The sequence below is a fragment of the Clostridium sp. AF35-15 genome, assembly GCF_003477745.1.
GTDB lineage: Bacteria > Bacillota > Clostridia > Lachnospirales > Lachnospiraceae > Otoolea > Otoolea fessa.
The window spans coordinates 1-115,343 of record NZ_QUDY01000001.1 but is presented as its reverse complement, the minus strand read 5'-3'; the positions used below and the strand labels follow the sequence as shown (position 1 = coordinate 115,343).

Annotated in this window: 96 protein-coding genes (1 of these 96 running past the window's edge); 83 read left to right on the top strand and 13 right to left on the bottom strand. The window is 50.0% G+C overall.

Annotation, left to right across the window (positions count from 1 at the left end; all coding sequences use genetic code 11):
* From DWZ76_RS00475 to DWZ76_RS00415, 13 genes are all read left to right on the top strand, one after another.
* Positions 1–594: the 3' portion of an HAD family hydrolase gene (locus DWZ76_RS00475; protein ID WP_118471424.1), read on the top strand. It extends 24 nt beyond the left edge of the window; 594 of the gene's 618 nt are visible here — the last part of the coding sequence; the start codon falls outside the window, past its left edge; its stop codon occupies positions 592–594.
* 59 nt (positions 595–653) lie between these two features.
* Positions 654–3,254, top strand: coding sequence for a potassium transporter KefB (locus tag DWZ76_RS00470; protein ID WP_118471422.1), 2,601 nt, complete (start codon positions 654–656; stop codon positions 3,252–3,254).
* 34 nt (positions 3,255–3,288) lie between these two features.
* A complete protein-coding gene (locus DWZ76_RS00465) occupies positions 3,289–3,924 on the top strand; it encodes an SIS domain-containing protein (RefSeq protein WP_118471420.1) in 636 nt (211 codons plus the stop codon).
* Positions 3,925–4,002: 78 nt separating this feature from the next.
* Entirely contained in the window at positions 4,003–6,192 is a 2,190-nt protein-coding gene (locus DWZ76_RS00460; protein ID WP_118471418.1) for a hypothetical protein, read from the top strand.
* 16 nt (positions 6,193–6,208) lie between these two features.
* Positions 6,209–7,144 (top strand): glycosyltransferase family 2 protein, encoded by a 936-nt coding sequence (locus DWZ76_RS00455; RefSeq protein ID WP_117796293.1) that lies wholly within the window; start codon positions 6,209–6,211, stop codon positions 7,142–7,144.
* The gene (locus DWZ76_RS00450) at positions 7,141–8,604 is read left to right on the top strand and encodes a hypothetical protein (protein WP_118471416.1); all 1,464 of its coding nucleotides are present in this window, start codon (positions 7,141–7,143) and stop codon (positions 8,602–8,604) included. Before DWZ76_RS00455 ends, DWZ76_RS00450 begins: the two co-directional genes overlap by 4 nt.
* Positions 8,605–8,630: 26 nt before the next feature.
* Positions 8,631–9,404 (top strand): glucose-1-phosphate cytidylyltransferase, encoded by a 774-nt coding sequence (gene rfbF, locus DWZ76_RS00445; protein WP_022360069.1) that lies wholly within the window; start codon positions 8,631–8,633, stop codon positions 9,402–9,404.
* A 399-nt stretch (positions 9,405–9,803) separates the two neighbouring features.
* Positions 9,804–10,868, top strand: coding sequence for a CDP-glucose 4,6-dehydratase (gene rfbG, locus DWZ76_RS00440; protein WP_118471414.1), 1,065 nt, complete (start codon positions 9,804–9,806; stop codon positions 10,866–10,868).
* 88 nt (positions 10,869–10,956) lie between these two features.
* Complete coding sequence (gene rfbH, locus DWZ76_RS00435; protein ID WP_118471412.1) at positions 10,957–12,312, top strand: lipopolysaccharide biosynthesis protein RfbH; 1,356 nt, start codon at positions 10,957–10,959, stop codon at positions 12,310–12,312.
* Between the two features lie 121 nt (positions 12,313–12,433).
* Positions 12,434–13,327 (top strand): LicD family protein, encoded by an 894-nt coding sequence (locus DWZ76_RS00430; protein ID WP_118471410.1) that lies wholly within the window; start codon positions 12,434–12,436, stop codon positions 13,325–13,327.
* A gap of 110 nt (positions 13,328–13,437) precedes the next feature.
* Positions 13,438–14,394 carry a glycosyltransferase family 2 protein gene (locus tag DWZ76_RS00425; RefSeq protein ID WP_118471767.1) on the top strand — a complete coding sequence of 319 codons (957 nt, stop codon included), beginning with the start codon at positions 13,438–13,440 and terminating at the stop codon, positions 14,392–14,394.
* Positions 14,395–14,408: 14 nt separating this feature from the next.
* Entirely contained in the window at positions 14,409–16,154 is a 1,746-nt protein-coding gene (locus DWZ76_RS00420; RefSeq protein ID WP_117796289.1) for a D-alanyl-D-alanine carboxypeptidase family protein, read from the top strand.
* A 188-nt stretch (positions 16,155–16,342) separates the two neighbouring features.
* On the top strand, positions 16,343–16,936 hold the full coding sequence (locus DWZ76_RS00415) for a hypothetical protein (RefSeq protein ID WP_181357194.1): 594 nt from the start codon (positions 16,343–16,345) through the stop codon (positions 16,934–16,936).
* A gap of 136 nt (positions 16,937–17,072) precedes the next feature.
* On the opposite strand, the gene DWZ76_RS00410 is transcribed toward DWZ76_RS00415, so the two are convergent.
* Positions 17,073–18,050, bottom strand: coding sequence for a zinc dependent phospholipase C family protein (locus DWZ76_RS00410; protein ID WP_117796288.1), 978 nt, complete (start codon positions 18,048–18,050; stop codon positions 17,073–17,075).
* A gap of 241 nt (positions 18,051–18,291) precedes the next feature.
* Between DWZ76_RS00410 and DWZ76_RS00405 the strand changes: the two genes are divergently transcribed.
* Positions 18,292–19,650, top strand: coding sequence for an amino acid carrier protein (locus DWZ76_RS00405; RefSeq protein ID WP_118471408.1), 1,359 nt, complete (start codon positions 18,292–18,294; stop codon positions 19,648–19,650).
* 367 nt (positions 19,651–20,017) lie between these two features.
* Here DWZ76_RS00405 and DWZ76_RS00400 read toward each other — a convergent pair whose 3' ends face one another.
* Positions 20,018–20,458, bottom strand: a complete 441-nt coding sequence (locus DWZ76_RS00400; RefSeq protein ID WP_118471406.1) for a hypothetical protein — start codon at positions 20,456–20,458, stop codon at positions 20,018–20,020.
* A gap of 283 nt (positions 20,459–20,741) precedes the next feature.
* Between DWZ76_RS00400 and DWZ76_RS00395 the strand changes: the two genes are divergently transcribed.
* The 6 genes from DWZ76_RS00395 to DWZ76_RS00370 all read left to right on the top strand — a co-directional run bounded on the left by DWZ76_RS00395 (position 20,742) and on the right by DWZ76_RS00370 (position 25,546).
* Entirely contained in the window at positions 20,742–21,269 is a 528-nt protein-coding gene (locus DWZ76_RS00395; RefSeq protein WP_022360081.1) for a peptidylprolyl isomerase, read from the top strand.
* Between the two features lie 3 nt (positions 21,270–21,272).
* Positions 21,273–21,974: a GNAT family N-acetyltransferase gene (locus tag DWZ76_RS00390; protein ID WP_118471404.1), complete on the top strand. Its 702-nt coding sequence runs from the start codon at positions 21,273–21,275 to the stop codon at positions 21,972–21,974.
* 55 nt (positions 21,975–22,029) lie between these two features.
* Positions 22,030–22,941, top strand: coding sequence for a 4-(cytidine 5'-diphospho)-2-C-methyl-D-erythritol kinase (gene ispE, locus DWZ76_RS00385; protein ID WP_118471402.1), 912 nt, complete (start codon positions 22,030–22,032; stop codon positions 22,939–22,941).
* Positions 22,925–23,605, top strand: a complete 681-nt coding sequence (locus DWZ76_RS00380; protein WP_107000683.1) for a GntR family transcriptional regulator — start codon at positions 22,925–22,927, stop codon at positions 23,603–23,605. The genes ispE and DWZ76_RS00380 overlap by 17 nt, the downstream gene beginning before the upstream one ends.
* Positions 23,602–24,822, top strand: a complete 1,221-nt coding sequence (locus DWZ76_RS00375) for an aldo/keto reductase (RefSeq protein ID WP_117796283.1) — start codon at positions 23,602–23,604, stop codon at positions 24,820–24,822. Before DWZ76_RS00380 ends, DWZ76_RS00375 begins: the two co-directional genes overlap by 4 nt.
* Before the next feature lie 97 nt (positions 24,823–24,919).
* Positions 24,920–25,546 (top strand): HD domain-containing protein, encoded by a 627-nt coding sequence (locus DWZ76_RS00370; protein WP_107000681.1) that lies wholly within the window; start codon positions 24,920–24,922, stop codon positions 25,544–25,546.
* On the opposite strand, the gene DWZ76_RS00365 is transcribed toward DWZ76_RS00370, so the two are convergent.
* Positions 25,491–26,186, bottom strand: coding sequence for a hypothetical protein (locus DWZ76_RS00365; protein ID WP_118471400.1), 696 nt, complete (start codon positions 26,184–26,186; stop codon positions 25,491–25,493). The genes DWZ76_RS00370 and DWZ76_RS00365 overlap by 56 nt on opposite strands.
* A gap of 138 nt (positions 26,187–26,324) precedes the next feature.
* On the opposite strand from DWZ76_RS00365, the gene DWZ76_RS00360 reads away from it, so the two are divergent.
* The 3 genes from DWZ76_RS00360 (at position 26,325) to DWZ76_RS00350 (ending at position 28,840) form a co-directional block, all read left to right on the top strand.
* Positions 26,325–27,386 carry a D-alanine--D-alanine ligase family protein gene (locus tag DWZ76_RS00360; RefSeq protein WP_182431243.1) on the top strand — a complete coding sequence of 354 codons (1,062 nt, stop codon included), beginning with the start codon at positions 26,325–26,327 and terminating at the stop codon, positions 27,384–27,386.
* A 137-nt stretch (positions 27,387–27,523) separates the two neighbouring features.
* The gene (gene murI, locus DWZ76_RS00355) at positions 27,524–28,387 is read left to right on the top strand and encodes a glutamate racemase (protein ID WP_118469160.1); all 864 of its coding nucleotides are present in this window, start codon (positions 27,524–27,526) and stop codon (positions 28,385–28,387) included.
* 3 nt (positions 28,388–28,390) lie between these two features.
* Positions 28,391–28,840 carry a DUF1934 domain-containing protein gene (locus DWZ76_RS00350; protein WP_107000678.1) on the top strand — a complete coding sequence of 150 codons (450 nt, stop codon included), beginning with the start codon at positions 28,391–28,393 and terminating at the stop codon, positions 28,838–28,840.
* A 93-nt stretch (positions 28,841–28,933) separates the two neighbouring features.
* Here the strand turns inward: DWZ76_RS00350 and DWZ76_RS00345 are convergent, their stop codons facing one another.
* A complete protein-coding gene (locus DWZ76_RS00345) occupies positions 28,934–29,419 on the bottom strand; it encodes a hypothetical protein (protein WP_022360091.1) in 486 nt (161 codons plus the stop codon).
* Between the two features lie 434 nt (positions 29,420–29,853).
* Between DWZ76_RS00345 and DWZ76_RS00340 the strand changes: the two genes are divergently transcribed.
* The 14 genes from DWZ76_RS00340 to tuf all read left to right on the top strand — a co-directional run bounded on the left by DWZ76_RS00340 (position 29,854) and on the right by tuf (position 49,789).
* The gene (locus DWZ76_RS00340; protein ID WP_118469158.1) at positions 29,854–30,519 is read left to right on the top strand and encodes a GntR family transcriptional regulator; all 666 of its coding nucleotides are present in this window, start codon (positions 29,854–29,856) and stop codon (positions 30,517–30,519) included.
* A gap of 150 nt (positions 30,520–30,669) precedes the next feature.
* Positions 30,670–31,455, top strand: coding sequence for a carbon-nitrogen family hydrolase (locus DWZ76_RS00335; RefSeq protein WP_118469156.1), 786 nt, complete (start codon positions 30,670–30,672; stop codon positions 31,453–31,455).
* A 29-nt stretch (positions 31,456–31,484) separates the two neighbouring features.
* Complete coding sequence (locus tag DWZ76_RS00330) at positions 31,485–32,177, top strand: DUF2848 family protein (protein ID WP_118469155.1); 693 nt, start codon at positions 31,485–31,487, stop codon at positions 32,175–32,177.
* Positions 32,177–33,208: a TRAP transporter substrate-binding protein DctP gene (dctP, locus tag DWZ76_RS00325; protein ID WP_118469153.1), complete on the top strand. Its 1,032-nt coding sequence runs from the start codon at positions 32,177–32,179 to the stop codon at positions 33,206–33,208. The genes DWZ76_RS00330 and dctP overlap by 1 nt, the downstream gene beginning before the upstream one ends.
* A gap of 11 nt (positions 33,209–33,219) precedes the next feature.
* Positions 33,220–33,678 carry a TRAP transporter small permease gene (locus DWZ76_RS00320; RefSeq protein WP_118469151.1) on the top strand — a complete coding sequence of 153 codons (459 nt, stop codon included), beginning with the start codon at positions 33,220–33,222 and terminating at the stop codon, positions 33,676–33,678.
* An 11-nt stretch (positions 33,679–33,689) separates the two neighbouring features.
* Positions 33,690–34,958, top strand: a complete 1,269-nt coding sequence (locus tag DWZ76_RS00315) for a TRAP transporter large permease (protein ID WP_118469150.1) — start codon at positions 33,690–33,692, stop codon at positions 34,956–34,958.
* A 309-nt stretch (positions 34,959–35,267) separates the two neighbouring features.
* Complete coding sequence (locus tag DWZ76_RS00310; RefSeq protein WP_107000677.1) at positions 35,268–39,146, top strand: DNA-directed RNA polymerase subunit beta; 3,879 nt, start codon at positions 35,268–35,270, stop codon at positions 39,144–39,146.
* 22 nt (positions 39,147–39,168) lie between these two features.
* Positions 39,169–42,819 (top strand): DNA-directed RNA polymerase subunit beta', encoded by a 3,651-nt coding sequence (gene rpoC, locus DWZ76_RS00305; protein ID WP_107000676.1) that lies wholly within the window; start codon positions 39,169–39,171, stop codon positions 42,817–42,819.
* Between the two features lie 360 nt (positions 42,820–43,179).
* A complete protein-coding gene (locus DWZ76_RS00300) occupies positions 43,180–44,277 on the top strand; it encodes an N-acetylmuramoyl-L-alanine amidase (protein WP_118471398.1) in 1,098 nt (365 codons plus the stop codon).
* Positions 44,278–44,298: 21 nt separating this feature from the next.
* Entirely contained in the window at positions 44,299–44,715 is a 417-nt protein-coding gene (locus tag DWZ76_RS00295; RefSeq protein ID WP_022358471.1) for a DUF5684 domain-containing protein, read from the top strand.
* Positions 44,716–45,108: 393 nt separating this feature from the next.
* Entirely contained in the window at positions 45,109–45,528 is a 420-nt protein-coding gene (rpsL, locus tag DWZ76_RS00290) for a 30S ribosomal protein S12 (RefSeq protein ID WP_022358472.1), read from the top strand.
* A 305-nt stretch (positions 45,529–45,833) separates the two neighbouring features.
* The gene (gene rpsG, locus DWZ76_RS00285) at positions 45,834–46,304 is read left to right on the top strand and encodes a 30S ribosomal protein S7 (RefSeq protein ID WP_022358473.1); all 471 of its coding nucleotides are present in this window, start codon (positions 45,834–45,836) and stop codon (positions 46,302–46,304) included.
* Between the two features lie 15 nt (positions 46,305–46,319).
* Entirely contained in the window at positions 46,320–48,440 is a 2,121-nt protein-coding gene (gene fusA / locus DWZ76_RS00280; protein ID WP_118471396.1) for an elongation factor G, read from the top strand.
* A 155-nt stretch (positions 48,441–48,595) separates the two neighbouring features.
* Positions 48,596–49,789 (top strand): elongation factor Tu, encoded by a 1,194-nt coding sequence (tuf, locus tag DWZ76_RS00275; protein ID WP_107000672.1) that lies wholly within the window; start codon positions 48,596–48,598, stop codon positions 49,787–49,789.
* A gap of 291 nt (positions 49,790–50,080) precedes the next feature.
* On the opposite strand, the gene DWZ76_RS14920 is transcribed toward tuf, so the two are convergent.
* The 3 genes from DWZ76_RS14920 to DWZ76_RS00260 form a co-directional block, all read right to left on the bottom strand.
* Positions 50,081–50,818 carry a hypothetical protein gene (locus DWZ76_RS14920; RefSeq protein ID WP_147353119.1) on the bottom strand — a complete coding sequence of 246 codons (738 nt, stop codon included), beginning with the start codon at positions 50,816–50,818 and terminating at the stop codon, positions 50,081–50,083.
* A 222-nt stretch (positions 50,819–51,040) separates the two neighbouring features.
* A complete protein-coding gene (locus DWZ76_RS00265; protein WP_118471394.1) occupies positions 51,041–52,156 on the bottom strand; it encodes a glycosyltransferase family 2 protein in 1,116 nt (371 codons plus the stop codon).
* A gap of 174 nt (positions 52,157–52,330) precedes the next feature.
* Positions 52,331–53,458: a carbohydrate kinase family protein gene (locus DWZ76_RS00260; protein WP_107000661.1), complete on the bottom strand. Its 1,128-nt coding sequence runs from the start codon at positions 53,456–53,458 to the stop codon at positions 52,331–52,333.
* A gap of 353 nt (positions 53,459–53,811) precedes the next feature.
* On the opposite strand from DWZ76_RS00260, the gene DWZ76_RS00255 reads away from it, so the two are divergent.
* From DWZ76_RS00255 to hisD, 7 genes are all read left to right on the top strand, one after another.
* Positions 53,812–54,609, top strand: coding sequence for a TraX family protein (locus DWZ76_RS00255; protein WP_118471392.1), 798 nt, complete (start codon positions 53,812–53,814; stop codon positions 54,607–54,609).
* A 191-nt stretch (positions 54,610–54,800) separates the two neighbouring features.
* Positions 54,801–55,136 (top strand): FeoA family protein, encoded by a 336-nt coding sequence (locus DWZ76_RS15165; protein ID WP_242995768.1) that lies wholly within the window; start codon positions 54,801–54,803, stop codon positions 55,134–55,136.
* 94 nt (positions 55,137–55,230) lie between these two features.
* Positions 55,231–55,455 (top strand): ferrous iron transport protein A, encoded by a 225-nt coding sequence (locus DWZ76_RS00245; protein ID WP_022359013.1) that lies wholly within the window; start codon positions 55,231–55,233, stop codon positions 55,453–55,455.
* A 32-nt stretch (positions 55,456–55,487) separates the two neighbouring features.
* Positions 55,488–57,671: a ferrous iron transport protein B gene (gene feoB / locus DWZ76_RS00240; RefSeq protein ID WP_118471390.1), complete on the top strand. Its 2,184-nt coding sequence runs from the start codon at positions 55,488–55,490 to the stop codon at positions 57,669–57,671.
* 201 nt (positions 57,672–57,872) lie between these two features.
* A complete protein-coding gene (locus DWZ76_RS14965) occupies positions 57,873–58,028 on the top strand; it encodes a hypothetical protein (RefSeq protein WP_022359011.1) in 156 nt (51 codons plus the stop codon).
* Positions 58,025–58,444 carry a heavy metal-associated domain-containing protein gene (locus tag DWZ76_RS00235; protein ID WP_118471388.1) on the top strand — a complete coding sequence of 140 codons (420 nt, stop codon included), beginning with the start codon at positions 58,025–58,027 and terminating at the stop codon, positions 58,442–58,444. Before DWZ76_RS14965 ends, DWZ76_RS00235 begins: the two co-directional genes overlap by 4 nt.
* A gap of 265 nt (positions 58,445–58,709) precedes the next feature.
* Positions 58,710–59,972 (top strand): histidinol dehydrogenase, encoded by a 1,263-nt coding sequence (gene hisD / locus DWZ76_RS00230; RefSeq protein ID WP_333549070.1) that lies wholly within the window; start codon positions 58,710–58,712, stop codon positions 59,970–59,972.
* A gap of 92 nt (positions 59,973–60,064) precedes the next feature.
* On the opposite strand, the gene DWZ76_RS00225 is transcribed toward hisD, so the two are convergent.
* Positions 60,065–60,544 (bottom strand): S-ribosylhomocysteine lyase, encoded by a 480-nt coding sequence (locus tag DWZ76_RS00225; RefSeq protein ID WP_118471386.1) that lies wholly within the window; start codon positions 60,542–60,544, stop codon positions 60,065–60,067.
* A 405-nt stretch (positions 60,545–60,949) separates the two neighbouring features.
* On the opposite strand from DWZ76_RS00225, the gene DWZ76_RS00220 reads away from it, so the two are divergent.
* From DWZ76_RS00220 to DWZ76_RS00195, 6 genes are all read left to right on the top strand, one after another.
* A complete protein-coding gene (locus DWZ76_RS00220; RefSeq protein WP_118471384.1) occupies positions 60,950–62,062 on the top strand; it encodes a carbamoyl phosphate synthase small subunit in 1,113 nt (370 codons plus the stop codon).
* Positions 62,053–65,349: a carbamoyl-phosphate synthase large subunit gene (carB, locus tag DWZ76_RS00215; RefSeq protein WP_118471382.1), complete on the top strand. Its 3,297-nt coding sequence runs from the start codon at positions 62,053–62,055 to the stop codon at positions 65,347–65,349. Before DWZ76_RS00220 ends, carB begins: the two co-directional genes overlap by 10 nt.
* A 148-nt stretch (positions 65,350–65,497) precedes the next feature.
* A complete protein-coding gene (locus tag DWZ76_RS00210; RefSeq protein ID WP_107000654.1) occupies positions 65,498–67,117 on the top strand; it encodes a CTP synthase in 1,620 nt (539 codons plus the stop codon).
* A gap of 19 nt (positions 67,118–67,136) precedes the next feature.
* Positions 67,137–68,321, top strand: a complete 1,185-nt coding sequence (locus tag DWZ76_RS00205; RefSeq protein WP_107000653.1) for an LL-diaminopimelate aminotransferase — start codon at positions 67,137–67,139, stop codon at positions 68,319–68,321.
* 94 nt (positions 68,322–68,415) lie between these two features.
* Positions 68,416–69,405 (top strand): guanosine polyphosphate pyrophosphohydrolase, encoded by a 990-nt coding sequence (locus DWZ76_RS00200; protein WP_118471380.1) that lies wholly within the window; start codon positions 68,416–68,418, stop codon positions 69,403–69,405.
* 114 nt (positions 69,406–69,519) lie between these two features.
* Complete coding sequence (locus DWZ76_RS00195) at positions 69,520–70,104, top strand: GNAT family N-acetyltransferase (protein WP_107000651.1); 585 nt, start codon at positions 69,520–69,522, stop codon at positions 70,102–70,104.
* A gap of 131 nt (positions 70,105–70,235) precedes the next feature.
* Here the strand turns inward: DWZ76_RS00195 and DWZ76_RS00190 are convergent, their stop codons facing one another.
* The 3 genes from DWZ76_RS00190 to DWZ76_RS00180 form a co-directional block, all read right to left on the bottom strand.
* Complete coding sequence (locus DWZ76_RS00190; RefSeq protein WP_022359001.1) at positions 70,236–70,778, bottom strand: NADH peroxidase; 543 nt, start codon at positions 70,776–70,778, stop codon at positions 70,236–70,238.
* 352 nt (positions 70,779–71,130) lie between these two features.
* On the bottom strand, positions 71,131–71,526 hold the full coding sequence (locus tag DWZ76_RS00185) for a transcriptional repressor (protein WP_118293836.1): 396 nt from the start codon (positions 71,524–71,526) through the stop codon (positions 71,131–71,133).
* 86 nt (positions 71,527–71,612) lie between these two features.
* On the bottom strand, positions 71,613–72,002 hold the full coding sequence (locus DWZ76_RS00180; protein WP_118471378.1) for an ATP-binding protein: 390 nt from the start codon (positions 72,000–72,002) through the stop codon (positions 71,613–71,615).
* Between DWZ76_RS00180 and DWZ76_RS00175 the strand changes: the two genes are divergently transcribed.
* From DWZ76_RS00175 to DWZ76_RS00060, 24 genes are all read left to right on the top strand, one after another.
* Positions 71,977–72,156 (top strand): hypothetical protein, encoded by a 180-nt coding sequence (locus DWZ76_RS00175; RefSeq protein ID WP_118471376.1) that lies wholly within the window; start codon positions 71,977–71,979, stop codon positions 72,154–72,156. The genes DWZ76_RS00180 and DWZ76_RS00175 overlap by 26 nt on opposite strands.
* A gap of 126 nt (positions 72,157–72,282) precedes the next feature.
* Positions 72,283–72,792, top strand: coding sequence for a heme-binding protein (locus DWZ76_RS00170; protein WP_107000644.1), 510 nt, complete (start codon positions 72,283–72,285; stop codon positions 72,790–72,792).
* 259 nt (positions 72,793–73,051) lie between these two features.
* Positions 73,052–77,881: a cytidyltransferase-related domain protein gene (locus tag DWZ76_RS00165; protein ID WP_118471761.1), complete on the top strand. Its 4,830-nt coding sequence runs from the start codon at positions 73,052–73,054 to the stop codon at positions 77,879–77,881.
* 66 nt (positions 77,882–77,947) lie between these two features.
* The gene (locus DWZ76_RS00160) at positions 77,948–79,204 is read left to right on the top strand and encodes a lactate dehydrogenase (protein ID WP_118471374.1); all 1,257 of its coding nucleotides are present in this window, start codon (positions 77,948–77,950) and stop codon (positions 79,202–79,204) included.
* Between the two features lie 36 nt (positions 79,205–79,240).
* Positions 79,241–80,389, top strand: a complete 1,149-nt coding sequence (locus DWZ76_RS00155; protein WP_243017740.1) for an NAD(P)H-dependent oxidoreductase — start codon at positions 79,241–79,243, stop codon at positions 80,387–80,389.
* 307 nt (positions 80,390–80,696) lie between these two features.
* Positions 80,697–81,977: an ATP-binding protein gene (locus tag DWZ76_RS00150; protein WP_107000642.1), complete on the top strand. Its 1,281-nt coding sequence runs from the start codon at positions 80,697–80,699 to the stop codon at positions 81,975–81,977.
* Positions 81,978–82,823, top strand: a complete 846-nt coding sequence (locus DWZ76_RS00145; protein ID WP_022359963.1) for a DNA-binding domain-containing protein — start codon at positions 81,978–81,980, stop codon at positions 82,821–82,823.
* 154 nt (positions 82,824–82,977) lie between these two features.
* On the top strand, positions 82,978–84,165 hold the full coding sequence (gene gltS, locus DWZ76_RS00140; RefSeq protein WP_117796259.1) for a sodium/glutamate symporter: 1,188 nt from the start codon (positions 82,978–82,980) through the stop codon (positions 84,163–84,165).
* A 435-nt stretch (positions 84,166–84,600) separates the two neighbouring features.
* The gene (gdhA, locus tag DWZ76_RS00135; RefSeq protein ID WP_118471372.1) at positions 84,601–85,953 is read left to right on the top strand and encodes an NADP-specific glutamate dehydrogenase; all 1,353 of its coding nucleotides are present in this window, start codon (positions 84,601–84,603) and stop codon (positions 85,951–85,953) included.
* 276 nt (positions 85,954–86,229) lie between these two features.
* Positions 86,230–87,378, top strand: a complete 1,149-nt coding sequence (locus tag DWZ76_RS00130; protein ID WP_233430208.1) for a TAXI family TRAP transporter solute-binding subunit — start codon at positions 86,230–86,232, stop codon at positions 87,376–87,378.
* A gap of 41 nt (positions 87,379–87,419) precedes the next feature.
* Positions 87,420–89,417, top strand: a complete 1,998-nt coding sequence (locus DWZ76_RS00125) for a TRAP transporter permease (RefSeq protein WP_182426688.1) — start codon at positions 87,420–87,422, stop codon at positions 89,415–89,417.
* Positions 89,418–89,727: 310 nt separating this feature from the next.
* Positions 89,728–90,642, top strand: a complete 915-nt coding sequence (locus DWZ76_RS00120; protein WP_118471370.1) for a S1 RNA-binding domain-containing protein — start codon at positions 89,728–89,730, stop codon at positions 90,640–90,642.
* Between the two features lie 71 nt (positions 90,643–90,713).
* Complete coding sequence (locus DWZ76_RS00115) at positions 90,714–91,445, top strand: GTP pyrophosphokinase family protein (RefSeq protein WP_333549075.1); 732 nt, start codon at positions 90,714–90,716, stop codon at positions 91,443–91,445.
* Between the two features lie 12 nt (positions 91,446–91,457).
* On the top strand, positions 91,458–93,275 hold the full coding sequence (locus DWZ76_RS00110) for a glycerophosphodiester phosphodiesterase family protein (protein ID WP_118471366.1): 1,818 nt from the start codon (positions 91,458–91,460) through the stop codon (positions 93,273–93,275).
* A gap of 38 nt (positions 93,276–93,313) precedes the next feature.
* Positions 93,314–93,772: a D-aminoacyl-tRNA deacylase gene (dtd, locus tag DWZ76_RS00105; protein WP_022359969.1), complete on the top strand. Its 459-nt coding sequence runs from the start codon at positions 93,314–93,316 to the stop codon at positions 93,770–93,772.
* A 20-nt stretch (positions 93,773–93,792) separates the two neighbouring features.
* Positions 93,793–95,187, top strand: a complete 1,395-nt coding sequence (locus DWZ76_RS00100) for an aminopeptidase (protein ID WP_118471364.1) — start codon at positions 93,793–93,795, stop codon at positions 95,185–95,187.
* Between the two features lie 276 nt (positions 95,188–95,463).
* Entirely contained in the window at positions 95,464–96,600 is a 1,137-nt protein-coding gene (gene tig / locus DWZ76_RS00095) for a trigger factor (RefSeq protein WP_107000635.1), read from the top strand.
* Positions 96,601–96,638: 38 nt separating this feature from the next.
* Entirely contained in the window at positions 96,639–97,226 is a 588-nt protein-coding gene (locus tag DWZ76_RS00090) for a xanthine phosphoribosyltransferase (RefSeq protein WP_118471362.1), read from the top strand.
* A complete protein-coding gene (locus DWZ76_RS00085; protein WP_233430207.1) occupies positions 97,213–98,007 on the top strand; it encodes an HAD family hydrolase in 795 nt (264 codons plus the stop codon). Before DWZ76_RS00090 ends, DWZ76_RS00085 begins: the two co-directional genes overlap by 14 nt.
* 192 nt (positions 98,008–98,199) lie before the next feature.
* A complete protein-coding gene (gene recQ, locus DWZ76_RS00080; protein WP_118471360.1) occupies positions 98,200–100,068 on the top strand; it encodes a DNA helicase RecQ in 1,869 nt (622 codons plus the stop codon).
* A gap of 222 nt (positions 100,069–100,290) precedes the next feature.
* Positions 100,291–100,932, top strand: coding sequence for a hypothetical protein (locus tag DWZ76_RS00075; RefSeq protein WP_022359975.1), 642 nt, complete (start codon positions 100,291–100,293; stop codon positions 100,930–100,932).
* 325 nt (positions 100,933–101,257) lie between these two features.
* Entirely contained in the window at positions 101,258–102,148 is an 891-nt protein-coding gene (locus tag DWZ76_RS00070) for a tetratricopeptide repeat protein (RefSeq protein ID WP_107000632.1), read from the top strand.
* Between the two features lie 218 nt (positions 102,149–102,366).
* A complete protein-coding gene (locus DWZ76_RS00065; protein WP_118471358.1) occupies positions 102,367–103,347 on the top strand; it encodes a DUF4037 domain-containing protein in 981 nt (326 codons plus the stop codon).
* 108 nt (positions 103,348–103,455) lie between these two features.
* Complete coding sequence (locus DWZ76_RS00060) at positions 103,456–104,070, top strand: DUF4125 family protein (protein ID WP_118471356.1); 615 nt, start codon at positions 103,456–103,458, stop codon at positions 104,068–104,070.
* A 160-nt stretch (positions 104,071–104,230) separates the two neighbouring features.
* On the opposite strand, the gene DWZ76_RS00055 is transcribed toward DWZ76_RS00060, so the two are convergent.
* Positions 104,231–105,382, bottom strand: a complete 1,152-nt coding sequence (locus tag DWZ76_RS00055; protein ID WP_118471354.1) for a glycerate kinase — start codon at positions 105,380–105,382, stop codon at positions 104,231–104,233.
* 202 nt (positions 105,383–105,584) lie between these two features.
* Here DWZ76_RS00055 and DWZ76_RS00050 point away from each other — a divergent pair, with 202 nt between their 5' ends.
* From DWZ76_RS00050 to DWZ76_RS00040, 3 genes are read left to right on the top strand one after another with little or no spacing between them, the layout of a single operon-like run.
* Entirely contained in the window at positions 105,585–106,388 is an 804-nt protein-coding gene (locus DWZ76_RS00050; protein WP_118471352.1) for an N-acyl homoserine lactonase family protein, read from the top strand.
* Between the two features lie 44 nt (positions 106,389–106,432).
* Positions 106,433–107,677: a Tm-1-like ATP-binding domain-containing protein gene (locus DWZ76_RS00045; protein WP_118471350.1), complete on the top strand. Its 1,245-nt coding sequence runs from the start codon at positions 106,433–106,435 to the stop codon at positions 107,675–107,677.
* On the top strand, positions 107,674–108,264 hold the full coding sequence (locus DWZ76_RS00040; protein ID WP_118471348.1) for a class II aldolase/adducin family protein: 591 nt from the start codon (positions 107,674–107,676) through the stop codon (positions 108,262–108,264). The genes DWZ76_RS00045 and DWZ76_RS00040 overlap by 4 nt, the downstream gene beginning before the upstream one ends.
* 104 nt (positions 108,265–108,368) lie before the next feature.
* On the opposite strand, the gene DWZ76_RS00035 is transcribed toward DWZ76_RS00040, so the two are convergent.
* Complete coding sequence (locus tag DWZ76_RS00035; RefSeq protein WP_107000626.1) at positions 108,369–109,028, bottom strand: GntR family transcriptional regulator; 660 nt, start codon at positions 109,026–109,028, stop codon at positions 108,369–108,371.
* Positions 109,029–109,316: 288 nt separating this feature from the next.
* Here DWZ76_RS00035 and DWZ76_RS00030 point away from each other — a divergent pair, with 288 nt between their 5' ends.
* From DWZ76_RS00030 to tnpA, 6 genes are all read left to right on the top strand, one after another.
* Positions 109,317–110,441 (top strand): C4-dicarboxylate TRAP transporter substrate-binding protein, encoded by a 1,125-nt coding sequence (locus DWZ76_RS00030; protein ID WP_227589777.1) that lies wholly within the window; start codon positions 109,317–109,319, stop codon positions 110,439–110,441.
* A 140-nt stretch (positions 110,442–110,581) separates the two neighbouring features.
* On the top strand, positions 110,582–111,115 hold the full coding sequence (locus DWZ76_RS00025; RefSeq protein ID WP_118471346.1) for a TRAP transporter small permease: 534 nt from the start codon (positions 110,582–110,584) through the stop codon (positions 111,113–111,115).
* Positions 111,112–112,440 carry a TRAP transporter large permease gene (locus DWZ76_RS00020; RefSeq protein WP_022359989.1) on the top strand — a complete coding sequence of 443 codons (1,329 nt, stop codon included), beginning with the start codon at positions 111,112–111,114 and terminating at the stop codon, positions 112,438–112,440. The genes DWZ76_RS00025 and DWZ76_RS00020 overlap by 4 nt, the downstream gene beginning before the upstream one ends.
* A gap of 17 nt (positions 112,441–112,457) precedes the next feature.
* Positions 112,458–113,102: a cysteine hydrolase gene (locus DWZ76_RS00015; RefSeq protein WP_022359990.1), complete on the top strand. Its 645-nt coding sequence runs from the start codon at positions 112,458–112,460 to the stop codon at positions 113,100–113,102.
* A 479-nt stretch (positions 113,103–113,581) separates the two neighbouring features.
* Positions 113,582–114,535 carry an L-lactate dehydrogenase gene (locus DWZ76_RS00010; protein ID WP_022359991.1) on the top strand — a complete coding sequence of 318 codons (954 nt, stop codon included), beginning with the start codon at positions 113,582–113,584 and terminating at the stop codon, positions 114,533–114,535.
* Positions 114,536–114,819: 284 nt separating this feature from the next.
* The gene (tnpA, locus tag DWZ76_RS00005) at positions 114,820–115,230 is read left to right on the top strand and encodes an IS200/IS605 family transposase (RefSeq protein WP_118469513.1); all 411 of its coding nucleotides are present in this window, start codon (positions 114,820–114,822) and stop codon (positions 115,228–115,230) included.
* The last annotated feature ends 113 nt before the right edge of the window (positions 115,231–115,343 follow it).

Below are 115,343 nucleotides of genomic sequence, written 5' to 3'. Positions count from 1 at the left end.
GTATTCCTCGACCGTGATGGCACGATGAACGTGGAGGTCAATTATCTTCACCGAAAAGAAGATTTGAAGCTGATTGACGGTACCGCAGAGGCGGTCCGTCTCCTGAACGAGGCCGGATATAAGGTGATCGTCATTACCAACCAGGCGGGCGTGGCGAGAGGTTACTATACCGAGGCGGATGTAAAAATCCTTCATGATTATATGAATGAGGTGCTGGAGCGTGACGGAGCACACGTAGATGCGTTCTACTATTGCCCGCACCACCCGGAGCATGGGATTGGACTTTATAAGAAAAAATGCCATTGCCGCAAGCCGGAGACGGGAATGTTTGAGATGGCAGAGCGGGATCTGACGGATGGCATTGATAAGATGCATTCCTATATGATCGGGGACAAGCGCATCGACGCGCAGGCAGGAAAAAACTTTGGCGTGACAGGAGTTCTTGTCGGAACCGGCTATGGGGCAAAAGAACACGCGGAAGATATGGCGGCTGGACTTATAAAAGAGGACGGAAGCTGCCCGGCGGGCGGTTATGACGCGTATGCAGATACGCTGCTGGATGCGGTGCGCGGGATTTTAGGCGGGCGTATATAGAATGCGGCTCACAAAAAGATTCCGGGAGTACATAAGCTAGAAAGAGAGGAACCATCGACATGCAGAATCAGAGACAAAACGGACGACCAAACGCAGCCGTGCGCATGGCTGGTTTTTTTCTGGTGCTGTTCTGTGTGGCGGCGGTTCTGATTCCGGCGAAAACACTGTTTACGGGAAATGGTTTTTTTGCAGATTACATTCATTTCACGGAATCGAAGAGGATGTATGCGGAGATTGCGATTCTGGCAGTCTTGATCTTTGGGGGGCTGGCGCTTTTGAAGCGCGGACGCAGCCGGATGTACTGGCTGACGGCGGTTGTGCTGGTGTTTTCCTGGATTCATGTGGTATTTCTGCCGATGGTGGTGTCGGCGGTGTATCTGATTAGCCTGTTGGCGATCGGGCGGTTTTTGAGAAAACGGGTGTTTTTCAGGGGAACGGTCTGGGAGCGGCCTTATTTTTCTTTTTATATGGACTTCCTTTTTGGCGCCTCCTTTGCAATCGTTGTGTATTGCCTCCTTTCTGCCCTTGGCGTTGGAAAAATCGCCTGGATGCGCCTGAGCGTCTATGCTCTGGGTGTGGTGGCGCTGGGCTTTGATTTTTCCTCGATTTCCTGCCAGTGCATCAGGGGATGGCAGACGCTTTCCTGGATGCTGGATGGCAGGGACAAGGTGTCGGTTCATGTGATTGAGGCAGGGAAACAGGCGTTACTGTTCACAGGTAGGCACTTTTGGAACCGAAAGTGCCGTAAGAAAACGTGGTGGCAGCAGGAATTTGCCGTATTTAAATGCGAAGCCACGGCAAATTCCGTTACTGGGCACGTATGCGTGAACAGTAACAAACCGGCTGGCAGCAGGGCATCGCGGGAAATACCGCGCCGGGTGCGCCGGGCATGGACGCTGGCGGCTGGCTGGTGTGTCCTGATGTTCCTGATTCAGGTGGGACGCCTGAATATCGCACTCGATTTTGATACACTTTGGTATGGCGTTCGCTCTCAGTATATCGTGGCAGGCGGAACCGGGCTGTATGAGAATCCAGGGCTGGTCGGCATGGTCTATGTGTATTCGAAGGGCTTTGAGGTGCTGACACTTCCGCTCTGCGATCTGGCAAGCCACAGCTACCTGACGTTCTTTAACCTCTGGCTGGCAGTCCTGGGAATCGGGGCGATGGTCTGGAATGCGGTGCTGTTGACGGGCGATCGAAAACATGGGAAAGAGAGCCGGGAAGCCGGAACAGAGAAGAAACTAACGCATCGAAGCGTCTTGCCGGGAATTATGGCAGCTGTTTTGACGGTTTCGGTGCCGGGCATCATGAATATGGCGCTCACAGCCAAGGCGGATTTGATTACGTGGCTGCTGCAGCTTATTATGCTGGGATGTTTCTTTCAGTATATTCATGTGTATGAAAATCATTGGATATTCCTCTCCGGAGCAGCCGGTTCCTATTTCCTGTCCCTCACGATGAAGCCGACCTCCCTGGTCTTTTCCACTGCCGTATTTGGCATGATGGGGCTGTACCTTCTGTGGTTCTGGTTTCATGAGCGCGTGGCGGCGGCTGACCTGTTTCACCATATGGTCCGCCTGATTGGCTCCTTATGCCTGCCGTTTGGGGCATTGGCCGGTATCTGGGCGCGGACGATGAAGATCACGGGAATGCCGGTCACTTCGGTGTTTACTTCGATTTTTGCATGGTTTGGTTTTAAAATGAAATACCCATTTGCTACCTCGGAGCTGCCGCAGAATTATCAGGAGGAATCAACGCTTCATGTGCTGGCGCGGCGCATCTGGCAGATGCTGATGCAGCCGCAGGGTGAAGATATGGGGCATGTAATTCTGGCGTGGGGAACCTCGCTGATGGCGGTGCTGATTGTGATGCTGGTGCTTTATGGGATTTTGTCCAAAAGGGGAGAGGAGCAGTCCCATATCTGGAACGCGGCATTGGTAATTTTTTTTCCGTTTGTGATCGTCAGCCTGATCAGCCTGTCGATGCTTTACCAGATCGACGGAAATTATTTCATGCTTCTGTATTCTATGCTGATTCTGGGGGCATGCCGGGCGATGGTGTATTTTAAGAAAATCGGCTTTTATCCGCTCGCGTCGAAGTGCCTGACGCCGTTGCTGGTATTAAATCTGATTGTCACGGCGATCAGCAGCTGGGCGTGGACGGCTGGATTTTCGGAGATTCATCTTCTGAATAAAGGGCGTGTCAATCACCGGGCGCAGGAACAGGCGCGGATGGAGGAAAAGGGAAACACGCTGATCTGGCAGGAAGTATCGCAGGATCCGGAAAACCGGGTGATCGCATTTGGAACGCATCCGTACTGTTTGCAGTTTCCGTGCAATGTGGAGTCGTATAAGGATATTACATCGCCGTGGGGCAACGTCGAACTCGTCAACTCGCCGGAGGCGTTTGAAACCTATATGGCGTATGCGAAGACAGATTATGTCTACGCGGAAGCAGGCTATCTGGGACCGGGAAGCTGGGAGTGGAGTCTGGATCTTCTGCGGGAGCTGATCCGCAGAGGCAGCCTGACCGATCTGTTTTTTGAAAATGGAAATATGCTTGCGCGGGTATCCGACACAGCGGTGCCGGAGGAAGAAGCGCAGAACAATCTGGAAATGTTTGAGCAGGAGTATTTATTTTATGATGCAGAAGCTCAATAGACATCGAAAAAACTGACAGGAGGAAATAGAAATCATGAAGGAATACGAGTACCTAGACGAGCTGATCAGCCGCTATCCGGTTCTTGCACCGGTGAAAGCGGATATTCGCACTGCGTATGAGACGATGAAAGAGTGCTATGAGCGCGGCGGAAAACTTCTGATTGCCGGAAATGGCGGAAGCTGTGCGGATTCGGAGCACATCGTGGGCGAGCTGATGAAGGGGTTTGTGAAGAAACGCCTGGTTTCGGCGGAGATAGAGGCGGCGCTTAAAACGGTAGACCCGCAGATGGGAGCGGAACTTTCTGAAAAGCTGCAGCAGGGACTTCCGGCGATCGCGCTGACTGGGCATGCAGGACTGACCACCGCATTTATGAATGATGTGGATGGCAGCATGACTTATGCGGAACAGGTGCTTGGATATGGAAAAGAGAGGGATGTGTTCCTCGGAATCTCAACCTCGGGCAATTCAAAAAATGTCCTGTATGCAGCCGTGACGGCAAAGGCAAAGGGGCTTAAGGTTATCGGGCTTCTGGGACGCGACGGCGGGCGGATCCGTGGGTACAGCGACACTGCGATTGTCGTGCCGGAGCAGGAGACATTTAAGATTCAGGAGCTGCATCTTCCGGTGTACCATGCACTGTGCCTGATGCTGGAAGAATATTTCTTTTAAGATATATTTTGTTTCATGGAAAGGAAGTAATGATTCAGCAGGTTCATGAAGAAAACTGGATGATTACAAGGGAAAAGTATGTTATTTGGAAACAGGCCGGCAGACAAAACGGCAAAATGGAGAGTCAGTACCCGCAGTTTTGCAGTGCTGCTTGCCTATACGCTTTTTATCTGGTGGCTGGAAGTGCTGGATCTTCTGGCATGGCTTTTACATGTACCACAGGGAACGATTTTGTCGCGGGCGGCAGCGCTCGTTTTATGCGGTGCAGTCATGGCGGCAATCGGAAGATTTGAACGGGACCATGCGGGAGTGAGTCCGTTTTTTATAGCGGGAAGTTTGTTCATCCTGGCATTTTTTTCGGTCAAGGGATTTGCCCCGGATCAGAGCTATGATACGCAGAACTATCACCTGCTGTCGCAGATTCCCGGATTTGTGGACAACCTTCATTATCATGTGATACCGGGACGGTTCCAGATGTTCGGTTTCCGGCTGGGCGACCGGATGTTTTATCCATTCCGGGCGCTTCTGGGGCTTCGGATGGGGACATTGTTAAATGCGCTGGCGATGCTTGTGATTTATCGGCAGGTAACGGTGTTCCTGAGCATGGAGGCAGGCCGGCTGGAAAGAACATGCAGCTGGTTGAAGCATCTTGCGCCGGTACTTGCATTTCTGATTGTCAGCCGTCTGGAGCTGATTCAGGAGAGTGGCAGCTACATGGTCGAGCTTCTGGCACTGCCGTTTCTGCTGGAAATGGTATTTCTGCTTCTGCGCGGTCTGGATGAGGCGAAGTGGGAGCGCGAGGCGGTTTTATTCTGCCTGTTTGGCGGAATCCTGTTCTGCCTCAAGATGACGAATATCGTGTATCTGGTACCGCTGGTGCTTCTGTATCTGTGGAAAATCCGGAAGTATCTGACGCCGAAGCTGTTTCTGGGATGCCTGGTGACGGGGATGATTCCCGTCAGTGTGTACCTGATTTACAATGGGATAGCGATGAAAAATCCGGTTTATCCTTATTACAACAGCCTGTTTCATTCGCCATATTTTGGGGAAATGGACTTTAAGGATCCGAGATGGGGACCCAGCAACATAAAAGAGTTCCTTTTGTGGGCATATTCGATGATCCGGCATCCAGATTACCGCCTGAGTGAGCTCCCGGCGAAATACAACCTGGATCTGGCGCTGATGTATCTGGGAGCGGCGGGAGCCGGGCTCTGCTGGATTTGGAAGCGGGTCAGCAGCAGGACGGGAACCCTATTTCTGCTGTATGCCGCATCCTTTATTCTCTGGGCGGCAACGACGGGACACAGCCGCTATTTTATGGGCGGAATCTTATTTGCCGGAATGCTTTGCGGGTGCCTGGTGCTGCAGGGAATGGCTTCCATTTCTCCCAGGCTGACAGGCGGCGTTGTATTTGCGATTATGTTTATAGTTGTTTACGCCGGGCGCGCTTACGATGCTTATACCTGTGTCTGGAACGGCGGGGAATGGGCGATGCGGGCGGTGAGCCGTGAGAGTATCCGCAGCAACCTGCCTTACGTATTTCATGATCATCAGCTGTTTACACCGGAAGAACGTTCCAAGATTGACCGCATTTTCCTGACCTGGTCGGATGTGGGAAGTTATGCGCGGCTTGCGGGCGAAGATGTGCCGGTCTGGAACCGGTATTCGATCGTCAATGAGCTTTCGGAGCAGAAAGACGCCTATATCGATGAAATCGAGGCGGCGATGGAGGCAGGCGAGGGCGTCTATGACATGATCCCGCAGGGACTTGAGACGTTGGAAAGCTATCTGGAATGGATGAATGAGGCGGGATGGTACGTGCATGATATGGAGTATCAGGAAACAATCCTGCAGGGCAGCCAGTCCTTTACGCTGGCAGGGCTTGAGATGGCGCATGGACGCGAAAACTGCTGGTACCGCACACAGGAGATTTTCATGGATGCACAGGAATCGGAAAAAGAAGTACCAGAATGGCGCTGGGAGAATACCAGCGGGGACGATCATCCGACTATTCGGGCGGTTCTGTGTGATCCGGACTACTGGGTGCTGAAGCAGCCATTTGAAGTGGAAATCATCGCCTCGGATGGGACAAACAGCCGGACGGCTGCTGTGATCCAGGCGGGACAGAAGGAATATGAACCGATGGAAGTACAGCTTGATCTGACAGGGCTTCAGAGAGAGATAAAATTGGAATTGGTAAGTACAGCTGAGACAAAACGGGCTGTTGTGATCAATCCGGAATGGTCCGCCAAAACGGTGGAAGAGTGAAAACGGGAGGAGAAAAATGGACAAGATAGCGGTATTAATTCCGTGTTATAATGAAGGCCAGACGATTGCCAAGGTGGTCAAGGACTACCGCGAGGCATTGCCGGAGGCAACGATCTATGTATATGACAATAATTCATCGGATCACACGGATGAGATTGCCAGGGAGGCAGGCGCGGTTGTGCGCTATGAATACCAGCAGGGCAAGGGAAATGTCATCCGCAGCATGTTCCGCGACATTGACGCGGAGTGCTATGTCATGACGGACGGCGATGACACCTACCCGGCGGAGGACGCGAGAAAGCTGGCAGACCAGATTTTACAGGGAAAAGCGGATATGGTCATCGGCGACCGCCTTTCTTCGACGTATTTTACCGAAAATAAGCGTCCGTTCCACAATACGGGAAATCGTCTGGTGCGTGGGCTTATCAACCTGATTTTCAAGAGCAATATCAAGGATATCATGACAGGCGCGCGCGCATTTAACTATGAATTTGTCAAGAGCTTCCCGATTCTTTCAACCGGATTTGAGATTGAGACGGAGATGAGCATTCATGCGCTGGACAAGAACTTTAAGCTGGTGGAGATCCCGGTTGGATACCGTGACCGCCCGGAGGGAAGTGTGTCAAAGTTAAATACGTTTTCGGATGGATTTAAGGTGCTCCGCACGATCGCGAGACTCTTCCGGGATTACAAGCCATTTGCGTTCTTTGGATGGCTGGGACTCATTTGTTTTGCGATTGCAACGGCATTTTTCGCGCCGGTGCTCAGCGGCTATCTGGCAACCGGCATGGTGCCGAAGTTCCCGACCCTGATCGCGTGTTCCGGGCTTTATGTGATTTCGTTCCTGCTGTGGATCAGCGGTGTGATTCTGGAGGTTATCACGAAGAAACACCGTCAGTTATTTGAACTTTACTTGAACCAGCTGAGCATTTTAAAGAGGAGAGACGGATGAAACGCCGTGTATTTTTAGGGCTTCCGGTTATTTTGGGGATTTTATTTTATATCTGGTATATATTTCATGCCTCAGACAATGTGGCGTATTCGGATTATATCCGGCTGATCAATTCATATCTGCCGGATGTGACAAATCCGGCGAAATTCTTTGTACCGGATATCCTGACGCGCGTTCCGATCACGTATCTGGGGCGCATCATCAATGTGAAACTATTTGGCTATAATGCGTATTTTGACATGATTCTGGGTGTTTTGAGCCTGGGTGCGGGCGCGGCGGTGCTGGCGCTCTACGCAGAGCGGAACCGCTCGGTCGGCTATCTTTCCTTCCTGTTGATTCAGTTTGTATATTTCAGCCTGAATAAATGGGAAATGATGACGAACGGGACCGGCTGGGTCTGCACTCTGTCGATCTCCGGATTTTTATTCCATTTTGCAGTCCTCGACCATGCAGCGGCGACCCGGTGCCGGAATATGTCTGACCGGGTGCTTCTGGCAATTCTGCCGATCCTGCTGGTCGTGCTGGTGGCAGGACCGTACAGCGGCGGCTATGCGGTGATTCTGGTGCTGGCATACGGCGCACTGTGGCTGGCGGATCGGCGCGGGGGTGCTGAAACAAGCAGCCGCTCCTGGAGCCGAAAGTGCCGGAGAACCTGGTGCATCGGGGCATTGACAACGGTTCTTGCGATGGTATTATATCTTTGGAGCAATTCACAGGCAGTTTACGTACACCGTGGAGCAGTGACGGATGTTTCAATCGCTCAGGAATTTGCCGCCCAGCCGCTCTTTTTCCTGCGGTTTCTGCTGAAAGCGGTGGCATCGTCGGTGATCGGCGTGGCGCAGATTCAGGAGCTGGAGGCAGGAAGCCCCTGGTTTGTCCGGCTGCATCTGGTGTATCTGCTGGGGCTGGCAGTGTTTGTTTCGTATCTGCTGGCACTGTATCTGAATGTGCGGTTTCAGCTTTATAAAAAGACTATTTTTCCGCTTCTGCTGGTTCTCAGCGGCGGCTGTAACCATCTGCTGGTGCTGGCGGCGCGGTGGATTTTCCTGAAGGACGAGTACGGGATGTCCTCGCGGTACGAGATACAGTATCAGATGGGAATTGTAGGAATTCTGCTTACGTTTGCACTCGTCTGGAGTATGTGCCGGGAAAAGGCGCAGGAAACAGAGGCAGATAAGGCGAAAACACGCGTGCCGGAGAAACGGGCAGCCCGCACACTTTTAAAGGTCTGTATGCTGGCATTTACCGTGCTGACGGTCTTTGGAAATGCATGGACAACCCGGGCAGAAATCCGGACAGCGCCGTACCGGAAAGCATATTTACAGGTATCAAGGGAGCTGGGACGGAATTACCGGACGGCGAGCGATGAGGATCTGGAAACCTACCTGCATAACGACCCGGATGCAGTGCGGGATGCGATGAGAATTTTGGAAGAAAACCATTTGAACATATTTCGATAAAAACGATGGACGGAAGGAGAAGTGCAATGAAAGTTGTAATATTAGCGGGTGGATTCGGCACACGAATCAGCGAGGAAAGCCATTTAAAACCAAAGCCAATGATCGAGATCGGAGAACAGCCGATTCTCTGGCATATCATGAAGCACTATTCCCAGTATGGGTTCAATGATTTTGTGATCTGCCTGGGCTACAAACAGTATGTAGTAAAAGAGTATTTTGCCGATTATTTCCTGCATACGTCGGATGTGACCTTCGATCTGGCGAAAAACGAGATGCAGGTGCATAACAATTATTCCGAGCCGTGGCGCGTGACGCTGGTCGATACCGGACTGCACACGATGACGGGCGGTCGTATCAAACGTATCCGCGATTACATTGGGGATGAGACGTTCATGCTGACCTACGGCGACGGCGTTTCCAACGTGGATCTGGACGCGCTGGTGGCATTCCACAAGCAGCACGGCAAGATCGCGACCCTGACCGGCGTCAACATCGGGCAGCGTTTCGGTGTCATGGATGTTGACAGCGACGGACACATCCGCGAGTTCCGTGAGAAGAACGATGATGACGGCAAGATCGTCAACGGCGGCTTCATGGTACTCGAACCGGGCGTCTTTGACTATATCGAGGGCGATGATACCGTCTTTGAGAAAGCGCCGTTGGAGCAGCTTGCCAAGGACGGACAGCTGATGGTATACCGCCACGACGGTTTCTGGAAATGTATGGATACCCAGCGTGACAAGATGCAGCTGGAACAGATGTGGCAGGAAGGCAATGCGCCCTGGAAGCTGTGGAAATAATATGTTACTGTACACGCATACGTGCCCAGTAACGGAATTTGCCGTGGCTTCGCATTTAAATACGGCAAATTCCTGCTGCCACCACGTTTTCTTACGGCACTTTCGGTTCCAAAAGTGCCTACCCGTGAACAGTAACAATAATATACTGTAAGGGAAAATTCAAGGAATATACACAAATCCTGTAAGAAAGTATGATATAATGAGCGCAAGTGAGCCAGAAAGCTGCTTGCAGATTTATGGCGAACGGCGAATGGCGATCACGATAGCTGCGTCAGCAGCGGTAAGCATCGAAGATGCGAATCGCGGGTTCGTGAGTGGACGGGTGAGAAATATAATAAGAGCACTCAGCAAAGATAATGGAGTGATGAAATCACGAAATTAATTAAAAAGAGGAAAACCATGGAACTTCTTGATTTTTATAAAGGAAAACGGGTCCTTGTGACCGGTGACACAGGCTTTAAGGGAAGCTGGCTGGTCCGCATCCTCCATCTGGCGGGGGCGGAGGTGACCGGCTATGCGCTGAAAGCGCCGACCGAGCCGTCGATGTTTGAGATCCTGCATCTGGGGGAGACGATTCACCATGTGGATGGGGATGTGCGCGATTTTGCCCATTTAAAACAGGTGTTTGATGAGACGAAGCCGGAGATTGTACTCCACCTGGCAGCGCAGCCGATCGTGCGCGAGTCGTACCGGGATCCGGTCGGCACGTATGCGGCGAATGTCATGGGTACGGTTCATGTGCTGGAATGCGCCAGACAGTGTGAATCCGTCCGCTCTCTCGTCAATGTGACGACGGACAAGGTTTATGAAAATAAGGAATGGGAGTACGGTTACCGCGAAAATGACCCGCTGGACGGCTATGATCCGTATTCCAATAGCAAATCCTGTTCGGAGCTGGTGACACACAGCTATAAGCAGTCGTTCTTCACGGACGGCCGCTGCGCCGTCTCAACCTGTCGTGCTGGCAATGTGATCGGCGGCGGTGATTTTGCGGCGGACCGGATCGTGCCGGATTGCGTGCGTGCAGCGGAAAAGAAAGAGCCGATTATCGTGCGGAATCCGCATTCGACGCGCCCGTTCCAGCATGTGTTAGAGCCGCTGTTTTTGTATCTGACGGTGGCAAAGGCGCAGTGGGAAAATGCGGAGCTGGCGGGCTGCTACAACGTCGGACCGGATGACTGTGACTGCGTCAATACAGGACGTCTGGCGGATCTGTTCTGTGAAACATGGGGCGGCGGGATGCATTGGATCAACCGCTATGACGGAGGTCCGCATGAGGCGAATTTTCTGAAACTGGATTGTTCCAAAGTGAAAAAGGTATTTGGCTGGAAGCCGCACTTCCATGTAGAAGAAGCGATGGCTGCGACGGTGGAATGGTCGAAGAAGTGGCTTGCCGGAGCGGATATGCGCGAGGTGACGGATGAGCAGATCCGGGCGTATGCGGCTCGGTTTGAAGAAAAATAAATAGATGCAGGCGGCTGCACGAAAGGTGTGTCTGGCAGCAGGCAGAACGGGTGCGGCAGAGAGCAGTAGCAAAAGCAGGAGGAGAAACATGTCAGAAGAAAAAGTAACCCTGTCGGACGGAAAAGAGGCTGCGCGTCAGCAGATTCTCGATCTGGTGGCAGAGTATTGCGATAAATATCATAATCAGAAAAAAGAATTTACCGAGGGACAGCGGATTCCGTATGCGTCCCGCGTTTACGATAACCATGAGATGGTCAATCTGGTAGACAGTGCGCTGGAGTTCTGGCTGACCTCCGGACGTTACACCGATCAGTTTGAGGCGGGGCTTGCGAAGTACCTGGGCGTCAAATACTGTTCCCTTGTAAACTCCGGATCCTCTGCGAACCTGATCGCATTTATGGCGCTGACTTCCCCATTGTTGGGAGAACGCCGGGTGCGCCGCGGCGATGAGATCATCACGGTTGCGGCAGGTTTCCCGACGACGGTAACCCCGGCGATCCAGTATGGCGCAGTTCCGGTATTTGTGGATGTGACGATTCCACAGTACAATATCGACGCCGACAAACTGGAGGCGGCGCTTTCAGAAAAGACGAAAGCGGTTATGATTGCCCACACGCTGGGAAATCCGTTTGATTTACAGAAGGTAAAAGAATTCTGTGACCGTCATGACTTGTGGCTGGTGGAGGATAACTGTGATGCCCTCGGAAGCCGCTATGAGCTGAACGGCGAGTGGCATTTTACCGGTACGATCGGAGATATCGGAACGTCCAGCTTTTATCCGCCGCACCACATGACGATGGGAGAGGGCGGCGCCGTGTACACGGACAATCCGCTTTTAAACAAGATTATCCGTTCCTTCCGCGACTGGGGACGCGACTGTGTCTGCCCGTCCGGCTGCGATAACCTCTGCGGTCACCGATTTGACCGCCAGTATGGTGAGCTGCCGCTTGGCTACGACCATAAATATGTATACTCCCATTTTGGATATAATTTAAAGGCGACCGACCTGCAGGCGTCGATCGGCTGCGCGCAGCTTGAAAAGTTTCCATCCTTCGTGGAGCGCAGAAAACACAATTTCGCCCGTCTGAAAGCGGGACTTGCCGGAACCGAGGACGCATATATCCTGCCGGTTGCCTGTGAGCATTCCGATCCGAGCTGGTTTGGTTTCCTTCTGACCTGCCAAGAGGGCGTGGATCGGAACAAGGTAGTCAAATATGTCGAGGAAAAGGGCGTGCAGACGCGTATGCTCTTTGCCGGAAACCTGATCAAGCATCCGTGCTTTGATGAGATGCGGAAAGAAAACTGCGGCTACCGCGTAGCCGGAACTCTGGAAAATACCGACCGTATCATGCGCGATACCTTCTGGGTCGGCGTTTATCCGGGCATGACAGATGAAATGATTGATTATATGGCAAAGACACTTCGTGAGGCATGCCGTCAGTAGGGACGGGGACCGCGGCAATTCACAGGCGGGGAGATACTCTGCCTGTAAGAAAATGCCTGTGAAAATGAGCAGCTGTGACAGAGAATGAGCAGTTGCAGAAGAAAATGAGGGGACAACCATCATGAATGAGGAAAAATCAGAGAGCCGCAGGGCGGTCAAACTGCCGCCGTATCCGGGGCTTGAGAAGGTTCACCGGGCGAATCTGCGCCTTTTGAAGGAGATAGACCGGATCTGCCGGAAATACAAGATTTCCTATATGCTGGATTCCGGGACACTTTTGGGCGCAGTGCGTCATGAGGGATTTATCCCGTGGGATGATGATGTCGATCTGGCATTTACACGTGCCAATTATGAGATGTTTTTGAAGGTAGCGCCGCGGGAGCTGCCGGAGGGAATGTCCCTGCTGCGCCCGGAGGAGATCCGGGGTGGCAAGGTGTTTTATGATTTTACAACGCGCGTCATCTATGACAACAGCCGCGTCCATGAGGACAATGAGCAGATGCAGTTTTATGAGGGAAAATTAAACCATCTCTGGGTGGATCTGTTCGTCCTTGACCGCCTGCCGGATAGTAAGGTGGGCGCGTGGAACGCAAAATTTCTTCAGAAGGTTATTTATGGAATGGCGATCGCACACCGTGATCAGATTGATTTCAGCAAATACAGCCTGATGGATAAGCTGCGGGTTGGTGTGCTGGCAGGTGTGGGACACCTTGTCCCGATGCCGGTTTTATTTAAGCTGCAGAGACTTGCAGCGGCGAAGGATCGCAAAAAGAAAACGAAACACTGGTATTACAGCAATTACCAGCCGGATTATCTCTATGTAACGCTGGAGGGCGCATGGTGCGAGCACGCGGTGGATCTGCCGTTTGAGGACACAAAGCTGATGGTGCCGGCGGGCTATGAGCATGTGCTGGAGTGGATTTACGGCGACTATATGACGCTGCCGCCGGTGGAAAAACGGGTTCCGGCACATTCTTCGATAGCGATCGAAATTTTGGATGACCCGGATGCTTAATTGAAAGATGAAATATGAGTAAGAAAGATAAGAAAAAACGGACAGACAGCATGGAAGATAAGAAGAAAAATGAAACCAGACAGTCGACCATGCAGAACAGGATGGAAAATATGAACGGACAGAAACCAAAGACGATCTCGATCGTGATTTCTGTTTACAACGAGGAAAAGGCGCTGCATGAGTTCTATCGGGAGGCAACTCCGATTTTTGAGGCGCTGCCGTGGAATTACGAACTGATTTTTGTCAACGACGGAAGTGCGGACGCCTCGGGGCAGATTCTGGCAGAACTGGCGGCAGCGGATCCGCGGGTACGTGTGATCAACTTTTCCCGCAACTTTGGCCATGAGGCGGCGATGCTTGCGGGGCTGGATCACAGCATCGGGGAGGGCATCGTGTGTATGGATGCCGATCTGCAGCATCCGCCGGAATGTGTGGCGCAGATAATCGAAAGATTCGAAGAGGGCTATGAGGTTATCAACATGGTCCGGACGAAAAATAAATCGGCTGGATTCATCAAAAACCTGACGTCTTCTGCTTTTTATAAATTTTTGAACAAGATTTCAGATGTGAAGCTGGAAAATAACGCATCCGATTTCTTTGCGCTGACTGCCAATGCGGCGCAGGTGTTAAAGACCAATTACCGGGAAAAAGTGCGTTTCCTGCGCGGCTATGTGCAGAATATCGGATTTAACCGGACGACCATCGAGTATGAGGCGAGAGCCAGGGTGGCGGGCGAGAGCAAGTACAGTATTCGTAAATTATTTAAATTTTCGATCAATACGATTCTCTGCTTTTCGGATCTGCCGCTAAAGCTCGGCATTTACTCGGGAATTATCGTGGGCTTTCTGGGGCTGCTCGTGATGCTGGAAACGATTTATGAGTGGGCGGTCAAAGGAACGCCCAATGGTTACGCGACGATCGTAGTGCTTTTATGCTTTATGTTCGCGATGCTGTTCGTGATTGTGGGAATTATCGGGGAGTATATCGCGATCCTGTTTACAGAATTGAAGGATCGTCCAATTTATATCGTTCATGATACAAAAGGATTTCCGGAAAAGGAAAGCTGACAGGAAGGAATCGTATGAAGAGATTAAGACGTTTACTGATAAGTTTGATGATCACGGCACTGATGGCTGCCGGAATGCCGATGACGGCATTTGCAAAGCCGGACTGGCCCTCGGATACGGGGATCGAGTCGGAGGCAGGCATTGTCATGGATGCGGACTCCGGGGCGGTTTTATTTGGGCAGAACATCCATGTGCAGAAGGCGCCGGCAAGTATCACGAAAATATTGACGGCGCTCGTAGTCATTGAGAACAGCAGTCTGGATGATACGGTCACATTTTCCCACGATGCCGTTTACAACGTGGAAGATGGCAGCGGAAACAAGAACGCCATCGAGGAGGGCGACACGCTTTCGGTGCGCGATTGTCTCTACCTGCTGCTGATGCGTTCTTCCAACCAGGCGGCGAATGCGCTGGCGGAGCATGTGGGCGGAAGCCGCGACGGTTTTGTGAAGATGATGAACGAGAAGACGGCGGAGCTTGGCTGTGAGAACAGCCATTTTGCGAATCCGTCCGGTCTGAATGACGACACACAGCTCACTTCGGTGTATGATATGGCGCTGATCGCATCGGCGGCGTATAAAAATGACACGCTTTTAACGATCAGTAAGGATAAGAGCTACCGATTACCGGCGACGAAGAACAATCCGGACGGTGTGACCATCCAGCCGGAGCACAAGCTTCTTATCACGACTGACACAGAGAGTCCGAACTATTATCCATATGCGGTGGCCGGAAAGACCGGTTACACATCCGTTGCGGGGCAGACGCTTGTTACCTATGCGATCAAGGATGACAGACGCCAGATTGCGGTCACGATGAAGAGTACGCAGGCGACCCATTATCAGGATACGATTGCATTGCTGGATTTCGGCTTTCTACGGTTTGAAAATGTAAATATTTCGGAAAATGAGACGGCATACACAAGCGGCGATCAGCCGGTGCAGATCGGAGACAATAGCTATCAGCCGTCCGATTTATCGATGGATACGTCGGCAGTCATCACGATCCCGAAGGATGCTTCGTTTGCGGATGCGGAGAAGACGGTGGTAACGGATCTGCCAGAGGATGCACCGCTGGGCGCGGTGGCACTGCTTTCTTACAAATACAACGACCGCAAGATCGGACAGGTGTATCTGATCAGCGCATCGGCGGCAGAAGCGGCAGCAAACGGGGAGACGGCTCCGGATGACGGAAATACGGCATCGGATCCGGCAGCATCCAATACAGGCGCGTCCGGAAAACCGAAGCAGGCGAAATCTTCGTTCCACCTGACCCTGCCGAAACTTCCGAAAGTATCGGTGAGAACGGTGCTGATTGTGGTCGTCAGTGTGCTTCTGGCAGCGGCGTGTGCGGCGCTTGTATGGTTGTTCTACCAGCGTCATCAGGAAGAAAAGAGACGCCAGGAGGAGCGGAGAAAACGGAGAAGACAGCGTCTGCAGGAGATCGGCTGTTCGCGGGAAGAGTTTGAAAAACTGCTTGAAAAGCGGATGGGCGCGTCCTACAGGGCGCCTGGCACAGCGGAGGCAGATGAGAGCACAGAGCAGGCGGAGTCTGACATGGATGTGCGATCTGGTTCAGGACAGGTTCCGGCGGCAGATGCAGCCGCGTCCCGGCTGGCAGAGAGTGGAAAAGTAAGAACTGGTTCCACGGAAAAGAAGCCGCTGAAAGAAAAACCTGCACAGAAAGAGGCAGAGGATGCTAAAACACAGCAGGGTGTGCAGGAGGATGACACAGAGCTTACGGTTGAGGATTTGGATTGACAACCTGGATGCGCTAAATGGCGGTAAAATGGTCCAGATGGATTGTTTACGGGAAATTTTGGAAAGTATGAAGATTTTTTGAATTTTTCTAAAATGACTACAAAAACAAAAGGCGATATTATATAATAGCCATGCGGTTCGGGCTGGTTCCGGCTGTGAATGAGTGAATGAAGGGATAGAAGAACACGATGAAAAAACTTCTGATAATGATGGTTGCGTGTATGGCGCTGCTCAGCGGATGCACGGAGAGTACGATTGTAAAACCGACTTCTGAGACGGTAGTCGGAGATCCGAATTTTGAGACCCAGGAAAATGTTGAGATCGACTGGACACAGGTCAGCACGGACGCGGAAGACATGTTCAAGGATACAAGTACCTACGAGTACGGCCGCGATTTCCATTTCTATATGGAGCCGAACAAGAAACAGATCATGCTGATCTGGGTAGTGGCAGATGATCTGCCGGATGATCAGATAGGAACCTATGCGGAAGATTTAATCAAGGGATTCAACGACATTGTCCACACCCAGGACTTCTCGATTGAGATGTCCGGTGAAGATTCCTACGGCGGACTGTGGAAACAGTATGCACTGTCCTACAGCATCGTTCCGGAGAGCGACCAGGATAACGAGGACGCATGGTTTATCAGTGGTTCCTATGAGGCTGGCGCAGATTTCAAACTTCCGGATACCAAAGAGCTGATTTCCAAGGTGAAAGAGAAAGAAGCAGCAGGCGAGTACGATACGACTGAGGCGGAGGAAGAGACAGAGAACGCAGAATAAGAGGTTGTCTGCACAGACACGGGATATTTTCTGTGTATAATTAAGAGAAAAGTGATCAAAAAAGCTGTCATATGAGAAACAGATGAGTGTTCTTCATATGACAGCTTTTATTTACCAGGAACCGAAGTACGTGTTTTCACTCAACAGGTAGTCCGCTGTGATAAGACTCATTCCCCAGTTCAGCCAGAAGCGGCGATAAATCCTGTTTATCTAACGGCATGTTGTCTGTGACGGCGCTGTTTAAAAGCGCATAGACACGGCTGCATTTGTCCAATGTTTCATGGAAGAGATCAACAAACGAGGCGGTTGAGACGCGGGTCGGATCCCACGGGTTGCCCCATGCTTCGTGGTTTAGGTTACAGCTGCTCCGGTAGTCGGTTACGGAGTCCGTTACCATTTTCGCGGAAGCAACTGGGTGGTTGACGAAGATGGATTCGACCTGTGCAATGCCGAATTTTTTCTTGCCGTTCTTGTCCGAGAGTGTCCGACAGCCGAAGCGCAGCGCCCAGATGGAGCGGTGCACCATCGCCGGAGTAACCTGGAAGTTGTTGCGGTAGGTGATCGGATAATAGGTTTCGTTGATGCAGGAAGCCAGGAAATGGGAAATAAACTGGATTTCCTGTCCATTTAGACAGATCGTGGCGGTCTGGTTAAATTCGGACGGCTTCTTTTTTTTATATTTCCAGAGCAGGATCGCGTCGAGCTCGTTTTCCAGATGTGCGTGCATCCCGTGATGCATGGAGGTCGGGGCATCCACTGGATAGCCGATACGCCCGTACACGTAAGGATGACAGATCGAATCGGCAATGTAATGGTTTATAAATCCGGCCAGATAGGAGATGGCTTCCTCCTGCTGCTGGCGCGAGCGGATGGTTCCAATACGGCGCAGACAGCACTCAAAAAAGGCGTTTACCTTGTGTTCGTGCATATAGGAACCGACGTTGCGGTAATCGCGGTGGCGCAGGATCGGGATATTATAGAAAAACATATCCGGTCCCTGCAGACCGAGCTGGTAGAGCCAGCGGTATTTGGCGATCGTGTGTTTTAAGGGTGTGAACGGCATATCGTTGTATGCTTTCATGCCGAATATATAGTGCGTGGTAAAACCTGGCATATTGTTTTCATCCTTTCCAGAAGGACAGAGATTTGGAAATTTGTCCGCCTGTCCGATATGCTTATTGTAGCACTGCCGGTCTGGTTTGTCATGGGGTTTGCGGATGTTTACAGAAAGTGTAAGAAAACGTGAATGGAAAGAGAGTTCTCGGAAGGCAATATCACGGCTTGGAGAATGAAATATCATAGTAAATCATAAGATTGGTTTGATAGAGTGAAAATAGATATAGAAAGGTGCTCGGATGGAAGCGCTCAGAATCGTACAGAAAATGGTGTGGGGACCGTGGCTTCTGGGACTGTTTCTGGCGGTTGGAGTCCTCTGCATGGTGCGTCTGCGGGGATTTCCGATCCGTCATATCAGAGTCTGGTGGGGAGAGACGGTTGGGAGCGGCGGGAAAGGACAGCTTTTGACGACCTGCACCGCGCTGGCGGCGACGGTCGGAACGGGAAATATCACGGGCGTGGCAGCCGCGTTGGCGATCGGTGGTCCGGGTGCTGTGTTCTGGATGTGGGCGGCGGCATTTCTGGGGATGGCGCTGGCATATACGGAGGTTTATCTGGGAATTTTGTATGGGGGCGGACCTTATGTCTATCTGGAAAATGGGGTTGGAAGCTGTTTCGCTGGAAAATGCTATGCCCTGTTTTGCGTGCTGGCGTCGCTTGGAATGGGATGTATGGTACAGGCGGGGGCTCTGGCGGATAGTCTGCGCTATGCAGCGTCCCTGCCGCCGCTTGGAACCGGTATCATACTGGCAGTTTTGACTGCCGTGGTGCTCTTTGGCGGGGCAAAACGCATCGGATGGACGGCTTCGGTGCTGGTACCGGTATCGGCGGGGCTGTATCTGCTGGCAGGTGGAATCGCCGTGTTCAGCTTTTATGATCAGATACCAGAAATATTGGGGAACATTGTGGGCGGGGCATTTGGACTGGCAGATAATGCAGGACAGACGGATGGAAGCAGTATTTTGAATTTTTCAGGAATTTCGGGCGGGATGACCGGGTACGGAATGGCAGCGGCGATCCGGAGCGGGGTATCGCGCGGTGTGTTTTCCAATGAGGCGGGCCTGGGGAGTCTGGCGGTGCTGCATGGGATGAGTGAGGGAAAGGGGAGGCTAAGACAGAGGCAGGAAGCGCAGAAACAGGGAATGTGGGCGATTTTCGAGGTGTTTTTCGATACGATCATAGGGTGCAGCCTGACCGCTTTTTTACTGCTCTGTGTATTTCCACACAATCTGACCGAGAAGATCGGTTCCCTGGGCGGCAGCGGCGCGGTGGCGGCGGCTCTGGCAGCCCGTTTTGGGAATGCAGGCGGCATGGTGACGGCGGCGTGCATGGTGCTGTTTGCCTTTGCCACGATCCTTGCTTGGTTTTACATCGGCGATCAGGCCCTTGGATGGCTGATGCGGGATGTCCCACAGAAGCGCGCCGACAAAATATGTATTTTGTATCACGGGGGTTATCTTGTTTCGGTCTTTCTCGGCTGCGTCATCCGGATGGAGGCCGTCTGGGCGGTATCTGATATTTTCAATGGGCTGATGGCGGTGCCAAACCTTGCAGCGCTGGTGGTGCTTGGCAGGAAGGTACGAAGACCGGAACAGTGAGAGAATTGAGGGATTCAGATACAACAAAAGACCTCTCCAGCAGTGAGAGGTCTTTTGGTATTGAAAAAGGGAGGAGAGCTGATATAAACTCAGCTCGGTATTATGAAAAAAATTTGTAAGCATTGCTTGTTGCTATGGTTATAGTATAGGGAAAAATCGTGAAGAAACCATGTTAATTGTGTAAAAGGTTTTTTAATGAAGTGTGAACGAAATATGAACGCGGAACATGGATTCCATGATCCTGGTAAGTATGTTTTATGTTCAGAGGATCGAAAATGGCAGCCTGGGCAGGAAGCGCAGATATTTTGCGTGCTTCGTCTGTCAAGACTGCCATAAAAAATACGGGTATAAAGTGTGTCAACAATCCTTATTCCGCTTTTTTAACTGATAAAACGGTTCCGCTGAATGCATCCACTTCACTGACGGTTCCCGTATACGTTACGGTAACTTTATCCCCATCTTTTACATCAGAAAGCCCGTCCGGTTTCTGATCCTGCTCGAAGCTGAATTCATAATCGGTTCCGTCGGCGGTGATCGTAAACATAAAGTCTTTGATGTCGCTGATCGTACCAGTCAATGTGGACTGTTTTGCATCGGCAGTTCCTTCGGATGGAAGAACGGCGTCTTTGGCGTCTTCTTTTAAATCATCCATCGGGCTGCTTTCGTCCATGCCATTCGAGCTGGACTCGGAGGAGGCGGACTGGGACGATTCATTAGCAGTCGGTTCATTCACGTTTTTGGAAGAGCAGGCGGTTGCGAGCGAGAGGATCGCAGCCGCGCCCAGGATAGCAAAATATGTTTTTTTCATAGTACATTACCAACCTTTCTTTTGACTTAGTTTGCTCACAGATGTATGATGCAGGACAGATGATGATTCCTGAGCGCAACATTCATCTTTTCGCATAGAATGTCCATTTCGACATTGTGCTATACATCTTAAGCCATAAATGTGAACGAATTGTGAGGAGAAACTTACGAAATGTAAAGAAAATGGACAAATATGGAACGAAAAACAGTCGATTTTCGAACGTTCTTATGGTATAATGTGACCACTTAATGAGGTATTTTTTAAAATTCAGGAGGAAACATACATGAAAAATCCAGTTGTTACCATTGAGATGGAAAATGGTGATATCATGAAGGCAGAGCTCTACCCAGAGATTGCGCCGAACACAGTCAACAACTTTATCAGCCTGATCAAGAAGGGCTTTTATGATGGTCTGATCTTCCACCGTGTCATCAAGGGCTTTATGATTCAGGGCGGATGCCCGAATGGAAATGGTATGGGCGGTCCAGGGTATACCATCAAGGGTGAGTTCAGCCAGAATGGTTTTACGAACAATTTCAAGCACACCAAGGGCGTTCTCTCTATGGCGCGTGCGATGGACCCGAACTCCGCAGGTTCCCAGTTCTTCATCATGCATGAGACTTCCCCGCATCTGGATGGTCAGTATGCATCCTTCGGGAAGATAGTTGAAGGTCTGGATATCGTGGACAAGATTGCCGGCGTCCGCACCGACTGGGGCGATCGTCCGCTGAAAGAGCAGAAGATCAAAAAGATGACCGTTGACACCTTCGGCGAGGAGTACCCGGAGCCGGAAAAAGGAAAAGAAAGATAATCTATGACAATCGAACGAGAAGTAACCATTGCGGGACAGACATACCCGGTGATTCTCTCCGATGAAAACGAAGCTCTTCAGGCTGCGAAAGCAGCCGGGAGAGCTATTGTTGGCTTATGGAGGGAAAACGAGGAAAAACAGCCGGCCGACTATTCATCTTGCCTTTACCTTATTACAGACCCTGAAGACGCCGATGAAACATTCCTGGAACGCGTCGTCCGCCGCCACCTGGCTCTCCCGTGGCTCATTGCTGAAACTGACCGCCTCATCATCCGTGAATTTTCCCAGGACGATCCGTTGGAACCGGCATCCGCTGAGGATGCCGACGGAACTTTTTCTGATTGGAACAAGCGCGAGGAATACCGGAAACACCAGTACCGCTTTGCCGAGTGCGGTTTGTGGGCGCTGGAACGCCGCGCGGACGGTGTGCTGGTTGGAAAGGCGGGGCTGACGGACGGAGAGCTGGGATATCATATTTATGAACCGTTCCGCCGTCAGGGATATGCGCTGGAAGCCTGCCGGGCGATTGTGAAATATGGGTTTGAAACGCTGGAGCTGGATAAGATCCGGATTTGCACGAAGCGTTCCAACACGGCTTCACGGATATTGGCGGAAAAAATGGGATTCGTTCAGGTACCTTCATTCTGTAAGGATTCTATTGTATTTTGTATGCAAAGAGGATATAATAACTTGTATACAAAATAATGAAAAAATACAATCTAGTGTGATTACACTAAGGGAACGATGGGAGGAATGACCGATGATCAGGCATCTGGAGCTGAAAGCATATGGAAAGATCAATCTCGGTCTGGATGTAGTCCGCCGGAGAGAAGACGGCTACCACGAAGTGCGGATGATCATGCAGACGGTGCGCGTGTACGACGCGATCGAACTGAACCGGACGGAGGAAGAGGGAATCCGTCTTTCAACGAACCTTTATTATCTGCCGGACAATGAAAATAACTTGGGTTACCGCGCGGCGAAGCTTCTGATGGATGAGTTTGGAATCCGCGACGGTGTGGAGATCAAGATGAAGAAATTTATCCCGGTGGCAGCCGGGATGGCAGGCGGCAGCAGCGATGCGGCCGCAGTCCTGTTTGGTGTCAACAAGATGTTCGGACTGGGGCTTTCGAAACAGGAGCTGATGGAGCGCGGCGTCCGTCTGGGGGCGGATGTGCCGTACTGTATCATGCGGGGAACGGCTCTTTCGGAGGGAATCGGGGAGATCCTGACACCGCTTCCACCGATGCCGCAGTGCCGCGTGCTGATTGCCAAACCGTCGGTCAGCGTTTCGACGAAGCATGTGTACGAGAACTTAAACCTGCCATCTCTGGGCGCAGAGGCGCATCCGGATATTGATGCGATGCGGGCGGCGATCGAGAAAAAAGACCTCTCCGGCGTCGTTTCACAGCTTGGAAACGTGCTGGAAACGGTGACGATCCCGGAAAATCCGGTGATTCAGACACTCAAAGATAAGATGATGGAGATGGGCGCGGACGGCTCTTTGATGAGCGGAAGTGGTCCAACCGTATTTGGCTTGTTTACGAACCAGACGGCGGCGCAGGCGGCGTATGAGGAACTCCGCTATGGCAGCAGCCAGGATCTGGCGAAACAGGTATACCTGACTAGTTTTTACAACAGGAAGGGGCACGCAGATGGGGAACAATTTTGAGGTTAAAATGAATGAATATCTCCCACTCAGGGATGTGGTATTCAACACACTCCGGCAGGCAATCTTAAAGGGAGAGCTGGCACCGGGCGAGCGCCTGATGGAGATCCAGCTGGCACAGAAGCTGGGCGTCAGCCGCACCCCGATCCGTGAGGCGATCCGCAAGCTGGAGCTGGAAGGACTCGTTCTGATGATTCCGCGGCGCGGCGCGGAGGTGGCGCGGATTTCGGAAAAAAGCCTGAAAGATGTGCTGGAAGTGCGCCGTTCGCTGGAGGAACTGGCGATTGAGCTGGCGTGCCAGCGCATGACGGAAGAAGATATGCAGGCATTGGAAGAAGCACAGAAAGCATTTAAAGCGGCGATTGATCAGGGCGATGCGATGAAGATCGCGGAGACGGATGAGGCATACCATGACGTGATCTACCATTCGACCCGCAACAAGCGTCTGGTGCAGATTTTGAACAACCTGCGTGAGCAGATGTACCGGTTCCGTCTGGAATACATCAAGGACGAGGATAAACGGCAGATTCTGCAGTTAGAGCATGAAAAAATATTGGCGGCACTGCGTCTGCGCCATATGGCGGAGGCAAAGGCGGTAGCCAGGGGGCACATAGATAACCAGGAAATCACGGTACTTAAGAATTTAAAGGAGCGGAAGGAAGTATGACATTTAAAGAATTGTACCTGTCCGGACAGGTTCCATTTGAGGAAATCGATCGCTATATTTCTCGTTGGAACCGGTCGGATGATGAGCGGACACTGGCAAAATATCTCGGTCTCAACGCCGATGAGGAGGATGTCTGGATCGATGACAGCGACGAGGCACTGAAAGAGATGCTGGACGCAAGAGAAAGGGTAGCCGGTACGCCGGTTACCCTTGGAAAGACGGATATTATCGTCAATAAAAATGGATTTGGCGCGCTGCCAATCCAGCGTATTTCTTTTGATGATGCGAAGGTACTGCTTCGCAAGGCGTATGATGCGGGTGTCCGTTTCTTTGATACGGCGCGCTTTTATACGGACAGTGAGGAGAAGATCGGCTATGCGCTGAGCGACGTGCGCGAGCATATCTATATTGCGACCAAGACAGCGGCAACGACGGCGGAAGGCTTCTGGAAGGATCTGGAGACGAGTTTACATAATTTAAAAACAGACTACGTGGACATTTACCAGTTCCACAATCCGGCAGTCTGTCCGAAGCCGGGAGACGGAAGCGGTCTTTATGAGGCGATGCTCGAGGCAAAAGAGCAGGGGAAAATCCGTTTCATCGGCATCACGAACCACCGCATGAGCATTGCGGAGGAGGCGATCGAGTCGGGGCTTTACGATACCCTGCAGTTCCCATTTAATTATCTTTCCACCGAGCGGGAGATCGCGTTGGCGAAGGCCTGTGCGGAGCACGAAATGGGATTTATCGCAATGAAGGGTCTGTCGGGCGGTCTGCTGACCAATTCGGCTGCGATCTATGCCTATATGGCACAGTTTGAGAATGTACTGCCGATCTGGGGTGTACAGAAGGAAAGCGAGCTGGACGAATTTTTAAGCTACATCGGCAATCCACCGGAACTGACGGACGAGCTGAAAGCTGTTATTGAAAAAGACCAGAAAGAGCTGGCAGGTGAATTCTGTCGAGGCTGCGGCTACTGTATGCCGTGTCCGGCAGGAATCGAGATCAACAACTGTGCGCGTATGTCCCTGCTTCTGCGCCGTTCTCCGTCAGCGAGATACCTCTCCCCGGAGGGACAGGCGAAGATGAAGAAGATAGAGGACTGCCTGCATTGCGGACACTGCAAGTCGATGTGCCCGTATGGTCTGGATACGCCGAAGCTTTTGGAGGAGAATTATAAGGATTATAAAGAGGTTCTTGCAGGGAAGAGACTGTAAAGAGAGGATAAATGCAAGAGGCATTTTTCCGTTACTGGGCACGTATGCGTGAACAGTAACTAGAAATGTGGTGAAATAGACCAGGGAGGCGGAAACAATGGATATAAATCAGAAACAGAAAGAACGTCTGGAGCAGCAGTTTGCATTTATCCGGGAGATAGACAAGGAGAAATTTATTGGTCGCCAGACGTATCTGACAGACGGCGAGCGGAAGGAAAATGACGCGGAGCACGCATGGCATATGGCGATCATGACGGTGCTTCTGGCGGAGTATTCCAATGAGCCGATCGATGTGCTGAAAACGGTTACCATGCTTCTGATTCATGATCTGGTCGAGATCGACGCCGGCGACACGTATGCCTATGATGAGGAGGCGAAGAAAACCCAGCGGGAGAGAGAATTAAAGGGTGCAGAGCGCATTTTCGGAATGCTGCCGCCGGATCAGGGCGAAAAACTGCGCGCTCTCTGGGATGAATTTGAAGCCGGGGAGACGCCGGAAGCGCGGTTTGCACATACGATGGACAACATCCAGCCGACGATGCTCAATGATGCTTCCAAGGGAAAGGCGTGGGCGACGCGCGGCGTGCACCTGAGCCAGATTCTTGGAAGAAATAAGAATACCGCCAAGGGCTCGGAGACGCTGTGGAACTATTCCTATGAGAATTTCATCACTCCGAGCCTCCGGGAAGGAAAGATAAAAAACGACACGTTACCCGAAGAGTAATCGAATTGTCGGAGGAAGCATGAGCTTTATCCGGCAGACTGCTGTCAGCGGAAACGGCGTGCGTGGCTGCTATTTTTGAGTTCGAAGAAGATTCTGTCGGTTCGGTGGTTATTTTGGAAGCTGAAGCTGTTCCAGAACGTTCCGAGTGATTGGAGCAAGTCATCGGGTCAGCTTTAGAGGAAATCAGAGCAGCAGCTTTCTTGTTTACATCAAAAACGATATGTTTCTTTTGCGACAGCCAGTTCATATCGTTATCAAAAATCAGAGCGTCAGAGACGGAATCGGCGCTCTGATTTTTTGAGTTTTCTTCCGGCATGACACCTCCGGACAGGGCGGGCGGCGGATAGAGAACACCCCACCAGTTGTCGATCACATGAGTCTGCAGGATCGGCGGGGCGATCGCGTACGCCAGGACTTTCTGCTGAATCTGGTTTCTGGTAAAAGTAAGAAGAGGCAGGCAGAAAAGCAGAAATAAGAGCATGGAACATAATGCGAGAAGCGGGAGTATTCCATCGTAGATATGGGAAAACTTGCAGGAACCGGTGGAAAAATGGCGGCATTTATTGGTAACAGGTGGATGAATCCTGGATGCGGATGACAGAGAATTTTCAGACTGGAACGAAATCACTTGATTTAACATAATGGCTCTCCTTTTACTGAAAGAAATCGAATCTTCTTGTCGCAAGTATTGACAGTTATGGTATAATCTAAACTATATTTTGGAATAGCATTCCGGCGTGTGGTGAAGCTTCCCACACCCGGCAGAAAGGCGGATATTATGAAAAAGAGTGTACTTGTGGTATTTGGCGGACGGTCTTCGGAACATATTGTTTCATGTATGTCGGCAATCAATGTCATTAAAAATATAGATACAGAGCGCTATGATGTAACCCTGATCGGCATTACCGAAGAGGGAAAATGGCTGCTGGTTGACTCGGTCGAGCAGATCGAGGATGAGAGTTGGAGAAAGAACACGACGACCGCGATCCTTTCCCCGGATGCAACGGAGAAATCCGTGATCGTCCTGAAAGATGGTAAGGCGGAAATGATCCGCATTGATGTGGTATTCCCGGTTCTGCATGGACTCTGGGGCGAGGACGGCACCATTCAGGGCATCTTTGAGCTGGCAAAAATCCCGTATGTCGGATGCGGTGTGCTGGCGTCCAGCGTTTCGATGGATAAAGTGTATACAAAACAGATCGTTGACCACACAGGCGTGCGCCAGGCGGCATATGAGCTGGTCATCCGCAAAGAACTTGAAAAGATGGATGAGGTTGTGGCACGCATCGAGAACCGGTTCGCATATCCGGTATTTATCAAGCCGTCCAATGCAGGTTCTTCCAGAGGTGTCAGCAAGGCGTCGGATCGCGAAGAGCTGATTGCAGGCTTAAAGGAGGCGGCGCACCATGACTGCAAGATTCTGGTTGAGGAGACGATCGTCGGCCGTGAGATCGAATGTGCGGTCTTTGGAAATGGCACAGAACCGGTCATCGCTTCCGGTGTTGGCGAGATTCTGGCAGCAGCCGATTTCTATGATTTTGATGCGAAATATTACAACGCAGAGTCCAGAACCGTTGTAAATCCAGAGCTTCCGGGCGATGCGACCGAGCGTGTGCGTCAGGCGGCGAGACGTATTTTCAAGGCGGTAGATGGCTATGGTCTGTCGCGTGTCGATTTCTTTGTGACGAAGGACGGCGAGGTTATCTTCAATGAGATCAATACCATGCCGGGCTTTACCGCGATCAGTATGTACCCGATGCTCTTTGAGGCGGCCGGAATCCCGAAGTCGGAGATGGTGACAAAGCTGATTGAACACGGACTGAAACGCTACGAAGCCTAGAAATAAATAAAACTGTTTCAGAATCCTGAAACAGTGTGAGAGAATCTACTTTTGGACGTTATATGATTCGATATACACAGATGTTCGGGAAAGAATGGAAACATGACCATAAGAATTTTGCCGAAAGGAAGGTAAACATGGATAGAAATGCCCCGATCGGAGTTTTTGATTCAGGCATCGGCGGTCTGACGGTAGCCCGTGAGATCATGCGTCAGATGCCGCAGGAGCGCATCGTATACTTTGGAGATACGGCGCGCGTTCCATATGGAAGTAAATCGCAGGAGACGGTACTGCGCTATTCCCGCCAGATCATCCGTTTTCTGAAAACACAGGGAGTCAAGGCGATCGTGATTGCCTGCAACACGGCCTCGGCGTGTGCACTGGAGACGGTCAGACAGGAATTGGATATCCCGATCATCGGGGTTATCTACGCGGGCGCGCGCACGGCTGCCGAGGCAACCCATAATGGAAAGATTGGCGTGATTGGAACCGAGGCGACCATCCGGAGCGGTATTTATACCAGAGAAATGCAGAAGCTGCGCCCGGATATTGAGGTCATTGGAAAACCGTGTCCGCTCTTTGTGCCGCTGGTGGAGGAAGGACTCTTCCATGATTCGGTAACAGATGAGATTGCCTCCCGGTATCTTTCTTCGCTGAAAGAAAAATACATTGATACGCTGGTTATGGGATGTACGCATTATCCGCTGCTGCGTTCGACACTGCATCGGCTGATGGGTGACGAGGTGACTTTGGTAAATCCGGCATATGAGACGGCGGTTGAACTTAAAACTCTACTGCGGGACATGGATCTGACACGCAGTTCGGAGGATCTGGAACGTTTTTCGGAGGAAAACAGCCGCCGCGCTGCTGCCGGGGAGCCGATTCTTGACCAGTATCAGTTCTTTGTCAGCGACCGGGCGGAGAATTTCACGCGTTTTGCCAAGGCGATTCTGCCAAAAGAGGTAAAAGACACGAAACAGATTAACATTGAGGAGTATTAAAATATGACGAAAGATGTGCTTGTATCCGTGCGCGGTGCCCATATTGCGGACGGGGAGACGAATAACCTGGAGGTTATCATGGCAGGCAGCTATTATTTCAAAAATGGCAAGCATTATATCATCTATGATGAGATACTGGAGGGCGAGGAAGGAAGCATCCGCAATACCATCAAAGCCAATGCGGACAGCGTCGATATGATCAAGGGAGGCGATGCGCGGGCGCATATGATTTTTCAGGAGAACCGTCCGAATGTCAGCTGTTATGTGACTCCATACGGTCAGATGATCGTGGGTGTCACGACCGACCGCATCAAGATCAATGAAGGTCCGGATCATCTGAAAATCCAGATTGATTATACGCTGGAACTCAACTATGAGCAGACCAGCCAGAGCCATATTGAAATTGATGTGAAATCGAAGGCGACGGCGAAATTGAACCTGAAAGAGCAGTAAATATAAAAGAATATAGAAACAAAGAAATAAAATCGATGAATCAAAAATCCCGGAAACGTGCAATCAGTTACATTTCCGGGATTTTAAGATCCATTATTTATTTTTCTTGGACTTGGAAGCTTCTTTCTTTGCTGCCTCTTCTGTATTTTTCTTGAAACGGTCAAAGAATTTTTTCTTCTTCGGCAGCGGCGGGATGCCTCCGCGCACGCTCTTAATCTCTGTGATATAAAGACCGCTGATGACAACCTTTGCCTCGGTGCGGAGCGGTAACTGAAGGAATACCTTCTCATCCGCGATCATGGTCACAACCTTCGGTCCGATCTTAGCCTTTACGATCGGGAGCTTCGCCCACTTCATATACCATGGAGTCTGGTCAATAACCATCTTCGGGAGACCGGAATCTCCGATTTTCAGTTTCTTTTTGTCAATCGCCAGAATCGAAACAGTCTGTTTCGAAGCGTCGATCATAGTCTGCTGCTCTGCCTGACGTTTCTGCATCCGGGAACCCAGAATATACAGTACGACAAGAAGGATAGCCAGAATGACGATAATAACTAGCAGTACATTCCAAAATGACATATATATATACCTCCGTTGTAGATAGCGGCGGGACGCAAATCCAATCCCATTTCGCAGAAATAACGAAAATAGCCGCGCAATTACTATGTATTATAGCATTGGAGAGGGGAAATGGCAAGAAAAATAGACGGGTAACTATGGCGATGGGGACTTAAAAATAAAAAAAACCAAAATCATGTTATCCCGCCATTTCATCGTAATGATAATGTGGATGATGGAATCCTGATAGAAAGATAAGTGCATTAAGGTGGGCATAATTTATTGAAAAGATTTGTTTGCACTAATCAGAAAAGGCAGGGCTGTAAGTGCTGGCAGGGTCAGAAAACCTGCAAATAGCTTGACAATTAGAGTGACTGTGTGATATGCATATGATAGTTGATATATGAGGGATGATAACATATATTAGCATTGAAGTTGATGGATGTGAGGGAAGTATGGTAGAAAAACAGCTGGGGTATAAATACCAGGTATATAACGAAATAAAAAAGGGGATCATGACGGGCGTTTATCCCCCGGGGTTCGTGATGAATGAGAGAAAATTGTCAGAAGAACTCGGAATCAGCCGCACGCCGATCCGTGAGGGGATGCAGATGCTTGCCAGAGATGGCTGGCTGCAGATGGAAACATACAAGGGAACGGTGGTGCGTGAATTTGACCCGCATTATATGTGGGAGCTGACTCGTGTCAGAAGCGCGCTGGAGTTATCTGCGATCGAGGATGCTGTGAAAAATGTCACAGAGAAAGATCTGAAATGTCTGGAAGAGATTCAGGAGAAACAGAAGGAAGTCCTGGAACATTATGATATTACGAGATTTATTCAGCTGGATCGGGAATTTCATACCTATATCTACCAGATGAGCCAGAACCGTGAGCTTTTAAAACTGCTGAGCAATTATTATGATATGTTCCGCTTTATGGGAATGCAGGCAGTGAGGGGAACGGATAAACGGCGTCAGACAACGATCGATGAACACCAGGGAATTTTAGACGCTTTGAAACAGAAAAATGTGGAAGCGGCAGTTCGGGCGATGAAGATCCATATGGAGGAAACAGAAAAAAATATCAACCAGAACCATGCAATGAAGCAAAATGTCAGATAAAATTGGAAGATCATCCAAAAAGAGATTTCGGTTTTTGTGAAAAGAGTAGATTGACGATAAAAAAAGAGAGTGTTATTATTCTAATTGTTGGTATACCAAATACCGAATACCAAATACCGAATACCAAATACCGTAAAATGGAGGTCAGGTATGAGAGTTGCGATGATTCAGATGGATATGCAGTTGGGGAAGCCGGAGGCAAATTTTGAAAAAGCAGAAAAGCTGGTCCGGATGGCTGCAGAGCTGAAACCGGATGTGATCACACTTCCGGAGACATGGAACACCGGTTTTTTTCCGAGAGAAAATCTGAAAGAGGTGTCGGATGTGAATTTGGAACAGACCAAAAAGCTGTTTTCCAGATTGGCGAAAGAATACCGTGTCAATATAATTGCCGGTTCCGTGGCAAATTGCCGGGATGAGAAGATTTATAATACAGCCGCTGTCTTTAACCGGGACGGCGAAGTGGTGATGGAATATGACAAGGTGCATCTGTTCAGCCCGTCCGGCGAACATGAGTATTTTGAACATGGAAAAAACATCTGCAATTTTGAATTGGATGGAATCCCGTGCAGTCTGGTAATTTGTTATGATATCCGGTTCCCGGAACTGATTCGTTCCGAGATGCTTGCGGGTTCAAAAGTCCAGTTTGTGGTAGCACAGTGGCCGGATACGAGACTTCTTCACTGGGATACCTTGAACAGGGCGAGGGCAATTGAAAGTCAGAGCTTTTTATGCTGTACTAATTCGGTCGGAACGGCTGGAAATACAAAGTGCGGCGGACATTCTGCCGTCTATGGACCGATGGGAGAGTGCTTGGTGCTGGGCGGAGAAGCGGAACAGATACTGATGGCAGATATGGAGATTGGAGCAGTCGATGGGGTCAGAGATTCGATCAATGTTTATCGGGATCGGCTGCCGGAAGTATATAAGATATAAAAGAGGGAATGGAATAAGGAGGAAACAGGATGGATACAATGTGTTTTACGGTTCAGGGAAAGAACGGAGAAAAGCCGCTGGAGCTGAATTATGAGAGGGTGTTTGCCATTGGATATGCAGGCAGAAACATTGAAAAGACGATGGAGCATATCAAAGAACTGGAACGGGAATTAGGCGTTCCGGCACCGAAGAAAATACCGACCATTTTCCAGTGTGGCAATTACGTTTTAACACAGGAAAAGAAACTGGAGTTTGTGGGCGAAAAGACCTGTGGAGAAGTCGAGTATGTGATTGTCATTAAAGATAAGACGATTTACATCGGATTGGGAAGCGACCACACAGACCGGGAGCTTGAGGCAGCCAGTGTTCCAAAAGCGAAACAGATTTGTGCGAAGCCGATTTGCGATACCGTTTGGGAGTACGAGGATGTCAAGGATCACTGGGATGAGATAGAGCTTCATTCCTGGCAGACATTGGATGGAACGGAAGTTTTATATCAGGAGGGAACGTTGTCAGATATTCTCCCGGTGGAAACCATCTTAAAAGAACTGGACGAGCGGGTTGGCGGAATTGATAATTGTGTGATCTTTTCCGGAACGGTGCCGGTCAAGGATGGATTCCGTTTCGGCAGTAAATTCCGCTATGAGATGGAAGATAAAAAGCTGAACCGGAAGTTATCGTCGGAGTATGAAGTGGATGTCATCAGCGAGGAGGAACGGTAATGAAAAAAGGTTGGGCAGGGACGTTCGCGGCACTTGTCTTGGGAGCAACGGTGTTGACCGGCTGCGGCAGTACATCAGACAGCGGACATATCAAGTTGAAAATAGCGACAGTTGGAAATGAGAAGCACCAGTCAACGATGGCGGCAGCGGCATTTCAGGAAAAGCTGGAGGAACTGGCAGGTGATCGGTTCGAAGTGACGATTTACCCGAGCGCGCAGCTGGGCGGTGAGCGCGAAATGGCGGAAGGCGTCAAGATTGGTTCGATAGAGCTTGCGATTGTAACAACGGATGGCGCGCTTCCAAGCTTCGTGCCGGAGACGCAGGTTCTGGCAATCCCGTATCTCTTTGCGGATAAGCAGGAAGCATACTATGTCCTGGATAATACGCTGCAGAAAGAACTGGAACCGAAGTTTGAGGCACAGGGCTTTAAACACCTGGGTTTCTGTGAGTTAGGCTTCCGTCATTTTACGAATAATAAAAAAGAAGTGACCAAGGCATCCGACATGAAGGGATTATCGATCCGCGTACAGGAGTCTCCGATCTGGTTCTCATTGGCAGATCACCTTGGATTTATTGCGACGCCGATCGCATTTAACGAGCTTTATACTGCTCTTCAGCAGGGAACCGTAGATGGTCAGGAAAACCCGATCGCGTCTATTTCCAGTTCTGCGTTTGATGAAGTGCAGAAATATATGGTTCTGGATGGTCACACATATGCGCCGGAAAGCATGATCATGAACCTTGACTTTTATAATAAACTGACCGATGAAGAGCGCGCTTGGATCGATGAGGCGGCTGAATACGCAAAAGATACACAGCGTCAGGAAGTAACGGACATGGAAGAAGAGATGCTTGCGTCGATTGAAGCGAACGGCGTAAAGGTATGCAAGGATCCAGATTTACAGTCCTTCCAGGATGCAACGGCCAGCCTGTATCAGGAACCGGCTGTAACGGCACTGGTTCCGCCGGAATTGACGGAAAAGGTAAAACAGGCGGTTGAAGAGTATAGAAATACGCATGGGAAAGAATAGGGGGATGGGAAATGTCTGGTCTGGTCGATAAGATTACAAAAGCTGTCATGGGAATCAGCGCGATTGTGGTATTTGTCATTACCTTTTTACAGGTTTTATGCCGCTTTGTTTTAAAATCTCCGCTTCCGTGGAGTACGGATATCCTGCGTTTGGCATTTACCTATCTGGTATTCTGGGGCGCTGCGTGGTGTGTGCGGGAAAAGGAACACCTGAACGTGGATGTTCTGCTGATGTCGTTTCCAGTTAAAATCCGCAAGGTGGTGGAACTGGGAATTGACCTGGTATTGTCTCTCTTTTTCATTTTTATGATTGTATTTGGAATTAAATTCTGTGCGTTTGGATGGACGCAGACGACTTCCTATCTGCCGATTCCAATGAGTGTTTACTATGCAAGTATTCCAAGTGCCGGAGCGATTATGCTGTTCTATATGATTAAAAATATGGCAGAGCAGCTGAAAAAGAATGATTAGGAGGGAAAGGTATGATTTATATTGTCTTATTATTTGTCTTGTTTTTAATAGGAATTCCGATCTGCTTTTCACTCGGAATGGTATCGGTGGCTGGAATTATCCAGGGAGGAACCCCGTTAATTGTTGTTATCCAGAGAATGTTCACCGGTGCTGACAGCACGGCGCTGATTGCGATTCCGCTGTTTATCCTTGCCGGAGGTCTGATGGTTCAGGGCGGTATTTCCAGAAGAATCGTCGATTTTGCCGATGCGCTGATCGGACATTTTCCAAGTGGTCTGGCACTGGTAAGTATTCTGGCGTGTATGTTCTTTGCGGCGATCACAGGTTCTGCGATCGCGGCAACCGCAGCGATCGGTGGCATTATGATTCCGATCATGCGTGAGAAAAACTATGAAGATACGTTTTCGGCTCCGTTAATCGCCTGCGGCGGTTCGATTGGACCGATCATTCCTCCGAGTATTCCACTTCTGCTATACGGAACGATGGCAGGTGTGAGCGTTGGTAAATTGTTTATCGGTGGATTTATCCCGGGCATTATCATGGGACTCGGACTGATGATTTACAGTTATTATGTAGGAAAAAAGAGACATTATGTAGGACGTGAGAAAAAGGCGAGCCGTGAGGAGAGAATCCGTACCGGAAAAGATGCCCTTCTTGCCCTGATTATGCCGATTATCATCATTGGAGGTATCTTATCTGGTATTTTTACGGCAACCGAGTCCGGCGCTATCGCGTGTGCATATGCGATTATCATCGGCGGTTTTGTTTACCGGGAGTTAAAGCCGTCCAAGATGTTTGACCTCTTTGTGGACTGTGCAAAATCAACGGGACAGGTTTTAATCGTTGTGTCCTGTGCGAGCCTGTTTACCTGGGTTATCACGGTTGCACAGGTTCCGCAGACCGTCAGCGCCCTGCTGTCCAGCACGGTCAGCAACAAATATGTATTGTTGATGATCATCAATGTGATTCTGTTAATTGCAGGCACCTTCATCGATACGACAAGCGCGCTGGTTATCTTTACCCCACTCTTCCTGCCGCTTGTTAAGGCAATGGGAATTGACCTGATCCATTTTGGCCTGGTCATGGCAGTCAACCTGACAATTGGTATGTGTACGCCTCCGCTGGGCGTGTGCCTGTTTGTATCGGGATCGATTGCCAAGGTAAGCCTGAAAGACCAGATGCGGGATTTGCTCCCTATGTTAGCAGTCCTTCTGATTGTCCTTTTGGTGATTACCTATATTCCACAGACCGTTACATTTTTACCGAATTTATTTGCATAAAATTTCTATAAAAAATCGGACGCCGCTATCATCTGGGGAGCGGCGTCTGTTGTCTGTCCGGATTCTGGCGTTTCTTGAGAAAACTTTTTCATAATCATTCCAAATTTATTCCAAATCTATCAAAAAAACCACTTGACACCCATCAAATCCCATGCTAAGATGGAGAATGCACTATTGTGGAAAACTGTGTTTTCCGGGTATTCGTATGCCCAAATGACAGTGCAGCTCCGTCAGCATGAAACAAGGCTGGTTCGGAGATGGAAAAATGCAAACCATAGAGATAGAAAGAAAACAGGGGTGAAACATCGAATGGAGAAAAGCAGGATGCGTCCGGTAAAAACCGGTAAAGGTGTAAGGATGACCTTCTCAAGACAAAAAGAAGTTCTGGAAATGCCGAATTTGATTGAGATTCAGAAAAACTCGTATCAGTGGTTCCTGGATGAGGGACTGAAAGAAGTGTTTGCTGATATCTCCCCGATCACGGATTTCGCAGGTCACTTGAGTCTGGAATTTGTGGATTTTACACTGTGTAAAAACGATATCAAATATACGATCGAAGAGTGCAAAGAGCGCGATGCGACCTATGCAGCTCCTCTGAAGGTAAAGGTAAGACTTTGCAATAAAGATAAAGATGAGATCAATGAACATGAGATTTTCATGGGTGATCTTCCACTTATGACCGACACCGGCTCCTTCGTTATCAACGGAGCGGAGCGAGTTATCGTCAGCCAGCTTGTTCGTTCCCCTGGTATTTATTATGGAATCGCGCACGATAAGATCGGTACAGAGTTATACAGCTGCACCGTTATCCCGAACCGGGGTGCCTGGCTGGAGTATGAGACAGATTCCAACGACATTTTCTACGTGCGTGTAGACCGGACCAGAAAAGTTCCTGTTACTGTTCTGATCCGTGCTCTTGGTTACGGTACTAACGCCGAGATCATTGACCTGTTCGGCGATGAGCTGAAACTGGAGAAGAGCTTCGAGAAGGATCCGTCCAACAACTACCAGGATGGTCTTCTGGAATTATATAAGAAGATTCGTCCGGGTGAGCCGCTTTCCGTAGACAGCGCAGAGAGCCTGTTAAACAGCATGTTCTTCGATCCGCGCCGCTACGATCTGGCAAAGGTAGGTCGTTATAAATTCAATAAAAAGCTTCACTTTAAGAACCGTATCGTAGGTCACGTTCTGGCTGAGGATGTGGTTGATACAACTACCGGAGAGATTCTGGCGGAGCAGGGAACAAAGGTCACCAAGGAACTTGCTACTGACATCCAGAACGCAGGCGTTCCGTTTGTATGGATTCAGGGTGAGAAGAAGAATCACAAGGTTCTTTCTAACATGATGGTAGATCTGGGCGCTTATGTGAATTTCGATCCGGAAGAAGTAGGCGTCACAGAGTTAGTATTCTATCCGGTTCTCCAGGGTATTCTGGAAGAAAATGCCGGCGCTTCTGATGAGGAGTTAAAAGAGATTATCCGCAGAGATATCCATGACCTGATTCCGAAGCACATTACGAAGGAAGATATCATCGCTTCCATCAACTACAACATGCATCTGGAAGGCGGCATCGGCAATCCAGATGATATCGACCATCTGGGCAACCGTCGTATCCGTGCGGTCGGCGAGCTGCTTCAGAACCAGTACCGTATCGGTCTGTCCCGTATGGAGCGTGTGGTACGTGAGCGTATGACAACACAGGACATGGAAGGTGTTTCTGCCCAGTCCCTGATCAATATTAAGCCGGTTACAGCAGCAGTCAAGGAGTTCTTCGGAAGTTCCCAGCTGTCCCAGTTCATGGATCAGAACAACCCGCTGTCCGAGCTGACCCATAAGAGACGTCTTTCCGCCCTGGGTCCTGGCGGTCTGTCAAGAGACCGTGCCGGATTCGAGGTACGAGATGTACACTACACACACTATGGCCGTATGTGCCCGATCGAGACACCTGAGGGACCGAACATCGGTCTGATCAACTCCCTGGCATCTTACGCACGTGTCAATGAGTACGGTTTCATCGAAGCTCCGTACCGTGTAGTAGATAAAACCGATCCGTCCAACCCGGTTGTTACGGATGAGGTTGTATACCTGACAGCAGACGAGGAAGATAACTTCGTTGTTGCACAGGCAAACGAGCAGTTAGACGAAGAAGGACACTTCGTCCACAATAACGTATCTGGTCGATTCCGTGAGGAGACCTCCGAGTTCCAGAAGAAGAAAATCGACCTGATGGACGTATCCCCGAAGATGGTATTCTCCGTAGCTACTTCCATGATTCCGTTCCTGCAGAACGACGATGCGAACCGTGCTCTGATGGGATCGAACATGCAGCGTCAGGCGGTACCGCTTCTGACCACCGAGAGAGCCGTTGTCGATACCGGTATTTCCGCGAAGGCAGCTGTTGACTCCGGTGTGTGTGTCGTTGCAAAGAATGCCGGTGTGGTTGAGCGCTCCGCTTCCAACGAGATCATCATCAAGAGAGATTCCGATGGAAACCGCGATGTATACCATCTGACAAAATTCAAGAGAAGTAACCAGTCCAACTGCTACAATCAGAAACCGATTGTATACAAGAATGACCATGTCGAAGCTGGCGAGGTTATCGCAGATGGTCCGTCCACCTGCAACGGTGAGATCGGTCTGGGCAAAAACCCGCTGATCGGCTTCATGACCTGGGAAGGCTACAACTACGAGGATGCCGTTCTTCTGTCTGAGCGTCTGGTTCAGGAGGATGTATATACCTCCGTCCATATCGAGGAATACGAGGCAGAAGCACGTGATACCAAGCTGGGACCGGAAGAGATCACAAGAGATGTTCCGGGTGTCGGCGAGGATGCACTGAAAGATCTGGACGAGCGCGGTATCATCCGCATTGGTGCAGAGGTTCGTGCCGGTGATATCCTGGTAGGTAAGGTTACTCCGAAGGGAGAGACCGAGCTGACCGCAGAAGAGCGCCTGTTACGTGCGATCTTCGGTGAGAAGGCAAGAGAGGTTCGTGATACTTCCCTGAAAGTACCGCATGGTGCATACGGTATCATCATTGATGCGAAGGTATTTACAAGAGAGAACGGCGACGAGCTGGCTCCGGGTGTAAATAAGACCGTTCGTATCTACATTGCACAGAAGAGAAAGATTTCCGTCGGCGATAAGATGGCTGGTCGTCATGGTAACAAGGGTGTCGTTTCCCGTGTACTTCCGGTTGAGGATATGCCGTTCCTTCCGAATGGCCGTCCGCTCGACATCGTACTGAACCCATTGGGCGTACCGTCCCGTATGAATATCGGACAGGTCCTGGAGATTCATTTAAGCCTTGCTGCCAAAGCACTTGGTTTTGATGTATCCACCCCGATTTTCGACGGAGCAGACGAGAAAGATATTCAGAACACTCTGGAGATGGCAAATGACTATGTCAACACCTCCTGGGAAGAGTTCGAAGCAAAATATAAAGATATTGTAGATCCGGAAGTTATGGAGTATCTGGGTACCCATCTGGAGCACAGAAAACTCTGGAAGGGCGTTCCGATCGGACGTGACGGTAAAGTCCGCCTGAGAGATGGACGTACCGGCGAATACTTCGACAGCCCGGTTACAATCGGACACATGCATTACCTGAAACTGCATCATCTGGTTGATGATAAGATTCATGCACGTTCCACAGGTCCTTACTCCCTCGTTACACAGCAGCCGCTGGGTGGTAAAGCTCAGTTCGGTGGCCAGCGTTTCGGAGAGATGGAGGTTTGGGCTCTGGAGGCGTATGGCGCATCCTACACGCTGCAGGAGATCCTGACCGTGAAGTCCGATGATGTGGTAGGTCGTGTGAAGACATACGAGGCAATCATCAAGGGCGAGAATATTCCGGAGCCGGGTATTCCGGAGTCCTTCAAGGTACTCTTAAAAGAGCTTCAGTCCCTGGGTCTGGATGTCAGAGTTCTGGCAGAAGACGGTTCCGAGATCGAGCTCAAGGAGAACATCGACGAAGGCGATACCGATCTTCGTTCCGTCATCGAGGGTGACAGCAAGCGTTACTCTCAGAATGAGTCCTTCGGCAACTACGGTTACCAGGAGCAGGAATTTAAAGATGGTGAGCTGACCGATGTAGAGCACGATGAGTATACAGCAGAGGCAGACGGCTATACGGACGATGACTATGCAGACGTTTCCGATGATAATGGATCTGACGACGAAGAATAATCGATAGGAGGGAGTACCGCTCATGCCAGAGACAAATGAAACATATCAACCATTGACATTTGACGCAATCAAGATCGGTTTGGCATCCCCTGAAAAGATTCTGGAGTGGTCTCACGGCGAGGTTAAAAAGCCGGAGACCATCAACTACAGAACATTAAAGCCGGAGAAAGACGGCCTGTTCTGTGAGAGAATCTTTGGACCGAGCAAGGACTGGGAGTGCCACTGTGGTAAATATAAAAAAATCAGATATAAAGGTGTTATCTGTGACCGCTGCGGCGTTGAGGTTACAAAAGCCAGCGTCCGCCGTGAGCGCATGGGTCATATCGAGCTTGCAGCTCCGGTTTCCCACATCTGGTATTTCAAGGGAATTCCGAGCCGCATGGGTCTGATTCTGGACATTTCTCCGAGAACTCTGGAGAAGGTTCTGTACTTCGCTTCCTATATCGTGCTGGATCCGGGACAGACCGGACTGCAGATGAAGCAGGTTCTGTCTGAGAAGGAGTACCGTGACGAGATCGAGAAATACGGTTACGGTTCTTTCCGTGTCGGCATGGGTGCCGAGGCGATTCAGGAGCTTTTAAAGGCGATCGACCTGGAGAAGGATTCTGAGGATCTGAGAAACCAGTTACAGGATGCAACCGGACAGAAGCGTGCTCGTATCATCAAGCGTCTGGAAGTCGTAGAGGCATTCAGAAATTCCGGCAACAAACCGGAGTGGATGATCATGACCGTTGTCCCGGTTATCCCGCCGGATATCCGTCCGATGGTACAGCTGGATGGCGGACGTTTCGCAACTTCCGACTTAAACGATCTGTATCGTCGTATTATCAACCGTAACAACCGTCTTGCAAGACTTCTGGAGCTCGGCGCACCGGATATCATCGTGCGCAACGAGAAACGTATGCTTCAGGAGGCAGTTGACGCATTAATTGATAATGGCCGCCGTGGCCGTCCAGTTACCGGTCCTGGCAACCGTGCCCTCAAGTCCCTTTCTGATATGTTAAAGGGTAAACAGGGACGTTTCCGTCAGAACCTTCTGGGTAAGCGAGTTGACTATTCTGGACGTTCCGTTATCGTCGTAGGACCGGAGTTAAAGATTTACCAGTGCGGTCTGCCGAAAGAGATGGCGATCGAGCTGTTTAAACCGTTCGTTATGAAAGAGCTGGTTTCCAACGGAACCGCTCATAACATTAAAAATGCAAAGAAGATGGTAGAGCGCCTTCAGCCGGAGGTTTGGGACGTTCTCGAGGATGTAATCAAAGAGCATCCGGTTATGTTAAACCGTGCTCCTACACTGCATCGTCTGGGTATCCAGGCATTCGAGCCGATTCTGGTAGAAGGTAAGGCAATCAAGCTGCATCCGCTTGTTTGTACCGCATTCAACGCCGATTTCGATGGCGACCAGATGGCGGTACATCTTCCGCTTTCCGTGGAGGCACAGGCAGAGTGCCGTTTCCTGCTGCTTTCTCCGAACAACCTGTTAAAACCGTCCGATGGTGGTCCGGTAGCCGTTCCTTCCCAGGATATGGTACTTGGTATTTACTATCTGACCCAGGAACGTCCGGGCGCCAAGGGCGAGGGTATGGCATTCAAGAGCATCAACGAGGCGATTCTTGCATACGAGAACAAGGTTGTTACCCTGCATTCCCGTGTCAAAGTAAGAGTAACCCGCACGATGCCGGATGGCACAACGAAGACTGGTATCATCGAGTCTACCGTTGGACGTTTCATCTTCAACGAGATCATTCCGCAGGATCTGGGCTTCGTAGACCGTTCCCAGAAAGAGAACGAGCTGAAACTGGAAGTTGATTTCCACGTAGGAAAGAAGCAGTTAAAGCAGATTCTGGAGAAGGTTATCAATGTCCATGGTGCAACCCAGACAGCGATCACCCTGGATGATATCAAGGCGATTGGCTACAAGTTCTCTACACGTGCAGCCATGACCGTATCGATTTCCGATATGACCGTACCGGCAAGCAAGCCGAAGCTGATTGCTGACGCGCAGGCAACGGTTGACCATATCGCAAAGAACTTCCGCCGTGGTCTTATCACAGAGGAAGAGCGTTACAAAGAAGTTATCGAGACCTGGAAGGCAACCGATGATCAGCTGACTCACGACCTGCTGACAGGACTTGACAAATATAACAACATCTTCATGATGGCTGACTCCGGTGCGCGAGGATCGGATAAGCAGATTAAACAGCTTGCTGGTATGCGAGGACTGATGGCAGATACGACCGGTCATACGATTGAACTTCCTATCAAGTCCAACTTCCGTGAGGGTCTGGACGTACTGGAGTACTTCATCTCCGCACACGGAGCTCGAAAAGGTATGTCCGATACGGCTCTGCGTACTGCCGACTCTGGTTACCTGACCAGACGTCTGGTAGACGTATCCCAGGATCTGATCGTCCGCGAGGAGGACTGCTGCTGGGATAAGCCGGAGATTCCGTATATGGAGATCAAGGCATTCATGGATGGTCAGGAGACCATCGAGACATTGCAGGAGCGTATCACAGGACGTTTCATCGCTGAGACAATCACAGACCCGGATACAGGTGAAGTGGTGATTGAGAAGAATCATATGTGTACGCCGAAGCGTGCAGCGGCTGTTATGGCAGCATTGAAGAAACAGGGCAGAGATTCCATCAAGATCCGTACCGTCCTGACCTGTAAATCCCATATCGGTGTGTGTGCGAAGTGCTACGGTGCCAACATGGCAACCGGTCAGCCGGTTCAGGTCGGTGAGGCAGTCGGCATCATCGCGGCACAGTCCATCGGTGAGCCTGGTACACAGCTGACCATGCGTACGTTCCACTCGGGCGGCGTTGCCGGTGGCGATATCACACAGGGTCTTCCGCGTGTCGAGGAGCTTTTCGAGGCACGTAAGCCGAAGGGACTTGCTATCATCGCTGAGTTCGGCGGTGTGGCAACCATCAAAGATACCAAGAAGAAACGTGAGATCATTATCACGGATAATGAGACGGGCAATTCCAAGACATACCTGATTCCTTACGGCTCCCGTATCAAGATTCAGGACGGCGCGGTTCTGGAGGCTGGTGACGAGCTGACCGAAGGTAGCGTGAACCCGCACGATATTCTGAAGATCAAGGGCGTCCGCGCCGTACAGGATTACATGATCCAGGAAGTACAGCGTGTATACCGCTTACAGGGTGTAGAAATCAACGATAAGCATATCGAGATGATCGTACACCAGATGTTAAAGAAGATTAAGATTGAGGAAAGTGGAGATTCCGACGTACTGCCGGGCGTATCCATGGATGTACTCGATTTCAACGAGATGAACGAGGCGCTGGAAGCCGAGGGCAAAGAGCCGGCGATCGGACGTCAGGTTATGCTGGGTATCACCAAGGCATCTCTGGCAACCGACTCCTTCTTATCCGCTGCATCCTTCCAGGAGACAACCAAGGTTCTGACCGAGGCTGCCATCAACGGAAAGGTAGATAAGCTGATTGGTCTGAAGGAGAACGTTCTGATTGGTAAGCTGATTCCGGCTGGTACCGGTATGAAGCGTTACCGCTCCATCAAGCTGAACACTGATGTTGAGGAAGAGGATGATATCGATCTGGCAGAGGACGACTTCAACGAGCCGGCTGAACTGGACGAGGCAGACAAGATTGTACTCAACGAGGATGAGCTGAGTGAAGAATAATTAAAAATGAAAAACGGAATCGTTTTTTGGAGATCGCCGCAGAGATGCGGCGGTCTTTTTTTGTGCCAATGATGCGCACTCGCGCGAAGCTGTAGGTTGTCGCAAGCGACCGAGCGAGACGCCCGAATGTGCCAAGGCACATTCATTCCTGCCATATCATAGACAGAAAACCGTAAGAAATAGAAGCGCGGGATTGGTTGAATCGAAGGGGAAAATCCGTTATACTTATAAAGGAAATGTTTAAAATCCAAAGTAATGTGATTGAATTGTATGAATTTAAAAAACAAATTTAACGATTTTAGACTTTCAAAACAGAAACAATTATTTAAAAAATAGAGACATTGGAAGGAGATTATATAGATGAAGAGACACAATCGGCTCAAAAAACATACACTGGGACTGGCGGCGGCTCTGCTGGTGACAGCCGGTATGTCGCAGATCGCGCTGGCAGGTGACTCGGTGTATGTCAATACGTCTTCCCTGCGCTACCGGACATCGGCGCAGATCAAGGACAATAATATCGCGGGCAATCTGTCCTACGGTCAGAAGCTGGAGCGCGTGGGAACCAGCGGGCAGTGGACGATGATTCTTTTGAATGGAAAGAAGTATTACGTTTCATCCGCCTATGTGACAAGCAAAAAACCGGCATCCGCAGGTGCTGTCCAGACAACCAGCCAGACAGCAGCGGGAGCGCAGACATCCGGCGGCACGGAGATCGCACTTTCTTCTAATTATAAATACGCAAATTATTCAAAGATCAACAGCGGAACTGCGACCCTGTACCGCTCGACTGCTTCCAACAAGAAAAATAAAGTGGTCTGCGTCAATGCCGGACATGGAACAAACGGTGGCGGAAGCGTCAAGACCCAGTGTCATCCGGATGGAAGTGCGAAAGTAACCGGCGGCACAACCGGAGCCGGTGCTACCTCAGCAGTGGCAGTTTCCAGCGGTATGACCTTTGCAGATGGAACAGCAGAGAGCAAGGTAACACTTGCTATGGCAAAGGTGCTTAAGACAAAACTTCTGAATGCAGGCTATGATGTACTGATGATCCGTGAATCAGATGATGTACAGCTGGATAATATAGCCCGTACGGTCATTGCGAATAACAACGCGGACTGTCATATAGCCTTGCACTGGGATTCAACCAGCAGCAACAAGGGTGCCTTTTTCATGAGCGTTCCAAGCAATGCAACCTACCGTGCGATGGAGCCGGTTGCCTCTCATTGGAAGCAGCACAAGCAACTGGGCGAGTCGCTGATCAGCGGCTTAAAGAGCGCGGGTGTGAAGATTTATTCCAAAGGCAGCATGGAGATGGATTTGACCCAGACTTCCTATTCAACGATTCCGAGTGTGGATATTGAGCTGGGAGATAAGGCGTCCGATCATTCGGGTGCGACGCTTGAGACGCTGGCGAACGGACTGCTGGCTGGCGTGAATACGTTCTTCGGACAGTAAAAACTGAAAGGAGGAAAGCATATGGGATTGGTGGCGTTTATTATGGCATATGCATTATTTGCGTTTATCTTTTATATTCTGCAGGTAATTGCATACTGGAAGATTTTTACAAAAGCCGGGGAAGAAGGATGGAAATCCATCATTCCAATTTACAATGGCTATGTACAGTACCGGCTGACCTGGGATGTGCAGTATTTCTGGGTGGCACTGGGACTGGCGGTCGGCGGAGGTATTTTAAATTCCTTCGGCGGAATCGTGGGAGTTATCGGTTCGCTTGCGCTTCTGGGAACAGCACTCATGAATGTGGTGGCACTCTATAAGCTGGCGTGTGCCTATGGTCACGGGATAGGATTTACGATTGGTTTATTTTTCCTGAATCCGCTTTTTATGCTGATTCTTGGTTTTGGTGATTCGGAGTACATGGGACCGCAGGAGTAGCGGAAATGAAGTTCCGGGATATTTAAGATATTTTCCAGAAAAAAAAGAGTCAGATGAGACAATAGAGGGTTTTGCACTGTACCTGGCTACAGCACAAAACCCTTGTTACTGCTCACAGGTAGGCACTTTTGGAACCGAAAATGCCGTAAGAAAACGTGGTGGCAGCAGGAATTTGCCGTATTTAAATGCGAAGCCACGGCAAATTCCGTTACTGGGCACGTATGCGTGAACAGTAACAAACCCTTTATTTTACGGGAAAAATTTGCATTTTATACCTTGACAGTGCAACTCAAACTAGCTATAATAAGTAAGCGTGCAAAATTCAAGGAATTTCTGCGCGGAAATACAAGCTTAAAAAAGCAACCACAGACAATATCACAGGAGGTGAAAAGGATGCCTACATTTAACCAGTTAGTAAGAAAGGGAAGACAGACATCTGAAAAGAAATCAACAGCTCCGGCTCTGCAGAAGGGATACAACTCTTTACAGAAGAAAGCTATCAACGTTTCTGCACCGCAGAAGAGAGGCGTGTGTACAGCCGTTAAGACTGCAACACCTAAAAAGCCTAACTCTGCTCTTAGAAAAATCGCCAGAGTTCGTCTTTCCAACGGTATCGAAGTAACAAGCTACATCCCGGGTGAGGGACACAACTTACAGGAGCACAGCGTTGTTCTGATTCGTGGTGGTCGTGTAAAAGACTTACCAGGTACCAGATACCACATCATCAGAGGTACTCTTGATACTGCAGGCGTAGCCAACAGAAAACAGGCGCGTTCCAAATACGGCGCTAAGAGACCGAAAGACAAGAAATAATTTTAATTAGGTAGAAGTTCTATTAGATTTAGAATGAATGTGCCGGACTTTGATATTGATCCTGTAGGTTGCAGGGAATCATAGAACCGCGCACGAGACGCAGGTTGAACTTAGAGAGAACCTGCCGAGTAGGAAGAGAGGAAGCACCATGCTCAATGTCGCGCTGAAAGACGCGCTCGTTTCGCAGGTGCGCTTTCACACTAAGCTCGTGAGGAACCTCGCTAAGTGTTCAATGCGAGTACCTAAGATCTAATGAATGGCTCCCGCGGCTCCCCGCCGGAGCAGATATTAAGGAGGGAAGTAACGTGCCACGTAAAGGACATACTCAGAAAAGAGACGTATTAGCGGATCCGCTGTACAACAACAAGGTTGTTACTAAATTAATCAACAACATCATGCTGGACGGCAAAAAGGGCGTTGCTCAGAAGATCGTATACGGCGCGTTTGATCGTGTCGCTGCAGAATCCGGTAAGGAAGCTGTAGAGGTTTTCGAAGAGGCAATGAACAACATCATGCCGGTTCTGGAAGTTAAGGCAAAACGTATCGGTGGTGCTACCTATCAGGTACCGATCGAGGTTAAGCCGGAAAGAAGACAGGCTCTTGCACTTCGCTGGATCACTCTGTACTCCCGTAAGAGAGGCGAGAAGACTCAGGAAGAGAGACTGGCAAAAGAGATTCTGGATGCAGCTAACAACACTGGTGCATCTGTGAAGAAGAAAGAAGATATGCATAAGATGGCAGAGGCTAACAAGGCATTTGCTCATTACAGATTCTAATAGGAGGAAAAAGCTTTGGCTGGAAGAGAATATCCGTTAGAGAGAACCAGAAATATTGGTATTATGGCTCATATCGATGCTGGTAAGACTACCACTACTGAGCGTATTCTGTATTATACTGGTGTTAACTATAAGATCGGTGATACTCATGAAGGTACTGCTACCATGGACTGGATGGCTCAGGAGCAGGAGAGAGGTATTACCATCACTTCTGCAGCGACAACCTGTCACTGGACTCTGCAGGAAAACTGCAAACCGAAACCAGGCGCTCTGGAGCATCGTATCAACATCATCGATACTCCAGGACACGTTGACTTCACGGTTGAGGTTGAGCGTTCCCTGCGTGTACTGGACGGTGCTGTAGGTGTATTCTGTGCTAAGGGTGGTGTAGAGCCGCAGTCTGAGAACGTATGGCGTCAGGCTGATACCTACAATGTACCGCGTATGGCATTCATCAACAAGATGGATATCCTGGGTGCAAACTTCTATGGCTGTGTAGAGCAGATCAAGACCAGACTTGGTAAGAATGCTATCTGTTTACAGCTTCCGATCGGCAAGGAAGATGATTTCAAGGGAATTATCGACCTGTTCGAGATGAAAGCATACATCTACAATGATGATAAGGGTGAGGACATCAGCATCCTTGATATCCCGGAGGATATGAAGGATGACGCTGAGCTTTACCACACCGAGCTGGTAGAGAAGATCTGCGAGCTGGATGATGATCTGATGATGGCATACCTTGAGGGTGAAGAGCCGTCTGTAGATGAATTAAAGAAAGTATTAAGAAAAGCAACCTGTGAGTGTCAGGCTATCCCGGTATGCTGTGGTACCGCATACAGAAATAAGGGTATTCAGAAGCTCCTGGATGCTATCATTGAGTTCATGCCGTCTCCGCTTGACATCCCGCCGATCAAGGGTGTTGACCTGGATGGCAACGAGACTGTAAGACATTCTTCCGACGAAGAGCCGTTCTCTGCTCTTGTATTCAAGATCATGACCGACCCGTTCGTAGGTAAGCTGGCTTACTTCCGTGTGTACTCAGGTGTTATGAACTCCGGTTCATACGTACTGAATGCAACAAAGGACAAAAAAGAGCGTGTTGGACGTATCCTTCAGATGCATGCCAACAAGCGTCACGAGCTGGAAAAGGTTTACTCCGGTGATATCGCAGCAGCGATCGGATTTAAGTTCTCCACCACAGGTGATACTATCTGTGATGAGCAGCATCCGGTAATCCTGGAGTCCATGGAGTTCCCGGAGCCGGTTATCGACATCGCTATCGAGCCGAAGACCAAAGCTGGTCAGGACAAGATGGGCGAGGCTCTTGCAAAACTGGCAGAGGAGGATCCGACCTTCCGTGCTTATACAAACAAAGAGACTGGTCAGACAATCATCGCTGGTATGGGCGAGCTCCATCTGGAGATTATCGTAGACCGTCTGCTTCGTGAGTTCCACGTTGAAGCTAACGTAGGTGCTCCGCAGGTAGCTTACAAAGAGACCTTCACAAAGGCTGTAGATGTAGACAGCAAGTATGCAAAACAGTCTGGTGGTCGTGGTCAGTACGGTCACTGTAAGGTACACTTCACTCCGATGGATCCGAACGGCGAAGAGACCTTCAAGTTTGAGTCCAGCGTTGTCGGCGGTGCTATCCCGAAAGAGTACATCCCGGCTGTAGGCGAAGGTATTGAAGAGGCTGCTAAGGCAGGTATCCTTGGCGGATTCCCGGTACTCGGCGTTCACGCTGACGTATACGATGGTTCCTACCATGAGGTCGACTCTTCTGAGATGGCTTTCCATATCGCAGGTTCCATGGCATTCAAGGATGCTATGCGTAAAGGTAACCCGGTACTGCTTGAGCCGATCATGAAGGTTGAGGTAACCATGCCGGAAGAGTATATGGGTGATATCATCGGTGATATCAACTCTCGTCGTGGTCGTATCGAGGGTATGGAAGACATCGGCGGCGGCAAGCTGGTTAAGGCTTATGTTCCGCTGGCAGAGATGTTCGGTTATTCTACCGACCTTCGTTCCAGAACTCAGGGACGTGGTAACTACTCCATGTTCTTTGAGAAATATGAGCAGGTTCCGAAGAGCGTTCAGGAGAAAGTTCTTGCTGGAAAAGCTGAGAAATAATTAAAAATGTAACTATATTGCCTTTTCCGGGCAGATAACTGCCCGGAAAAGCAATATTAGGCTTGAAAAAACGGCTCTAATCGAATATAATTAGAGTCAGCCTAACATAAATTGAGATACCCGTATTGGGTGTAAATTAAGGAGGACGTCTTAAAATGGCAAAAGCAAAGTTTGAAAGAACTAAACCGCATTGTAACATTGGTACTATCGGACACGTAGACCATGGTAAAACAACCCTGACAGCAGCTATCACAAAAGTTCTGGCTGCAAGAGTAGCTGGTAACACAGCTGAGAACTTCGAGGATATCGATAAAGCTCCGGAAGAGAGAGAGCGTGGTATTACTATCTCTACTGCACACGTTGAGTATCAGACAGAGAAGAGACATTACGCACACGTTGACTGCCCAGGACATGCTGACTACGTTAAGAACATGATCACTGGTGCTGCTCAGATGGATGGCGCTATTCTGGTTGTAGCTGCTACCGATGGTGTTATGGCTCAGACAAGAGAGCACATCCTGCTTTCCCGTCAGGTAGGCGTACCGTACATCGTAGTATTCATGAACAAGTGCGATATGGTAGACGATCCGGAGCTGCTTGAGCTGGTTGAGATGGAGATCAGAGACCTGCTGAACGAGTACGAGTTCCCGGGCGATGACACACCGATCATCCAGGGTTCTGCTCTGAAGGCTCTTGAAGATCCGAACGGCGAGTGGGGCGACAAGATCATGGAGCTCATGGACGCTGTAGATTCCTACATTCCGGATCCGGTACGTGCTACTGATAAGCCGTTCCTGATGCCAATCGAGGACGTATTCACCATCACAGGTCGTGGTACTGTTGCTACCGGCCGTGTTGAGCGTGGTACTCTGAAACTGAACGATGAGGTTGAGATCGTTGGTATTCACGAGGAGACTCGTAAGACTGTTGTAACTGGTATCGAGATGTTCCGTAAGCTGCTTGATCAGGCTGAGGCTGGTGATAACATCGGTGCTCTGCTTCGTGGTGTTCAGAGAACTGACATCCAGCGTGGTCAGTGTCTGGTTAAACCGGGCTCTGTAAAATGCCATAAGAAATTTACTGCTCAGGTTTACGTTCTGACAAAAGACGAGGGTGGTCGTCATACTCCGTTCTTCAACAACTATCGTCCGCAGTTCTACTTCAGAACCACTGACGTAACAGGCGTTTGTGAGTTACCGGCTGGTACCGAGATGTGTATGCCGGGCGACAACGTAGAGATGACTGTAGAGCTGATTCATCCGGTAGCTATGGAGCAGGGTCTTCGTTTCGCTATCCGTGAGGGCGGCCGTACAGTAGGATCTGGTAGAGTTGCTACTATCATTGAGTAATCAATGAATTAAACAAAGGTGCTTCTTGTATGCGCAGCAGGCAAGAAGATGTACCGTATATATATAATATAAAGTCGCTTCCAGGAAGCGCATTGTGTCCAGACGTAAGAGATACCCCGGAACCGTAAGGTTTCCGGGGTTTTTCTGTTGTTTCATAGGAAATTGCGTTCTATGAAACAACAAACGCTCCGCGAGGATGCGTACTCGCGCGAAGCAGAAACATGTCGCAAGCGACCGCGCGAGACGCCCGAATGTGTCAAGGTACATTCTTTTTCACAGAATTTCAGCCTTTTACGCATTGTCGGTTGCCAGAAGTCCGGCGGCACGCAGGTTGGCAAGAAGTTCATTGAAGCGTTCAACGACATCTTCAGCACTTGTTGCATCTGCGACGGGAGCAGCGGCGGTGACGATGGCGGCGGGACCGGTAGGACCCGTTGCGCCGGTAGGACCCGTTGCGCCGGTAGCTCCTGTAGCGCCGGTAGGACCCGCAGCGCCGGTAGGACCGGTTGCGCCAGTCGGCCCCGCAGCGCCGGTAGCTCCTGTAGCTCCTGTAGCGCCAGTTGGGCCGGTAGCGCCGTCAGCCCCGGTCGGCCCTGCCGGACCAACAGCCCCGTCAGCGCCAGCCGGCCCAGTCGGACCCGTAGCGCCCGCAGCCCCGTCAGCGCCAGCCGGCCCAGCCGGACCCGCAGCGCCGGTAGCGCCGGTCGGCCCAGTCGGACCAACAGCCCCGGTAGTGCCGGTCGGCCCAGCTGGACCCGCAGGACCGGTAGCGCCGGTCGGCCCGGTCGGACCAGTCGGCCCAGTCGGACCCGTAGCGCCGTCCAGTCCATCGAGTCCGGCAGCACCAGTGGGACCGACAGGTCCGATCGGTCCGGGGCAGCCGCGTGGTCCTATGGGACCGGGACGACAGCAGTTGTAGGGTTCAAAAGAACCGGGACAGCCGCGATCGCGTCCGCAGCGCCCATAGCCGTTATTTTCATAGTCACTATCATCAAAATAGTAGGGAAAATTACATGAATGACGAAACATAAAAAACTCCTTTCCAGATTTAGGACATCCATCCTGATGTAGTATATGTGTGCGATGAAAGAGATGTGCATTAGCAGAAAGGGGCGGGGAAATTGAGGGTTGGGAACTGTGGAATATTATAAGTGTGGAAGACGGTAAGAATGAATGTAGAAAGTGTGGATGCCGCTGGATGGAACGACTCCCAGTCCGCTGCTCAGACCACTGCAGAGGTCGGAGCGAATGTCACAAGATAGGTAATCCGTTTGTTTTATGGTTTGAGGATATGGTTTGAAAGTATTCTTCATTTGTCAAAACCGCCGGAGAATCCGGGCGGATTTTTTTTGTTTCCTTATGATAATACAGTGCCTTATCATAGTTTCCCATCCGATCATAGCAGACGCATAGCTGGATTAAAGGAATGAAATCATAGTAATCGGCTTCGATAAAGGCATTTGGATGATATTCTGGTCGGTCTTTGAGGGCAAGCTGGTACCAGAAAACAGCCTGGGAAATTTCTCCGAGGGAAAGTTTCAACCGTCCGATCTCACAGCAGGTTTTAGCACGTGGGCGGTCGTAGAGAAAACTCTGGAACAGAGAAAGCTGGCTGGCAGCCGTATTTCTGAGCATTTCATGGCAGCGCGCCAGAAGCAGACAGGCGTCCGCCTTATTTTCATACCACCCGTCCGGTTCGTTTAGGAAATGTTCCAGAACCGGGCGGGCTTTTTCGTATTGTTTGTGGTCGATGAGTTCGCGGGCGTAGTAGTATTGATGGCGCGGATCGAGCAGTTCGCCGTCTGCAAGCATTGTTTCATAGATTTTCAGGTTCCGGTCAGAATGGGTGAGAGCGGAAGCAGGCTTCCGGTGTTCGATCTGAATAGGAGAATAGAGAATTCTGCCGCGTGGCGCGATGGCTTCGTGGACGCGTCCTTTCCAGCGAAAATGCCGGTCCGTTCGCAGAATCCGTTCGCGATCGTAGGTAAATGCAGGTGTGCCGTCCGGCTGGAATCCAGCGATGTATTTCAGCATGACAACGTCGGGCTGCGGGGATTTGCTTAAAGTTTCTTTCAACTTTAAAATCGCTGTAATCGATTCTGCGGGAACGACATCGTCGGCGTCGAGCCACATCCAGTATTCGGTTGTGACCTTTTCACAGATGAAATTGCGCGCGGCGGCGAAATCATCGTTCCACGGGTAGTGATAAATATGTTTGGTGTATTGCCGGGCGATTTCTACAGTTCGATCGGTGGAACCGGTGTCGGCGACGAGGATTTCATCCGCAAATTGTATGGCAGATGCTAAAACACGCGTCAAAACGGCTTCTTCATTTTTGACGATCATACATAGGCTGAGGCGGATCATGGGATCTCCAAAATCAATATCAAATTGATATTAATATATGAAAGAAGTTTTTAGATGTGTACAGACATTATATATATAATTATATAAGGATAAACAGGAGAAAAGTAACGTACTTTTCTCCTGAGATGATGGCTGCAATTCACTCTGCGCTATTTAACAGCACTTGAAAAAATATTATAGAGCTTCAAAAAAAGCATCGGTCAATTTCTGTATATTCAGATACGGGTTCTCATAATCAAAACTACGCATCCGTCCCTTGGCAGCCAGAACACCGAGCTGGATCGGCTCAGCGATATCCGAATTGAGCCGATCATCGAGCATACCGCTGATGAAACCGCCGGCAAAGGAATCACCGGCGCCGGTATCGTTGTTTAACTGGTACTGGTAGAGCTTTTTGTGGCGGACTGTGCGGATCTGACATACGCCGTCCTTAAAATGGATCAGCTCATGGCGGTCATCGTGCTTGACAATGAGGGTGCGGGTGGGATCCGGGTTGATCGCAGAAAAATACTCACAGAGGTTCGCGTAGAGCGGACGGGCGCTGCGGGCATTGAAGCCGAGGTTTTTCTTTTCGGATTTATTTAAGAAAACATAATCGGCATATGCGATCAGTGGCTGTAAGCGCTCACGGCGCAGCGATGTATACTCAAAACCAGGATCCATGCTGACTTTCATGGCAGGATTTAAATGTTTTGCCTGGATGACCGATTGCATGATTGCCTCGAATTGGTCGAAATCAGACAGGGATGACAGGTGGATCCAGCGGGCCTGCGCGAGGTACTCCGCCAGTGTGGTTCCCGTCCGGGCTTCCTGTTCATGGATGCGGTCTAAGAGAGTGTTGTTGGCACACGGCGCGATCTTGATGCAATTGCGCGTGTGATTATAAAGGCGGACAATCGATTTGGCAATCGCTTTGGAATATGGATCGTCGAAGCGCTCGCGCGTGGTAAACAGCCAGTCACGGTTATCCAGGTGCGCCAGCTCGGCGTCAATGTCATTTGTCTTGCCGAAGCGCAGATCGAATGGACTGGGCGTGCCGCACACGCCGACGTAAGCGACCTGCAGGTTAGGGAGAATATGCTTTGCCACTTTCAGGGTGATGAAAGCAGAACCGCCGATCTGGGTTGTGTATTCCTTGCCTTTTATCGCCAGCTCCTGAATATCGTTTTCCACATCGGAAATCGGGTTGCTTAAGTTCTCGTCGCCTCCACCGGCGGATGTCTCCACCAGATCGAGCCCGGTGCAGTGAAACATATAGTCATAATTGATAGCGCCAATGCAAATAATATCTAAACCTGCCATGAGATTCTACCTCTTTTGTCCGTGTATTTTTTAGTATTTAAAATGAAGAGCGGTGCGGGATTTTTGCTTTTTCAGCAGGATCTCGCACCAGCACCATTTACAGAATATAACACGGTTTTTCGTTTGTCAAATAAAATGTAAAATTAGTGTAAAAAAGACGCGGAAAAGTGCCGAAAAGCCTTTATTTATAAGAAAAAACTACATTTTTTATTAGAGAAAATAAAGAAAAAAGATGGGGAGAAAGAGTGGAAAATGAGAATGGGAAAATAGGGGAGATGGAGAAAAAGGGAATGGAAAAGTGCGGATGGACAGCGGGTGAAATGTTCAGTATAATTTGATGGAATAGAGATAGAATGGACAGGAAACGAAGGGAGGAGAGTGCGATAAAAGATCGAATCAAGGAAAAGCAGAATGAGAAATCAGAGGGGATGGAAAGAGTGGTTTTAACCCGCCTCCATCTCAGCGCCTCCGCCCTTAAATATTTAGCACTCCTGGCGATGACGGCAGACCACATTGCGGTGATCTGCAGACCGATTCCGGGATTCCGGACATTTGGGGATCTGGCGTTTCCATTGTTCGCCTTTTTATTAGTAGAAGGTTTTTTTCACACGCGGGATCGCAGATGTTATGGACGGAGGCTGCTTTTGGCGGCGGTTGTGTCGGAGATTCCGTATGATCTGGCATTTTCCGGACGGTGGATGGATGCACAGCACCAGAATGTCTGCCTGACCTTTTTTCTGGCGCTGGTTGCGATGGAGCTGTTAGAGCGGTATGGAAACGGTATCTGGGAGAAGCTGGTGCTAACGGCAGTGTTCTGTACGCTGACAGAAGCGGCGGGAGCAGACGGCGGCGCATGGGGGATGGGAATGGTGCTGGCATTTTATTTTTGTGTAATAGGAAATTCAGGCACTAACGTGCCAAGGAACATTCTTTTTCATGAGAAAACGGCAGGGGTGTTTATGAAGATAATCGTTGCCGTCCTCATCGGAGCGTTCGCGTGGCAGGAACCCCTCTGGGTGCTGGCGCTCACGGCTGTCTGCTTCATGTTATATGATGGCTCCAGAGGTCGGAGCAGATTTCGTTCCTTCTTTTATGTCTATTATCCGGCGCATCTGTTGACGCTGTATTTTGTGGGAAAATGGCTGGGATGACTTTTATCCTATGGGAATTTTTGACAATTTTCGGGCGTAAAACACGCCCTTTTTTTATTTCCAGGTCAGGCAAAAAAACTTGACAATAAAGTTAGCATGTGCTAACCTTATGTATGGGTTAGGAGAAACTAATGAAAATTAGTCTCATCTAATGAAAATTAGCTCTCTCTAACAACTGTTAGCAGGCACTAATGAAAATTAATGTACGCGAATCAATTAGATTACCGGCAGATGAAAACAGCCGTTTCCGCCAAGTGAGACATCATGACGGGCAGAAGGTGGAAAAACAGAGGAAGGAGAATCGTATGCAGGGAGCAATGCCGATTTCGATGGCAACCGTAGGAACCGCCTATACGATCAAAAAGATCAGCGGAAACACAGAGGTTCGTTCTCATTTAAAATCCATGGGATTTAACGAGGGAACCGAAGTAAAATTGATAACCCAGCTGGACGGAGACGTGATTATTCACGTAAAGGAGTCCAGAGTGGCTATAAATAAGGATCAGGCAAGACACATTCTGGTCTAAGACAAGGGAATGGGGATATTCCGGAGCAGGTTGTATGGTAGAAAAGCAGACGGAATCCCGAGTGAAAAATTGGAATGGTTAGGAGGAACAGAGAATGACGCTTAAAGATGCACAGGTTGGATCTACCGTCAAAGTTGTCAAGATTCATGGCGAAGGCGCATACAAACGCCGCATCATGGATATGGGCATCACGAAGGGAAGCGAGATTTTTATTCGAAAAGTAGCTCCGCTGGGCGACCCGGTAGAGGTTACGATTCGTGGATATGAGCTTTCACTTCGTAAAGCCGATGCTGAGTGCGTAGATGTTCAGACAGTTTAATAAGTTTGATTAAAAAAGCAGGAGGATGAAAAATGGCAATTCATATTGCTTTGGCGGGTAACCCGAACTGCGGTAAAACAACCATGTTTAACGCACTGACGGGTGCAAACCAGTATGTAGGTAACTGGCCGGGTGTTACAGTTGAGAAGAAAACCGGTAAATTAAAAGATGCTTCGGGAGAAGAGGTAAATGTAACGGACCTTCCAGGAGTTTATTCCCTTTCTCCGTATACACTGGAGGAAGTTGTAACCCGTGATTTTATCTTAAAAGAGAATCCGGATGTCATCGTAGACTTAGTCGATGCAACCAACATTGAGCGTAACCTGTATCTGACCACACAGCTGATCGAGACAGGTATTCCGGTTGTTATCGCTTTAAATATGTGCGATCTTCTGAAGAAGAACGGCATCAACATTGATGTAAAGGCACTGTCCAAGAAACTTGGCTGCCCGATCATTGAGACTTCCGCGCTGAAGAAAACCGGTCTAAAGGAAGTTATTGCAGAGGCAATCAAAGTTGCAAAGAGCCATGCAACAGGCACTGTAAGCGCTATTTTCGAGGGCAGCGTAGAGGATAAAGTAAGCGCAATCGAGGCAGAGCTTCCGTCCAGCATTCCGGAAGCAGAGAAGAGATGGTACGCAATCAAAGTTCTCGAGAATGACAGCAAGGTTGTAGAGCAGCTTGGTCTTAGTGCAGACAACCGTTTCTCCCGTTACACCAAGGAGCTGGAGAAAGAGTTTGATGATGACGCTGAGTCCGTTATCACTGACCAGAGATATGTATACATCCAGAAGGTTATCGAGGAGACCGTAAAGAAACCGGCTCAGAAGATGAGTCTTTCGGATAAGATCGATAGCATCGTAACTAACCGTTTACTTGGTATTCCGATCTTTGTTCTTGTTATGTGGGCGGTTTACTATGTATCCGTTACTACCGTTGGTACATTCGTAACAGACTGGACCAATGATACATTTGTTGGCGCAATTCAGGGCTGGGCTGGCGATGCACTGGCAGCAGCAGGCGCTTCTGACCTGATTGTAAGCCTTGTAGTGGATGGTATCATCGGCGGTGTTGGTGCCGTTCTTGGTTTCGTTCCGCAGATGGCTATCCTGTTCCTCTTCCTTTCCATTCTGGAAGATTGTGGTTACATGGTACGTATCGCATTCGTTATGGACCGTGTATTCCGTCACTTCGGATTGTCCGGTAAGAGCTTCATCCCGCTGCTGATTTCTTCTGGCTGCGGCGTTCCTGGTATCATGGCGTCCAAGACCATCGAGCAGGACAACGACAGACGTCTTACCATCATGACCGCTACCTTCGTTCCGTGTGGTGCGAAACTGCCGGTTATCGCTCTGATGGGCGGTGTTATGGCTGGTTATATGAGCGGCGATATGGATCTGGCTACCATGATGGCGCCGATCATGTACTTTGTAGGTATCGCTGCGGTTCTTGTATCCGCTATCATGTTAAAGAAGACAAAACCGTTCTCAGGAAAACCGGCTCCGTTCGTTATGGAGCTTCCGGCTTACCACATTCCGTCCGCTAAGACCGTTCTCCTTCACGTTTGGGAGCGTCTGAAAGGATTCATCATCAAAGCTGGTACAATCCTGTTCCTGGCTTGTGTAGTTATGTGGTTCCTGTCCTCCTTCGGATTTGTAGACGGTTCCTTTGGTCTGGTAGAAGAATCTGCTGATTCTATCCTGGCTATGCTGGGCGGCGCTATCGCAATCCTGTTCCGTCCGCTTGGTTTTGGCGAGTGGCAGCCGGTTGCAGCTTCCATCACTGGTTTCACAGCAAAAGAGGCTATCGTTTCCACCATGGGTGTTCTGGCGAATGTATCCGAGGATCTGTCTGAGGAGACCGATGTCGTAGCAGCAGCTATCCAGACATGGTTCCCGACAACCATCGCAGCCTTTACATTCCTGCTGTTCAACCTGCTTGACTCTCCGTGTCTGGCAGCTATCGCAACGATGGCACAGCAGCTCCAGTCCAGAAAATGGTTCTGGTTCGCTATCCTGTATCAGAATCTCTTCGCTTACGCTGTATCCCTGATTGTATATCAGTTAGGTGGTCTGGTACTTGGCGCAGTTGCATTCAACGTATGGACTATCGTGGCAGCAGTCCTTTTGGTATTCATGCTCTTCATGCTGTTCCGTCCGGATCCATACAAGGATCAGAAGAGCTACACAAGAAGCTCTGTAGAGGCAGCTTCATAAGTTAGTTTCTAAATGAAAAATAAAACAGGTTCTGCCGTCCGGCCGGTGGTTTTGCGTTTCCGCTGACCGGGCATCGGCAGGTGACTGTAATCATAAGTGATAAAATTAATCCTTTATAAGGCTGCCTCGGATAGCAGGATGAAAGTCTGCTGTTTGGAGGCAGCTTTATTCGATTTCAAAAAAGAAAAGGAGAAAGCATAGATGGGAGATTCATCCGGATCCATGTTTTATGGTGTGATTGGTTTTCTGGTAGTTTATTTTGTAGGATATTTTATCTGCCGTGTGTATGATAAAATAAAAAAGATACTCCGAAGCCATTCATCGAAAAGTCAGAGAAGAGAGGACGATAACGTATGAGACCGATTGATATTGGAATTTTAATTGTAGTAGCGATTTTGCTTTTGCTGGCATTACGTTCGGCGATCCGTCATTACACGGGAAAAGGCGGCGGATGCTGCGGATGCTCCGGTGGAAGCTGCGGTTCCTGCGGCAGCGATGGGAATGCTGGTGCGCGCGGCGAAGATCTTTCCAAGAAAGCGGTTACAGCGGGTACCCCGTCCAAGATCATGCGGATCGAGGGTATGCACTGTGCAAACTGCAAGAAATCCGTTGAAAAAGCCCTGACCGCCCAGAACGGCGTCATCTGTGCAGATGCGGACGTAGACAGAGGCATTGCCCGCGTGTTCTATGAGAATGGCGTGGACGATGCGAAGCTGCAGGAAGCGGTTGAAAAAGAGGGATTTGTGGTTAAGAATATTGAGACTGTTGTCTAAGAGAAAAAGTGTGATCCTGTTCTGGTGTTACTGTTCACGCAAACGTGCCCAGTAACGGAATTTGCCGTGGCTTCGCATTTAAATACGGCAAATTCCTGCTGCCACCACGTTTTCTTACGGCACTTTCGGTTCCAAAAGTGCCTACCCGTGTACAGTAACGTTCTGGTTTCAGATGTGCTGGATAGGTTTATTTTGTATCGCAAAATAAAAAGACTTGTGGTATACTTGGAAAAAATGATAAAACTTATACAGAGAGGCAGAACGTATGATCAAGATTATAAAAGAAGCACAGGTTCGAAGCGAGGAAGATAATCGGAATCTGCGGGAGACCGTGGCGGGGATTATTGGTGAGGTCCGGGGGCGCGGGGACGCGGCACTGAGGGAGTACAATGAGAAGTTTGACGGATGTACCCGTGAATCGCTGCGGGTCAGCCGGGAGGAGATTGATGCGGCTTATAAGGAGCTGGGCGAGCAGGAGCTGGCGGATCTGAAAGCGGCGCATCACAATATCGAGGCATTTGCGAACGCGCAGAGACAGACCGTGAAACCGCTTGACAATTTCAGCCCGGAGCCGGGAGTCTTTTTAGGACACCGCATCATTCCGGTGGAGTCCTGCTGCTGCTATGTGCCGGGCGGCAATTATCCGCTGTATTCGACGGCGCTGATGTTAGCGACTCCGGCGAAGGCAGCGGGTGTAAAACGTATTACCGCCTGCTCTCCGGTAGTGCGGGGAACGGGTCATATCAATGCCAGGACGCTGGTAGCGATGGATCTGGCTGGCGTGGATGAGATCTACGCACTGGGCGGTGCACAGGCGATCGCAGCATTTTCCTATGGAACTGAGAGCATCAAGCCGGTGGATATTATTGTAGGGCCGGGGAACCGCTTCGTAACCGAGGCGAAACGTCAGTGCTACGGGCAGGTCGGCATCGACTTTGTAGCCGGGCCGAGCGAGGTCCTGGTAATCGCGGACGGAAAAGCGAGCGCGAAGGTGGTAGCGGCAGATCTGCTGGCACAGTCCGAGCATGATGTCAATGCGAAAGGCATTCTTCTGACAACCGATGAGGCATTTGGAAAGAGCGTGATTGAGGCGGTAGAGGAAGAGCTGAAGATTCTGGATACGGCAAAGATTGCGAGACAGTCCTGGGATACGTTTGGAGAGATTGGCGTGGTAGACAGCCTGGACGAGGCAGTTCAGTATGCGAATGAGTACGCACCGGAGCATCTGGAGATCAACGTGGAAGATCCGGATGCACTGATTCCGAAGCTGGTGAATTACGGTTCCCTGTTTATCGGTCAGAATACGGCGGAGGTATTTGGTGATTATGCTTCCGGAACCAACCACACACTTCCGACTCTTCGGGCGGCACGTTATACCGGCGGCGTCTGGGTTGGTACATTCTTAAAGACCTGTACCCACCAGAGCATGACCCCGGAGGCATCCGCGCGGATCGCACCGCTTGTATCGCGTATGGCGCATGGAGAAGGATTATCTGGACATGCAGCGGCTGCGGATGCAAGAAAATAGGAAAAATAGAAAATAATAGAATAAAACCCCTAAGATGCTGCAGCATCTGGGGGTTTTGTGTTTCAAAGCATACCGCCTGCTATTCTTGTCTTTTATTCCGGATAAACCAGTCTCTCTGGACCAATTCCATCTAAGACTTCGCGCAGAAAGCGGTCAGCCAGCCAGTTTGCCATCGGCAGGTTCATATCGAGGTAGTTGCCGCAATCTTTTGCACAAGCACCCGGAACCTCGTCTTTGTAGTCGCGCATGAAAGTAAAGAGCCCTTTCATCAGCGGCACGATCTCCTCGGATGTCAGGTCGCCTGCGAGAAGCAGGTAAAAGCCGGTGCGGCAGCCCATCGGTCCGAAGTAGAGGACGCGGTCTTTCCACTCATCGTTATTTCGCAGCCAGGTGGCAGCCAGGTGCTCGATGGTGTGAACCTCCGCCGTATTCATGACTGGCTCATAGTTGGGGCGTGTCATGCGGATATCAAAGGTGGTGATGACCTGATCGCCCACGCGATCCTTGCGGGACACATAGACGCCAGGGAGCAGTTTCAGATGATCAATGGTGAAGCTTGTAATTTTATCCATGAAAATACCTCCAAGTCAGTTTCATTCATCCCTATTATAAGGAAATAACGCGGATCAGACAAGGGCTTTATTTACCCAGAACCGACAAGATTCTACATGTTAAATGCATAAAAATGCATAAATCATGCATAAACCATCCGAAAATGAATAAAAAACCTCTTGACGCATAGAACCTACCTATGCTATAATCTTTCAGAAAATGAACAAAGGCGTTCGTGGGCTTGGCTCATGGACGCTTTTTTTGTAGAAGCAGACAATTTATAAAATACGTCTGTAATGATGTGAAAAACGCATCTGAGGAAAAACAGATTTGCTCAAATGTGAGGCTATTGAGAATGAAAAAGTAAACTGCCTGCAAGAAGCTATTCACAGGCGGGGTACGAGAGAGAAAGGAATGGTGACCAGATGGAGAAACCGGTATATCTTCTGTTGGAAAACGGCGACTATTTTGAGGGAAAAAGCTTTGGCGCTCCTTTACGTGAAGTGACCGGAGAAGTCGTATTCACAACCGGTATGACAGGATACCTTGAGACGATCACAGATCCCAGCTATTTTGGACAGATTGTCGTTCAGACATTTCCGTTAATCGGAAACTACGGAGTGATTCCGCAGGACTTCGAGAATGAAGAGGTATATTTATCAGCCTATATCGTAAAAGAGTGGTGTCAGGAACCTTCCAACTTCAGATGCAGTGGGGATCTTGACACCTTTTTTAAAGAAAGAAACATCCCGGGCGTCTATGGAATCGATACGAGAAAGCTGGCAAAAACCATTCGTGAATCCGGTTCGATGAACGGCTGGCTGACCGAGGTGAAGCCGCCGTATGATGCGAAAAAGCTGGAGGAAGTGAAAAACTTCCACATTACAAAGGCGGTTGAAACCGTTACACCAAAGAAATGTGAGATCAAACCGGCGGATGAGAAAGAAGAGTTCCAGATTGTGCTCTGGGATTTTGGCGCAAAGGAAAATATCATCCGCGAGCTGACCAGGCGCGGATGCCGCGTGGCTGACCTTCCGGCTGGTACGACGGCGGAGGAGATTCTGGCGATGAATCCGGACGGAATCATGCTTTCCAACGGTCCGGGAAACCCAGAGGACAACCCGGAGCTCATCGAGGAGATCCGAAAGATTACGAAGGCTGGAAAACCGATGTTCGGCATCTGCCTGGGACACCAGCTGCTGGCGATTGCCAAGGGCGCGAAGACTGGAAAGATGAAATTTGGTCACAGAGGTGCGAACCAGCCGGTCAAGGATCTGACGACCGGACGCGTCTACATCAGCAGCCAGAACCACGGCTATGAGGTACTGCGCGATACGCTGCCGGAGGGCGCGGAGGAGACATTTATCAATGTCAACGACGGCACCTGCGAGGGCATCACCTACCACGATATGCCGGCATTTACCGTCCAGTTCCATCCAGAGGCTTGTGCAGGTCCGAAGGATACGGAAGAGCTGTTTGGGCGTTTCATTCAGATGATGAGAGATTATAAGGAAAAGGAGGGCGCGTCATGCCGTTAAATAAATCCCTGAAAAAAGTTATGGTAATCGGTTCCGGTCCTATCGTCATCGGTCAGGCGGCAGAGTTTGATTATGCAGGAACGCAGGCGTGCCGGGCTTTAAAAGAGGAAGGTCTGGAGGTCGTTTTAGTAAACTCCAACCCGGCAACCATCATGACGGACAGCGCCATCGCGGATCACGTATACATCGAGCCGCTGACCCTGGAATTTGTCAAGAGAATCATTGAAAAAGAGAAGCCTGACAGCATCCTGTCCACCCTGGGCGGACAGACCGGACTGACACTGTCCATGGAGCTTGCCAAAGAAGGTTTCTTAAAGAGCCACAATGTAACGCTTCTCGGCGCGTCCCCGGAGACCATCGATAAGGCGGAGGACCGACAGTGCTTTAAAGACACGATGGAAGCTATCGGTGAGCCGGTCATTCCGTCCAAGGTTGTCACCACCATCGAGGATGCGCTTGATTTTGCCGAGGTTATTTCTTACCCGGTTATCGTGCGTCCGGCCTTTACCCTGGGCGGTACCGGCGGCGGTATTGCGGCAAATAAAGAAGAGCTTTACAACATCGCGGAGGCGGGTATCCGCCTGTCACCGATCAATCAGATTCTGGTTGAGAAATGTATTTCCGGATGGAAGGAGATCGAGTTTGAGGTAATGCGCGATGCCATCGGCAACGAGATTACGGTCTGCTCGATGGAAAACTTTGACCCGGTCGGCGTCCACACCGGCGACTCCATTGTTATCGCACCGGCTGTGACGCTGGCGGATAAGGAATACCAGATGCTTCGTTCCGCAGCGCTGAATATTATCCAGGCGATGGGCATCGAGGGCGGCTGCAACTGCCAGTTTGCGCTGAATCCGGAGAGCTTTGAATATGCCGTTATCGAGGTAAACCCGCGTGTATCCCGTTCTTCCGCCCTTGCTTCGAAAGCAACCGGATATCCGATTGCCCGCGTGGCAACCAAGATTGCGATCGGTTATCATCTGGACGAGATCCCGAACGAGGTAACCGGCGAGACGATGGCATGCTTCGAGCCGGCCCTTGACTATGTAACGGTTAAATTCCCGAAATGGCCATTTGATAAATTCGTTTACGGACGCCGGAAGCTGGGTACCCAGATGAAGGCAACCGGCGAGGTTATGGCGATCGGCCGCAACTTTGAGCAGGCGCTCATGAAGGCAGTCCGCGGCGCAGAGATCTCCCAGAACAGCCTGAACATGAAGAAACTGGCGCCGATGAGTGTGGAAGAGCTGAGAGAAAAAATTCTGGCGCAGGATGACGAGCGTCTGTTTGCAATCTATGAGAGCTTCAAGCGCGGCGTGACCGTTGCCGAGATTCATGAGCTGACCAAGATCGACGAGTGGTTCTTAAATAAACTGATGCATATCCTGTCCCTGGAACGCCGGATGCAGTCTGAGACTCTGAGCGATGCGCTTTATATGGAAGCCAAACAGAACGGATTCCCGGATGCAGTCATCAAGGAGATGACCGGGCTTTCGGAAATCAAGCATGTTCCGGCATGCTACCGCATGGTTGATACCTGCAGCGCTGAGTTTACGGCAAGTACCCCGTACTTCTACAGCACCTTCGGCGAGGAAGATGAGGCAGAAGAATTTATTAAAGAGAATGCAAGCGGAAAACCAGTTGTTATGGTATTTGGCTCCGGTCCGATCCGTATCGGTCAGGGTATCGAGTTTGATTTCGCATCCGTTCACTGCGTATGGTCGTTAAAGAGAGCCGGTTATGAGGTTGTCATCGTAAATAACAACCCGGAGACCGTTTCCACCGACTTCAACGTAGCAGACCGTCTGTATTTTGAGCCGCTGACACCGGAGGATGTGCTGGATATCATCCGGATCGAGAAGCCGATCGGCGCAGTTGTAGCCTTTGGCGGACAGACAGCGATCCGTCTGACAAAATGTCTTGTAGAGAACAATATTCCGGTTCTCGGCACTCCGGCAGACAGCATCGATATGGCGGAGGATCGCGGACGTTTCGCAGCCCTGCTGAAAAAATTAAATATGAAACAGGCAGCGGGTCAGACCGTTTACACTGAGGATGAGGCAATCCAGGCGGCAAATCATCTGGGCTATCCGGTTCTGATGCGTCCGAGCTATGTATTAGGCGGACAAAACATGATTATCGCGTACAACGACGCCGATATTCATGAGTATATGAAGATTATTCTCTCACACAAGATTGAGAATGCGATCCTGATTGATAAATACCTGATGGGTACCGAGCTGGAGGTCGACGCGATCTGCGACGGCGAAACGGTTCTGATTCCGGGTATCATGGAGCACATCGAGCGTGCGGGCGTCCATTCCGGCGACTCCATCGCGGTATATCCGGCATTTATGCTGACCGAGAGCCAGAAAGACCGTCTGGTGGACTATTCCATCCGTCTGGCGCTTTCCATGAATACGAAGGGACTCATCAACATCCAGTACGTTCTGCATGAGGATACGATCTATATCATCGAGGTCAACCCGCGTTCATCCCGTACCGTGCCGTACATCAGCAAGGTAACCGGAGTGCCGATGGTCGATCTGGCAACCCGCATCATGATGGGCGAAAAGCTGGCTGACATGGGCTATGAGACAGGTTTGTATCCGTGCTCTCCGTACTACGCAGTCAAGGTTCCGGTATTCTCCTTTGAGAAGTTGTCCAACGTAGATACACAGCTCGGACCGGAAATGAAATCGACCGGCGAGGTACTGGGTATCGCCCGGACGATGGAGGAAGCGCTGTTCAAAGGCCTGGTAGCAGCCGGATACACGATGAAGCGCGAGGGCGGCGTCTTAATCAGTGTCCGCGATACCGACAAGAGCGACCTGCGTGAGCTGGTCAAAGAGTATGTGGCGATGGGATTCCACATCTACGCGACCTCCGGTACCGCAAGCCGGTTAAACAGCGTCGGCATTTCTTCAACGTTAGTCAAGAAGCCGAAGGAAGCCAAAGAGGGCGAGGAGACGACCATTTCCCTGCTGGAAGAAGGAAAGATAAGCTACGTAATTTCCACTTCCAAGACGGGACGCCAGCCGGGACGCGACAGTGTCCGCCTGAGAAGAAAGGCAGTCGAGCTTGGTATTCCGTGCCTGACATCGCTTGATACCGCGGCTGTCCTGGCGCTGACACTGGAAAGCCAGTATAACGAGGACAACGTTGAACTGGTGGACATCGCGCACATTGCACATGGTGCAGCCGCTAGAAAAGAGCTGAGCCAGATGGAAAAACCGGAAGAAATCCAGATTCCGGGTTATGTGCTTCAGGAGCATGAAAACGACTAAGAAGAACGATGGTCTGCATGGATTCTGCGTTTTGAGGGTTGCGGAATCCGTGCAGGCTGAAATCTTTTGCGAAGGCAAAATCTGACAGAATCATATATGACGGAAAAAGTGGATTAATATTTAAAGAAAGGAAGAGGAGGAAAAGCAGATGGCAAAATTTATTTTTGTGACAGGCGGTGTTGTATCAGGATTGGGGAAGGGTATTACAGCAGCGTCTCTGGGACGTCTTTTGAAGGCACGGGGATTTAAGGTAGCAGCGCAGAAGCTGGATCCGTATATCAACGTCGATCCGGGAACCATGAGCCCGTATCAGCACGGCGAAGTATTCGTAACAAACGACGGTGCGGAGACGGATCTGGATCTGGGACATTATGAGCGTTTTATAGATGAAGATTTAAACCGTTATTCCAATCTGACGACCGGAAAGGTCTACTGGAATGTGCTAAATAAAGAGCGCCGCGGCGAATATCTGGGCGAGACGGTACAGGTAATTCCACATATCACAAATGAGATAAAATCATTTATCTATTCCGTGCAGGAAAAGACCGATGCGGACATCGTTATCACAGAGATCGGCGGAACGACCGGCGATATTGAGTCACAGCCGTTCCTGGAAGCCATCCGCCAGGTGTCCTGCGAGGCGGGACGCAGCAACTGCCTCTTCATCCATGTAACCCTGATTCCATATCTGGAATCTTCCGGCGAGCATAAATCAAAACCGACGCAGCATTCGGTTAAACAGCTGCAGTCCTTTGGTATCATGCCGGATATCATCGTAGCGCGCTGTGACCGTCCGGTGGACGATCCATCCATTTTCCGCAAGATCGCACTGTTCTGTAACGTCAAAGAGGACTGCGTCATCGAGAACCTGACCCTTCCGGTTCTCTACGAGGCGCCGATCATGCTGGAAGAAGCAGGACTTGCCAAGATCGTGCTTCGCGAACTGGGCATCGAGAAAGCGCCGCAAGAGTGCGATCTGACTGAGTGGAAACATATGCTGGACCGCATCAAGAACAGCCGCAAGACAGTCAAGATTTCCCTGGTCGGCAAGTACGTCAAACTGCACGATTCTTATTTGTCTATCGTAGAATCCCTGCACCATGCCGGATGGGAAAATGGCGCGCAGGTGGAGATCAACTGGGTGGATAGTGAGACGATCACTCCGGAGACGGCACCGGAAATCCTGGGCGGTTCAACCGGTATCATCGTGCCGGGCGGCTTCGGCATCCGAGGCATCGAGGGCATGATTGCGGCAGCTGATTATGCGAGAAGAAACAATATCCCGTACTTTGGCATCTGCCTTGGTATGCAGATCGCGGCGATCGCATTTGCCAGAGGCGTGTTAGGCTATGAGGATGCGAACTCAACCGAGTTTGCGCCGGACAGCAAGCATCCGGTCATTGCCCTGATGGAAGAGCAGATGGATCTGGCTGACATGGGCGGAACGATGCGTCTGGGTGCATATCCGTGCCGCATCAGTCCGGATACGCTGATGATGAAAGCGTATGGAAAAGGTCTGATCGAAGAGAGACATCGCCATCGTTATGAATTTAACAACAAGTTCCGGGAAGTTTATATGGAGCATGGCGCTATCTTTTCCGGACAGTCTCCGGACGGTACGCTGGTAGAGGCGATGGAGATTCCGGGACATCCGTTCTATCTGGGAGTTCAGTACCATCCGGAGTTCAAGAGCCGCCCGAACCGCGCACATCCGATCTTCCGGGAGTTTGTGAAAGCGGCTCTGGAGGTAAAGGAAAAAAATTCTTAAAATATGGAGAAAATAAAGTATGAAGATCAACGAAAACTATAAAAATCTGGAAGAAAGCTATCTGTTTTCCACCATCGCTAAAAAAGTAGATGAGTACACCAAAGCCCATCCAGAGGCAAAAGTAATCAAAATGGGTATCGGTGACGTAACCCTTCCGATCTGCCAGAAAGCAGCTGACGCATTTGCAAAAGCAGCTATGGAGCAGGGCAAGGCGGCTACGTTCCATGGATATGGTCCGGAGCAGGGATATGATTTTCTGCGCGTAGCAGTTCAGAAGTATTATGCGTCCTTTCAGGTTGAGGTGGCGGCGGAGGATATATTCATCAGCGATGGCGCGAAGAGTGATGTCGGAAATATCCTCGATCTCTTTGATGCGGACAACACGGTCCTGATCCCGGATCCGGTATACCCGGTTTACATGGATACGAACGTGATGGCAGGCAGAAAGATCGTATTTATGGATGCCAATGTGGAAAATGGCTTTCTTCCGATGCCTCCGAAGGGACAGAAAGCGGATATTATTTATCTCTGCTCCCCGAACAACCCGACTGGCGGTGTGTACAACCGTGAGCAGTTAAAAGAGTGGGTTGACTATGCGAACGAGCAGGATGCGATTCTTTTATTTGATGCGGCGTATGAGTCCTTCGTAGCAGATCCGGCGCTTCCGAGAAGTATTTTTGAGATTGAGGGCGCCAAGACCTGCGCGATCGAGTTCTGCTCCCTTTCGAAGCTGGCAAGCTTTACCGGAACCCGCTGTGGCTATACCGTGGTTCCGTCTGAATTAGAGCGCGGTGGTTCTTCCATCCGCAAGATGTGGCTGCGCCGCCAGACAACCAAGTTTAACGGCGTTTCCTACCCGGTACAGCGCGCCGCAGAGGCAGCTCTTTCACCGGAGGGCATGGCACAGTGCCGCGAGCACCTGGACGTATACCGCACCAATGCGAAGATCATGACCGAGACCTTAAAAGAGCTTGGCATCTGGCACATCGGCGGCGAAAATTCACCGTATATCTGGATGCAGTGCCCGAACGGCATGAAATCTTGGGAGTTTTTCGACGATCTACTTGCCAAGGCAAATGTGGTCGGCACACCGGGCAGCGGATTTGGTAAGAATGGAGAAGGATTCTTCCGTCTGACTGCATTTGGTACGACTGCGAATACAAAAGAGGCAATGGAGCGGATCAAGAAGGTTTACGGAAAATAAATAGCTCTATTTTATAAATGAGGGGGCTGGTGCATCTGGGGCATTGTTATCCTATGCACCGTCCCCTTTTTGCTGCAGCAGGGAGGTGAGGATCATGGTGACCTTAAACGATTATCTGTATTCCGGCGATACGATGTTTAAGATTTTAAAGAATTACAGCCGGGATTTGAAAGCGGAGGCTAAACAGACAAACAATGAGATAGATCTGATACATGCAAATTTCCTGATTCAGATCCGGGAACTTTTGGAACACAACGATTTCCTGACTGCCCAGTCACAGAAGATCCGGGAATTTTATATCCATATGGCAAAGGAATATCCGCTTCTGGCATTTAACTTTAAGGGAAGAATCAAGTCGTTGATCCGCTCGGAGGCGAAATTTAATGGATATATCGTCGAATATATTTATGACTGTTATACAGAACATAAGGCATTTCCGTCGATCTCCGATTTGAAGCAGAGATTGAGCTGTTTCCGCGATCTGATTGCGTACCGGATCGTGATTTCACTGCCGAAGTGTTACCTGAAACCGGGGGAATCGCAGCAGGAGGCAGATATCCGGTACCTCTACCAGATTGCGAATGAACTTCCGGGATTTCTGGAGGAACGCGGGTTTACGGCGGAACCGGCCTACGGGGTGAAGGAGAGTACCTCCCCGTTGATGGATGAGGAGGTAAGGCCGTACTACCGTGATTATGTCTGCGGAAATAGTTCGGATGATTACCAGTCTCTGCATATTACGTTTTACGATAATTGTTCCAGAAGCTATGTGGAGGTACAGCTTCGCACGAAGCACATGGACGATATCGCGGAGATCGGCGTGGCCAATCATTTAAGCTATGAAAAGCGCCAGGAGGGCGAGCGGGCCAGGCGGGATGAGATACCGGAAGGTGCATGTATTTATTTTGATGAAGCATATGAACGCTGTCAGCGCCTGGTATCGCTCAATTTAGCTGAAGTGGATGTCAATATGTTTACGGCAATCAACAACGACCTTGTCAATGACGGCTGCGGGCTGTACCGGGGGCGGCTGATTCTGCCGTATGAGCATTTGTCGAGGCATCAGAATGAGCTGGTGGATTGAGGGAGTTCACGGGCAGGCATGAATCCGGTTGCGAATAGTTGACGAAACGGGAAGATTCATATATAGTTGCCTGTAAAGGAAAAATGACCGAAAATGATAGGGAGGAACCAGTTTATGGACCATACATCCTGCCGCCTGCGTCTGGCTGCTATCGCCGATGCACCTGCGATATTGGAAATTTATGCACAATATATGGACACGCCGATCACGTTTGAGACGGAGCTGCCGTCCCTGGAGGAATTTGAGGGGCGCATCCGGGCGATCACGGCAGAATATCCGTGGATTGTCTGCGAGGATGAAACGGGCAGAATCATTGGCTATGCATATGGGCATAAGCAGCTTGAGCGCGCGGCGTACCGTTGGAATGCGGAACTTTCTGAATATCTGGACAGTCGGGTGACGTCGAAGGGCATCGGCAAACGGATGCTTCTGGTGCTTTTAGAGCTTTTAAAGGCACAGGGCGTCCACACAGTCTACAGTCTGGTAACAAGTCCGAATGTGAAGAGCGATGCGATGCATAACGGATGCGGATTCCGGACGATGGGCGTGTGCAAAAATACCGGTTATAAGAGCGGAAAATGGCACGATGTTACCTGGTATGAGAAAGCGCTGCTGCCATATGAGGACGTACCGGCGGAGATGATTCCGATTGGGGAGATGGAGAAGGAGACGGTAGATAAGATTTTGGCGTCTTTTTGAACAGAGACATAAAACAAATCTGCATAAAATAAACAGGGCGTATGAAAAAGGAATTTTCCATTTTCATACGCCCTCATCCGTTCTTTTTTATTCACCAGCGCCGTAATGCGCTGTCCATTCATTCACTCAGATTAGTTGAAGTATCTCTTTAACAGACCCTCAAATGCCTTGCCATGTCTAGCCTCGTCACGAGCCATCTCATGAACGGTGTCATGGATTGCATCCAGGTTAGCAGCTTTCGCACGTTTTGCAAGGTCAAATTTGCCTTCGGTTGCGCCGTGCTCAGCCTCTACACGCATCTCCAGGTTCTTCTTGGTGGAATCAGTTACAACCTCGCCGAGAAGCTCTGCAAACTTAGCAGCGTGCTCAGCCTCTTCGTGAGCTGCCTTCTCCCAGTACAGACCGATCTCCGGATAGCCCTCTCTGTGAGCTACACGTGCCATCGCCAGGTACATACCAACTTCTCTGCACTCGCCTTCATAGTTAGCTCTTAAATCTTCGAGAATATCCTCGCTGACACCCTGTGCCACACCAACTACGTGCTCAGCCGCCCAGGTCATCTCGCCGGACTGCTCTTTGAACTTGGAAGCCGGAGCGCCGCATACTGGACATTTCTCCGGAGCAGCCTCACCCTCGTATACGTAACCACATACTGTACAGACAAATTTCTTCATAGTCAATTCTCCTTTTCTAAAATAAATTTTTAATTTCGTGTTTTATAGAAACAATAAATAGATAGTAAAGTTGCTTGCAACCATTCTGTTTCATAGGAGCTTTTAAAACGAAATCGTTTATTTGGCTCAAACGAAATCAGTAATGATTACTGATATTAAGATATCATAGATTCTTGTGTTTGTCAATGAAAAAATAGAAATAATTCTTATTTTTTTCATTTTTATCGATAACCTGGATATTCTCAGAACCTTTTCACTGGTGATACGTTCATATCCAGTCAGCACATGGCAGAAATCGGGAGGCGGCTCATTTGGTACAGGCTGTTCCGATACAAAATGAGCCGCTTCTATATTAGTGCTTTTCCCCTTTCAGACACTCATCGCATATTCCATAGAAAAACACGGTATGGTCGTCGATCGTTCCCGGCACAAATTCTTTGGCGGCTGTCTCCAGCTCCTTGGTTGCTTCCATCGGAATATCCATGACCCGTCCGCACTGGCGGCAGACATAGTGGTAATGTGGGGATGTATCATAATCGAAATGATCCGTGCCGTCGCCGCAGGACAGCTTCCGGATCTCGCCCAGCTCAACTAACAGGTTTAAATTGCGGTAAACGGTTCCAAGGCTGATATTCGGAAACTGTTCCCGGATGCTGGTGTAAAGGGCGTCGGCGGTCGGATGATCCTTCCGGCTCATCAGGCAGGCTTTGATCGATTCGCGCTGACGGCTGTATTTTAAGGTTTTCATAAGCGACACTCCAATCCTTCTAAATAATATTGATAATGATTATTATTTATATTATGCGTCCTGACGCGATGAAAGTCAATCTTTTTTCAAAGATTTCCGTGAGAAATTTTAGAGTCAAATTTCAACATCACCGATGCATAAAAGATCCCGTCCTCATACCGGAAATCCACCAGACCCTGGTACCGCTCGGCGATCGAACGGATGGAGGCGGTTCCCGTGCCGAAGCCGTCATGTTTGGTCGAGCGGAACCGCCCATTTTCCTCGATCGGCGGATGGCAGCAGGTGTTGTCAACGGCGATCACGATGTGACCGGCATCCTCCTGGGCGCAGATGCGGATAAACGGCGCGCTGTCTGTACATTCCCGACAGGCGTCGAGGGCATTTTCCAGAAGATTGCCGAAGATCGAGCAGAGCTGTGGCTCACCCAGCGGGAGAGAGGGCGGAAGCTGGATGCGGACCGAAAAATCGACCGACATTGAAGGTCTGGAAAAAATGCTGGAGGGTGCGGACGGGACGAAAACCGATAAAAACTGGAAGGAAGTCAAGGTCCGCTGGGTGCTGGATGAGACATTTAGTGAGAAAGATACATACGAAGGAAAAACACCGGGTATCTATCTAAATACCTTATGAAGCCGAGTCAAAATGAAATTCCAATGTGTTTACAGCTGTATTCATGAAAAAAATATGATACAATGAAACTTGGGGATCATAACCTGATTCACAAGGGGAAAACAAACCGACACAGGAGGGGAACACATGAAGAATTTCTACACCGAAGAACAGTGGAATGAGATTCTGAAACAGCAGGAATCCGTACTTCGCTACGACACATTTACCCGGAAACAGGCGCTTGAGCTGGGGCTTTTGATTGCAGAGATCACGGGGGAAAAATATCACGGTTCGGTCGCTGTCCGCATCGTGGAGGACGAGACGACCGTCTTTGCCTACAAGATGGAGGGCGCGACGCTGGAAGCAGACTGGTGGATGACCAATAAGCTGGCAGCATCGCGGCTCACGGGGATGAGCTCGCTGCGGGCACTGACGGCATCGAGAGCCGGAGAACTGGAAGCATCCTGGAAAGTGCGCGAGGAGAACTTCTTCGTGTGCGGCGGCTGCATTCCGGTTTTCATGAGAGATGGAAGCCGTCCGTTTGCCTATGTGATGGTATCCGGCATGGAACACTGGGACGATCATCAGGTGATCGCGGATGCGATGGCGAAACAGCTGGGGGTTGAGATTCCGGAGGTTCAAAAAGAGCAGCCATAAAATGATTGACTTGTAAAAATAAAGACGTTTGCAGAAATGGAAGGTAGATGAGCTATCTGCATTTTTGCAGGCGTCTTTTGTGGTTTTATTGCGCCGTATGGCGATGAATTATCCGTTATTTTATATAGCGCACTTCCCCACCTGGTGGTATAATTCAAGTATTATAAAATTTGATATGAAAAGAATATTTGCAATGACTCAGATGGTTTTTGCATAGCAAAGAACCATCTGAGAGATCCAGAGAATGCGAGGAATGTGGATGAGTAAAAAAGAGGTACGTCAGGCGGCTGCGGAACTGACCGAGCGCCTTTGTGAAAAAGACTTTTTAGACCGGTCGGGACTGAGCCGGAAAAATGTCATGATGCTCATGAACAAGGAACACTGGGAGGAGCAGTTTGCCCATATTTTCCCGATTAAAAAACGGATTTCCTGCCGGGCGGTCTACGAGATCTGTGAGGAACCGTTAAGCCTTTTAGGGCATGAGCCGGAAGAGGGCTGGATGAAGTTTACCTACCAGTATGTGTGCCATATTCTCTACCCGGATGCGGAGTTTACGAAGGAAAATGCCGCTTTTTCCGCCGGTGCGGAGTTCTATCTGGCAGTGCTTCAGTTCGTGTTTGACCGCGAGCGGGCGGTGCTTCCGTACAAACCGATGGAGGACTTTGCATTTTTGGATGATGAGGAAGCTTCAAGCTTTGAGTGCGCGGCAGAATACAGCCGTTTCAAGAAGTTTTTCGCACAGGAATATATCTATGAGATGATGCGCCTCAATGCGGAGGTGACGCCGTTTCGGACGCTGGAGCACATCGCGGGCGTGCATTATGTCGCGATGACGGTGGCACGCGGGCTTTACGAGGCGGGTGTTCCGATCGATCTGACGCTGACCTCGGGCGCGGCTGCAGGTCATGATCTCGGCAAATTCGGTTGTAAGCCAAATGAGCGGGTTCCGTATCTTCATTACTATTATACAAACCAGTGGTTCAACAACCATTCAATGGAATACATCGGCCATATCGCGGCGAACCATTCGACCTGGGATCTGGAACCGGAAAACCTGTCGGTTGAATCCCTGGTGCTGATCTATGCCGATTTCCGTGTAAAACAGAGCCGCGGCGATGACGGGCGCGAGATTACCTACATTTCTAATCTGGATGAGGCGTTCAACGTCATCCTCTCGAAACTCGACAACGTGGACGAGGTCAAATTAAACCGTTACCGCTTTGTTTATTCCAAACTGCATGATTTTGAGGATTATATGCGGTCTCTCGGTGTGGATGTGGATTTGAATGGACACCCGAAAAAGCCGGAGGTGCTGCCGGATATTTCCCTTCGGAATGCAGAGCAGACGGTGCAGTCCCTCGTTTTCATGGGTATCGAGCATAATATCCGCGTCATGCATCAGATGGGGGCGGAACGCCAGTTTGGCAATCTCCTCGAGGCGGCGCGAAGCGAGAAGGATTGGAAGAGTGTCCGCGCGTACTTAAACATTTTCCGTGAATATTTTACATACACAAACGACAAACAGAAAGAGCAGACGCTGGGCTTTTTATATGAGCTTCTGATGCACCGTGAGGGCGACATCCGCGCGCAGGCGGCGAGGCTGATCGGACACGTGATCGCGCAGTTCAACGCCGGTTACCGCAAGGAGCGCCCGGCGGGCATGCCGGATATTGCCGAGGAGCGCGTGATGGAGATCTGGAAGCAATATCTGGAAATGATCATCCGACCGGATCATAAGCTGATGCTGCAGCAGAAACGGCGCATCCGTTATCACCTGAAAAATGTGCTGGCATCGGTGGTTGATCATGCGACGCCGGGGGATCTGCGGGAATTTCTGGAGGCATTTCTGGTTTGGTATGACCGGGCAAAGGAGCTGGATCCGGGCGAGGCATTTTCCCTGCTGGATACGGTGCATTTCATGCCGTTTGATAAACTGAGCGAAGAGGAACTGGGGAAAATCGCAAAATTTGCCCTGATTGAGTCGCAGAGCGGGGAACCGGATGTGCGGATCGCATCGTGGCGCGCCTTCAAGCTTCTGACGGCGTACCAGCCGGATCATCCGTGCTGTGCTGAGATCGGCGTGTGCGTGAGGGCGGCGCAGGTTGAGGACAATATCACGATGACCTTCCTCAAATACCGCGTGTTAAGTAACCTCGGAGAGGACACGGCGAGAGAACAGGAACTTTTGTATGACCGCGATGTTGTCTCTGATATTTTCCTGGATAACCTCAAAACAGCGACGCCGTGGGTCATCAAGTCGGCCAATATCAAGCTGCTCGTCGATCAGATCGCACATGGCAAACAGGAACATATGCTGCATATCGCAGCGCATCTCTCAAACCTTGTAAAAGTCAGCGAGCACGTGATCGTGCGCCATGATGCCGGAACCGCCCTGCTTCGCATCATCGGGCTTCTGACACCGGATCAGAGAAATGAGATCGTGGTCGAGTTGATGAAGGGGCTGGAAGTCGGTGAGTACGAATTTTCCAAATATATTCCGCAGTATCTGGGGCAGGCGGCGCTGTGGCTGCCGCCGGAACAGCTGGAGGAGATCGTTTCCTACCTGCATGGCATGATGGCAAATGCAAACGACCAGATAGTCTCGGTTGCGCTTGATACGGTCGGCGTGCTGCTGGAACGGTATTCGTGCTACCCAGAGCGCTTTGCGGAGGAAAAAGAGGTATGCGAGGAACGGCGCGGACGTCTGCTTGGCATCCTGCTCAGCGGTCTGGCGAATTATCGCGAGTCGGTGCGCCAGGAGGCGATGCTGGTGCTGGGGCAGACCGTCTTCGGCTCATCCTGGATGGAGTGCCGGGAGAAAAAAGAGCTGTTCGCCCTGTCCTTCCGCAAGATGCTGTTCTTATTCAATGAAAATAAGGGAAATGAGCTGACGGCATTTTATCGTGCGGCGTCCCTTTCTAATATTTACCGGTTCATCACGCAGTACCATATGACCGAGGGCAATTTAGAGATCAAAGAGCGGAACCAGGTGGCATTCTTCCCGGGCACATTTGATCCGTTTACGCTGTCGCACAAAGAGATTGTCCGCGAGATCCGCGACCTCGGCTATGAGGTATTTCTGGCGGTCGATGAATTTTCCTGGTCGAAAAAGGCGCAGCCGCATCTGATCCGCCGTCAGATCGTGAGCATGTCGGTGGCGGATGAGTTCCATGTGAACCTGTTCCCGGATGAGATTCCGGTCAATATCGCCAATCCGGCGGATCTGAAACGCCTGAGAGAGGTGTTTTCCGGAAAAGAGCTGTATATCGTGGTCGGCAGCGATGTCATTGCCAATGCCTCTTCTTATAAGAAGAAACCGGTCAAAAATTCGATTCATTCGATGAACCACATCGCGTTCCGCCGCGTGGGTGATGTCAAGGCGGACAATAAATACAACCGTCAGATGATGGATCAGATCAGCGGCAAGGTTGTGGAGCTGGAGCTTCCGGAGCATCTGGAGGACATCAGTTCGACGAGAATCCGTGAAAATATCGATCTGAACCGCGATATTTCGAATCTGATTGACCCGTCTGTGCAGGAATATATCTATTACAATGGTCTGTATCTGCGGGAGCCGGAATATAAACCATATATCCGCGCGCGTGCGATCTCCTATGAGGAGGTGGAGATGCCGGATGAAATGCTTCTGGCGGAAATTTCGAATTTCGTTCTGCGGGACGAAGAAGATCGGGAGGACCTGTTAAATTCGATGAAGGAGTCGGGCGACCGGCTGCTGCTTCTTAGGAATACCGTGCAGGAAAACCGGCTGGTCGGCGTGGCACGGCTTCGCTATCTGGCGCCGGATGAGCTGTTTGCCGTCCTGGGACAGGTCAGTCTGGCAGATCAGGTGCGCCGCCATACCTACGGTGAGATTCTTCTGATTTCGGGTATCTATGTCGAGCGCGATCCGATGATCTACGACGCGGAACAGCTGCTTTTAACCGAGGCGATCGCACGGTCCTTTGAGTATAAATGCGGCTATGCACTTTTCTTCCCGGCAGACGGTTACTGCCCGGAGCGCGTGCTGTCGGCGGTGGTCCGCCAGGGCTTTGTGAAGGCGCCGGAATCCCCGGAAGACGCGCCGCTCTATCTGGTCGATATGCATGCGCCGCTTGTATTAGTGCAGAATCTGGAAACAACGTTAAAAGAACCATTTTCCAGCAATCCGCGCGTTCTGGATGCGATCTACAAGGCGCATCGGGAATTGCAGATGGCGATGACGCGCTTCTATCCGGGACAGCTGGTTCTTTCGATGTCTGCGAGCGTGATTTACCATCGTCTGGTGGAACGGATCACGGCGTTAAATGGTGTGCCGCGTGACCCAGTGACGCCGAGACGCCTCGGCGGGGCGATGTGCGTGCCGTTCGGCAAGATCCTGCGTGGAAAAGTTATTCCGAATACGGTGACGAAGACGCTGCATACAGATAAAGTGTACGATCCGGAGCTGAAAGAGAAGTCGATCGAAGCATTCCCGTACTATTCGCCGCTGCGAAGCCAGATCAAGGCTATCAAGTCCTTTGACCGCCCGGTGATTCTGGTGGATGATCTGCTGCATCACGGCGGACGTTTCGAGGCATTGGAACCGATGCTGCGCGAAGAGGGCGTGGAAATCAAAAAATTGGTGTTAGGTATGATTTCAGGCTACGGACGCGACACGATGGCGACGAAGGGCGTGCCGGTAGACAGTATTTATTATATTCCGAATCTGCGGAACTGGTTTGTTGAGTCCACACTGTACCCGTTCATCGGAGGCGATACGGTGCGCCGCGATACCGTGAAGGTGGCGGGACTGACGCCGTCGATCAATATGATCCTGCCGTATGCCGCACCGCCGGTACAGGGAAGTACGCCGGAAGCCGCGTTTGAGTTCTCCGCGTGCTGCATCCGCAACGCGCGCAACATTCTTCTGGTGCTCGAATCCGAGTACCGGGCGCTGTTTGCGAGAAACCTGACCTTAAGCCGCTTGTCTGAAGCGGTCATCCTGCCGCTCTGCCCGGATAAAGGCGAGTGTGTCAGCTACGATCCGAATCTGGCAGCGTCGGTGTATCTGGAAAATGATTTGGAGATGCTGTATCGGACGCGGAAGTGAGAAATTATGTCAAATAACGCAAAATAATATCATATAAGATATCAAAAAGAGCAGGGGGTATACAATATGTACTATTATAAAATTGGAGATAAAATCTGTTGTTCCTTCAATGGAAATTTATCATACGAAAAGGCAGAAATGCCGCACCCGGGCACGCCGCTCACATTCTTATTCGAGCGCGAGCCGGGAACCGGAAGAGATTCTTTTAAGGTAAACTCGCCGCTGCTTTTATTCCAGGAGGCAGAGAATGTTTCCTGGCTGAGCAGCCGGAAGCTGGAGGTGCAGGCGGCAAACAAGAATTGTGAGCTTGACGAGGCAGTCAAAGCCGCGATCGCTCAGGGCGTGATGCGCGCAGTCAACCGCCAGCATCCGGATTTTGAGGCTATTTTGGCAGAAAAACCGCAGAAAACGAAGAAAAGAGTCCATGTTCTGGCGATCGGCGATGTCGGAAGTACGCTGTTGACCGGGCTTCATCTTCTGGGCGGCGACTGCATCAGTTCGATCGGCATCTGTGATATTTCCGATAAAGTGACCGCACGCTGGGAATTTGAGGAAAACCAGATTGCCTACCCATGGTCGTATGACGCGCTGCCGGAGGTCGATGTGGTAAAACCGGAAGACCTCTTCAAGTGCGATGTATTTGTATTTGTCGCTTCTAAGGGAATCCCGCCGGTTGGTTCTGGCGTCAAGGATGTGCGGATGTACCAGTTTGAAAATAACTCCAAGATCGTTGCGCAGTATGCAAGACAGGCGAGAGCCGAGCATTTCAAGGGCTTATTTGCCGTTGTCTCCGATCCGGTTGACCCGCTGGCAAAGACGGCATGGCTGGAGAGCAACAAGGACGAAAACGGCATCCTTGATTTAAAGGGACTCCGCCCGGAACAGGTACAGGGCTTCGGACTCGGCGTTATGAATGCGCGCGCGGCTTATTATGCGAAGCGCGACGGGCGGTTTTCACAGTTTTTGATTGAGGGGCGTTCCTTCGGACCGCATGGACAGGATCTCGTCATCGCAGATTCCATTGAGAATTACAACGACGAGCTTTCAAAAGAACTGACCCAGCTGACGGTAACGGCAAACCTGCATATGCGTGCGATCGGTTTCAAGCCCTTTATCGCACCGGCATATTCCTCCGGCGCGATCTCCCTGATTCTGATGATGCGCGGCGAATGGCACTGCGGTTCCGTATTCATGGGCGGCATCTTCATGGGCGTGAAAAACCGTTATACTGAATACGGTCTGGAAACAGAAATCCTGCCACTGCCGGATGCGCTGTATGAGCGGATTGTGACGGCGGAGGAAAATCTGAAAAAGATTGTGTGATTGATGAGTCTTATCGCAGGAAGGAAGCGAAAATAAATGATTCATTCAAATTCAGAAGGAGATATTTATATAGAAGAAATGCCTCTCCTCCTCGTTCATCTGCGCGAGGAGGAAAAAGGCGCGGATGCGCGCCTTTCTGAGGTATTATCCTATGCGCTGGACGGCTACGCCTACGAGACAGCGGCGGAAATCAGTGCTTTTGAAGATTATGTAAACCGATGGAGGCGCCTGGAGAAGACACAGAATCGAAAAAATCCAGTCCAGGGACGTATCCTGTTTGCCGTGCCCCTTGGCACATCTGGCATCAACCTGGAGCTTTACCGTCTGATTCGTTTCCTGCGGGAACATCCGGATTTTCTGAACGGTTTTGTCGGCGGACTTTTGGTGGACAGTGAAAATGACCTCTATTCCAAATCGGCGGCGAAGGATCTGGTATTTGCCGCTAACTGTGCGGGCTGCGCGTTCGTGGGACGCCCGCTCGTCGAGGGCACGCGGACACTTTCCAATTACACGATCGTTTCCAATAATCTTGGAACCGATCTGATGGGGGCATACCGCGAGAGCGCGGCGGGGCTGGTCAAAGAAGTACTGGGAACGGATTGCGTCAGGAAAAAATGTCCGAAAGTATTGGTATTGCACGCGTCAAGCCACAAGACCTCCAACACCTACGCGATCTGGGACCGGGTGAAAGAACAGCTCCCGGAGATGGAGATCCGGGAGATAGGGCTTCGAAACGGTACGCTTTCCGACTGCGCCGGATGCCCGTACAAGATGTGCCTGCATTTTGGCGAGCAGGGAAGCTGCTTCTACGGTGGAGTGATGGTCGAGGACGTCTATCCGGCAGTCCGCGAGGCGGATGCCATCGTGATGCTCTGTCCAAACTACAACGATGCGCTGTCGGCAAACCTGACTGCGTTCATCAACCGCCTGACTTCGCTGTTCCGGACGACGCGGTTTTATGACAAAGCGCTGTTTGCGGTGGTTGTGTCGGGCTATTCCGGAAGCGATATCGTGGCGGAACAGCTTATCGCGGCGTTAAATATGAACAAAACCTTCTATCTGCCGGGGCACTTTGCGATGATGGAGACGGCAAACAATGCCGGGGCAGCGATGCAGCTGCCGGGGATTGAGGAACGGATGAATGCGTTTGCGGAGAGAATCCGGGAGACGCTATTATATAGGTAAAGAGGCGTTATAAGCAGGGCAGCGTCACTGGGAGAGTTTGTAACTGTTCACAGGTAGGAATTTTTTGAACTGAAAATTCCGTACGATACAGTTCCGGCAGCAGATTTTGCCGATTTGGAATGCGTAGCATCGGCAAAATCCCGTTGCTGGGCACACGTGTGTGAACAGTAACGAGAGTTTCACATCTGCTATAAAATTCTTTACAGATTTCATGAAACTAAGTATACTATATAAATATGCAAAAACTGTTTTACTCAGGCTAAAAGCTATGTGAAATTGTACTATTTAAAGAGGGAGAAAGGCAGAAATGAAATCCTGGAGACGAACATTAGCGATAGGCTTTATCATAGCGATAACTTCGCAGCTTTATTGGAACGTATTTGTCAACAATTTCCGTGTGTCAGCGTCGGTTATCCTGCTTCCGGTGCTGATTATGACAGTCGGAAGCCAGATTCACACGATGACGATCTGTACGGTGACGTCGATCATTGTTTTTTTATTCCGAATTGTGATATATTATCTGCAGGGAATGCCATCCGAGATGCTGGTACAGCTTGCGATGCCCGGAGCATTCTTTTATATCGTGTACGGCATGATGTTCAAGCTGCAGATCCGGAATAAACATATCGCGAATCTGGAAAATGTGATTGCGGCGGCATTTTTCTGTGACTTATGCTCGAATATATTCGAAAACTTCCTGGCGGCGCTTCTTAAAAACAATGCGATGCCGGGACCGGATATAATTCAAAAGCTTTTTATGATTGCCGCAGTCCGCACACTTTTTGTGGCACTGGCACTGATCGGAGAACAGCAGTACCGGCTTCTTCTTACGAAAGCGGATCATGAGAGCCGTTATCAGCGGTTATTTCTTATGACAACGGGACTCAAGACTGAGATTTACCTGATGCATAAGAACACCGAGGAGATCGAGCGCGTCATGAGCAATGCATACAAGCTCTATGAGCAGATTCTGGAAAAGGATCTTCCACGGGAAATGCAGCAGATGGGACTTGAGATAGCGCGGGATGTCCATGAGATCAAGAAAGATTACATCCGCATCATTCAGGGCATTGAGGAGGCGATCGAGGAAGAGTCGAACGAGGAAACGATGAGCCTGCAGGATCTTCTTCGGATTCTGGAATCATCCACCTACCGGACCATGGCGGAGAAAAAGCTGGATATCCGTCTGATGTTTGACTGCCGGGACAATTTTATGACGCAGGAACACTACCAGCTTATGACGATTCTCAAAAATTTGGTAGGAAATGCGGTGGAAGCGATCGAATCGACGAAAAAAAGTGGGATGATCTGGATTCGGGAGTACAAAAAAGATGGCAATTATGTGTTTGAAGTAGCGGACGACGGACCGGGAATTTCAGAAAAACATCTCCCACGGATTTTCAATATGGGATATTCAACGAAGTTTGATGAAAAAACCGGCAATATATATAGAGGCGTCGGGCTCTGCGGTGTGAAAAACGCGGTAGAGGAGCAGTTTGAAGGTAGTATTTCAGTGGATTCGGAAGAGGGAAGAGGAACGAAATTCCATATTGAGATACCGATAGCGAAATTGGAGGAAATAGAGTAAATGGAGATTTATATTGTTGAAGATGATATGTCAGTGATCAGCGTCCTGCAGGATATTATTGAAGATAATGATCTGGGAATCGTCTGCGGAACTTCAGAGGGACAGCCGGCGGATGTGGATGATATCCTGGCAAAGAACCCGGATATGGTTCTGATTGATTTTCTGATGCCGGAAAAGGACGGTGTTCAGGTCATGCGTGAGCTGCGGGAAAGAGGCTGCAAGGCAAAATGCATCATGATTTCCCAGGTGGCGGCGAAAGAATTGATCGGCAAGGCATACGATGCGGGCATTGAGTTCTTCATCAGCAAGCCAATCAATATCATTGAGGTAAAATCGGTCATCCGTAATGTGGATGAGCAGATCAAGAATGAGAAAACACTGACGAATATTAAGAAAATGTTCATGGCAGAGATCGCGGATATGCCGAAGGAGAAGAAAAAAGATGACGGTTACGGCAGAAAGGTGCTTTACATTTTAAACCGTCTCGGCATGTCCGGCGAGAAGGGCGGCGACGATATCCTTCGGATCTGCGAGTATCTGCACAACAACGGACGCCCGATCTCCCAGGTCAGCATCGGTCAGCTCTGCGAGCTTTTGAGCGATGCGCCGAAGAACATGGAGCAGCGTGTCCGCCGTGCGATCGCGGTCGGCATGTCGAACCTGGCACATTTGGGTATTGAGGATTTCATGAATGAAACCTTTACTGCATACTCCAGCACCCTGTTCCCATTCGAGGAAATCCGGGCAGAGATGGATCACATCCGCGGTAAACGCCGTTACGGCGGCAAAGTCAGCATCAAAAAGTTCATCGACAGCCTGATGCTGGCGGTAGATCGTGAGGTATAACGGGTAGATTTACAAAACTTTCCAATCTGTTTATCATAAGTTAAAAAAATGTTATAAAAATTTTATGTTTTTATGATGGATTTTGTAGTTTTTTGTCGGGGCTACAGTATTATACACTTGCGAGCAAGAAAAAAAATAGGTTGGAGGTAGTTGTATGAAGACAATCGAGCTTGATATGTATCAGGCAACCGCAGTTGCGGCACTTGTACTGTTACTGGGACGTGTTCTGGTAGCTAAAATTTCTATTCTTCGTCGGTATTGTATTCCGGCACCTGTAGTTGGTGGTTTCCTTTATGCAATCGTTCATACCATCGTAAGAGGCATGGGCATTCTGGAAATTTCCTGCGACATGACACTTAAAAACGTATTCATGGTAGCTTTCTTCTGTAGCGTAGGTTTCACAGCATCCTTCCGTATGCTGAAGAAGGGCGGCGTTCAGACAGTTGTATTCCTGGCTCTGTCAGCTGTTATGGTAATTCTTCAGAACGTTCTGGGTGCTGGTCTGGCAAGCGTATTTGGTCTGGATCCTCGTCTGGGTCTGGCAACCGGTTCCATCCCGATGGTAGGTGGTCACGGTACTGCTGGTTCCTTCGGACCGTTACTTGAGGAATTAGGCGTAGCAAATGCGAGCGTTGTAGCTATCGCTTCCGCTACTTATGGTCTGGTTGCAGGCTGCGTAATCGGTGGTCCTATCGCAACTGCTAAGATCCGTAAGTACAAACTGTCCGCAGCTACTGAGGCAGCTACTAAGACTGAGACTGTAGAGACAGATGAGACTGGTGCAATCGATTCCGCTAGAATCCTTGACGGTCTTCTGTACTTAATCGTTGCTATCGGTGCTGGTACTATCGTATCCATGTTCCTTGGCAAGTTTATGACATTCCCGTTCTACATCGGCGCAATGTTAGTTGGTGCTATCATCCGTAACATCATGGATGTTCAGAACAAAGAGATCCCGATGGAAGAGATCAGCACACTGGGCGGTGCTTCCCTTTCCGTATTCCTGGGTCTGGCTATGATCGATATGAAGCTGTGGCAGTTAGCTGAGCTGGCTGTACCGATGGTAGTTATGCTTCTTGCACAGACAGTACTTATGTTCTTCTATGCAAACTTCGTTGTATTCAACGTACTTGGCAAATCCTACGATGCTGCTGTTATGACCAGTGGTTTCTGTGGATTCGGTATGGGTGCTACCCCGAACGCTATGGCAAACATGCAGGCAATCACCGGCGTATATGGTCCGGCTCCGACTGCATTCATGGTTGTTCCGCTGGTAGGTTCCTTATTCATCGACTTTGTAAACGCAACTATCCTGACAGGATTCATCAGCTTCCTGGGCTAATAGATGCGAATTTCAAGAGGTCTGCTTTTGGGCAGGCCTCTTTTTTTGCGTAATAGGAAATTTCTTGGAATTTTCTATCACACAAAAAGGAACTAATGTGCCAATGATACGTACTCGCGCGAAGATGCAGGTTGTCGCAAGCGGCCGCGCGAGACGCCCGAATGTGCCAGGACACATTCGTTGTCCATCCCCGAGTTATAATCAAGAACAATATAACTCCATAAGCAAATGATAATAACATCTATAAGACTATTTTTATTTGATTTTGCCGAAGAGATGATATATAATACATTACAGAAACAGAAAAGTTCACAAAAACGATTTGGAACCAGAGGGAAAATTGTACAAGATAGATGAATATATCATCGAGTATTAGTGGTAACCATAGTTGAGTGAGCTATTCAAACTTATATACATATCAGGAGGTATTATCTAATGAGCAAGTATGTTGACAGAGTTCTTGCAGAACTCAAAGAGAAAAACGCACATGAGCCGGAATTCCTTCAGACTGCAGAGGAAGTATTATCTACTCTGGGTCCGGTTGTAGATGCACATCCGGAGTACGAGAAGGTAGCTCTTCTTGAGAGAATGGTTGAGCCGGAGAGAACAATCGAGTTCCGTGTTCCGTGGGTTGATGACAACGGTGCTGTTCATGTAAACCGTGGCTATCGTGTACAGTTCAACGGCGCTATTGGACCGTACAAAGGAGGCTTACGTTTCGCTCCTTCTGTAAACCTGTCTATCATGAAGTTCTTAGGCTTCGAGCAGACATTCAAAAACAGCTTAACAACTCTGCCGATGGGCGGCGCTAAAGGTGGTTCTGACTTCGATCCGAACGGCAGAAGCGACAACGAGATCATGAGATTCTGCCAGTCCTTCATGACTGAGTTATATCGTCACATCGGACCGGACGTAGATATCCCGGCTGGTGACCTTGGTGTAGGCGGACGTGAGATTGGTTATCTGTATGGCCAGTACAGAAAACTTCGCGGTGCATTCGAGAACGGTACTATCACAGGTAAGGGAATGTCCTTCGGTGGTTCTCTGGTTCGTCCGGAAGCAACTGGTTACGGCGCTGTTTACTATGTAGAAGCTGTTATGAAACATGAGAACGATGACATCAAAGGCAAGAGCGTTGTTGTATCTGGTTTCGGTAACGTTGCTTGGGGTATCTGCAAGAAACTGGCTGAGCTGGGTGCTAAGGCTGTTACCCTGTCTGGTCCGGATGGATACATCTACGATCCAGATGGTGTTGTAACTGAAGAGAAGATCAACTACATGCTGGAGATGAGAGCTTCTGGACGTAACAAAGTTCAGGATTACGCAGACAAGTTCGGCGTACAGTTCTTCCCAGGTGAGAAACCGTTCGGCGTTAAGGCTGACATCATTATGCCGGCTGCTACTCAGAACGATGTTCGTATGGAAGAGGCTAAGAAGATCGCTGCTAACGGCATCAAGTACTACATCGAGGTAGCTAACATGCCAACTACCAACGAAGCTCTGAGATTCTTAATGGATCAGAAGAACATGGTAGTAGCTCCGTCCAAGGCTGTAAACGCAGGTGGCGTTCTTGTATCTGGTCTTGAGATGAGCCAGAACAGCGAGAGATACAGCTGGACAGCAGAGGAAGTTGATTCCAAACTTCATCAGATCATGACTGGTATCCATGATGGTTCCGCAGCAGCAGCTGAGAAATACGGCTTAGGCTACAACCTGGTAGCTGGTGCTAACATCGTTGGTTTCCAGAAAGTTGCTGACGCTATGATGGCTCAGGGTATCTGCTGGTAGTCAGTAGTTCCCCATACCATATGGAGTGAATGTATAAGTAATATAATTGCATAACGCAGTTACATAAAGAGACTGCTGATTCGGACAACCTGGCGACAGGAAGTCCGGCTCAGCGGTCTTTTTTGCGTAATAGGAAATTCCTTGGAATTCCCTATTACGCAAAAAGGCACTAACGTGCCAAGGAATAATTCTTCCCTCCCACACATAAAATAGTAATGGTAATTTTTGACAGTCTATCTAAGACGTAAATGTTCAAGCAGGGAGGAGAATGAGAGAATGAGAAGAACAAAAAAGACGAAAAAAACGAGAATGCAGGGACACATGGCAGTAGCAATTTCCATGGCGATGGCGGCAGGGCTGGCGCTGACGGGATGCGGCAGTACCGGAACGACAGGAGTATCGGCAGAGACATCTGCGGGAGGTAAAAATGAAGCCGGGAGGAATACTGCCGGTAACACAGCAGGCGGACAGGAAGAAAGTCAGAGTGGGGCTGGCGCTGCGCAGGTGACAGACACGAAAAAGGGCGGAAAGGATGGCGGAACCAGCCTCATTTTCACGACGGGAGGCGATCAGGGTACATATTATGGATTTGGCGGCGTGCTTGCAGGAAAGATAGGGGAATCGACCAGCACTTCGGTGACGGCGATCACATCGGGCGGTTCGCAGGCAAATATCGAGGCGCTGGATGCACATGATGCGGATTTGGGATTTGTGCAGTCGGATGTCATGGCATATGCCTACAATGGTACGAATCTCTTTGAAGAATATGGAAAAGTTGCTGATTTCTCGACCGTGGCGGCGCTCTATATGGAGCAGGTGCAGATTGTTACGCTGGATCCGTCGATTCAGTCGGTAGCCGATCTGGAAGGCAAAAATGTTTCGGTCGGCGCGGCGGGGTCAGGCGTCTATTATAATGCGGTGGATGTGCTGGGAGCATATGGATTGGATATCGAAAAAGATATAAATCCGACGTATCAATCCTTTGGGGACAGCGCAGAGGCGCTGCAGGATGGCAAGATTGATGCGGCATTTGTCGTAGCGGGTGCACCGACGACCGCAATCACCTCCCTGGCAGCGACGAAGGATGTGTATCTCGTCAGCCTGGACGATGAGCATATGGATCAGCTGATTAAAGAATCGCCATATTACAGCAAAAACACGATCCCAGCGTCCGCGTATGGAACGGATGAGGATATCAGGACGGTGGCTGTCGGTGCGGTAGTAGTGGCGCGCGATGACGTTCCGGCAGAGGATATCTATAACTTCTGCTATGGCGTCTTTGAAAATATGGATTCCATCAAGGCGGCGCATGCGAAGGGAGCGGAGCTGAACCTTGAATTTGCCACTTCGGTCACAGCGGTTCCGTATCATCCGGGAGCAGCGGATTATTTCGCAGAGAAAGGGATGGAGGTGCCGGTGAAATAAGGGGGAAACCCAGAAATGAAGTGTGAAAGGGGGTTATACGAATGGGTGAATGGAAGGAAAAGAAAAACAGGGCACCAGATCTAAAATACCTGGAACGTGAAAGCCTGAAAAAGGGCGATTCGGACACAGGGACAGCTGCGGATGTTGAGTTAGTCATGAAAAAATATGACCGCGAGTCCAACACGCGCGTCTGGCAGGGGAAACCAGCATCGATCATCCGGTGGCTGTCGGTATTATTTTCCGTTTACAGCATTTATGTGACGCTTTTCAGTACCGCCTTGCCGGAAATCCGGTTGTCGATGTTTCTGGGAATGATTCTGATTCTCGGGTATCTGCATTATCCGATTCAGAAGGGAGACGGACGCATCAACCATATGCCGTGGTACGACTGGGTTCTGATGGCAGTGGGGGCGGTTCCATTTTTCTATTTTGCGGCGAACGCGCATGCGATCATTAAGCTGGCGACGCGGGTCACGAAGAATCCGGTTATGGTGCTGATGGCGATTCTGGCGGTGCTCTCGCTGATGGAACTTTGCAGGCGTTGTGTGGGAATCCCGATTCTCTGTGTGGTCGGTGCACTGCTTGTATATACATTTGCGACGGTGCGTTTTGGAAAGGTTATTTATGATTTATTTTACACGACGAGCGGAGTTATGAATACGCCGATCAATGTCTGTGCAAAATATATTGTGGTCTTTATCATTTTCGGGGCGTTTCTGGAACGGACGGGGATCTCGAATTTTTTTATCGACCTGGCGAACTGTCTCTGCGGTTCCTCGGCGGGCGGTCCGGCGAAGGTGGCGGTTATCTCCTCGGCGCTCTGCGGGATGGTATCGGGATCTTCGGTTGGAAATACTGTCACAACGGGTTCGGTCACGATCCCGATGATGAAAAAATGTGGTTACCGCCCGGAATTTGCCGGAGCAGTGGAGGCGGCTGCTTCGACCGGCGGGCAGATCATGCCGCCAATCATGGGCGCGGCAGCATTCCTGATGGCAGAATATATGGGCGTGCCGTATGCGACGGTGGCGCTGAAAGCGATTCTTCCGGCAGTGCTGTATTTTGCGGGTATTTATATCGCAGTGCATCTGGAGGCACAGAAACTGGGACTTCGTGGAATTCCGCGGGAGGAACTGCCGCAGATGCGGGTGCTGATGAAACAGATCTATCTGCTGGCACCGTTGATTGTGCTGGTGGTGCTGGTATCGACAAATACATTTACGATGCAGTTTTCTGCGTCGGTAGCGATCTTTGCCGCGATTGCGGTCGGTGCTCTGAACCGGAATAACCGGATCACGCTGAAAAAGATTGTGGATGCGCTGGAGGCAGGCGGACGCGGCACGATCACGGTGGCGGTTGCCTGTGCGATGGCGGGGCTGGTGGCTGGATGTATCACATCGACCGGTCTGGCATCGAAGCTGATCACGGCAATTGTGGCAGTTTCCCAGGGAAAACCGCTGATCGCGCTGTTCCTGACGATGTTATGCTGTATCGTGCTTGGCATGGGCGTTCCGACGACGGCAAATTACTGTATTATGGCGGCGACCTGTGCGCCGATTCTGATTGCACCGGAGATCGGGATCAATCTGGTCTGCGCGCATTTCTTTGTTTTCTATTTCGGAATCGTGGCGGATATCACACCGCCGGTGGCATTGGCAGCTTATGCGGGTTCCGCGATCGCGAAAGCGCCTCCGATGAAAACGGCGCTCAATGCGACGCGGCTGGCGGTTGCCGCTTTTATCGTGCCGTATATTCTGGCATTTAACCCGGCGATGGTATTCATCGACACGAATGCACTGCAGGTTGTGCAGATCTGCATCACCTCGCTGCTCGGTATCTTCGGGATTGCGGCAGCGCTTAACGGTTTTCTGTTTGGATGGCTGTCCGTTGTAGAGCGGCTGGTTTTGATCGTGGGCGGTCTGTGCATGATGGATCCGGGCGCATGGACGGATCTGCTGGGACTTGTGTTGGTTGGCGGTGTGACATTCTGGCAGAAGAACCATGGATTGGAGAAAGATGCGGAGACGGGTGTTGGATGAATGAATTTGCATTGCAGTTTACATAACGTGTAAACTGTGATGTGAAGTGTGTGTAAACGTAGACCGCACAGGCGCAGGCATGTGCGGTCTTTTGTGGCATAGGAAACTTCGTGCGGTTTCAGCAAGGTATGTTTTTTGTTTCCGGTGGGATGTTTGCAAACCAGAGGCTGTGAATCGGGCGGTAGCGAATCGATTTTAAGATAATTTTCACAAATTCACTCTGGAAATATCGGGTGGAATATGGTTAAATAGACAATAGAGTTTTGGCACCCAAAAGAGTGCAGAAGGAACGGAAAGGAGAAATACCAGAATGGATGAGAATAAAGGATTGGTAGAGACAATGGAGGACTACGCCGAGGAGCTGGAGGCGTCTTTCAAGCGTCTGCATGAGGGTGATATTGTGACTGGCACGGTTGTTGCAGTGACGGACGACCAGGTGCTGGTGGATCTGAAATATTTTGCTCAGGGCGTGATTGACCGTGAGAATCTGAGCAATGATCCGGATTTTAATATGAAAGAAGAGATTCAGCCGGGCGACCTGCTCACGGCAACGGTAATTCAGACCGACGACGGCGAGGGCAATGTCGTTTTATCCCGCAAGGAGGCGAATGACAGGATGACGTGGGAACATTTCCGTCAGCTGCTCGATGAGCGCACACCGCTTGAGGTTACTATTTCCGAGGTCGTAAACGGCGGTGCGGTTGCGATGGTGGAAGGCGTGCGCGGCTTTATACCGGCGTCGAGACTGGATGCAGCGTATGTCGAGGATCTGGACAGCTGGAATGGAAAGAAGATTCCGGTGCTGGTGATTGAGGCGGATGAGGAGAAGAAACGTCTCGTCCTGTCCGGCAGAGAGTTGGCGAGAGAAAAACAGGATGCGGAGAAGAAGAGCCGGATTGCACGCTGTGAGACCGGCGCGATCATGGAAGGAACGGTCGAGACAATCAAGCCATACGGCGCGTTTGTCCTGCTGGAAAATGGCTTAAGCGGACTGGTACACGTTTCCCAGATGAGCAAAAAGCGCGTGGAGAATCCGGGTGCAGTCGTAAAGGTGGGACAGAAAGTGACGGTGAAAATCCTGTCTACCGCAAATGGCAAATTAAGCCTTAGCATGAAAGAGGTAGAGCCGGACGAAGCGCCGGAAGAGGAAGTATTTAATTATCATGAGTCAGGCGAGGCGACAACCGGGTTTGCCGAGCTGTTAAAGGGCTTTAAATTTGACTAAATAGCAGTAAAGGAGAGGGAAAATTGAATATCCCTGAGACGTATAATCAGCTTGACCAGTGGACGACAGTCATGTTTCTGTACAATTCTGCCCTGAAAGCGATTAACACGAAAATTGAAATTCTAAATAACGAGTTTATTCATTTATATAATTACAATCCGATCGAGCACATCAAATCGCGCCTGAAAACGCCGGAGAGTATTGTCAAGAAGCTTAAACGCGGTGGATATGAGGTAACGATCCCGAACATGATTGAGCATCTGAGCGATATTGCGGGCATCCGTATTATCTGCTCGTTCAGTCCGGATATTTATCGGATCGCGGAGATGATCGCGCGTCAGTCGGATGTGACGGTGCTGGTGGTGAAGGATTATATCAAGAATCCGAAGCCGAACGGCTACAAGAGTTACCATATGGTTGTGACGATCCCGATTTATCTAAGCGATGGTCCGGTGGATACGAAGGTGGAGATCCAGATACGGACGATAGCGATGGATTTCTGGGCAAGTCTGGAACACAAGATTTATTATAAATTTGAAGGAAATGCGCCGGATTATCTGGAGCAGGAACTGAAAGCCTGCGCGGATATGGCGGATATGCTGGATAATAAGATGTTTTCCCTGAATCAGGCGATCACAAAGATTGCGGAGGAACAGGCGAAGGAGAAGGAAGCTGCGAAAGTGGCGGAGAAAATGAAGAAAGCAGAGCGGGAGGATGTGCCCGCGGGGAACGAGCAGGAGCCGAAAGACGGGAAACGGAGCGGGGAAGCTGCGTCCGGGAACCGGAAAGAAGCCGGAGAGTAAGAGACGAAGAAAATGAAGATACGCAGGCGGATGGGTGAGACAAAGCAGATTGTTCAGGTAAATGGGGGGAATATTCTGCTGTTTGAGCTGGCTTCCCGTTTGCTCACGCTGCCGCTTCTTTTGCAGGCAGTGGCGGCGCTGTTCCGGCTGTCGGTGCGTGCGTCTGGCTACAGTTATGTGACGGTCAGCAATCTGGTTTCCTACCTGCTGCGACCGGTTACGATCGCGATTCTGGTTTTGATGGCAGCGATCCTGCTGGTGGGAGTTTCCATCGAGGCGGCGGGACTTCTGGCGGCATATCAGGCGGCGGCACTCTCGCGAAAAATGAGCGCTTTTTCGATGTTTGCGGCAGGCATCCGTCTGACGGTATCAGAGATCCGAAAGCGGAATCTGCGGTTGTTTCTGGTGCTGGCGGTTCACGGCCTGGTGCTTCATTCATTTTTGATTTACCGGATGTTATGCCATGTGAAGGCGGTCAAATTTATCCTTCCGGCGCTTCTGGCGGAGAACTGGGGGCGGCTTTTACTGGTTGGCGTGATTGTTGGCGCGGTTGTGATTTCACTTCCGACGATTTTTATCTGTTTTGGCTGTATGCTGGAGCAGCGGTCGTTTCGGGGCGGATTTCTGCGAAGCAGGGAGCTGCTGCGCGGTAATCGGGTACAGGTAGTTGGGACGCTTGTTTTGTGCAATCTGGCAGTTACGGCGGTGACGGTGGTGCTCTATCTGATTGCGGTTGTGATTGTGGCGGTGTTTGCTGTCTGGTTTGCGGACCGGCGTCTGGAATTGATTCTGGTTTTAGAGGCGCGCGACCGGATCGAGATGGTTCTGATGCCGCTCATGAGCATCGTGCTGATGTCGGTCAATTATGGCGCATTGACGGTGTTATATGTGCAGCTGGACCGGAAACGTCAGAACAAAGAGCGCTGGAAGTTTGAAGCTGGCGAACATGCGGGTCTTCCGTGGTTGAGCCGCCGCAACCGGATGGCGGCGCTGGCACTTCTGACGGCATTGAGCGCCGGAGCAATGTACGACGCTTTTTACCGGGGCAATGTGCTGGCGGCGGATCAGCTGAGGGAAGTGCAGCTCACAGCGCATCGGGGCGCATCGACGAGCGCACCGGAGAACACGATGCCTGCGATGGAGGCAGCGGTCGATCAGATGGCGGATTTTGCAGAGCTGGATGTGCAGGAGACGCGGGATGGTGTGCTGGTATTGTTCCATGACAGCACTCTGGAGCGGATCGACGGGACGCGGCGGACGATCCGGTCGCTTTCCTGGGACGAGCTGCAGCAGGTAGATGCCGGTGGCTGGTATTCGGAGCAGTACAGCGGGACGCGGATTCCGAAGCTGGAAGACGTCATCGAATATGTCAGGGGACGGATGATGCTGAACATCGAGATCAAATATGCCGGCGCGTCCAGCGATCTGCCGGAAAAGGTCGTGGACTGTATTCGGGAGAATGATTTCGCGGAACAGTGCGTCGTGACATCGACGAGTCTTTCTTATTTAAAGCGGGTGAAGGCGGCGGATCCAGATATTTATACGGGCTATATTTTGTCGGCAGCATATGGAAGCTATTACGAGGATGATGCGATTGATTTTATCAGCCTGATCTCCAGTTCAGCGAACCGGAAGCTGGTCGAGCGCGTCCATGCCTGTGGTAAGGAGGTCCATGTCTGGACGGTCAATAAAAAGAGTGAACTGGAGCGAATGAAGATGATTGGCGTTGATAACATCATCACTGACCGACCGATTCTGGCGCGGGAGGTCATTCTGGGCGAGGAAAATGCGGAGAATCTGCTGGCGCGGCTGAGGGCATTGTTACGCTAAAGCAAGATTACAGGAAATATAAAAATCAGGAGAACAATATGAGATTTGTACTACAGAGAGTCAAACACGCGAGTGTAAAGGTAGACGGCGAGCTGATCGGCTCGATCGGTCGTGGATATATGGTGCTGATGGGCGTCAGTGACACAGACACGGAGGAAATCACCGACAAAATGGTGGATAAAATGTGCAAGCTGCGTATTTTTGAGGATGAGAACGGCAAGACGAACTGTTCGCTGGCGGATGTGGATGGTGAGATCCTGCTGATCAGCCAGTTTACTTTGTACGCGGACTGCAGCCACGGAAACCGCCCGGGCTTTACGGGTGCGGGAAATCCAGAACTGGCGAACCATCTCTACGAACACGCGCTGGCGCGCTGCGCCGGACAGGTGCGGAAGGTCGAGCACGGTATTTTCGGGGCAGATATGAAGGTCGAGCTTTTAAACGATGGACCATTTACGATTCTGCTGGATAGTGATACGATAGTGAAAAAGAAATGATTTGCAAAAGGAGGAAGGATATGTCAGTAGCGAAAGAACAGAGAGAAAAACTGATCTGGGAATTTCCTAATATTGGAAAGAAAGCTCCGGAGCAGGAGGAAAAGGCATTTGCATATTGCGAGGGATATAAGGAGTTTTTAAATGCGGCAAAGACCGAGCGCGAATTTGTGCGCGAGGCGGTGCTCCGCCTGAAAGAGGCTGGTTATGAGGAGTTCGAAGAAGGAAAAATCTATCAGCCGGGCGACAAGGTATACCAGATCAACCGCAAGAAAGCGCTTCTGATGAGCACGTTCGGAAAACGTCCGCTGGAGGACGGCGTCCGCATTAACGTGGCTCACATCGATTCCCCGCGCCTGGATCTGAAACCGAACCCGCTGTATGAGAAGGCAGAGGCGGCATATTTCAAGACCCATTATTACGGCGGCATCCGCAAATACCAGTGGGCGACGATCCCGCTGGCGATGCACGGCGTTGTGATTTTAAAGGACGGTACCTCGGTGGATATTTGCATCGGCGAAAAAGAGGGCGATCCAGTCTTCTGCGTGACCGATCTGCTTCCGCATCTTGCCGCACAGCAGAATGAGCGGAAACTGAAAGATGGCATCAAGGGCGAAGAATTAAATATCATTGTTGGATCCCTGCCGTACCCGTGCGAGGAAGAAGACTCGATCAAGGAGCCGGTCAAGCTACTGGCGCTGTCGATCTTAAATGAGCGCTTCGGCATGACGGAGAAGGATTTCCTGCGTGCAGAGATCGAGTTTGTGCCGGCAGTAAAAGCAACGGATGTCGGTCTGGACCGCAGCCTGGTCGGCGCTTACGGACAGGATGACAAGGTGTGCGCGTACACGGCACTGACCGCAGAGATGAAAGCCAAGTCCCCGGAATATACGACGGTTACGATTCTGGCAGATAAAGAGGAGATCGGTTCCGTTGGAAATACCGGCTTAAATTCCGATTTTACCCTGCATTATATCGAGGGACTGTGCAAGGCAGGAAATGTGGATGTCCGCAAAGTGCTGAAGCATTCTCTGTGCCTGTCGGCGGATGTCAATGCGGCGTATGACCCGACGTTTGCGAGCGTATTTGAAGAAAAAAACTCCTGCTATCTGAATAAGGGTGTCGTTTTGACGAAATATACGGGTGCGCGTGGCAAATCCGGCAGCAACGACGCGAGCGCGGAGACGATGGCGAAAGTGATCCAGATCATGGATGAGGCAGGCGTATACTGGCAGATCGGCGAGCTGGGCGCAGTAGACGTCGGCGGCGGCGGCACGGTTGCCCTGTTTGTGGCTGGCATGGATGTAGATGTTGTGGATATGGGTGTTCCGATTTTATCCATGCATGCCCCATTTGAGCTGGCATCGAAACTGGATATCTATAACACATATCTGGCATTTGCAGCATTTTGCAGCTAAAAAATAGCCAGAAAATTCCGTCAGGAAAGACAAAACGTTTTTTTCTGGCGGAATTTTTTATCAAATAATTCATATCCGGTTTCCTTAAATTGGGAAAAGTGATGAACTATGAAAAAAGAGTTGCTGAAAATATAAAATATTGAAAAATCGCTTTTGCGACAGGCTGGTTTGTGGTATGATGATTGGTAAGACATACGTGCAGATATATCATATGTGCGTTTGAAAGCCAGGTGCCGGATGGCGCAGGCAGGAAATTGAGAGATAGAGGACGACTAAATGAAGAGATGGAAAATAGCAGGCATCTGTCTGGCGGTTGCGGTAGCAGCAGCGGCATCTGGATGCGGAAAAAAGACAGGGACTGAGACGACCGCAGCAGAGAGCACGGCAGCAGAGACAGAGGAGTATGTCGCAGAGAGCAGCGTGAAGCTGGGCGAGTACAAAGGCATCGCTGTGACCGTGACCGAGGCATCCGTGACGGACGAGGAAGTAGAAAACCAGATTCAGCAGGTGTTGAATTCAAAGGCCGAGTACCGCGAGGTAGACCGGGCAGCTCAGATGGGCGATCAGGTCAACATTGACTATAAGGGGCTTTTAGACGGCGAGGCATTTAAGGGTGGTACCGCTGAAGGATATGATTTGACGCTTGGATCCGGCAGCTTTATCGATGGATTCGAGGATGGGCTGGTCGGCGCTGTGAAGGGCGATCAGAAAGACTTAAACCTGACCTTCCCGGATTCGTATCCGAACAACCCGGATCTGGCAGGTAAGGAGGTTGTATTTGAGGTAACGGTCAATGCGGTCAAGGAGCGCTCCGTTCCGGAACTGACGGATGAGTTTGTTGCTTCCGTATCACCGGATGATGGAACCGTGGAGAAATACCGTGAATCCACCCGTGAGAACCTCTTAGAGCAGAAACAGCTCTCGATTGACAATCAGAGAGATACGGATATTCTGAATGCGGTTGTGGACAATTCAGAGGTTGTATGCTCGACTGCATCGATCGACGAGGCATATGATACACAGTTAAAGGCATACACCAACATGCTATCCTCCTACGGCGTCGATCTGGCGACCTATGCGGGCATGATTGGAAGCGATGAGGACAGCTTCAAGCAGGAGATCCGCCAGGAAGCCAAGGAAATGGCGAAACAGTCCCTCGTTTTAAATGAGATTGCGAAGCAGGAAAATATCACGATCGACGATTCGGACAAGGAAGCACTGGCGAAACGCTACGGCTACGAGAGCCTGAAGACGATGCTTCAGAATGACAACATCGATCAGAAGATGGTGGACGATACGGCACTGATGCAGAAGACACTTGATTTTCTGGTAGAAAATGCCAAGATCACCGTCAGCACTGAGGAGAACAATGCGGCGCTGAATACAGAAGCAGCCGAGGACGAGGCGGAGTAGAAAGCGTCTCATAAAAATACAGATAAGGGGATAGACATATGCAGATTTTATACGACAGAATCCGTAAAGATGGAATCGTAAGAGCAGGAAATGTATTGAAAGTGGATCGTTTCCTGAATCACCAGATGGATATTCATCTGTTCCAGGAGATCGGCAAGGAGTTTAAACGCCGTTTTGAGGGTGAGGAGATCAACAAGATCCTGACGATCGAGGCGTCGGGTATTGGTATTGCCTGTATCGTAGCCGAATATTTTGATGTTCCGGTTGTATTTGCCAAGAAAACAAAGACGAAAAATATTGCCGGAGAAGTGTATACAACGAAGGTTGAATCGTTTACCCATGGCACTGTATATGATATTATTGTGTCCAAGGAGTTCCTTGGAAAAGGCGATAAGGTTCTGGTTATCGATGATTTTCTGGCAAAGGGCAAGGCATTAGACGGTCTGACCACTTTGATTCAGGATTCGGGAGCAGAATTAGTTGGTGCGGGCATTGTCATTGAAAAAGGTTTTCAGGACGGCGGCAAACGCATCCGTGATAAGGGCATCCGCGTTGAGTCACTGGCGATCGTAGACAGCATGAATGCAGAGACCGGGGAGATCATATTCAGAAATGAAGATAAATAAAAAAGCATTGTTTTTTGATATTGATGGAACATTGTTTAGTGAAAAATTAAGGCAGGTACCGCAAAGCGCGGTGCTTGCCTTAAAAAAAACAATGGAAAAGGGAAATTTGACATTTATTAATACGGGGCGGACCTGGTGCCAGACGTCCAAAATCCGGGAGGAAGCGCCGGTAAACGGGCTGCTCTGTGGCTGTGGTACCTATATTTCCGTGGATGGAAAGACACTCTATGACCAGAGAATTTCGCCGGAACGGGCGGAGAAACTGAAAGAGGATATTCTGCGGTTCCGGATGGATACAGTGATGGAGGGCGTGGACGCCTGCTTTTTCCGGCCAGATGGGGTGCAGACCGAAACGATGCGGGCGATCCGCTCGATTCTCGACCAGAGCGGCTCGGTTTCGGCGAAGAACTGGTCGGATCCGTCCTTTTCGATCAGTAAATTTTGCGTGGCAGTCGGAGCAGACAGTGATCCGGCGGGATTTTTTGAGACACTTCGGGATTTTGAGGTGATTGACCGGGGCGGCGGCTTCTATGAGTGTGTGCCGATGGGGCATTCTAAGGCGAGTGCGATCGAGTGGATTTTGAAGCAATATGGGATCGCGCTGGAGGACGCGTGGGTCTTTGGAGACAGCATGAACGATCTGTCGATGTTCCAGTATGTGCCGAATGCGGTTGTCATGGGAAAACACGATGCCGGGCTGGAGTCGTATGCGACGTTTACGGCGAAGACCGTGGAGGAAGATGGGATTTACCGGGCGATGGAAGAGCTGGGGCTTTTGTAAGGAAGCAATGGTTTGGTGTTTGATATATATGTATAAAGAGTGAAATTTGTGTGGATGTGTGGAGTTCAGAGAAACATCCTGTGGAGAGAAGTTTAAGGAAAGATTGACCTGGTGGATGTCTGAGACTTGAAATGCTCAAGATTGTGGATAGTTGAGACAGAACTAGAATGAAAGGGCGTTGGATAAAGATATATGAATTATGAGAAATCGGAAAAATATGAAGTTCTCAAGCGGTATTTCGGATATGACAGCTTCCGCGAAGGACAGGAAATACTGATTGACGGGATTCTTGATGGGCGTGATGTGCTGGGAATCATGCCGACGGGCAGCGGAAAATCACTGTGTTATCAGGTTCCGGCATTGATTCTTCCGGGAATCACGCTGGTGGTGTCACCGCTGATTTCTCTGATGAAGGATCAAGTCACGGCACTCAATCAGGCGGGCGTCCACGCGGCGTATCTGAACAGTTCGCTGACGACGGCACAGTATTATAAGGCGCTTGGGTATGCGCGCGAGGGGCGTTATCCAATCATTTATGTGGCGCCGGAGCGTCTGATGACGGAGACATTTCTTGATTTTGCGATGCACGTGGATATTGCGATGCTGGCGATCGATGAGGCGCACTGCATTTCCCAGTGGGGACAGGATTTCAGACCGAGTTATTTGAAGATTGTTGATTTTATCGAGAAGCTGCCGAGGCGTCCGGTGGTCAGTGCTTTTACGGCGACCGCGACCAAGGAGGTCCGGGACGATATCATCGACATTTTGCAGTTACAGAATCCGGTGATGCTGACGACGGGATTTGACCGGAAAAACTTGTATTTTGCAGTGGAGACGCCGAAGGACCGCTATGCGGCGATCCGGGCATATCTGGAGGCGCACCCGGGGCAGGGAGGGATTATTTACTGTCTGACCCGCAGAAATGTTGAGGAGATCTGTGAGAAGCTGATCCGGGATGGATTTTCAGTGACGCGTTACCATGCGGGACTTTCCGATGCAGAGCGGCAGAAGAATCAGGATGATTTTATCTATGACCGGGTTCCGGTGATGGTGGCGACCAATGCGTTCGGCATGGGAATCGACCGGTCGGATGTACGGTTTGTCCTGCACTGCGGGATGCCGAAGAACCTGGAAGCCTACTATCAGGAGGCAGGACGTGCCGGGCGTGACGGCGAACCGGCGGAGTGCATCCTGTATTATAGCGGGCGGGATGTGGTGACGAACCAGCTCTTTATTGAGCGGAACCAGGACAATCAGGAGCTTGACGACTATACGCGGCAGGTGGTGCTGGAACGTGACCGGGAACGCCTGAAAAAGATGACATTTTATTGTTTTACGAATGAGTGCCTGCGTGATTATATCCTGCGGTATTTCGGCGAATATGGAAGTAATTACTGCGGAAACTGTTCGAATTGTATGACGCAATTTGACACGATCGACATTCAGGCGGCGGCAGAGAGTCTCTTAGGCTGTGTGCAGTCGTGCGGACAGCGCTATGGAACAACGGTGATTCTCGACACGGTGCACGGGGCGAATACGGTTAAGATCCGCAATTACCGGATGGATGAGAATCCGCATTATGGGGAGCTGGCGAAGGAGAGCGTCGTGCATCTGCGCCAGATGTTTAACTTCCTCCAGGTGGAGGAGTATCTGTTTGTCACGACGGATGAGTATTCGATTGTCAAATTGACGGAAAAAGGTGCTGCTTTCCTGGAAGCACCGGAACCAATCGAGATGAAGATGGCGAAGGAGCGGGAGAAACAGACAGCTGGAAGCAGCAAAAAGAGCCGCCGGGGCGCGAAACTTCCAGCCGGGGCAGACGAATTTACGGAGAAGGAAGAGACGCTCTTCGAGGCACTCCGCGCGCTGCGCCGCGAGATCGCATCCGAGGAAAAAGTGCCGCCGTATATCGTATTTTCTGATAAGACGCTGACGCATATGTGTATTTTAAAACCGGTCACGGAAGCGGAGATGCTGGAGGTGTCCGGCGTGGGTGCGTATAAGTTTGAAAAATATGGAGAACGGTTTCTGGAGTGCGTGCGAAAGTTCTTAGAGTCTTAGTATCGGGTGTGTGTTCTGGTTGTGAGTGAAAAAATGCCTGAAAAAAAGACAGAAAAATAAAAAAATATACATATGATGACAGATTTTATCTTGTTAAACGCCACATTTTCTAGTATAATAAGGGTATCAATCCATGGATGGAAGTGACTGTGAAAATGGAACTTTTAGAAGCAGTTTCAAACATTTATGAACACCTATTTAGATGGAGAAGGGGGCGTTTTTATGGAGAAAAGTTATACAAAGATCTACACAACTGGAGCGACAGTACCGTTAAAGATTCGTCCAGGACATTTCGCAACAAACCATGCACATATCAATTATTACATTGATGTGACGACCCTGAAAGCGAGAACGAAAGAGGCGGAGGAAGTTGCACAGGCGCTGGTTGGCATGTATCTGTATGACACCGTGATCGACACGATTGTCTGCATGGAGGGCACGGAAGTTATCGGTGCTTTTCTGGCGGAGGAGCTGGCAAAGGGCGGTTTTCTCTCGACGAACGCGCACAAATCTATCTATGTAATCAGTCCGGAGTTCAACAACAACAGCCAGATCATTTTCCGTGACAACCTGATTCCGATGATCCGCGATAAACACGTGATGATCCTGATGGCATCCGTGACGACAGGACGCACCTTAAATAAGGCAGTTGAGAGCATCCAGTATTACGGTGGTATCTTACAGGGCGCATCGGCGATTTTCAGTGCGATGGATTCGCTGGATGGTGTGCCGATCAAATCAGTCTTTGGCAAGAAGGATTTACCGGATTATACGTATTCAGATTACCGTGACTGCCCGCTCTGCAAGGCAGGAAAGAAGATTGATGCGCTGGTAAATACGTTTGGATATTCGCCGATGGGGTGATGCGGCGATCGGAAGCTGCTTCGTTTGATGAATACAGGATTTGTAAAAGCCGGATCGTTGAAATGAAACGCGATCCGAATGCGGGTGCTGCATGGCAGCATAGAAAGCATTGTTGAGAAAGAGATAGATTTTACAAGGTTTGAGAACAGATAGTGGATACCGCAAAACCACAGAATCCGTGCACTGACCTGTCAGAAATAAGAAGATGGGGAGCAGAGGGATGTGAGGTTTTGCGGTATCTCTTTTTGTGTCAAAGGTGCCAAGGCACATTAATGAAAAAAATAACAGAAACAAGAATAAAGAAGGGAAAGAAAGAGGGATAAAAATGGATACACAGCAGATGTTTCAGGAACTGGATCGCCTTTATGCACAGGGAAAACTGGACGAAGCGGAAGAGAAAATGATGGGCTGGATGAAGGAAGGGCTGGATTCAGGGAACAAAAGCCTCTGCCTGATGATGTGCAATGAGATGGAAGGACTCTACCGGAATACCGGACGAGTTGCACAGGCAGTCGATATGGCGGATATGGCACTGTCCCTGATTGCGGGGATGGGACTGGATGGTTCGATCCACCATGGAACGACACTTTTAAATGCGGCAACTGCGCGCCGGATGGCAGGAGATGTGGAGAAAGCGCTTTCCCAGTACCGGGAGGCGGAAGCGATTTTTAAGAATCTTGGAAAAACGGATGGCTATGAGATGGCAAGTCTCTACAATAATATCAGCCAGATTTATCAGGAACAGGAGGAACATGAAAAGGCGCTGGAATCGCTGGATAAGGCGCTGGAACTGATTAAAAAGATGGAGAACAGCGAGGCGGAGGTGGCAACGACCCATGTCAACCGGGCGCTATCCTTGATGGCGCTGGGACGGCTGGATGAGGCAGACGAGGAGTTAAAGGAAAGCCTGACCTTTTATGCGTCCCCGGAGGGCGTGCAGTCGGGACACTTTGGTTCGGCGCTGGCAGCAGCCGGGGAGCTGGCATGGCGGCGCGGCAATTATGATCAGGCGATCGGGCTGCTGGAAAAAGCACTGATGGTAACGCAGTCCCGGTTTGGCGAGAGCGATGCGTGCGCGGTGATCCGCCAGAATCTGGAGATGATCAAAAAAGAAAAGGAAGAAAAAGGTATTACCGGTGACGAGGGCAGAACGGAAAGCACAGGCGGAAAACAGAGCCACTGTGCGAGCTGCCAGTTCAAGGATGCGAAATTCTGAGATGGAAATTTTCTGGTTACTGTTCACGGGTAGGCACTTTTGGAACCGAAAGTGCCGTAAGAAACCGTGGTGGCAGCAGGAATTTTCCGTATTTAAATGCGAAGCCACGGCAAATTCCGTTACTGGGCACGTATGCGTGAACAGTAACATTTTCTGAAATAGATTCAGAAAGCGGAGAAAGGACAAGAAAAAGCCATAAAATCAGGTAGGGGGATCAGATGCAGGGACTGGAACTGGCAAAACGATATTATGAAGAAGTTGGGCGTCCGATGCTGGAGCGGGAATTTCCAGAGCTTCTGCCGCGGCTGGCGGCGGGACTGGTGGGCGAAGGTTCGGAATGTCTGGGATTTGACGATGCGATATCGCAGGATCACGATTTCGGGGCAGGTTTTGACCTCTGGCTTTCGGCGGAAGATTATAACCAGTACGGGAAGGCGCTTCAGGATGCTTACGACCGTTTGCCGGGGGAGTTTGCGGGCATTCCGGCACGGCTTACAAGTGCGCGGGGCGGCGGACGTGTCGGTGTGTTTGAGATAGAGGCATTTTACAGCCGTTTTATCGGGATGGAACAGCCGCCAAGGAGCTTGATGCGCTGGCTGCATCTGCCGGAGGATAAGCTGGCGGCAGTTACAGGCGGGGCAGTTTTTGAGGACGGACTGGGAGAATTTTCCGCGGTCCGCGAGGAGCTTCGGAAGTATTATCCGGAGGATGTCCGGATCAAGAAGATCGCGGCGCGGGCAGCGAAAATGGCGCAGTCGGGACAGTATAATTATGGCCGCTGTATGCGGCGGGGGGATACGGTTGCGGCGATGCTGGCGCTCGATGAATTTGTGCGGCAGGCGATTTCGATGGTCTATTTACTAAACCGGACGTATATGCCTTACTATAAGTGGATGTTCCGGGGAATGGAAAAATTTCAGATATTGCCGGAGGTGGCGGAAAAAATCCGGGAGCTTTCGGTGATGGGAGATACGAGCGAGATGTGGAAGCCGCCGTTTCCCCCGGGATGGAATCCTTATGTAAACCAGTTAGATCCGCGCGTGGGTCGGATCGAGGAAATCTGTCAGGCGGTAGTTGGGGAACTGCGAAAACAGGGACTGACTGACAGCCGGGATGCATTTCTGGAAGCGCATACGTGGGAGATCATGAAACGGATTCAGGATCCGGAGCTGAAAAAATGTCATGTGATGGAAGGATAAGCCGCGGATAGACACATCAAAATGGGAACGCGCATGGACTGTAACTGACAGAAAAGATGCAGGAAATTGATTTGGAAGGGATCTGTCAAGCGAAAGGGAGGACAGCGTATGACGAAACAGGAGAAAATAGAGAAACTGATTCAGATGGAGTGGGAAGATTTTCAGAAAGTCAATAACGAGGGCGGACGTGCTTCCTGTCAGGACGATCCGGAGACATTTTTTATCATGCGACGAAGCCATTTTGCACCGTGGACAGAGGAACTCATCGACTGCGTGCAGGCGGATATGGATCGCGCCCATGAGCAAGGGCGCAATCTGGTAATGGAGAAATATGCGTGGATGATGGCGAGCACCGCACCGGAGCAGTTTAAGAAACTGCATCATTTTCTGATTGATCCGACGCTGGCGGGCGAACAGTGGAGTGATGCGATCGTGAAACAGCAGCTTGCCTGGATGGAAGAGTACCAGGCGAAATATCCGGTGCTGGCGTCTGGAAACCGGCTTCTCTACAGTTCTGAAGATACGCCGTATGATACTTCCTTCCAGACGTACCTGCTTGGAGAACTGCGGACTTACTCGGACAGCACTCTGCATACGTACTGGCAGTTTATCAATGAACTGAAAAAGGAAGGAAAGAGTCTGGCACTTCTGACGATGGAGGAGGAAGTGAAGGCATATGGATATGAGGGGCTGGATGCGGCGGAGAAGGCGCTCTCTAAATAAAAATTAGAAGGATGTATATTCGAAAATTTATGGCAATGATTTCGAAAAAGTGAATGTATAATAGCTAATATACAAGGTAAGTTGAAAAAAATCGGAGAGAATGAATGATCAAAGTTCCTCTCCGATTTTCTTATATCAGCACATTCTTTGTTTCCAATTTTTACGAAAACCGCCGAACCACCCGCATCACCTGTTCCACCGTATCGCTCAGATTCTTCCGGGCGGATGCCGGTTCCATTGCTTCTTCCAGCGAGCAGATGGAGCGGAGAATTGGGAAAAAGGCGTCGATTCCGGCATCGTTACACTGGATGGCATCTGGGGTGACGCAGCCGGAGAAGGCGAAGACGGGCTTGCCGTATTTTTTAGCCAGTCTGGCGACGGCGATGGGGGCTTTTCCCATAGCAGTCTGTCCGTCGAGACGACCCTCACCGGTGATGACGATATCGCTGTCCTGGATGAACGATTCCAGAGAAGTTTCTTCCAGCACGATCGAGGCGCCCGGTTCCAGGACAGCGTTCATATAGCTTAAAAAGGCAAATCCGAGACCTCCGGCGGCACCCGTGCCGGGAACCGTTGGATCGGCGTGTGGAAATTGCCGGGCAGTAAGGACGGCGTATGCCTGCATCCAGCGATCCATATTTACGATATCTTCCCTGGAAGCGCCCTTTTGCGGACCATAGACGGCACTGCAGCCATTTGGACCGCAGAGCGGATTGGTGACATCGCAGGCGATCCGGAAGCTGCACGCGGACAGTTCGGGAAGAACGGAGCCGGTACGGATGGAAGAAAGCTCTGACAGTCCGGCGGCACCCGGGGAGACGGGCGTTCCGTCTTCTTTGAGAAATTGATATCCCAGCGCGGAGAGCATGCCGAGTCCGCCATCGTTGGTGGCGCTGCCGCCGATGCCAATCAGGAAACGCCGGCAGCCTTGGCGGATGGCGTCAAGGATCAGTTCTCCGACACCGTAGGTGGTAGTGCGGAGTGGATTGCGTTCCGCAGCAGCCAGGAGCGGAAGTCCGGAGGCAGCAGCCATCTCGATCACCGCAAGCGGTTCGCCCTGTCCCGGTGAGGTGAGAATCCCGTAGTCGGCTTGAAGGGGGCGTCCGAGCGGATCGGAGACGGAGATGGTGCGGATCCTGCCGCCCAGTCCTTCCGTCAGGGCATCCACGGTTCCCTCGCCGCCATCTGCCAGAGGGCGCACGAAGACCTCTGCCTCGGGATAGACGCGGAGAATGCCGCCTTTGGCGGCGTTTCCGGCTTCCATCGAGGCCAGACTTCCTTTCAGGGAATCGATTGCAACCGTAATTTTCATATGAGGTTCCTCCTTTTTGGTGTTTTGGATCCGATTCATTGTTACTTTCAGATGGAAATTGAAACTTTTCTTGACAGCTATGCTTCTTTTTATTATAATACTATTGGACACTGGATACAATATTGGATGCTCCATTTTAGGAAACAAATTTGGCATTTATCTCATGTTTGAGATAGCCAGACGAGCGACAGGAGGTACCGATATGAGTAACTTAACAATCAGACCAATCAACACTGGTTTCGTGACGATGATTCCGAAACAGTATCTTTACCACCATTCTACGGTGGCATATTATCCCGATGCTTCCGATCGGGAGGAAGAATACCCAGTTTTTACGTATCTGGTAGAGGGCGGAGACAAACTGCTGCTTGTGGATACAGGCATGGCATACACAGAGCGCGCCGATAAATACCACCATCATGGATCATATCAGCCGGAGGGCATGGCGATCGCGGATCAGCTTGCAAAGATCGGATATAAACCGGAGGATATTGATATTGTAGTGTTTACCCATCTGCACTGGGATCATTGCTTCTATATGGATAAATTCACGAATGCGAAATTTTATGTAAACAAGAAGGAATACGAATTTGCGATGGATCCAATCCCGCTCTATTACAAATCATACGAGGCACCGCAGCTTGGCATTACCCGCCCATTTGAGGGACTCAAGATGGAATTGGTAGAAGGCGAGGCAGAGATCATGCCGGGGGTACGCGTATTTGAGACGCCGGGACATTCCATCGGGCATCAGTCGGTTGAGATCAACACGGCAGCGGGCAGATATATTTGCTGTGGCGATGCAATTTTCATTATGGATAATACGAAACCGATCGAAGAGATTCATTATGATATTACGCCTCCGAACCGGTTTTCAGATATTGTCTCCGCCTGGAAGAGCATCGAGCTTATCAAAGCCCGGGCAGAGAGTCTGGATAAGATTCTGACCTGCCATGACCGCGAAATGTTAGATCGGGTTTCGAAAACACCGATCCTTGGTCTTTAAGACGAAAGGCAGGTGAAAGAAGAAGTTCGTGAGACTTCGAGAAAATGGCAGTGGTTGGGGTAATTGCAAGCTGTGACACGAAATATCATGAAGTACAGTTTGTACAGAAAAAAATAAAAATGAGCGGAAACAGTCCGCTGATACTCGATGTCAGCACGGGACCGCATATTCCGATGCGCGCAGATGTCAGCCGGGAGGAGATTCTGGCAATGGGTGGTTATACCTGGGAGCAGGTGCACGCGATGGACAAGAGCGGTGCGATCGCAGCGATGACGGAGAGTATTTCCAAGATGCTGTTAAAACTCGTCGGAGAGAAAAAAATTCACGGCGTGATGGGAATGGGGGGACTGCAAAATACAGTTATGTGTTCTGCGGCGCTGCGGCTGCTTCCGATCGGATTTCCGAAGATTATCTGTTCCACGATCGCCAGCGGATACCGGTATTTTGACACGGTTGTGGGCGATAAAGATATCATGGTGGTTCCGTCGATCGTTGATTTTGCCGGTATGAACCCCGTTAATGAGGCTGTGTTGGGAAATACAGTCAGCGCCCTGATTGGCATGGTGACATATGGGGGAAAACGGATCGATACACATGGGGAAAAATATATCGCGACAACGCTTATGGGGATTACGAATGATACCGTGATGCGGGCATCCGACGAGCTGACGGCGCGCGGCAGGAAGATGATCAGCTTCCATTCGACCGGAATCGGCGGCCGGGTGATGGAGTCGATGATCCGCGAGGGCGTTATTTCAGCCGTTATGGATCTCTCACTGCATGAGATGACAGCGGAATATTTGGGCGATTACGGATACAGCAAGGGTGCGGATAACCGCCTGTGTGCGGCAGCGGAGATGGGGATCCCGGCGCTGATCTGCCCGGGCGGCATTGATTTTGCGTGTCTGAGGAAAGAGGAACTTTTAAAAGATGAGGAAGATCGGGGGTACGTATGGCATAATCAGGATTTAACACATACGCGCCTGTATGAGAGCGAAATTCTGGATATTACACACACGATCGTGGAACGACTGAATCGTTCCAAGGGAAAAACGGAGGTCATTCTCCCGATGGGAGGACTGCGGACAATGAGTTATCCGGGGGAATTTTTCTATAAACCGGAGACAATTCAGAAGATGCGTCAGATTTTCGAGGCGGATCTGAAGCCGGAGATTGTGTTTAAAGCGTATGATCTGAATTTCTGTGATCCTGAATTTGCGGATATCTGCGCACAGGAGATGGAAGCGCTGCTGAATGAAGCGGAGGGTAGCAGAAAGGAGAGCGCATGAAATATCAGGAATACAAAGAGCTGAGCGATGCGATGGAACAGGCGGCTCACAAATTTTATCAGCTCCGCTATCAGATGAGCAACGGCGGAAATCTGAGTATGCGTGCGCCAGGGCATGACTGGATGCTTGTGAAGGCGACGGATGTGGCGTTTGACGAGGTGTGCGCGGACACAATTGTTGTGACGGATTTTGACGGAAACTTGATTGAGGGCAATCGGAAACCATCCAAAGAAGCTCTTTTGCACGGTGCGATCTACCGGGAGCTCCCGGAGGTGTGCGCGATCATGCACTGCCATTCCCCATATGCGACTGCATGGGCGGATAAGCATGAGACGCTTGATTTTTCGACGCACCATTCGGAAATGAAGCTGGGCGGAAATGTGCCGGTGTTTGACACCCATTCGTATGCCGTTCCGAAGGAATATTTCCCGATGATTCTGGAAGAGTTCCGGAAAAATAAAGAGATGAATGCATTCCTTCTGCGCGGTCACGGTCAGGTGACGGTGGCAGGGACGATGCGCGAGGCAGCTTATCTGGCGGAACTTGTCGAGGAGACGGCGCAGATTTCGCTGTTGGCGGGTAGATAAGAAAAGCAGAAAAAAGTAATAGGCGGTGAACGCAGAGAGACAGGAACTGCGCTCATCGCCTTTTGTAATTATACGGCTGTCGATGCTTGGTAGGTGTTTTGTCTTTAAGAAAAATTGGCTTGGCGTCCAACACATTCGACAACATCTTTCAGATGACCGTAGATCGCCTGTTTGGTGGCGTCGATATCGCGGTTTTTCAGTCCCTGGATGATCTTTGCATGCTCGGACAGAGTATCGTTGATGCGTCCCTCCAGAGAGTAGTAGATGGATTTGAAGGAATCACATTTATTCCAGAGTCCCTGCAGGATCTCAACGGTGTCGTCGCAGCCGGAGAGCTCACAGAACCGGGTGTGAAACTGGCGGTCCAGCTGCATAAATTCCTTCGAATTATTGGAAAAATCGAGCATTTTTAAACTAATCTCTTCCAATTGGCGGATATCGTCATCACTTGCCCTGATACAGGTTCTGGCGGCGCAGTACTGCTCCATCAGGATACGGATGTCGTAGATTTCCGTCAGACGTTCCTTGGAGAGCTGGAATACGACTGCCCCACAGTGCGGTTTCGTGATCAAAAGTCCCTCTGCTTCCAGACGTTTGATTGCGTCGCGGACCGGGGTGCGGCTGACTCCAAGTGTTTTGGTGAGGCGTTCCTGGGCGATATGTTCGCCTGGCTTAAACTCACCTTGAATAATTGCATTTTTGACCCAGAGATAGACTGAGTCGGAAACGGTTGTATATTGAATAATTGGTTGTGTCTGATCCATAAACCATGGCTCCTTTTAAATTTCTTTATGATTATTATAACCGAAAAGAAAAGGAATAGCAATAAAATTGGATAATGTATCCAATCTGAAACTAAAATATTGTTTAAACTGTACAGAATGATGTTTATATAAGAAAGTTTATTGACAAAACAGACAGGTGATGTTAGAGTAATAGTATCAAATTGTATCCAATATCCGGTGTCCAACGGAGAAGCGAAACAAAAAAGAAACGCAGAACGTGAAAAAGAGAAAAAGAAAGGAAGAAGGAACATGAGGAGAAGACGATTTGTGGCATTAGGTTTAGCAGCGATAATGGCAATGACGGCAATGACGGGATGCGGTGGAAGTTCATCTGCGAAAACAGACAGTACAACAGGCGGCGATAAAAAACAGGCAGAAGCAACCAGCGGAAAAGAAAAGATTACACTTCGAATTGGATCCGGACATTCGGAATCCAACCCATGGATCACAGCGCTGGAAGATTATTTTGTGAAAAATGTATCGGAGAGAGTCAGTGAAGAGACAAATTATGAGATCGACTGGGTTAAATCCTACGGCGGTTCTGTTATCTCCCTGGGAAATGAGTTGCAGGGCGTGCAGGATGGTCTGGTCGATATCGGATGTACGATTCTTGTATTTGAGGCATCCAGACTTCCGTTACAGGATATGGTTTACAGTATGCCGTTCTCCTGCTCCGATCCGCTGATTGTGGCAGAGACGATCAAACAGATGTATGAGAAATATCCGGAATTCACTTCGATTTATGAAGACAGCTACAACCAGAAGTTCGTCGGAATCGGTGTATCGGATCCGTATGGATTCTTCAGCACGAAAGAAGTTAAGTCTCTGGAAGATGTAAACGGAATGAAGATCGGCGCGGCAGGCATCAACCTCTCCTGGATCGAGGGCTCTGGTGCAGTCGGCGTCCAGACTTCCTTAAATGATACCTATCAGAACTTACAGACGAATGTATGTCAGGCGACGATTCAGCCGACCCATTCCTGTGTCAACTTAAAGGTATATGAGGTAGCGCCGTATTATCTGGACGCAAACTTCAACGTAGTTCCGTTCAATGCAATTACTGTCAATATGGATACCTGGAATGACCTGCCGGAGGATGTACAGAACATCATTTCCGAGGTTGGCGAGGGCTATCTGGACTATGAGTCTGAGTATATCAATACGATTCACGAAGAAGATATCAAAGCACTGGAAGAGCAGGGCTGTACCGTTACAACTCTGAGCCGTGAAGAGCAGGAAAAATGGGCAGCAAGTCTTCCGGATGTTGTCAATGGTCTGGTAAAGAGCCTTGACGACGCTGGGTACAATGGTTCCGAGATCGTGGAAGATTATTATGAGATTCTGGAATCTCAGGGTGTAGAGAGAGTACGCGACTGGAAGATCAGCGAGTAAGAAAATTGAAGGGAGCGGCTTGTCGCAGAGGAGAGTGTGAGCCGTGTGAAAAGTGCATCGGGACATACAGCGAAGGTATGTCCCGATGTGTTCAGAAAGACAGAGAAAGAACAGACAGAAGAGAGAAAAGGTGGGATGATATGTCAGTCCTTAGAAAATTAGATCGGTGTCTGGAACGTTTTTTGAGTATTATGGATGGAATTGCAGCGATCTCAGTATTTGGAATCATGATTCTGATTACAGCGGACGTTCTAAGCCGATTGATATTAAATAAACCGTTCGCGGGAACGGCGGAAATTGTCAGCAGCATTATCATTATCGTATGTTTTCTGGAGATTCCGTATGTAGCAGTTAAGGGAGCCCATGTCCGGACAACTATGCTGTATGATAAGGTCGGTGTAAAGGGAAAACGTGTGATCGATATTGTAGCAGCGCTGATTGGTGTTTTGGTGTATGCATTTATTATCCGGGCAAGCTGGGGAAATCTGTTAAATGCAATTTCGATTCATGAAGCGGAGATAGCCGGATCGGTCCGTATCACAACGGTTCCGGGGCGTTTTTCCATTATATTCGGTTCCGCGCTGATGATTCTGGAATTTATCAACCAGATTATAAAGTATACGTATGAATTAGTTACAGGAAAAAGCTTTGCAGAAGGGGGGAAGGCAGAATGAGTACAGGAGCAGTAGCAGCACTTTCACTGATTCTTTTGCTGGCGCTGATTTTCTTTGGTGTTCATCTGAGCACATCCCTGATGTTTACCAGTGTGCTCAGTGTATTCCTTTTCACGGGACGTTTTTCAACAGCGATGAACGTGCTAAGCCAGTCGGCGTGGGGCGCGGTCCGGCAGTATATGTTCGGCGTTATTCCGCTGTTTGTCTTGATGGGACTTCTGGCGAACTTATCCGGCGCCAGCCAGGATTTGTATGATTCAGCCAGCCTTTTATTAAAGAAAGTCCGGGGCGGCGTCGGAATCGCGACGGTTATCGCCAATGCGATTTTCGCAGCTATCACAGGTGTTACGGTTGCGTCAGCGGCTGTTTTTACGAAAATTGCACTTCCGCAGATGCTTCGTCTGAAATATAACCGTAAGATCGCGCTGGGAACGATCTCTGGCTCTGCGATCTTAGGTATGTTGATTCCTCCGAGTCTTCTGATGATTGTCTACGGCTCGCAGGCGGACGTATCGATCGGCAAGTTGTTTGTGGCGGCGGTTATGCCGGGTATTCTGATGACGATCGCATTTATCATCGTCATTTTGACGGTCGCACATATCAAACCGGATTATATTCCGGAGGTAGAGGAGCTGACTGAGTATGAAAAAGAAAATTTCTGGAAAATTGTGCTGCGTCCGTGGCCGATTGTTCTTCTGATTATCATCTCCCTCGGAGGTATCTGGTGTGGATTCTTCACTCCGACGGAAGCAGGCGGAGTCGGTGCGTTCGGCGCTTTCCTGATTGTGATTTTCCGGAAGCGATTCAACCGCAAGGAGTTCTGGGAGACGCTTTTATCGGCAGGTTCAACCTCCGGCAGCGTCCTGATTCTTCTGGTATCGGCATCCACATATTCCAAGACGTTGTCCATGTGCGGTGTCATCAATGTACTCCGGGATCTGGTAGAAGGTTTCAGCATCCCGCCGATCGGAATCGTTTTATTATTTATCCTGATTCTGATGGTACTGGGATGTATCCTGGATTCTACTTCGATTCTGCTTTTAACGACGCCTCTGATGTGCCCGATTATGGCAGATTTAGGCTATGACTTAGTATGGTTCGGTCTGGTTATGATCATTGCGATTGAAACCGGTATGATTACGCCTCCGTTTGGCATGAACGTATTTACCGTTAAATCGTCCCTGTACGGAATGGATGGCATGGAGGGGATCACAGTCAACGAGATTTTCGCCGGTTCGATGTGGTTCTTGGCAGCGATCATTATTGTCGATTTGATTTGTATTTTCATTCCGCAGATTGTATTATTCCTGCCGAATGCGATGTAATAGGAAAGGAGAAGTGTATGGCACAGATTAAGATTCCGAAAGAGAAAGTTGCGATTGTTTTGATTGAACCGCAGAATGACTTCTTGTCCGAGGGCGGAACGATGTACGCCCACATCAAGGAGCAGCTCGCCGAGCGTCATGTCATCGCCAATCTTCAGGATTTACTGGAGAAGGCGCGAGGTCAGGTGGCAAAAATCTTTTACTGCCCGTTCCATCCGTTTGATCCGGGATTTCCAGAGCTGAAAAAGGGTGGTCCGGCGTGTGAGGGTCTGCGTGGAATCGAGATGGATATGGAAGCAGACTGGGGAACCGGCGCATGGCTGCGCGGCACACCGGGACCGGAGATTATCAAAGAATTGACTCCGCAGCCGGGTGATGTGGTGGTTGAAGGCAAGAAAACGCTAGACGCGTTCCATTCGACTGGTTTGGACTATTATCTGCGGGCAAATGAGATCGAGTATGTAGCATTTACTGGTTTCCATACCGACTGGTGTGTAGAGTCATCGGCGCGTTCGGCGTATGATAAGGGCTACCGTGTCATCGTCATCAACGACTGCACCGCGACCGATACGCAGGAAGAGCAGGATTTCTGTGAAAAATGGATTTTCCCGAAGATTGGAAAAGTCATGAACCATGAGGAATTTCTGGAGGCGCTGGAGTAGCCAGAATGTGAGCGTGGCAGAGCTTTGAAATAAAAAAACGAAAACATCCCACGGGATTGCCGGAAGTAGCAGTTTCGTGGGACTTTTTTTGTCTATCGATGAAAATGTTGATTTTACATGTTTTTATTCAATTTTACATAAATAAGATAGTTACGAAGAACTCTGCCTGCTGTGATGCAAAGTGAAAATAGATTTCGGCAGAATCGAAGCAGCGGGACTGTACGGAAAAATACATGATGGAAACGCCTCTTTGTTGGTAGATCACATTGTCATCGGATGATCAGAAAGTGTTGTAGTTTCTATTTTCGTTGTTAAAACAACTGAAAAAATGTCCCAAAGCATGTATACTCCTTCTTGTAAGCGGCACAATACATATGAATGGCAGGAGAGACTAGAGGCATGCTTGTCCATATGCAGAGAGTGGATGCTAGAAATATGGACATGCAGTATAAGCCGGAGAAAAAAGGAGAAATGAGCGTATGAGCAGAGAGGTAAATCCAAGAAAAGCGGCAGTCATCGGGTGCGGATTTGTGGGTTCAGCAACGGCATTTACACTGATGCAGAGCCGGTTATTTTCCGAGCTGGTTCTGTTAGATGTGAATATGGAAAAGGCGGACGGCGAGGCGAAGGATATCGCGCACGGGATTCCGTTTGCAGGGCAGATGAAGATCTACGCGGGCACGTATGACGACGCGGCGGACGCGGCGATCATCATTATCACAGCGGGGGCGAACCAGAAGCCGGGGGAGACGCGGCTTGACCTGGTGCAGAAGAATACGGCAATTTATCAGAGTATCATCCCGGAGATTGTAAAACGCGATTTTGGCGGGATTCTGCTGATCGTATCGAATCCGGTAGATATTTTGACGTATGTGGCATTGAAACTGAGCGGGCTGCCGGAGAACCGGGTGCTCGGTTCGGGTACGGTGCTTGACACGGCACGGCTTAAATATGCGCTGGGCGAACACCTGGGCGTGGACAGCCGGAGTGTACATTCGTTTATCATCGGTGAGCACGGGGACAGCGAGATCGCGGCATGGAGCAGTACGAATGTATCGGGCATTCCGCTGAACGATTTCTGCGAGATGCGCGGGCATTTTAACCACGATGCGGCGATGGACGCGATCGCGGAGAAGGTCAAAAACAGTGCTTACGAGATTATTTCGAAAAAACAGGCGACGTATTACGGAATTGCGATGTCGGTAAAACGTATCTGCGAGTGTATCGTCCGCAATGAGCGCTCGATTCTGCCGGTGTCTGCGATGATGCACGGGGAGTACGGCATCGAAGACATCACGCTGAGTATGCCGGCGATCGTGGGAATCGGGGGTGTGGAGACGCATGTGCCGATTGCATTGAGTGAGGAAGAGGCGGAGAAGCTGGTGGAGTCGGCTAAGAAACTGAAAGAGGTAGCGAAAGGGCTGATAGAATGATGCCAGATGGGCTGCCGTACATTGGCACGGCAGCCCATCTGAACCAATCGGTTTTACTATAAAATTCTTTTCTATCAGTAAAGGCCATCTTTTAGGACAATAAGCGGGAATCCTCGGCAATTCAATTACCGAGATGAAAGCGCAGGAGTGTGCATATCTGCACAATGCAAATAGTATAATAATTCTCATCCTTTGATGGTAATGCCGTAACCGGCATACAATAAAAACGAAAATATGTTCGAATAATAATTGCGTATTACACTTCAATATGATATACTATATGTATGAAAGGAAATCTGATACATTATAGAACTTGCGTGTGTAATATTAACTACCATATGGTTTGGCCGGTGAAATACAGACGGAAGATATTAACCCCAGAAGTTGAGAAATACCTACAGGAACTCGTGCAGCAGATAGCTGACGATAAAGGTTTTACCGTTCATTTATTTGAATGTGGTGAAGGTGATCATGTTCACTGTTTTGTATCAGCTCCACCAAAACTGTCAATAACAGCCATTATCAAGTATCTGAAGGGGATCACAGGCAGGAAATTATTCGAACGTTTTCCGGAAATAAGAAACCAGTTGTGGAAGGGAGAACTGTGGAACCATTCCTATTATGTGGAAACGATCGGATCCGTATCTGAGGAAAATATTCGCCGTTATATTGAACATCAGAGCAAGTCGTATTAATTCAATGTGAATTGTAAATATTCATATGCATGGCTGTCTGAAGGGGGAGGAGAATGCTGTTGTCGCACAGAACATCGGTCAATATCCGGCCGGAATATTCTAATATTATAGGG

What these genes read in the sequence shown, in the direction of transcription:
- DWZ76_RS00470 (WP_118471422.1), top strand. Translation starts at nt 654, where the DNA reads ATGCAGAATCAGAGACAAAACGGACGACCAAACGCAGCCGTGCGCATG.
- DWZ76_RS00465 (WP_118471420.1), top strand. Translation starts at nt 3,289, where the DNA reads ATGAAGGAATACGAGTACCTAGACGAGCTGATCAGCCGCTATCCGGTT.
- DWZ76_RS00460 (WP_118471418.1), top strand. Translation starts at nt 4,003, where the DNA reads ATGTTATTTGGAAACAGGCCGGCAGACAAAACGGCAAAATGGAGAGTC.
- DWZ76_RS00455 (WP_117796293.1), top strand. Translation starts at nt 6,209, where the DNA reads ATGGACAAGATAGCGGTATTAATTCCGTGTTATAATGAAGGCCAGACG.
- DWZ76_RS00450 (WP_118471416.1), top strand. Translation starts at nt 7,141, where the DNA reads ATGAAACGCCGTGTATTTTTAGGGCTTCCGGTTATTTTGGGGATTTTA.
- rfbF (WP_022360069.1), top strand. Translation starts at nt 8,631, where the DNA reads ATGAAAGTTGTAATATTAGCGGGTGGATTCGGCACACGAATCAGCGAG.
- rfbG (WP_118471414.1), top strand. Translation starts at nt 9,804, where the DNA reads ATGGAACTTCTTGATTTTTATAAAGGAAAACGGGTCCTTGTGACCGGT.
- rfbH (WP_118471412.1), top strand. Translation starts at nt 10,957, where the DNA reads ATGTCAGAAGAAAAAGTAACCCTGTCGGACGGAAAAGAGGCTGCGCGT.
- DWZ76_RS00430 (WP_118471410.1), top strand. Translation starts at nt 12,434, where the DNA reads ATGAATGAGGAAAAATCAGAGAGCCGCAGGGCGGTCAAACTGCCGCCG.
- DWZ76_RS00425 (WP_118471767.1), top strand. Translation starts at nt 13,438, where the DNA reads ATGAACGGACAGAAACCAAAGACGATCTCGATCGTGATTTCTGTTTAC.
- DWZ76_RS00420 (WP_117796289.1), top strand. Translation starts at nt 14,409, where the DNA reads ATGAAGAGATTAAGACGTTTACTGATAAGTTTGATGATCACGGCACTG.
- DWZ76_RS00415 (WP_181357194.1), top strand. Translation starts at nt 16,343, where the DNA reads ATGAAAAAACTTCTGATAATGATGGTTGCGTGTATGGCGCTGCTCAGC.
- DWZ76_RS00410 (WP_117796288.1), bottom strand. Translation starts at nt 18,050, where the DNA reads ATGCCAGGTTTTACCACGCACTATATATTCGGCATGAAAGCATACAAC.
- DWZ76_RS00405 (WP_118471408.1), top strand. Translation starts at nt 18,292, where the DNA reads ATGGAAGCGCTCAGAATCGTACAGAAAATGGTGTGGGGACCGTGGCTT.
- DWZ76_RS00400 (WP_118471406.1), bottom strand. Translation starts at nt 20,458, where the DNA reads ATGAAAAAAACATATTTTGCTATCCTGGGCGCGGCTGCGATCCTCTCG.
- DWZ76_RS00395 (WP_022360081.1), top strand. Translation starts at nt 20,742, where the DNA reads ATGAAAAATCCAGTTGTTACCATTGAGATGGAAAATGGTGATATCATG.
- DWZ76_RS00390 (WP_118471404.1), top strand. Translation starts at nt 21,273, where the DNA reads ATGACAATCGAACGAGAAGTAACCATTGCGGGACAGACATACCCGGTG.
- ispE (WP_118471402.1), top strand. Translation starts at nt 22,030, where the DNA reads ATGATCAGGCATCTGGAGCTGAAAGCATATGGAAAGATCAATCTCGGT.
- DWZ76_RS00380 (WP_107000683.1), top strand. Translation starts at nt 22,925, where the DNA reads ATGGGGAACAATTTTGAGGTTAAAATGAATGAATATCTCCCACTCAGG.
- DWZ76_RS00375 (WP_117796283.1), top strand. Translation starts at nt 23,602, where the DNA reads ATGACATTTAAAGAATTGTACCTGTCCGGACAGGTTCCATTTGAGGAA.
- DWZ76_RS00370 (WP_107000681.1), top strand. Translation starts at nt 24,920, where the DNA reads ATGGATATAAATCAGAAACAGAAAGAACGTCTGGAGCAGCAGTTTGCA.
- DWZ76_RS00365 (WP_118471400.1), bottom strand. Translation starts at nt 26,186, where the DNA reads ATGTTAAATCAAGTGATTTCGTTCCAGTCTGAAAATTCTCTGTCATCC.
- DWZ76_RS00360 (WP_182431243.1), top strand. Translation starts at nt 26,325, where the DNA reads ATGAAAAAGAGTGTACTTGTGGTATTTGGCGGACGGTCTTCGGAACAT.
- murI (WP_118469160.1), top strand. Translation starts at nt 27,524, where the DNA reads ATGGATAGAAATGCCCCGATCGGAGTTTTTGATTCAGGCATCGGCGGT.
- DWZ76_RS00350 (WP_107000678.1), top strand. Translation starts at nt 28,391, where the DNA reads ATGACGAAAGATGTGCTTGTATCCGTGCGCGGTGCCCATATTGCGGAC.
- DWZ76_RS00345 (WP_022360091.1), bottom strand. Translation starts at nt 29,419, where the DNA reads ATGTCATTTTGGAATGTACTGCTAGTTATTATCGTCATTCTGGCTATC.
- DWZ76_RS00340 (WP_118469158.1), top strand. Translation starts at nt 29,854, where the DNA reads ATGGTAGAAAAACAGCTGGGGTATAAATACCAGGTATATAACGAAATA.
- DWZ76_RS00335 (WP_118469156.1), top strand. Translation starts at nt 30,670, where the DNA reads ATGAGAGTTGCGATGATTCAGATGGATATGCAGTTGGGGAAGCCGGAG.
- DWZ76_RS00330 (WP_118469155.1), top strand. Translation starts at nt 31,485, where the DNA reads ATGGATACAATGTGTTTTACGGTTCAGGGAAAGAACGGAGAAAAGCCG.
- dctP (WP_118469153.1), top strand. Translation starts at nt 32,177, where the DNA reads ATGAAAAAAGGTTGGGCAGGGACGTTCGCGGCACTTGTCTTGGGAGCA.
- DWZ76_RS00320 (WP_118469151.1), top strand. Translation starts at nt 33,220, where the DNA reads ATGTCTGGTCTGGTCGATAAGATTACAAAAGCTGTCATGGGAATCAGC.
- DWZ76_RS00315 (WP_118469150.1), top strand. Translation starts at nt 33,690, where the DNA reads ATGATTTATATTGTCTTATTATTTGTCTTGTTTTTAATAGGAATTCCG.
- DWZ76_RS00310 (WP_107000677.1), top strand. Translation starts at nt 35,268, where the DNA reads ATGGAGAAAAGCAGGATGCGTCCGGTAAAAACCGGTAAAGGTGTAAGG.
- rpoC (WP_107000676.1), top strand. Translation starts at nt 39,169, where the DNA reads ATGCCAGAGACAAATGAAACATATCAACCATTGACATTTGACGCAATC.
- DWZ76_RS00300 (WP_118471398.1), top strand. Translation starts at nt 43,180, where the DNA reads ATGAAGAGACACAATCGGCTCAAAAAACATACACTGGGACTGGCGGCG.
- DWZ76_RS00295 (WP_022358471.1), top strand. Translation starts at nt 44,299, where the DNA reads ATGGGATTGGTGGCGTTTATTATGGCATATGCATTATTTGCGTTTATC.
- rpsL (WP_022358472.1), top strand. Translation starts at nt 45,109, where the DNA reads ATGCCTACATTTAACCAGTTAGTAAGAAAGGGAAGACAGACATCTGAA.
- tuf (WP_107000672.1), top strand. Translation starts at nt 48,596, where the DNA reads ATGGCAAAAGCAAAGTTTGAAAGAACTAAACCGCATTGTAACATTGGT.
- DWZ76_RS14920 (WP_147353119.1), bottom strand. Translation starts at nt 50,818, where the DNA reads ATGTTTCGTCATTCATGTAATTTTCCCTACTATTTTGATGATAGTGAC.
- DWZ76_RS00265 (WP_118471394.1), bottom strand. Translation starts at nt 52,156, where the DNA reads ATGATCCGCCTCAGCCTATGTATGATCGTCAAAAATGAAGAAGCCGTT.
- DWZ76_RS00260 (WP_107000661.1), bottom strand. Translation starts at nt 53,458, where the DNA reads ATGGCAGGTTTAGATATTATTTGCATTGGCGCTATCAATTATGACTAT.
- DWZ76_RS00255 (WP_118471392.1), top strand. Translation starts at nt 53,812, where the DNA reads ATGGACAGGAAACGAAGGGAGGAGAGTGCGATAAAAGATCGAATCAAG.
- DWZ76_RS15165 (WP_242995768.1), top strand. Translation starts at nt 54,801, where the DNA reads ATGAAAATTAATGTACGCGAATCAATTAGATTACCGGCAGATGAAAAC.
- DWZ76_RS00245 (WP_022359013.1), top strand. Translation starts at nt 55,231, where the DNA reads ATGACGCTTAAAGATGCACAGGTTGGATCTACCGTCAAAGTTGTCAAG.
- feoB (WP_118471390.1), top strand. Translation starts at nt 55,488, where the DNA reads ATGGCAATTCATATTGCTTTGGCGGGTAACCCGAACTGCGGTAAAACA.
- DWZ76_RS14965 (WP_022359011.1), top strand. Translation starts at nt 57,873, where the DNA reads ATGGGAGATTCATCCGGATCCATGTTTTATGGTGTGATTGGTTTTCTG.
- DWZ76_RS00235 (WP_118471388.1), top strand. Translation starts at nt 58,025, where the DNA reads ATGAGACCGATTGATATTGGAATTTTAATTGTAGTAGCGATTTTGCTT.
- hisD (WP_333549070.1), top strand. Translation starts at nt 58,710, where the DNA reads ATGATCAAGATTATAAAAGAAGCACAGGTTCGAAGCGAGGAAGATAAT.
- DWZ76_RS00225 (WP_118471386.1), bottom strand. Translation starts at nt 60,544, where the DNA reads ATGGATAAAATTACAAGCTTCACCATTGATCATCTGAAACTGCTCCCT.
- DWZ76_RS00220 (WP_118471384.1), top strand. Translation starts at nt 60,950, where the DNA reads ATGGAGAAACCGGTATATCTTCTGTTGGAAAACGGCGACTATTTTGAG.
- carB (WP_118471382.1), top strand. Translation starts at nt 62,053, where the DNA reads ATGCCGTTAAATAAATCCCTGAAAAAAGTTATGGTAATCGGTTCCGGT.
- DWZ76_RS00210 (WP_107000654.1), top strand. Translation starts at nt 65,498, where the DNA reads ATGGCAAAATTTATTTTTGTGACAGGCGGTGTTGTATCAGGATTGGGG.
- DWZ76_RS00205 (WP_107000653.1), top strand. Translation starts at nt 67,137, where the DNA reads ATGAAGATCAACGAAAACTATAAAAATCTGGAAGAAAGCTATCTGTTT.
- DWZ76_RS00200 (WP_118471380.1), top strand. Translation starts at nt 68,416, where the DNA reads ATGGTGACCTTAAACGATTATCTGTATTCCGGCGATACGATGTTTAAG.
- DWZ76_RS00195 (WP_107000651.1), top strand. Translation starts at nt 69,520, where the DNA reads ATGGACCATACATCCTGCCGCCTGCGTCTGGCTGCTATCGCCGATGCA.
- DWZ76_RS00190 (WP_022359001.1), bottom strand. Translation starts at nt 70,778, where the DNA reads ATGAAGAAATTTGTCTGTACAGTATGTGGTTACGTATACGAGGGTGAG.
- DWZ76_RS00185 (WP_118293836.1), bottom strand. Translation starts at nt 71,526, where the DNA reads ATGAAAACCTTAAAATACAGCCGTCAGCGCGAATCGATCAAAGCCTGC.
- DWZ76_RS00175 (WP_118471376.1), top strand. Translation starts at nt 71,977, where the DNA reads ATGCGGACCGAAAAATCGACCGACATTGAAGGTCTGGAAAAAATGCTG.
- DWZ76_RS00180 (WP_118471378.1), bottom strand. Translation starts at nt 72,002, where the DNA reads ATGTCGGTCGATTTTTCGGTCCGCATCCAGCTTCCGCCCTCTCTCCCG.
- DWZ76_RS00170 (WP_107000644.1), top strand. Translation starts at nt 72,283, where the DNA reads ATGAAGAATTTCTACACCGAAGAACAGTGGAATGAGATTCTGAAACAG.
- DWZ76_RS00165 (WP_118471761.1), top strand. Translation starts at nt 73,052, where the DNA reads ATGAGTAAAAAAGAGGTACGTCAGGCGGCTGCGGAACTGACCGAGCGC.
- DWZ76_RS00160 (WP_118471374.1), top strand. Translation starts at nt 77,948, where the DNA reads ATGTACTATTATAAAATTGGAGATAAAATCTGTTGTTCCTTCAATGGA.
- DWZ76_RS00155 (WP_243017740.1), top strand. Translation starts at nt 79,241, where the DNA reads ATGATTCATTCAAATTCAGAAGGAGATATTTATATAGAAGAAATGCCT.
- DWZ76_RS00150 (WP_107000642.1), top strand. Translation starts at nt 80,697, where the DNA reads ATGAAATCCTGGAGACGAACATTAGCGATAGGCTTTATCATAGCGATA.
- DWZ76_RS00145 (WP_022359963.1), top strand. Translation starts at nt 81,978, where the DNA reads ATGGAGATTTATATTGTTGAAGATGATATGTCAGTGATCAGCGTCCTG.
- gltS (WP_117796259.1), top strand. Translation starts at nt 82,978, where the DNA reads ATGAAGACAATCGAGCTTGATATGTATCAGGCAACCGCAGTTGCGGCA.
- gdhA (WP_118471372.1), top strand. Translation starts at nt 84,601, where the DNA reads ATGAGCAAGTATGTTGACAGAGTTCTTGCAGAACTCAAAGAGAAAAAC.
- DWZ76_RS00130 (WP_233430208.1), top strand. Translation starts at nt 86,230, where the DNA reads ATGAGAAGAACAAAAAAGACGAAAAAAACGAGAATGCAGGGACACATG.
- DWZ76_RS00125 (WP_182426688.1), top strand. Translation starts at nt 87,420, where the DNA reads ATGGGTGAATGGAAGGAAAAGAAAAACAGGGCACCAGATCTAAAATAC.
- DWZ76_RS00120 (WP_118471370.1), top strand. Translation starts at nt 89,728, where the DNA reads ATGGATGAGAATAAAGGATTGGTAGAGACAATGGAGGACTACGCCGAG.
- DWZ76_RS00115 (WP_333549075.1), top strand. Translation starts at nt 90,714, where the DNA reads ATGTTTCTGTACAATTCTGCCCTGAAAGCGATTAACACGAAAATTGAA.
- DWZ76_RS00110 (WP_118471366.1), top strand. Translation starts at nt 91,458, where the DNA reads ATGAAGATACGCAGGCGGATGGGTGAGACAAAGCAGATTGTTCAGGTA.
- dtd (WP_022359969.1), top strand. Translation starts at nt 93,314, where the DNA reads ATGAGATTTGTACTACAGAGAGTCAAACACGCGAGTGTAAAGGTAGAC.
- DWZ76_RS00100 (WP_118471364.1), top strand. Translation starts at nt 93,793, where the DNA reads ATGTCAGTAGCGAAAGAACAGAGAGAAAAACTGATCTGGGAATTTCCT.
- tig (WP_107000635.1), top strand. Translation starts at nt 95,464, where the DNA reads ATGAAGAGATGGAAAATAGCAGGCATCTGTCTGGCGGTTGCGGTAGCA.
- DWZ76_RS00090 (WP_118471362.1), top strand. Translation starts at nt 96,639, where the DNA reads ATGCAGATTTTATACGACAGAATCCGTAAAGATGGAATCGTAAGAGCA.
- DWZ76_RS00085 (WP_233430207.1), top strand. Translation starts at nt 97,213, where the DNA reads ATGAAGATAAATAAAAAAGCATTGTTTTTTGATATTGATGGAACATTG.
- recQ (WP_118471360.1), top strand. Translation starts at nt 98,200, where the DNA reads ATGAATTATGAGAAATCGGAAAAATATGAAGTTCTCAAGCGGTATTTC.
- DWZ76_RS00075 (WP_022359975.1), top strand. Translation starts at nt 100,291, where the DNA reads ATGGAGAAAAGTTATACAAAGATCTACACAACTGGAGCGACAGTACCG.
- DWZ76_RS00070 (WP_107000632.1), top strand. Translation starts at nt 101,258, where the DNA reads ATGGATACACAGCAGATGTTTCAGGAACTGGATCGCCTTTATGCACAG.
- DWZ76_RS00065 (WP_118471358.1), top strand. Translation starts at nt 102,367, where the DNA reads ATGCAGGGACTGGAACTGGCAAAACGATATTATGAAGAAGTTGGGCGT.
- DWZ76_RS00060 (WP_118471356.1), top strand. Translation starts at nt 103,456, where the DNA reads ATGACGAAACAGGAGAAAATAGAGAAACTGATTCAGATGGAGTGGGAA.
- DWZ76_RS00055 (WP_118471354.1), bottom strand. Translation starts at nt 105,382, where the DNA reads ATGAAAATTACGGTTGCAATCGATTCCCTGAAAGGAAGTCTGGCCTCG.
- DWZ76_RS00050 (WP_118471352.1), top strand. Translation starts at nt 105,585, where the DNA reads ATGAGTAACTTAACAATCAGACCAATCAACACTGGTTTCGTGACGATG.
- DWZ76_RS00045 (WP_118471350.1), top strand. Translation starts at nt 106,433, where the DNA reads ATGGCAGTGGTTGGGGTAATTGCAAGCTGTGACACGAAATATCATGAA.
- DWZ76_RS00040 (WP_118471348.1), top strand. Translation starts at nt 107,674, where the DNA reads ATGAAATATCAGGAATACAAAGAGCTGAGCGATGCGATGGAACAGGCG.
- DWZ76_RS00035 (WP_107000626.1), bottom strand. Translation starts at nt 109,028, where the DNA reads ATGGATCAGACACAACCAATTATTCAATATACAACCGTTTCCGACTCA.
- DWZ76_RS00025 (WP_118471346.1), top strand. Translation starts at nt 110,582, where the DNA reads ATGTCAGTCCTTAGAAAATTAGATCGGTGTCTGGAACGTTTTTTGAGT.
- DWZ76_RS00020 (WP_022359989.1), top strand. Translation starts at nt 111,112, where the DNA reads ATGAGTACAGGAGCAGTAGCAGCACTTTCACTGATTCTTTTGCTGGCG.
- DWZ76_RS00015 (WP_022359990.1), top strand. Translation starts at nt 112,458, where the DNA reads ATGGCACAGATTAAGATTCCGAAAGAGAAAGTTGCGATTGTTTTGATT.
- DWZ76_RS00010 (WP_022359991.1), top strand. Translation starts at nt 113,582, where the DNA reads ATGAGCAGAGAGGTAAATCCAAGAAAAGCGGCAGTCATCGGGTGCGGA.
- tnpA (WP_118469513.1), top strand. Translation starts at nt 114,820, where the DNA reads ATGAAAGGAAATCTGATACATTATAGAACTTGCGTGTGTAATATTAAC.